Genomic DNA, 115,343 nt, shown 5'->3' with positions numbered 1-115,343 from the left:
TATTGCAGGCTCCATTCTTTCCGCACGCGCACTCGCCCCGGTTGATCTTGCCATTGCTAACTGGAAGGGATTTATTGGCGCGCGCCAAAGCCGCACACGGCTTAAAAATATTTTAAAACTATTGCCAGATGATAAGGCAATCATGGATCTGCCTGCACCAACGCGCGAACTTACGATTGACCATGTTACAGCTATCCCGCCCGAATTTCAAAATCCCGTGCTGCACGATATCAGTTTTTCATTAAAAGCAGGCATGGGACTTGGCATTATTGGCGCAAGCGGTTCAGGCAAAAGCTGCTTAGCGCGAATTTTAGCCGGCATTTGGCTGCCTGCCCGTGGAACCATACGCTTTGATGGCGCAACTCTTGACCAATGGGCACCCGCAACCCTTGCGCGGCATATTGGCTATATGCCACAAAGCATCGAATTATTGGATGGTACAATTGCTGAAAATATTGCAGCCTTTGATCCAACGGCAACCGCTGCTGAAATTATCAGTGCTGCACAAAATGCGCGGGTTCATGATCTTATAATTACGTTTGAGCATGGCTATGATACCGAAGTTGGCGAACTTGGCCACCCATTATCGGCAGGACAAAAACAGCGTATTGCACTTGCACGCGCCCTCTTTAGAGATCCTTTCATAACAATTTTAGATGAGCCAAACTCCAACCTTGACGCGCAAGGGGACGAGGCTTTAACCGCTGCAATTTTATCTATTCGCCAAAGAAATGGTATTGCTATTGTCATTGCCCATCGTCCAAGCGCTCTCATTGCTGTCGATCAAGTGCTCATGCTCAATGGTGGAAAATTGCAGGCTTTTGGCCCTAAAGATGAAGTCTTAGCCAAAGTATTAACACCGACACCATCAGCAACCCTAAAAGTTGTTCACGCTTGAGGAAAAAAAGATGAATGAATGGCAAGAATTACAACGCTCATTACGCAGACATCTGTTAATTGGTTGTTTGGCCGTGGTTATTTTATTGGTTGGTGTTATTGGTTGGATGCTCAACACCAATATCGTTGGCGCAGTGATTAGCCAAGGATCAATTGTTGTTGAAAGCAATTTGAAAAAAGTGCAACATCCTGTTGGTGGTGTGGTTAAGGATTTATTGGTCAAAGAAGGCGATCTCATCACTGCAGGCGATGTAGTTATGCGGCTTGATGCCACCACCACCAAGGCTAATCTTGCAATTATCAGCAATAGTCTTGACCAATTTATAGTACGCCGTTCCCGTCTTGAAAGTGAACGCGATAATTTAAATTATATAAAATTTCATAAGGATATATTGGCGCGTGCTAGTGATGAAGACGTTGCGGCGATGATGAAGGCAGAAGAGCGCCTACTTTCTAACCGCCGAGAAGTCCGCATCAGTAAAAAACAACAATTACAACGCCGTATCGCCCAATTTGATGACGAAATTAAAGGGCTAATGGCGCAAAAGCAAGCCAACGAACATTCTCGTGAGCTGATTAAGGACGAATTATCAAGATTTTTAAAACTTTATGAACTAAAACTTGTTGAGCATAGTCGCCTTAGCACAATACAAAGACAAGCTTCCAATATTGATGGTGAAATTGGTCGTCTAATATCAGCCATTGCCGGAGTTAATGAAAAAATAGCAGAAACCCAATTGCAAATTATTCAAGTTGATGAACAATGGGGCGAAGAAGTTGGCAATGATTTACGCGAAATGGCCAATAATATTGCCGAATATAGTGAGCGTAAAATAGCGGCGGAAGATCAATTACGCCGTATTGATATTATCGCACCACAAACCGGTATTGTGCATCAATTGACAGTACATACGAAAGGCGGGGTTATATCTGCTGGAGAACCCATTATGATGATTGTGCCCAAGGTGGATAAGTTGGTGGTCGAAGCTAAAGTTGCCCCCCAAGACATTGACCAGATTTACAAAGGACAAGCTGCAAGATTGCGCTTTTCGGCATTTAATCAAAAAACCACGCCAGAAATTAACGGTCATATAGAGCGCGTATCGGCAGATATTACCACCGATCAAAGAACTGGCCAAACCTATTATATTGCGCGCCTTGCGATTGACGAAGCGGAAATTATGCGCCTTGGTGATGTGGAATTAGTGGCAGGCATGCCGGTTGAAACCTTTATTACCACACAAGAACGCACAATTGCCTCATATTTTATAAAACCGCTTATGGACCAAGTTAACCGCGCGTTTAGAGAAAGCTAGGCTCCTGATCCTCGAGCATATTATTGCTTAAAAATAAAAAGAGCCAATATATAAATATATTGGCTCTTATCTTTTTATGACAATAATTTAGGTAATAATTTTAGACAAAAATCAAAACTGATATTTAAGCTTTACACCGCCACCGCCGCCTTGGCGTTGGCCAGCATAACCTTGCCCATTAACATCTAAACTTAAAGCCTTATTGGTGCTTATTGGTTTAATGTTGAAGCCAGCTTCAAATATGCCAGTGCTGCCACCAAGCGATGGTTTTTCAATATCGAACTCATAGGCTTTAGCTGCAACTTCACCACCAAATTCATATTCATAGGCAGCACCTAAATAGGGTTTGAATTGCTCATTATAAGCATAGCCATACCGACCACCTATTTGCATACTTGAACTCGTACTACTATCAAAGCTCAGCTTTTCATTACCAACCGAAACTGTATCACCATCCATATGGGTCCATAAATAACGGCCAAAAGTATCAAGCGATTGCTTTTCATCAAAATTAAACACATAGCCACCAGCAATATGCCCACCATAATAGCTGCTTTTGCTATCATAGGAACCACGATAATCATCGCCATCATTGCTAAAACTACGCATATTGCGGCCAGCATCAAAATTGCTGCTGATACGCCCAGCCCGCAAAGATGCCTCAAGATAAACACCATCCGTTTGATCTGGGGCAAGTGTGCTAACCCGTCCAAGTCCAGTACCAGCTAGATTTAAACGACCAAAAACACCGCCGCCTTTATATTCGCTATCGCCATCGCCTTGCACTGAGGCAAAGTTTGTAAAGCTATTATAGGTATCATAGGTACCGCGACCATATTCAAAGAAAGCACCAAGCGTAACCTTATGGCCGGCGCTAAAATCAAAACCGGTTGCTATACCAAGCGCCATATTAAAGCCTTTAATATCAACATGGCTACCAGTATTATTGCGTTGTGATGAACCATTCATGACCATGAAGGGCATTGCTGATGCACCATTACCTTGCGCAGAAGATTCGCTCGCAATGCCACCCAATTCGCTTGAAATAAGATCGGCACCTTGATTGGCAAAACCAAGCGATGCGGCTCGTCCTTCTGAGTAAGATTCAGACTGAGGGTTAACTTGTGCAGCTGATTGACCAATCCCATCAACAGGATTAGACCCAGCCGGTGTTGTATCCGTTTTACCGCCAATGGTTAATACAAGCGCATTATCGGCTCCGCTTGCTTGTTGAGCAAGGGTTGCTTCATAAATAATAAATTGCCCTTGTTTAATTGTATAGGGGCTAGAGGCTGACCAATCACCGGTTGTTTTGGAGATGAATGTAACACTATCACCATTTTGAAGGCGGTTATCACTGACTTGCATGTCAGCTATACTATGCCTCGTATTGGTAAGATCAACCGCTGTACCACCATCAGCAATTGTTACAAGCGTATCGCCATTGACAACATTGCTTGGCAATGTCCAATTATAGTTTTGAAAATTATAAATACCCGAAACTGTACCGCGATAACCAACAAGATTTAATGTATTCCCTTGTACAACCTTATCAAAATCAGTGACGTCTGTACCTGAAATAGTTGCTCTTCCGCCCCAAATCGAGCCATAAGCTTCTAATGAATCATCTTCTTCACTATAGGTAGCAATAGTGATTTTGTCGCCTATCAAAGTAACAGTATTATTAGTTACATTGATATCCGTTTTACTAGATGCATAGACTTGTCCGCCAACAATAAAACCAATTGTACTTGTACCACTAATCTCTACAGAATTGTTACTAACTTTTACAGTTGCTGTACCTTGACTAAAACTTATTGCATAACCACCATAAACAGAAGAGACTGTAGCATCGTTAATTTTGACTGAATTACCATTGACAATCGTTGTCTTTGCACCATCGCTATAACCACCAGAAATACTACCGACTGTACCGCCGTTAATAATCACAGAATTATTGCTGATTATTGAATTAGTATTAGTGCCAAAATCAGTAAGATTAAAGCCGCCAGCAATTTGCCCAGCAGAACTTTCATTCATAGTGACGCTATTACCGCTAATTGCAACGGTTGCATTGCCACCGCTAAAGACTTGACCGCCATATACAAAAACCGCCGAACCATTGCCACTAATCTCTACAGAATTATTACTAACCGTGGCACTGTTGTTTGCTTCACCTTTGCCACCGGAAATAGTCTCAACCATACCCGAATGATTAATATAAACAGAATTGTTGTTAACGGTAACGGAATCAGTACTTGCGCCATCGCCGGCGTAAATATTACCACGAACTGTCGCGCCTGTTATATTAACAACATTTGAGTTAACATTAATAATGCCCTTGCCATGCGCAAAAACACCGCTAACTGATCCAGTTTGACCACCCGTTATTGTAACTGAATTATTGTTAGCAGTCGTATCAAGACTTTTATTGCCTTGAATAAGCGCGCCGTTAATATTGCCGGCGCTGCCAGAGGTAACAGTTACTGAATTGCCATTAACTGTAATTGATGACGCATTGCTAAGACCATTTACCGCACCGCCATTCAAATTTCCTGCAACCTTACCAGTACCACCAAGGGTCACAGAATTATCATTAACAATAAGAGCTCCGACATCGGCATCGGTAGCGACATCAGCAGCGCCAACACCACCAAAAACAGAGCCACCAATATTGCCACCGCTTATATTAACGCTATTGCCTCTAACAGTCACGCTTTGATTACCAAAGCCATAACCGCCATAAACGTTACCATCAATCCCAGTAGAAGTTATACTGCCGTTTTTAATCAAAACCACATTGTTTTCAGAGATTCCATTTTTGACCAAACCACCAAAGACATTCTTAGGCGAAGTTTTATTTGCCCCTGTATAATCTAACGTCACTGTATTGTTAGAAGCCGCCGGCGTATCAAAAGTACCAACGTAAAGCGAATTAGAACCAAAAGTGACATAAGTTGGTGCGTTTTTCAATGTAGCTGATGATGATGTATCATCATAACTAATTGTATCAGCAATTGCATTGGCTAATCCTAGGCTTGCAACAATAGCTGTACCAAATACTAAAGCTAAAGCAAAGCGTGAAGCAGAACATTTTAAGTTAAATCGCTTATCAAAACAAACCATAATAGCATTTTTTCCCTTTAAAAAGGTCTTATAAAAATGCGATTGTTGCTTATAAAAATAGAGTGAAGATGTGCTTTTCGCACGCTAAAATAGCAGAAAATGTACAGTCAAGCCTGTTACGAAAGAATAAGGCAGTTTTAGGTTGTAAAATACGAGCTTTGCATTGCGACTTAGCTATTTAGTACCAATAGCTATTTTCGCTATCTATTGCAGCCCCTAAAAATTTTCATAATATCCACATAACACATCTCGTCAGTCTTAACATAATATTCGAAAATGTTGAAAAATCTGTCATTATTGATAAGGTACTTCTCTTCAAACTGTCTTTTCATTTCTTGCATTTCCTTAAAAAACAACGAATATTGCAAGTTTAAAAAAAACTGCTATCACCTTATTACAAGTGTAAAAAACGATAATAATCAAGGGTTGTAAAACTGTTAAGGATGTAAAAGCCAATGACACATATTTTATGGATGCAAACGCTATGGGTTGCATTGGGCGGCGCCTTGGGTAGTGTTGCGCGATTTTGGGTCGGGCTTTTAATGGCGCCACTTAGCCGCAATTTCCCCTTAGGTACACTTTCAATTAATGTTGTTGGCTCGTTTATTATTGCTTTTTTTGCCGTTTTAACCTTGATGAATAGCCGTTTTCCAATGCCTGAACACATAAGGCTGTTTGTTATGATTGGAATTTGCGGCGGTTTTACCACTTTTTCCAGTTTTAGTTTAAATACATTTGAGCTTTTGATAAACGGTGCGCCATTAAGGGCTTTTATGAATATAGTTTTATCGGTTGTTTTGTGCCTTATTGCAACCGCCATTGGTTATTATGCGGCGCAAGCAATCAACACGCATTAAACTGTATTAAAAACCCATTGTGCCAGCCAATATTAAATATAGTTAATTTAATAAATCTGCCACAATGAATGGCTATAAGAATCTTGAAACATTCGACCTCCAATCGGTTTCACGCCCGTCAACCATTGTCACCTAATTTATCAGGCAATTGGGTTGACGGGTTTTTTTTTATGTCTTTAACGGCATATTTAATAAAATAAGCGATCGATAGTATTTTTTAAATTTTATAAATCTTATCTTTGGTAATGGCTTAAAAACACGAAATTGCGTGAATTATGGCAAAATTGTGCAATGGCCCCATGGCATAATTTGACAAGATAGGGTAAGAAAAGTTTAGCAATAAAAATTTAGTCGAGAAATGGTTGCGTTTGCAAAGCAACGCCTTATTTCATATTAAATATTTGCTTTAAGAAAAATTACCGTACTCAAATTTAAACTAAGCTCAACCCGGTCTCCTAATTAACCCGGCTTTTATTAGACAGGTTAGTGGCAAAAAGACCTTTTATTATCCACCCTAATTCAATGCGAAAAACGGTATTATTTTAGAGGCTGGAGCGTAAGAAAGTATTTGCAAAATGTTAGAAAAGCTCTTTGGCTTATCGCGCAATGGCACAACAGTGAAAACCGAAATTCTTGCCGGTTTAACCACATTTTTGACCATGTCCTATATTTTGGCAGTTAATCCCAATATTTTGGCTGATACGGGTATGGATCGCGGCGCGGTCTTTGTCGCCACCTGTATCGCTGCCATCATCGGTTCCCTTATCATGGGGTTTATTGCCAATTGGCCAATTGGTATGGCACCCGGCATGGGGCTTAACGCATTTTTTGCCTTTGTTGTGACCCAGCTTGGTTTTACTTGGCAACAAGCCTTGGGGGCGGTATTTATTTCAGGTGTTATTTTCATCGTTTTAAGCGCTTCGGGTATTCGTCGTTGGCTTATTGACGGTGTTCCGCAATCCCTACGCAGCGCGATTGCTGCAGGTATTGGTCTTTTTCTTATTATTGTCGCACTACACAGCACTAACATCCTTGTAGCCAATCAATTTACGATGGTTCAATTGGGCAATTTGACCAATATGAGCGCCATTTTAACCGGTTTTGGATTTTTTCTTATCATCGTTCTTGATCATTTCCGCTTTCGTGGTGCCGTGCTAACCAGTATTCTTTTCATCACCCTTATTTCTATGCTTATGGGCATCAGCCAATTTAATGGTGTTATTTCAATGCCAAGTTCGCTAGCGCCTACTTTCTTGCAGCTTGATCTTATGGGGGTTTTCCAAAAAGGCTTTTTCTATATTTTGCTTGTTTTTGTGTTGGTTGAAGTTTTTGATGCGACAGGGACGCTTATCGGCGTTGGCACACGCGCAGGCCTTATTACTCCCAATAAGCCCAATAATCTTGGCAAGGCTTTATTTGCAGATAGTACAGCCATTGTCGCAGGGTCGCTTCTTGGTACAAGCAGCACCACCGCCTATGTCGAAAGCGCGGCAGGAGCCGCCGTTGGCGGACGCACTGGTCTAACCGCCGTGGCTGTTGCATTTTTCTTTGCTATTGCACTTTTCTTTTCACCCTTAGCCACATCTATTCCAGCCCATGCAACAGCACCAGCGCTATTATTTGTTGGCTGCTTGATGGCGCGTGAATTTGCTAAGGTAAATTGGAATGACTTAATCGAAGCTGTTCCCGCCATTTTAACTGCCGTCATGATGCCTCTTACCTATTCTATTGCAAATGGTTTGGCATTTGGCTTTATCAGCTATGTCATACTAAAAACATGCACTGGTAAATGGCGTGATGTTCATCTAGCAACTTGGATTATTGCTGCCTTATTTATTTTACGCTTCGTTGTTGAATAATATGCCCAAAAGCGCCAATTAACCTTGGCGCTTTTTTATAAGCTCATTGTTACGCTTATCAATTTATTTTTAAAATAAAATTCTAACCAAATTGACATATTCGCGTTATTTTTCAAATATTAGCTTAATTTTAACGCACATCCTGTCATAAAACTGTCATCTAGCCGCAACATTATCGCAACATAGCTTCCATATTTTCCGCTCCATGATAAACTTGGAGCTTATCTTATGCGTTCTTTATTAGTTACCCTTATTGCGTCTACATTTATGATGTCGGCAGCTTCAGCTGCGAGCGTCTATCCCATTGATCGTGCAACGGTTCTTGCCAACTCGCCTTTTGATTTCAAGGTTGAGTTTGACAATAAAATCAAAGCTGGCGACATTTCTATTTCCATCAATGGCAAGGATTATGATTCTGCCCTTGGTCAAAAAGGCGAATTTGTCGAAGTTGAAAAAGGCAAAGACGACAAGGAACTTGGTTCCGCCCTTATTCTTCGCAATGTAAAAATTAGCGAACCGGGCGAATATAAGGTTGTTGTAAAAGCTGGCAATGAAGAAAAAACCGTCAATTGGCATGTTTATGGCGCATCTGCAACGCCAAAAGCCAAAAACGTCATCTTCTTGCTTGGTGATGGCATGTCGGTTGCTCACCGAACTGGCGCGCGTATCATGTCAAAAGGCATGACCGAGGGCAAGGCCAATGGCCGCCTTAATATGGATGATCTTGACCGTATGGCCTTTATCGGCACATCAGCGGTTAACTCAATTGCAACCGACAGTGCTAATACTATGTCTGCTTATATGACAGGGCATAAATCATCGGTTAATGCAATTGGCGTTTATGCTGACCGCACAGCTGATAGCCTTGATGATCCTCGCATTGAAAATATCGCCGAGGCCTTACGCCGCACCACCAAGAAATCCCTTGGTATTGTAACAACAGCCGAAGTAGAAGATGCAACACCTGCTGCAGTGGTGAGCCATACGCGCAATCGTTATGACAAGCCTGAAATTGTTGGCATGTTGCTTGATGTTAAACCTGATGTCTTGCTAGGTGGTGGTTCTGCTTACTTCTTGCCAAAAACCACCAATGGCTCAAAACGTAAAGACGACATTAATTATATCCAAAAATTTCAAGATGCTGGCTATAAATTGGTAACATCTGAAAAAGAATTGCTTGCCGCTAATGACAGCGATGGTCCATTGCTTGGTCTTTTCCATACCGGCAACCTTGATACGGTTCTTGACCGTAAACAGCTTAAAAAAGGTACGGTTGAAAAATTCCCAGAACAACCCGGCCTTGTTGATATGACCAAGGTTGCCCTTGAGCGTTTATCCAAAAATGAAAACGGTTTTTTCTTAATGGTTGAAGGCGCGTCAATTGATAAAATGTCCCATCCTATGGATTGGGATCGCGCTCTTTATGAAACAATCGAATTTGACCAAGCCATTGGCGTTGCCATGGAATTTGCTAAAACCCACCCAGATACCTTAATTGTGGTAACCGGCGATCATACCCATGGTATTTCTGTTGTTGGTACAGTGAATGATGAAATTGCTGGCGATGAAATGCGCGAAAAAGTTGGTGTTTATCAGCATGCCGGTTTCCCTAATTATGTTGATAGCAATGGCGATGGTTTCCCAGACCGCGTTGATGTTAGCCACCGCCTTGCGGTCTTTTCTAGCAACTTCCCTGATTATTATGAAACATTCCGCCCCAAGCTTGATGGCCCATTTGTACCTGCTGTCAAAAATGAAAAAGGCGAATATGTAGCCAACGAAGCCTATAAGGATGTTCCTGGTGCAGTCTTTAGAGCCGGTAATTTGCCACGCTCTAACGACACAGCAATCCATGCGGTTGATGATGTGGTGTTGCAAGCAACAGGTCCACAATCAGAAAACTTCCGTGGTTATATGGAACAAAGCGATGTCTATAAAGTTCTTGCTGACGCATTGGGCTTTGGTGGCAAAGGCGAATAATAACGCGCAATAGGCAAATGCCTTTTGCTGCCAGAATCTACAATAGGCATTTGATTAATGTGCCGCGTGGCTGGGTTTTATGTCCAGCCACGTCTTTGAAGTGTCGTTTAAAGCATGCTGCAACTGATAAAATCGAGTAATATGCGACATTGCTAAGGCTTCAACCACTGATTTTTTGCATTATTCGCCATTTGATTGGCAAGGAATTACCCAAATGCTGGACCGCACTTTTTTTAGACGGGTCTTTTGCTTAATTTTTAGCTCGCTTGGTTTTATTGCTTTTATAACTCCAGCAATGTCGGAAGAATTAAAGTTCCGCGAACTTTATAGCAAAATAACCGTACTTGGGCTTGAGTTTTCCCAAAAGGTTCATGACCTTAACCAAAAGAAAATTGATATGCGCGGCTTTATGGCACCGCCATTAAAAGCTGAAGCCAAGTTTTTTGTACTGACTGAAATTCCCATGTCCATTTGCCCTTTTTGCAGCTCAGACTCCGACTGGCCTGATAATATTGTGGTTGTTTATTTGGATAAAAAGCAAACCTTTGTTCAACCATCGCAAAATATTGTCGTCACTGGCCGCCTTGATGTCGGCTCTTGGACGGATCCAGAAACTGGCTTTGTGAGCCAATTACGCTTGCTTGATGCGCAATATCGCGTTGATTGACTATAAGTGACAGGTATAAAATGCTATCCCTTGATATAATGGATTTAGAGATTCAATTTTCTGGTCTTGAAGCGCCAGCCCTTGATATTGCCAATTTTACGCTTGAAAGCGGCCAGCATCTAGCCATAACCGGACCATCGGGCTGCGGCAAAACAACCTTTATTAATGTGCTTGCCGGTTTTACCAAGCCAGATAAAGGTGCGGTTAAATGGGGCAATAGTGACATTTACACCCTATCTCAAGGTAAGCGCGATAAATGGCGTGGCAAAAATATTGGTCTTATCATGCAAGATTTTCATCTCTTTCAAGGTCTAAGTGCAATTGATAATGTTTTACTGCCTTTGGCGCTTTCTGGTCTTGTACGCGCGGATGATAAAAAACGCGCTTTAGAGCTTTTAGAGCGTACCAATTTAAAAAAGCCAGAACGCGATATTAAAATGATGTCACGCGGCGAAATGCAACGGGTTGCCGTTGCACGCGCCTTGCTTCGTAAGCCCGATATATTGTTAGCCGATGAGCCAACCGCCAGTCTTGACGGCGATAATGGTAAAATCATTGGTGATTTAATCCAGCAATTAGGGCGCGAAGAAAATACCAGTTTGATTATCGTCACCCACGATATTGAGCTTGCAAAACGCATGGATCGGCGACTTGAATTAAATAGCGGCCGCATTGTAAAAGATGAAAGGCTGTAAAAGCGATGATACGTTTTATTAAAGCTGACCTTAGGCGCATGTGGCTTGGCGCTATGGCTATCATTATCTTAATTGGCTTTGCAGTTACCCTTGGCTTAACCGTTACCTTAATGGAGCGCGCTATTCGCCTTGGCAGCGCAAGGGCTGCAGACCAATTTGATATTATAATCGGTGCGCCGGGCAGCCCAACCCAATTGGTGCTTTCAACTGTTTTTTTGCAACCCTCTGCCCTGCCCTTAATGTCGGGCGATGTATTGCAACAATTGAAAAATGATCCAAGAGTGGAATTTGCAAGCCCAGTTGGCATGGGCGACACATTTTTAGATTATCCAATTATCGGCGTTGATGAACCAATCTTAAAAAGCATTTTTCATGATGTCGAAAGTGGCAGCCTTATGCCAAAAGATGGTGAAGCGGTTATTGGTGCTCATGTGGATATTGCCATTGGTAAGCACATTGCTCCCATGCATGGCAGCCTTAGTGAAGGCGGCCATATCCACACTGACGTTCGCTATAAGATTATTGGCAAGTTAAAGCCATCTGGCACAGCTTGGGATAAGGCAATTTTTGTACCAATTGAAACTGTTTGGAATGTCCATGGCCTTGGCAAGCAAGGCGATGATAAAAAGCCAAGTGAGGAAGATAGCGCAAATAGCCAAGAAAACCAAGATAAAAAAGACACCAAAGACAATGCTGAAGCGACATATCCAAGCCTTGATTTTAAAAATTACAATAATAGTCAACACGACCATCGGCTATCCGCTTCCGGTTTACCGGGAGTGCCTGCGGTTATCGTCAAACCAAAATCGATCGCAGATGCTTATAAAATTCGCCAAGCCTATCGCAATGATCAAGCTTTGGCCGTCTTTCCCGGTGAAATTTTAACCAACCTTTATGGTACACTTGGCGATGTCAGAAAGCTGTTGAGCCTTATTGCTGATGGGGCGCAAATATTAGTTGCTGCGGCACTTATCTTTGTGGCAATTACCCATATCCATGACCGGCGCCGCCAAATTGGTGCATTGCGTGCCCTTGGCGCCTCGCGCAGTGTAATTTTAACCATGGTATGGCTGGAATTGATGGTGTTGATTATGGTTGGTATAGCCGTTGGCTATAGTGGCGGCTTTTTAGTAAGCCATGTCATTGCTAGCCATTTAGGGCAAGCAAGTGGTATTCCATTGCCAATTGAGCTAAGCGATGAAGATCTTGGCAATTTATTGCGCCTTATCTTTACCGCCGCCATCATTAGTCTTGTACCTGCCTTCATGGCATGGCGACAATCCCCTATGACTGCGCTGCGCTCTTAGAGCGCATTTCGATCTGATTGGGTGAGATCGGCGCTCTAATCCATTGCTTATAGCGCGTTTTTGTCCGAAAACCGCTTCACACTTTTCGCAAAAACGCTTTAAACCAACAACGGCAATCATTTTACCACCTGCATCAAGCGACTTGGTAATGATTGCCATAAAAAACCACTCTAACAAGTAATTTTATTGCGTGACCTTTTATAAATTCAATGGTAAAACTTGTCGCCAAGTAAATTAGATCATTTCTTATGATTCATTTTGCGTGACGCATATTTGAGCCAAAATTATTATTAGTTTAATCTAAATTGATTATAGCTCAATATATTTAAATGGAATTCATATTTGATAATCCAATCAATAATTGGGCATCTTTAGGCAATATATTTTTTGCCTTAAAGGCTTATCATTTTATTTTTAAGGACTGGAATGCAATGCCGATCAAAGCAGATCTTGATGAAACCGATTGGAAGATTTTAAAAGAGCTGCAAGATGATGGGCGTATGAGCAATGTTGAACTTGCAGCAAAAATTGGCATTTCAGCGCCGCCCTGTTTAAGACGGGTGCGCCGGCTTGAACAACTTGGCATTATTAAGGGCTATAGCGCCTTGCTTAGTGGCAAAATTTTAGGGCAAGATCTCGTTGCCTTTTGTTCAGTCAGCCTGCACCACCAAGCAGAAAGCGATTTAAAAGCTTTTGCTGAACGCGCCAATGAATGGCCTTTTGTGCGCAAAGCTTGGATGGTATCAGGCGAATCTGACTTTTTGCTTTATTGCATTGCCCCCGATCTTAGCAGTTTCCAAACTTTTGTTATCGAGTGCTTGACTGCTGCCCCCAATGTTGACGGGGTTAGAACTGCCCTTACCATCAAGGCAGTTAAAGATGATCCACTCTTGATCTTATAATCGCAAGCCGTTCATCTCACTATTTTTAGAGCGCATTTCGATCTTATTGGATCAGATCAGCGCTCTAATCCATTGTTTACAGCGCGTTTTTATCCGAAAAACGCTCTAACGCCGCAATAAGAAACTATTTGCCATTATAATTTAGATTTTACACTTGCTGCAATATTTTGAATAATTGCTTGATAAGCCGCTAATTCACCTTTTGGCGCAAGCGCCTGTAAATAAATCGGGTGTTGGTCATTATCAATCGCGCTATATAGGATAATATCCTGCTCAGTTCCATCTGCGCTGACACCACTACCAATCAACAAGCGGCCATTGCGCTGCAAAAACTGTTCATCGCGCTCAATAGTGGTTTCTTGTAGCTTAAAAACCTTGATAATTGAGGCTAGATAAAGATTTTGCGCCAAAATCGCATTATTTATATCAAGCGCTTGGCTATCGCGTAAAATAAAAATTGTTGCATCGCCAGTCTTGCCACTTGCATCTTTCATTTCAAGACTGACACCATTACCAAGAATGGTTGCTTTCGGCTCAAAAGGTGCTTCACTCACAAAAGAAAATGGTAAATGAAGAATTTGATCCGCAAGTGTAAAATTGGCGGTAAAATCTATGGATTGAAATGCGGCATCAACTTCTTCTTCACTTAACGGATTATCTTGAGGGGCTTGAATTGTCACCATATAAAGACCGCCATGGGCAATCAGCGTTGCCCATTTATCATATTTTTTACCTTGATCTGTCTGAATGCCTTTATAAACCATAAGCGGCACATCGGAATTAATGCGCTGCAATTCGCTTACGCCTTGCACTTCAAAACCAAGCGCTGCCATTTGCTTGGTAAAATTTTCTCTATTGGTAAATAGGCTACCAATTTGGGGGGCAACATCATCAGGAAATACCGCAACCACAATGCTAGCATTGGTATCTTGGTTTAAAAAGCCCGTAAACTCAGCTGATGGTTTAAATCCTTGCGGTGGCTGCATGGTGACAGGTGTGCCCAAAACGGCAAGTCTATCATTATTTTCTTTATCCTGCGCTTTACTAAACGATACAACCAGCAAAATAATGCACAAGGCAAGCATCGCAGCATAAGCGATAAACATAATAATCTTATTGAGTTTTTTTAGCATTTTAAACTTCATTCCAGATGGCTAGGTCAATAGATTAAAACAATTTAGCTATAAAGTAAAACCACACCTTAGCATTCAACCCAAATGTGAATAGTAATCATAAAAAAGCCTTGGAGGAAATCTATTCCCTCCAAGGCTTCAAATTATAATTATCAAACCATGCAAATAACTGCGTGATCTTGATTTTGCCTTTGGTTTAGCGCGGCGCAATAACCATCATCATTTGACGGCCTTCAAGTTTAGGCTCTGCTTCAACCTTTGCAATTTCAGCAGTATCCTCTTTCATGCGCTCAAGCAATCTCATGCCTAATTCTTGGTGCGCCATTTCGCGACCACGGAAACGCAATGTTACTTTAACCTTATCGCCTTCATCAAGGAAACGTGCAACAGCTTTCATTTTCACCTCATAATCATGGGTATCAATGTTGGGACGCATCTTGATTTCTTTAATCTCAACCGTCTTTTGCTTTTTGCGCGCTTCTGCTGCTTTTTTCTGATTTTGATATTTTAATTTACCCAAATCAATGATTTTACAGACAGGCGGTTCAGCATTAGGCACGATTTCTACAAGATCAAGCCCTGCCTCTTGTGCCATAGCAAGTGCGTCACTTGTTGCAATATTTCCATGATTTTGCCCTTCCGCATCAATCAATTGGATGCGTGGAACACGGATATCTTGATTAGAACGTGGCCCGTCTTTTTGAACGGGGGTTGCTTTAAACGGTCGGCGAATGGTCTTATTCTCCTAAAATTATTAACATTACCAGAACAGTTAGGCTCTAAATCTCTCTAATTTAAAGGGCTTAACCGCCTATATATATAAATGTGGGAACCCCACATTTCAAGTTTGAGCAAATTGCACATTTTTGACTATAAATGCAAGAACTTTACAATTGAATAGCCAATAAATTGTAGTTTATCAGTTTATTAAACTGCTGACAATTGACCAAGCTGCACTAAAAAAGCCTATTTTTAGTTATTATCAAGCTTTTCAGTAACCAATTGACCCTATTTTTTTATATTTGATATAAAGAAATCACCCCAAACTTAAGCAATTATCAAACAAGAACTCAAATAGACTAAACATAGTGATTCTATTATGCTTTAACGCAAAGCCAGTAAAATCGAACGCAGATTTTTTAAATTGCTATCAAATAGCCATAATAAGTATAATTTTTTAAATAACAATATTACCTGATTTACAAATATTTACCCCTACCAATAAGTAATCAGCAATTAGTCTTAGATTAGAAATAATGGCATTATAAAAATAGTTAATTATATTAATCTTGTTTAGGGTCAGGACCTATTAATTTTTTGGATTCCTTTTTTTGTTGATTTGTGATTCATTGGTTTTGTGGAGGTGAAACTAATGAGTGATTTGTTTTTATTGAGCGAAGAGCAGATGGCGCGAATATCGCCCTGTTTTCCACTGTCTCATGGGGTTGCTCGTGTCGATGACAGGCGCGTTATCAGCGGCATTGTCTATGTCATCAAACATGGTCTGCAATGGAAAGATGCGCCCCTCGGTTATGGTCCGCATAAAACGCTCTATAATCGCTTTATCCGCTGGAGCAGGTTGGGTGTATTTGACCGCATCTTCGCAATGCTGGCCGGACAGGGCCCAAAACCTCAACGCATCATGATTGACGCCACACACCTCAAGGCGCATCGCACGGCTGCCAGCCTGTTAAAAAAGGGGATATTCCCCGCCGTATCGGGCGCACGAAAGGCGGCTTGAATTCAAAGCTGCACACGGTCTGCGATCAAAATGGAAAGCCAATATGTCTGCTACTAACTGAAAGGCAGATGAGTGACTACAAAGGAGCCGCTCTTTTGCTAGCGCATCTGCCAGATGCCAAGGAACTCATTGCAGACCGGGGGTACGATGCTGACTGGTTCCGGCAGGCATTGCTTGACAAAAAAATAAAGGCTTGCATTCCGCCCAGAAAGGGCAGAACCACCGAGATAGTTTATGACAGGCAAACTTATCGGTTGCGTCACATAATCGAAAACCTCTTTGCCAAGCTAAAAGACTGGCGGCGCATCGCGACACGCTATGACCGATGTGCACACACCTTCTTCTCGGCTATATGCATCGCCGCAACCGTAATATTCTATCTTAATTAATGAGTCCTGAGCCTAGGGTTAGGACCTACTAATCTATCAAAATATATAAATGAGTTTTATGTCACTATTGATTGCAGCTTTGTTGGAGGCGTTTTAAAATAGGTTTAAATTTTCACAATAGCTTTGCCGCCGTCAAAATGATGCCGCCAATTTTCTTTTCATATTTTATCAAAATTAAGTTGATCTGCCCCTTAACAAATATGATAGCATGGCTAGCGAAATAGACATTGCAAATAAAGGATATGGTGAGATGACCAATGTTGATAAAACCCCCGCGCAATTTTATAATGTTGAAGGTATTGACATTGCTTTACGCCAAAAAACAGGCGACAAAGCTCCTGGGCTTGTCTGGATTGGCGGCTATCGTTCAGATATGCTTGGAACAAAGGCAGTATTTTTAGAAGAATTGGCGGTTAAAGAAAACCATAGTTTTTTACGCTTTGATTATTCAGGCCATGGTGAATCAAAAGGCGATTTCTTTGACGGCTCAATTTCTCTTTGGCTTGCCCAAAGCCTTGCTATTTTTGAGCATTTTAGTAACGGCCCACAAATTTTGATCGGCTCATCCATGGGCGGTTGGATTACTTTGCGAATGGTTGAAGAATTAAAGAAGAAAAACATTACACCAGCAGCAATTATTTTATTGGCACCAGCGCCTGATTTCACCAAAACCCTTGTTGAACCAAGTCTTACCGACCAAAACCGCGAAGATTTGGCTCGACAAGGCTATTTTACAATTGAAACAGAATATGGCTCCACTCCTTATACAAAAAAACTAATTAATGATGGCGCTAATAATCTCGTTTTAAAAGGCATTATTGATACTGGCTGTCCAGTGCATATTATCCAAGGCATGAAAGATGATGTGGTTCCTTATCAATCAACTATGAAGCTGATGGAACATTTGCCGCTCAATGATGTGACTTTAACCCTTGTGCATGATGGCGACCATCGCTTATCCCGCCCACAAGATCTTGCTTTATTAGAACGCATTGTAAAATCGCTGATTTAAGTATCAACATTAGAGTGCATTTCGATCTAGTTGGATCAGATCGGCGCCCTAATGCATTGTTTACATCGCGTTTTTTGTCCGAAAACCGCTTCACACTTTTCAAAAAACGCTCTAAAAAGTCCTTATCAGTCAGAAAATGATAAGGACTTATACTTTAGAATGAATTGTTACGCATTTATAGCAAAAAAGCCTGTTTCCTTGCTGTCAATTTCGCGCAATTGGCGAATGACCGTAATACGGCTAGTAAACATGGTCAAAAATGCCACAAAGAAAATAAGTAAAAACGTCTCAACAATGCTTAACCAGCCGATAGAATAGGTACCAAGCAACATGGTAAATTCCATAGCTTGCGGGGATTGACTATTATAAGATGACCAAAAAGAAAAAGCAAAAAATAGCGACAAAGCCGCCAAAGCACCAATAGTCGCCCCTTTTAAACCGGTTTTGAAAAAATACCAGTCAAATTGTCTCGCCACAAATCCAGCTTCGGCTCCAATAAAGTGCAAGACTTCAATAATATGGTTATTGTTAGAAAGTGTACTACGTGTTGCAAAAACAATGGTTAAAATCAATGCAACAAGCACCAGTATAAAGACACCAAGCCCAACTGCCACAAAGCTATTGGCAACGCTAGATAATTGATCGACCCACATGCGATGATCATCAAAATAGGCATTAGGCACATTTTGCTTAACCAGCTCACGCAAACTAAAAGTATCGGGAGCTGTACCTTGATCAAAGGTCACAATAATCAAGCGCGGAATTGGCAACTCACTGACATTAATACCACTACCAAGCCAGGGTTCAAGCAGGCTTTGCGTTTCCTCCCGGTCAAGAACGCGCGCTTCTTTAACCCCCGGAAAGTCAGTAACCAGCCGCACAGCATTTTTAAGCGCGTCTTCCATGTTGACATTATCGCCCGGCATAATTTGAATTGTTGCTTCACGCGATATATCCGATTGCCAGCTTTTTGCATAAGAGTTGATAAGATTAACACCGCCAAGGGAAAGGCTTGCTAAAAATGTCATAATGGTGAGCACTACAGCCAAAGCAAAACCACGAATGTCACCTTCAGGAACAATCGGGGTAAGACCATTGGATTTTTTTCCCAAAAACCGGCCAATTGGACGCTTGGGTGATTTTTGCTGCACAGCATCAGTCATAAATTTTCAACTTTCCCTCTTCCAAAATCATCCGGCGTGCATCAACTTGGTCCATCAGTGGTAAATCATGGGTGGCAATAACAACCGCAGTGCCAAGCCTATTCAACTCAATAAATAAGCGCAATAAACGCCGTGCCATTGGCGGATCAACATTACCGGTCGGCTCATCGGCTAAAAGCACTTCAGGCTGATCAATCAAGGCACGAGCAATAGCTGCACGCTGTTTTTCACCGCCAGACAATACAGGGGGCAAAACATTCATGCGCTCGCCAAGGCCAACCCAATGCAATAATTCTTCTACCTCGGCGCGGTAGGTGTGTTCTTCACGGCCCCGCACGCGCAAGGGCAGCGACACATTTTCATAAGTGGTTAAATGATCAAGAAGCCTAAAATCTTGAAAAACAATGCCAATGCGCTTGCGCAATTGCGGCATTTCATTACGCGCGAGCAAGGATGTATCCTTATCAAAAACGGTGATAAGCCCACGCGTTGGCTTTAATGCCAAAAACATCAAACGCAAAAGCGTGGTTTTGCCAGCACCTGATGCACCAGTTAAAAATTGAAATGAGCCTGATGGTATATTGAAGCTGACATCTTTTAAAATTTCAGCCCCCATACCATAGCGCAAACCTACATTATCAAAGCGAATCACGTAATACTTACCCTGTTTTTTCTGCTTGCAGCTTTTAAAAGCCTTTTACCCATGAGTAAAATTAATTATTTCATTAAGATTGATATTCATGAACTCAAACAACCAATTTAGGATTAGCCCCCTAACCTTGTCGCAAATATTATTAATCGGTTTTAACCTAAGACATATGAAACTATGGCTGATGATTTTTAGCTTAACCCTAATTAAATATTTCTATAAGGCAATTTTGAGGTGATTAGTCGGCATTTACAATCTTTTGCATTAAGGCCAGCGCTAAAAACAACTTTTATCATCTACTTAGTTTTCAAGCCTAGCTAAAACTAAAAAAAAATGGTTGCAAGCTTGGGAAAAAGTTTTTTTTAACGAATTCCTTTGCGCCAATCCTCAATAGCTTATAAATAGAGCCCATTCCCCATTGATTCTTAATTCCTAGCAAAAAGAAAAAGTTAATGCCCCATATAGACGGTCGACAAATTGATGTTCTTTTTTCAGAAGAACAAATCGCAGAGCGCAATAATCTTATTGCCGCCGAAATTGCAGCTTCAAATCCTAGCCGTCTTTTGGTTTTGCCCATTTTAAAAGGTTCTTTTGTTTTTGCTGCCGATTTGATCCGTGCTTTGCATAAGACTGGCATCGTTTCATCGGTTGAATTTATCACGGTATCAAGCTATGGCGAAAGCAAGACCCCCGGTAATATCCGCCTTGTCCATGATATTGATAGTGATATTGCTGGCCGCGATGTTTTGCTGATTGATGATATTCTTGAATCAGGTAACACTTTGCAATTTGTGCAAAATTTGGTGAGTGAACGCGGTGCCAAATCAAGCCGCATTGCCGTTCTTCTTGACAAGCATACACGCCGCCAAGCAGATATTTCTGCCGATTATGTTGGTTTTGAATGCCCTGATGAATTTGTGGTTGGCTACGGCATGGACGTTGCCCATTCATACCGCCAATTGCCATTTGTTGGCGTTGTAAAAGAATAAATATAGATTGGTAAAAATAGAAATTAAAAAGCGCTTTAGCTGCCTAACATTTGCTAAAGCGCTTTTTTATGTTTGGTATATTGTTTTTTGCCCCAAGCTAAAAGCCGCCATAAGCCAAGGGCAAAAATATAAATTGCTGTAAAGCTTAGGAAAAGCCAACAAAACCCACCAACCAAGTCCGCCGTATCAATACGACTTTCAACCCTCATCATATTTATCGTGCAAATATTTTGATTGTTCATAACAACATGGTTAAATACCGCAATGCTGCGCGGTAAAACGGCAATAAAATAGCAACTTGGTAACAGCAAACTTATCCAAAAGTTTAAATAGCTTTTGCTTTTAAGATTTAGTGCAATGAGAACCGCCCAAATAATCACCGAAAAGACAATGCCTTGAAAACTATCCGACATTGCTTGATTGCATGTATCAGCGATAAGCGATAGCTCGGCATTTATAACCACAATACAGGCAAGAATAAAGCAAATGATATGCAGTATCAGCTTAAACGCCTTGTTAGGTGGATTATTAGCCTTATCCATTGCGCCCCATTTCCTCTTTTCGCCTCTTTGCCTTAAGTATAATTTCTTGTGATTTTTTTACCATTTCCTCATAGATTTGGTAATCTGGCCGCTCAACAAATGGATCATTGAAAGACCATGTTAAAACAGCTTTGAGCGGCAATTGCTGCTGTGGCACGGTGAACATATCTTGAAATCCGGCTTTAATATTAACATAAAGCCATTGATTATAAGATTTATCGAGCTCACCCTCATCTAATTCAATTAGCTCTGCAAGTTGAAATTCTTCAAAAAGGTTACTCAAGTTTTGACGCAATTGCGGATTGTGATGTAAATAGCATTGGTCACTATGTTGATAATAGTGGTTTTGAAATAAAGAAATTATAGCATGGCAAAATTCTTTATTTTTATAAATTGGAAAAGGTAGCAAAAACCCTTGCGCCTCTTCTTCATCGTGTAATTCACCGCCGGTTTGGGTGTGATAGATCATGCCATTATCGTTTAGAATAATAAGATAGCTATCACGAGCCTCCCAAATCGTTGTGAATAATTTTTCCATAGCGCGCCCTTTTCCACCTTAGATTAACCAATAACTATTCCTAACAAGCATTATAGATGTTTTACTATAATGATCCTCTTGTGTTTTAAATATGTTATTCTTTACTGAATAAAAATCGCGTGTACAAAGATAGTTCAAGCTTGCGCTTTTTACTCGAATCCTGTTTTGTTCTTTTCATGAAGTTTTCACCTGAACAAGAAAAAGCATTGGACGAAGTGGCTCGCTGGTTAAAAGCGGGGCGGTCTCCTATTTTTAGGCTTTTTGGCTATGCCGGTACGGGTAAAACCACCCTTGCTCGCTATTTTGCTGAAACAATTGATGGCACGGTGCAATTTGCCGCTTTTACTGGCAAAGCCGCGCAAGTTTTGCGCTCCAAAGGCGCAAGCAATGCTCGCACGCTGCATTCGCTTATCTATCGGCCACGCGGCGAAGAAGCGGTTGAAGACGAAATTACTGGTAAAACCTCAATTGCGCCGATGTTTTCGGTTAACCGCCAAAGTCCCGTTAGCCAAGCCGCTTTAATCGTTGTTGATGAATGTTCAATGGTAGACGAGCAATTGGGCCGCGATTTGATGAGTTTTGGCACACCGATTTTGGTGCTAGGTGACCCCGGGCAATTGCCACCTATTTCCGGTGGCGGCTTTTTTACCGAAGCAGAGCCTGATTTTTTATTAACTGAAATTCACCGTCAAGCCAAAGACAATCCAATTATTCGCCTTGCGCTTGATGTGCGCGAGGGGCGCGATATTGCTTATGGTGATTATGGCAAAGCACGGATCATCACCCGTAACGATGTTAATCAAGAACTGGTTTTAGCGGCAGATCAAGTATTGGTTGGCACCAATCGGACAAGAAAGCGCTATAATCAACGTTTGCGGGAGTTAAAAGGCTTTGACGCTGTTTATCCGCAAGCTGGCGATAAACTCGTATGCTTGCGCAATGACCCTGTAAAAGGCTTGCTTAATGGCTCGCTTTGGAAAGTGTTTCAATCCTCTAAAGAAACAGTAAAGCCGGGTATTAATCTTTTGATAAACCCAGAAGATGATGATCGCGGCATGGCAAAAATCAAATTATTAAAAGCGCAATTTGAAGATCCCGATGCGGAAATTGCTTGGAACTTGAAAAAACGCTATGATGATTTTGATTATGGCTACGCCTTAACCACCCATAAAGCGCAAGGCTCACAATGGGATAAGGTGGTATTGTTTGACGAAAGCTATGCCTTTCGTGAAACAAGAGAGCGTTGGCTTTATACCGCAATAACCCGTGCCGCCGAAGAATTGGTGATTGTTCGGTAATTGGTTATTATATGATAGGTTATACGCGAAAAGTCTTTTGCCAAGCTTTGCTATTCTAACTTACAAAAATTATCTGTCATAGGGCATATAAGAATTGCCCCCTCCCCCAAAAGGTGAGCCTGTTTTTGCAAGAAGCATGCTTTATGTGTTTAACATAATTTTTTGATGTTATTTGCTTGCCGCATCCATGTTAGATGATTTAAAGATTAAAGTTCAATGATGACTTTTAACAGGGAATGGGGCTGTGGCATGAAAATTCTTCTTATTGGTTCTGGTGGGCGCGAGCATGCTTTGGCATGGAAAATGACACGTTCCCCCCTATTAGAAAAATTATGGTGCGCCCCCGGCAATCCTGGGACTGCAAACATTGCTGAAAATATCAGCCTTGATATTAGCGATCACCAAGCGGTTATTGCTTTTTGTAAAGATAATGGCGTTGACCTTGTTATGGTTGGCCCAGAAGCGCCGCTTGTCGCCGGCATTTGCGATGATTTGATCGCTGCTAATATTAAAGTTGTTGGCCCAACCAAGCAAGCGGCACAACTTGAGGGCTCAAAAGGCTTCACCAAGGATATTTGCAGCCGCTTTGATATTCCAACCGCTAGCTATGGCCGCTTTAACAATGCAGATAGCGCCAAAGCCTATATTCACCAACAAGGTGCGCCAATCGTGGTTAAAGCCGATGGCTTAGCCGCCGGCAAAGGCGTATTTGTTGCTATGACCTTGGAAGACGCATTAAATGCCATTGATGCTTGCTTTGATGGTGCTTTTGGCGAAGCGGGCGCTGAAGTTGTGGTAGAAGAATTTTTACAAGGCGAAGAGGCAAGCTTTTTTTGCCTTTGCGATGGCAAAAACGCTATTCCCTTTGGCACGGCCCAAGACCATAAGCGCGTAGGTAATGGTGATACTGGGCCTAATACGGGCGGCATGGGTGCCTATTCGCCGGCATCAATCATGAGTGATGAACTTATTGCCCAAACCATGCGCGAAATTATTGAACCAACAATGCGCGGCATGGTTGCCATTGATGCGCCATTTACCGGTATTTTATATGCAGGCTTAATGCTAACCGACCATGGTCCAAAATTGATTGAGTATAATGTGCGCTTTGGTGATCCTGAATGTCAGGTATTAATGATGCTGTTGCAAGATGATCTTATCCCACTGCTTGAGAAGGCAGCAACCGGCAACCTGTCAGGCGTTACACCAAAATGGGCAAATGAGGCGGCACTCACCGTTGTTTTAGCTGCCGAAGGCTATCCCGATCATCCACTTAAAGGCACGATTATTGAAGGCGTTGAAGAAGCAGCCAAAGAAAAGGATGTTGTTATCTTCCATGCTGGAACCGCGTTAAAGGATGGGAAATTAATTGCCAATGGTGGACGGGTTTTAAATGTTACCGCTAAGGGCGCAACCGTGTTAGAAGCCCAGCAAAAAGCCTATACCGCCATTGATAAGATCAATTGGCCACAAGGTTTTTGCCGCCAAGATATTGGCTATAAGGAAATTGCCCGCCATCAAAATTTGTGATGGCGTTCATAAGTTGTAATATGCTCAAATCAATTCTGTATTTTGAAAGAGGTATCTCATGAAGCTTAGTTTTGAAATAGGAAAGCTATATAATAGGCGTGAAGATATACATAAGAATTATGGCGGGCAGCAACAAAGTGGCATTATCACTCCTCAAAAGCATCCGTTGATTTTCTTAATAACAAGTACAAATGGGAAGAAGCACGGCTACCACGATTATTGGGAAAATGAAATTTTTCATTATTATGGCGAAGGTCAAACCGGTGACATGACCCTTACCAGAGGCAATAAAGCCATTGCCGAACATGAAAAGAATAAAAAAACTTTGCTTCTGTTTAAAACAGAGGGCGAAAATCTAATCTTTGAAGGTAAGTTCACCTATGTTAATCATCGAACCGAATTTAAAAGTGACGACATTAATAAAGATGGGCGCAATGTCATTATATTTGCATTAAAATCGGTTGAAATGTAACCAATTATCAAATTTAAAAAGCTTTATCATCAAAAAGCACGATCAAATTTCCTTTTTTGATAAAATTTACCATGAATTACAACTAGTAATTGCACCCCAATAAATAACAAAACTCATAGCTTTGCCATTACAGCCATAGCATAAATAGTGTTTAAAAATAAAAAGGCAGCCAATTGGCTGCTTTTTTTTGATGAAAGAAACGACACTTAAAAGCGGGCTTTAAAACCAACTGTACCATTAAAACTATAACTATCGCTAAAATTTGTAAAACTGGTACGCGCATCAATTTCACTATAGATGGTAAAGGCATCATCTTTCCAATTATAGGAAATACCTGTACCAAGACCACCCCAGAAACGATCTGAACGATTACGGAAATTAACACCGGTCAAATTAATATTGGTACCATTTAAGAAATCATAATAAAGATTGCCAATACCATAAGCCTTTAAACGGCGTAAATCACCCTCTGATGTTTTCCAACTTACTTCACGATCAAATTGCATGCCCAAACGACCCGTTAATGCATTACCATCTTTTGCATTGACATGGCCGCCATAATTATCATTGAAACTATTAAAATCGACATCATTATAGCTTAACTGAACTTGTGGGGTCATTGCCCATTCTTGATTAAGAGCAATTTTCTTACCTGCCTCAATGCTAAGAGCATAACCACGACCGCGATTGCCATCAACAACGCGCTTACCAAATCCATTTTCTAGCCAATTGGAACGGATATCACTATCATAGAACATCACTTGGCCTACACCATCAACATATAGCCCATTGGCGCCATACCAAGTTAGAGTACCACCAAAGCCATAACCATCTGTAGTTATTTCACCATTACCATAGCGTGAATCAATGTCAGCTTTTGCATGACCATATTGGAAATAAACACCACCAATAAATTTACCATGAGCAGTTTCTTGGGCAATAAAATCCAACCCTAATAATGTTTTTACCAAATCGATATCATATGAAGAATTGGTTTTACTAATATCAGATTTAATGTGACCTGTACCACCATCAACCTTCATCCAAAAGCCACGACCATCCGCTTGATCCATTGTATTGGCTTGTAAATCTTTTGAAGTGTTGAGCCAAGTGCGGTTACCAACGCGCTGTTCTAGCGTTCCAACCTTATTCAACTGCTGAAGAATTTGCGGATAGGCTTCATATAAGGGCGCAGTGGCTGAATAAACTGGCTTTACTGGCTTTACTGGTTTTACTGGTTTGTCTTCAGTATCATCATCATCTTTTGTACTAAGCGAACGCAAATACCAATTGCCATCAAAATTACCCGCAGCATCGCTTGCATAAAGTGAATAGGCATAAGCACCTGCAATAATTGCTGAGCGTCCCTCAAACGAATAATCAGATTTTAAAGTAAATGCATCGGCAGAAGATGTACCATCAACTTTAATGATATTTATACCATTTCCAGTTGTTAGTGCGCCAATACCATTGCGATTAAGGATATTAACCCAAGTACTACCCGTTGCATCGCCTAAAATATGCAATTGATCGGTTGAAGAATTGCTATCACCCAATACGGTATTAATAAAAATTTGACCATTATTGGCAGCATAATTACCATCAATTTTTAGTGTCTTATAAGTATTATCATAAGAGAATGAAATTATGCCATCATTCGTAACATTAGACTTTAAGCTGACATTACCATTAATGTATAAAGTGCCTAGATTTTTAAACGCATCTTGTTCGCTAGACAATGTTTCCCAACTTGTCGTGTCATACAGTTTTAAAGATGAATTGGCTTCAACGGCAATTTTTCCAACACTAACTACAGTTAAATCCTGCGCGTCATAATTTGCGGTTTGTGTACCCTTACCAATAGAAAATAATGCATCTTCATCACCAATTACATTACCCTTGATAATGCTTTTATCGCCAAGAGCGTAAAGAGATGCAGAGCTTAAATTCACTTCACCTAAAAGAGAACCATAATTTAAGACTTGACCATTTGCCGAAACAGAAATAGACGCGCCGCCACCTTGGATAACGCCACCTTCAAAATTCTTAATAATAGCATTTTGGAAAGAGGATTCGACACCGACATTAACACCATTAATATTGCCACTATTTTCGATAACAACACTACCCGTACTGCCAGTAAGCTCTATACCAACAACACCGCTTATATCTTTATAATTATTGATACTTACAGTATTTTGATTGCCATTTGTATTATTGACCATAATACCCAATGATTGACGCGCATATATAGTACCATAATTATTGATGACATTGCTTTGTGCAATTGGATTAATATTATTAAGAATAATGGCTTGGGAGTTTTCTACATCCTTGCTACCAATAGTCCCATAATTATTAATGACTCCAATCGTACCCCTATTTTGAATAATGGCACTTTGGCCTGTTTCAATGGTGCCATAATTATTAATTTGGCCAATATCATTATAAGTCAATACACCATATTGACTGGATTTAAGCTGGCCATGATTATCAATGGAACCGATATACCCAGTACCACCATTGGTAAAGATAGCGGCATTGTACCAAGTTGTATGATCGCCGCGCGCTTCGATAATATTATTGTTTATTATCTTATCAATCGCTGCTGGACCATCCAACTGAATACCTGCATTATAGCCAGAAATAACGCCAGAATTAGTCAAAGTGTTGATTTTAGCCGTGGTAATAATAGCCGCGTCAACACCTGATATAACGCCATCATTGGTTATACTATCAATAGCACCAATAGACAAAATAGCTGTCGTGTTATCTGATGAAATAACGCCGCTTTGCGTGTTATGTATTGAACCAATCGTGCCTTGATTAAACAACCCTAAGCCCAAAGACGATTTTAGCGTGCCTGAATTGACAAAACTCGTAATAACACCCCTGTTTTGAATACCTGCATCTTCCCAAAAACGATCTGCATTTTGTATGGCAGAAATCATTCCAGCATTGGTAATGCTAACTGTATTGTTTGCATTAACAAGTATTCCACGGTTTACCCCCAAAACCTGACCGGTTATTGTATTTTCAAAGGTAAAACCGTTATAATTATTATCAAGTGTTAATGCTGTATCTGGCGAACTAATAATGGTGTCATTGACCATTTGTGAATAAGAAAAACTTGTGTTTAAACAACATAAAAAAGTGCTGCAAAAAATAATTTTTTTCCATGAAAAAAGTTTATGTCTATACATTATAGGGAATCCCGCTAAACTTGCTAAAAAATTTTCCCTTAAATAACATTGACTTGTTAGCAATTCAATTGATAAGCTTCAATTTATATATGTAAATTCATATTTGCTTATTTTAGTGACTCTTTTAACACAACTAAATAATTAGCCGACTAATAATTTTCTTTAAATAATAGTTTTTGTGTGGATAATGCTCTATCTAAAGTTTAGATAAATTTTTTAATCAGCATTAATAGCCCAATTGGCGATTGACAAATGGCGGTAAATCACCGGTTTTTTGCCAAGTGGCAATATTGTGTGCAACAATTTTTGCCGCAGTTTCCTTAGGCGTTTGCGCGGCAATATGGGGCAATATGGTAATCGCTGGATTATGCCAATAGGGGCATGTTGGCGGCAATGGCTCAACATTAAAGACATCAAGAATAGCATGTCCAAGTTGCCCTTGTTCAATAGATTTTAGCATGGCTTGCGCTTCAACAACTGGCCCACGGGCAAAGTTAATTAAAGCTGCACCTTTTTTCATTTGAGAAAACCGCTTGTCATTCATCAAGCCAGTGGTTTCATTGGTTAGGGGGACGAGTAAAACAACAATATCACTTGTCTGCAACAATGTCGTTAAACCGTCATCACCTGTTAGGCTTTCAAGATTATCTATAGCTTTTGGGCTACGGCTCCAACCAATGACATTAAAACCGGCATGCTGTAAAAATTTTGCTGACGCTTGCCCAAGCAGCCCCAAGCCAACAATGCCAACAGTCATATTATGAGGTGGGCGATATTCACGCGGTTGCCATTGTTTTGCCATTTGGCTGATCCGATAGGCCGGCATATCACGTTGAATATAATAGCTCCAAGCAAGCACAGCTTCAGCCATGGTGCGGGTTAATTCAGGATCAATAAGGCGGATAATTGGCGCGCAATTTAGTGGAAGCTCACTAACCAATCTTTCAACCCCGGCCCATAAACTATGGATAAGTTGTAAATTAGGCAGCAAAGCAAGCTCGCTAGGGTCGGGATTAGCAACAATTGCCACCGAGCAATCATGCTTTTGCATATCGCTCATTGCTGATATTGCCATAATTTTTTGACCATTAAATGCCTTATTTAATGCGTCCAACCAATTTTGTGTTTCCTCACCATTATAACGAGAAACAAATGCAATAACCTTATTCATAAATCCTCCCATTTATTTTATCGACATGCTTTATTTTGCTTGAATGGCCAATAATTTTACTGCAAAGCCCATGAACATTGCTCCCATCACCCAATTCAAACCACGAATAAATTGCGGGTTTTCCTTTAATAGCTTAGCAACGCGGTCAGCTGCAATAATGATTGCGGCAACAAAAGGCATGGAAACGGGAATGAAAGATAGCCCCAAAAAAACCAATTTACCCGCAGCATGAGGATCTGTCACCGACACAAATTGCGGTAAAAAGGTCATATTAAATAAAATAACCTTAGGATTTAACAAATTGGACATCAAGCCAGCCAAATAATTCTTTTTGAAAGAAAATGTTTTGGTCTTTTCCATATCAAGCTTAAAAGTTGACCGGTTGCGAAATAATTGAATAGCCAACCAAACAAGATAAGCAGCACCAAGCCATTTTAAGATAAAAAACGCTGTTGGCGAGGCAATAATGAGCGCAGAAAGCCCAATAGACACGGCAATAACATGGATAAAAATGCCACTATAAGCGCCAAGCAAGCAAGCAAAGCCAGCTTTTGCCCCATCAAGGATAGAGCGTGAAATAAGCAATGTAAGATCAGGGCCGGGAACAAGTGTCAAGATAATCGAATAAAGCGCAAATTTTAAAAAAATTGACCATTCTGGCAAAAATGTCATCATGTTTGCTACACCTTTTTGGAGCGTATTTCGATCTGATTGGTTCAGATTGGCGCTCTAATGCATTGTTTACACCGCGTTTTTTGTCCGAAAACCGCTTCACACTTTTCTAAAAAACGCTCTAATCACATTGATAAAATTTCTAGCAAAAAGACAACAACAAATCTATGGAAATAATCGTGATGAATTTTGCTGTTAATTAATCAAAAATGATAAAGGCACCCCAAAAATGAAGAGGTGCCCTGATTATATAGTATGATCAATTTTTCAAAATTGCTTTAGCGTTTTTCAATCAAGCCTTCTTGAATAGCTGCATCACACAAAGAATATTGTACGCGCGCACCAACTTGCTGAATAACAAGACCGGCAGCAAGCGAACCAAGACGCGCTGCATCTTCAAGGCTCAAACCGTTGGTATAACCATAAAGGAAGCCTGCCGCATAAAGATCACCAGCGCCAGTTGTATCAACAACCTTTTCAACCGCTATCGGCGAAATAGTAAAGGTTTCATCACGTTGAACAATAACCGAACCCTTATCACCGCGCGTCACACAAGCAATATGCTTGCAATCGGTGCGGATAGCGCGAATAGCTGTATCAAATGAGGTTGTATCATAAAGCGCTAGAATTTCTGCTTCATTAGCAAAAACAATATCAACCATGCCAGAGCGGATCATTTCTAAAAATTCATCACGATAGCGCTCAACACAAAATGAATCCGACAGAGTAATAGCAACTTCATTCATATTTTCATGGGCAATACGTGCAGCAAGGCGCATTGCTTCCTTGGCGCGTGGGGGATCCCACAAATAACCCTCAAAATAAGTAACTTTGGCTTCAGCAACCTTGGAAATTTCAATATCTTCTGGGCCAAACTCAATACATGCGCCAAGATAAGTATTCATCGACCGCTCGCCATCGGGCGTATTAAAAATCATACATCTTGCGGTTGGCGCACCATTTTCTAAGGGGCGCGTATCATAAGAAACACCTTGGCCGCGCATATCATGGGCAAAGACTTGCCCTAAATGATCGCTTGCAACCTTGCCCATAAAGGCAGCTTTACCACCAAGGCTGGCAACACTTGCCGCCGTATTGGCAGCACTACCGCCTGAAGACTCTATGGCTTGCCCCATACGGCTATATAAAAGCTCCGCACGGCCGCTATCAATCAAATTCATCGCATTTTTTACAATGCCGTTTTGAATAAGAAAATCATCAGAACAACGGGCAATAACATCAACAATGGCATTGCCAATAGTTAAAACATCGAATTTCGGCATGGATTAAAAGCTCCATAAGTTCAAAACAAGAACACAATTATACATTTAAATGGATAAAAGACTTAAACTCTTGAACAGTTAGATTTATATAAAGGATAAATAGATTTACCCATAGGATTTGGTTAAAACGGACATTGAACGCCAATGCACAAGAAATTTTAAAAAAGCATATCAGAACCAAAAATATCGGGCAATCCACTTTTAAAATTGGCAAGGCTTTACGATATATGATTATTAATGCTTTAAAACAATAAATGCCAGTACAAAAATGAAACCTCGTTTCGCCTTTTTCAGTTTTAAGTCAGGAAAAAAATGATTTTCAACGCTGCCTTTTGGGCTCTACAACGTTTATGGTCGCCGCAATTTAGAACAATTTTCTGGAAGTCCCTTGGCTATACAATTGGTCTTTTGATTTTTCTATGGTTTTTCTTACGCCAAATATTTATTCAATCGGTTTTTCCTTGGCTAGCACCCTATTTTTCTGGCATGCCTGATTGGCTTGGCTGGCTTGGCATTGTGTGGATTATTACTTTTAGCTTTGGGCTTGCAGCTATTCTTGCCTTATTGGTGGGGCCAATTACCGCACTTATCGGTGGGCTTTTTATTGATGATGTGGCTGAAATTATTGAAAAGCAAGATTACCCACAAGATAAAGTCGGAACTGCAATGCCGCTTGGTCGCTCGATGATTATCGCGGCGCGCTTTCTTTGCCTTTCCATCATCGGCAATATTATTGCGCTTTTATTATTATTGGTACCGGGGGTTAATCTCATAGGCTTTTTTGTCATTAACGGCTATCTTTTAGGGCGAGAATATTTTGAATTTGCCGCAAGCCGCTTACGTGCTGAAAAAGGTGGTCATGAATTTTACTTACAAAACCGATGGAACGTTTTTTGTGCAGGTTTGGTGATTGCCTTGTTTTTATCCATTCCGATACTCAATTTATTGACACCGCTATTTGCAGCAGCCATGATGACCTATTTGCACAAATCACTTTCTGGCAGTAAAAGAGAACCAAAACAGAAAGATCAATACGATTCTAGGCCGATATGAAGTTATGATCGGTTTTTAAAAAAATAAAGAATTCACTTGGATCACCAAAATGGGAAAACCAAAATGGCACTTGATATAAAGATTTGTGGATTAAAGACAAATGAGGCGGTAGAAGCGGCCATTGCCAATGGTGCAAGCCATATTGGCTTTATCTTTTTTCCCAAAAGTCCACGCAATATTTCATTTTTGCAAGCAGCCGCGCTTTGTGAAACAGTCGCAAAGCGCGCCAAAACCGTTGCCGTAACGGTTGATGCTGATAATCTTTTTCTTGATGACCTTGTCCATATTGTAAAGCCCGATATGCTGCAATTACATGGCCATGAAACGCCGCGCCGCGTTGCTGAAATTAAAAAGCGCTATAATCTACCCGTGATGAAAGCAATTTCAGTCCATACCGCGCCAGATTTACAAAACGCTATTCCCTACAGGGAAGTTAGCGACCGCATTTTATTTGATGCCAAAGCCCCACAAGGTTCTAATCTTCCGGGGGGAAATGGCGTGTCTTTTGATTGGCAATTATTAAATAATTTTGATAGCGACATGGATTACATGCTTTCTGGTGGTTTGCGCATTGAAAATATCCATGATGCATTAACAACGATTAGCCCAAGTGGCATTGATGTCTCATCAGGCGTTGAGAGTGAACCAGGCGTTAAAGATCTTGCCCTTATGAACGGTTTTTTTAACGCGGTACAAAATGCTTTAATCGCCCAGCAAAAATAACGATGCAATGCTTTGCACGGCACCACCAATTTAAAATGTTTTGCCTAAATTGGTTTTTTATGACTATAAGCAGTATTTAATAAAATTCGACAGTTGAATGAAGATGGCAATAATGGAGAATGATGTGACAAAGCTGGTTGATGGGGCGCAAGATGATCGCGCAATTGACTTAAATTCGTATCGGACAGGTCCTGATGAAGATGGCATGTTTGGTATTTTTGGCGGTCGATTTGTTGCTGAAACTTTGATGCCACTTATATTGGAGCTTCAAGATGCTTATGATGAAGCAAAAAATGATCCAGCCTTTAAAGCCGAGCTGTCCAATCTTTTAACCCATTATGCCGGCCGTCCATCAAAGCTCTATTATGCCGATCGTCTTTCAGAACATCTTGGCGGCGCAAAAATCTATTTAAAGCGTGAAGACCTTAATCACACCGGCAGCCATAAAATCAATAATTGTTTGGGCCAAGTGCTTTTAGCAAAGCGCATGGGCAAAAAACGCATTATTGCTGAAACGGGTGCCGGTCAACACGGGGTTGCTACTGCAACCGTTGCCGCGCGCTTTGGCTTTCCTTGTGTTGTTTATATGGGTGCAACCGATGTTGAGCGGCAAAAGCCCAATGTGTTTCGCATGAACCTGCTTGGCGCTGAAGTAAAGCCAGTATCGGCTGGTAATGGCACTTTAAAAGACGCGATGAATGAAGCTTTGCGCGATTGGGTTAGCAATGTTGATGATACTTATTATCTCATTGGTACTGCCGCTGGTCCGCACCCCTACCCTGAAATGGTACGCGATTTCCAAACCACCATTGGTGATGAAGCGCGCGCACAAATTTTAGAACGTGAAGGCCGCCTGCCTGATATGATTATTGCCGCCGTTGGTGGTGGCTCTAACGCTATTGGGCTTTTCCATTCCTTCCTTGATGATAAAAGTGTTGAAATTATTGGCGTTGAAGCAGGTGGTCACGGCCTTGATAGCGATGAGCATTGCGCATCAATGAGTGCTGGAAGCCCCGGCGTTCTTCACGGCAACCGCACCTATCTTTTGCAGAACAGTGATGGGCAAATTCTTGAAGGCCATTCAGTTTCTGCAGGTCTTGATTATCCAGGTGTTGGCCCTGAACATTCATGGCTTAAAGACACGAAGCGGGTTAGTTATGTGCCTATTCTTGACAATGAAGCTTTGGACGCATTTCAACTATTAACCCGTACTGAAGGTATTATTCCAGCGCTTGAATCTTCACATGCCTTGGCAGAGGCAGTAAAACGCGCACCTAAAATGGGCAAAGATCAAATTATCATCGTCAATCTTTCGGGGCGTGGTGATAAGGATGTGCATACGGTCGGCAATTTGCTCGGCATGGCAATGTAACGCTTTTTAAGGATTTTAACTATGACGCGTATTGATGATAAATTTGCGGCCTTAAAAGCTGAAGGTCGCAGTGCTCTTGCCACTTATATTATGGCTGGCGATCCTAATTATGATGAATCCTTAAAGATTATGTTAGATCTGCCAAAATCTGGTGCTGATATTATTGAGCTTGGCATGCCTTTTTCAGACCCAATGGCCGATGGCCCAACCATTCAGCTTGCCGGCCAAAGGGCACTAAAAAATGGCCAAACTCTTGCAAAAACCTTGCAGATGATCAAGGATTTTCGCATCCATGATAATGTTACGCCAATTTTAATGATGGGCTACTATAATCCAATCTATATTTATGGTGTCGATCGCTTTTTGAAAGATGCCAAAGAAGCAGGACTTGATGGCTTATTGGTGGTGGATCTCCCCCCTGAAATGGATAATGAGCTTTGTTTGCCTGCCTTAAAAGCTGGCATTAATTTCATTCGTCTTGCAACCCCAACAACTGATGATAAGCGCTTACCAAAGGTTTTACAAAATACTTCTGGCTTTGTTTATTATGTGTCAATGACCGGTATTACCGGCCAAGCCTTGCCGCAAATTGAGCAAATTGGCGATGCTGTTGCACGCATTAAGCAGCATACAGATTTACCAGTCGTGGTTGGCTTTGGGATTAAAACCGCAGAACAAGCTGCCAATATTGCGAAGCTTGCCGATGGCGTTGTGGTGGGCTCAGCCATTGTTAATGCGGTCGCACAAAGCCTTGATGATAATGGCGCGGTTAAAGCCGATATTGTTGCAGCAACAAGCCGTTTGGTCAAAGAGTTAGCAAGCGGTCTTTAAGAATTTAAAATTGTGAGGTGTTTAACTAATGCCTCACAATCTAACGATCTATCGGCTAATTTTAAGATAAATCGGCAAGTAAATCATCAAGACATTTTTGCATTAATAATAATTTGTCAGCATTATCAATTTTTGCCAAATCCTTAGCAAGGCGATTAGCAAAATGGGTAGCTTCTGCCGATAATCCCTTGGTATCAATAATAATACGCGGATGGGAAAAATCGGCTAATTTTAATACTTCATCCGCCTCATCCCAAATAATATTAAAATAAGCGATAATCCGCTGCACAAAAGCAAAAGGCGGCGCACCTTTGCGCCCATGTTCAAGGGCGGACAGATAGGCGGCTGAAACATCAAGCGCCTTAGCCATTTCCTTTTGGCTTACGCCCTTTTTGCGCCGTAAGCTTTGCATTTTCAAACCAAAAGGGGTCATTGATTACTGCCTGTTGATTATGCTGATAATTTGCGCAATTTTAGATAGATTGCACCATCGCCACCATGATGACGCGCCGCATCATTAATAGCACTAATATAGATGCGAAAAGCTGGGGTTGACAACCAATGGGGAACAAGTTGGCGCAAAATGCCATCACTTTGTAACGACTTACCCTTGCCGGTGATGATTAAAACGTGACGAAAGCCACGAAATTGTGCCGATTGTAAAAACCGCAAGAGCAGCGTGTGAGCTTCACTTTGCGTAAGACCATGCAAATCAATGCGGCCATCAATATCAAGCCTGCCTTTAGCGATTTTACGGTGGGTTTTGCGGTCAATCGGGTTGATTAATCCACCATCATTATTTCTACGGCTAGATTTTGGCGAATAATTATCTGCTTGCGCCCGTTTGGTTTGGTTTTTATCCAAAGGTGCACTATCACCGCTAGCCAGCATGGTTTTAAATTCAGCCGGATCGCTAACAGCTTGAGCAATAGCCGTACTCATGCGCAAGGGACGAATGGATTTTGCTACCGCATCCCACAAAGCTTTGTCTTCAGGGCGCAAAACATTAAAGCGGCTTTTGCCACTTGTATTTTTTTGTTGTTTCTTGCCAAAATCGCTTTGCATTTTAAAACCAATATTTCTAATTTTTTGCTATATAGCATATTCACCTATCGGGCGAATAGACCAATTTTTTAAATTTCATTTTTTTGATTGATTTTGTCATTTAAAAAAACAAATTTTATTTTTCAATAAAAAAGCCGCTAAAAGCGGCTTTTAAAATCCAAGAAATAATCCTTACGCATCCTCATCGGTGGCAATCACTTGCCAGTTAGGATCACGCGAGCGTGGATCACGGGCAAAGGTCCACAAATCATGCAATTGAGTTACTTCTTGCGGATCACCTTCAACCAAATTTTCATTTTTATCATAGGTAGCAGAGATCACTTCACTTGCAATACGCACCGTAATTTCTGCAACGCCATTATTGAGATCGGCAGCAACAATATCCGCCTTATCAATACCAACAAACGAAAATTTAACCTTTTCGCCATTTGCTTCACGCTCGCTAATTGCGGTATTAAAACCATCAAAAACATCTTTTGCTAAAAGCGTCTTCAAAGTGTTGGTATCGCCATTAGCAAAGGCAGTCATCACCATTTCATAGGCCATGCGCGAACCATCGCTAAAGCTTTGCGGTGAAAACGAACTATCGGCGGCACGAATGGCGCGCAATCCTTCATTCAAACGGCTTGATTGCGGGGCAATTGCATCAATATCAGAAAAATCATCGCTCCGGCGATTTTGTTTTTTCGCCATTGGTACGACATTATCATCACCGCGCGTTGGGCTGCTTGCTGGTGTACGTTTCATCGGATCAAAGGGAGGTCTTTCATTACCGGTACGCTTACCAAGCGCACTGCGCAATTGCAAAAATATGACAATTGCCAATACGAAAAATACTACGAGTACAACATCAAATTCCATTGTTTTCGTCAGTCTCCTGCCTTAAAATCTAAATGAACTATTCTTACACAACAAGGATAAGATTTGGTCAACCTTATCTTGTTTTAGAGCATAAGCCAAACAAAAAACAGCTTTTTTAAGAACCATTGCGGTTTTTCATTGCTTTAAATATTTGCTATATAGGTAACCATTATCAAACTTGCAAATGACGCACGAAACATTCCTTTAAATCACCGGCTAAGATGTTTAAGCAATTATATTTATAACAACCAATAAATAAATTACTTTTAGATAGTTAGGGTCAGGACCTATTAATTTGAACAAAATGGTATGAGGGAATTTTTGTGAGAACAAGGAGAAGAAACGCAGGAAATATAAATATTTTCAAGGGGCTTCGACAAAGTTATCGCAAAAATTTCCCATATCCTGAAAGGACACAAAAACAGCTGCAATCTACTGCGTCGTAAAGCTTAACTGGGTATACCACTCACTTTTCGCTTTCCTCCTTGTATATTTTTGCTGTTTATTGTGCCATTTCATTTAAATTAATAGGTCCTGACCCTAAGTACTTTAAATAATGTTTTAAAAATATTAGAGTGGCTAATAAATTTTCGGCAAGGTGTGGGGCCATGAATAATATGCGGTTATTTTTTTCCTTTATTTTTATAGTACTATTTTACTTCACAATAATCCCAACAATTAAGGCTGATCCGCTTTATGATCAATGTATGGCAGAAAATCCATTTGGTACTAATTCAGATTGGACTGCATGCGGTAGTGAAAACTGGAAACGGCTTGATAACCAATTAAATGCAGTTTGGAAAATTGTTTTAGCAAGTTATGACGGCCACCCCAAAGCTGAAGGCATTCGCAAAAGCTTAATTGCAGAGCAACGGGCATGGTTAAACTATCGCCAAAATGTTTGTGCAGTTTATGAAAGCGGTTATTGGGGCCGCGATGGTCAAGTGCTCAGTGCTCCCAACTGTAATAATAGCTTACTTGCTAACCGTATTGACGAACTGCGCAACCATTATTGTTATCAAGAAAAATGTGGCTTTGATCAACAGGTTGAACGTGATTTTATCGATATTAAAACGGAAAAATCTATTCTTGATTATTTTGAGACACCAAATCAAAGTAGTTTCAATCAAAGTGATCCGGATCAAGAAAACAGCGCTCAAGAAATTGCTGAGCTTGAAAAGGATTATGGCATCAATTTTGAAAAAGATGCATTACGTGATAAAAATAATTTTAAAAGCTTTTTGGATAAGGCTTGCCTCTTTACCCAATATCTTGATGAAAATGCCAATAATAATTTCCAATATCAAAGCTGCCAAAGTGCAATTATTGACCACCGCATTCAACAACTAGCCTTTGGGAATGATACAGCCACAACCAGCGCATTATCAGATTTTGCCAATATTGGTAAAATATCGCACAAGGGTGATTGGCTTTTTGGTTGCGACCAAGGTTTTAGCTGCACCGCAATTGGCTACCCTAATATTGATAATATATATGATAAAGGTCAATATATCGCAATCCATTGGCAATATAACAGCACGAAACCACCTCTTATACGCTTCATTGTGGCAAGCAATGATCAACATATTACAAGCGGTGAATTTATCTATCATTTTTCCAAGAAAAATCTTAAATTTGGGCTTATTAATGATAGCGCCCCTCAGCCCGTTATTTTTGCGGCTCATATTGGCGATAAAGACAGCGCAAATTTTATGAAGGCACTTTTATCCGAAAAAGAGTTAACCTTTGGTGTTGATGTTGAAGACCTACCTCGCGCTAATATTTCCCTTAAAGAATTTGCAAATTTTTATAATACTCAAAAAGATAATGCTAATGCGCTTTTTGGCAATAAAATTGCGCCTTTGCCGAAAATTTCGGCTCTCGCTTTTACCCTTAATACGCCAATTGCGCTACATGGTGAAGATAGTTCGAATTGCCAAAGTGATAAACCAATAGACTTAAATATTAAGCTAAACAATGGTGAACACTTCATTGCAGTTTGTGATGATTATACAAATAGATATACAGATAATTATCGCTTACAAAAACAAAACCCACAAGGTATGATAACGGCTCAATTTGATGGCAAAGCGAATTTATCTCAAGAAAATTGGCTATATAATTTAGCCGCAAATAATGCTGGACTTGAATTGCGTTCAACCATTCGTTTTAGTTCCAATAATGATTGTGGCCGCGATTTTGGCTTTGTCTATAATGGCAAGGTTTGGCAGTTAAGCACTGCTCGTGCCATGCCTTTTTGCGCGCTCGTTCAGCAAGAGGATTGGCCACAACTTTATAATAGCAATTTGGTAAAACAATAGCCAACTATTAAGGGCTTTATTCAAAGTGAAATAAAGCCCTTAATATTTTATAAAAACACGCGATAATCTTGCCATAGTTAAATTAAATAATAGCCTTCATGCGGCTTATAACCTCATCACTTAGAGCTTTTTCTTTGGTTTGCTTTGATGCAATAAGGCAAGCCTCTGATTTCAAAATCACCCCATCATCAAGCACTTTTAACTGATTGGCGGTTAAAGTTGCACCGGTTGAGGTGATGTCAACAATCATATCGGCAGAGCCAGCGGCAGGCGCGCCCTCGGTCGCCCCCAAGCTTTCAACAATGCGATAGACTTGAATGCCATGCATTTGCGAAAAGAATTTTTGCGTCAAACGCCAATATTTTGTGGCAATGCGCAAACGGCGGCCATGACGCTGACGAAAATCTGCCGCCACATCATCAAGATCAGCCATAGTTGATACATCATGCCAAACCTGCGGCACAGCCACCACCACATCCGCATGGCCAAAGCCCAAGGGCAATTCCACCTTAACCCGCTCGTCAGCATGGGCAAGGGTTTCACGGATTAAATCTTCACCGGTGACACCAAGATCAACCCGGCCATAGCCAAGCTCGCGGGCAATTTCAGAGGCTGACAAAAATTGCAAATCTATTTTTGGTGCATTGGCAATATGGGCGCGGTAGCTGCGGTCATCTTCAGGCAACACCACCTCGTAACCCGCCTTTTTTAATAATTCCAACGACTTTTCTTTTAATCTGCCCTTGGAGGGAAGTGCTAAAGTAATTGCCATTTTATAAATCTCCCCCTACCCGATCAAGCCACATGGAAAAACCAACGGCAGGTATGGGCTTTTTTGCACCAAGCATGGTTAAAAGACTATCATAGCGCCCGCCACCAATCATCACCTCGCCATTTTGCGAGCGGATCTCATAAACAAGGCTGGTATAATAATCGAGCGGACGGCCAAAAGCGGCATCATAATGTAATTTATCAAGATCAAACCCTGCTTTTACAATCGCTTTGCTGCGGGCAGAAAAACGCTCAATTACATCATCAAGCTGCAAATGGTTTTTTTTGGCAAAGCCATTTAAAATATCAACCGCTTTATCAAGCGCGATATCAAACTTCAAAAACTCTTGCAAAGCCGCCATAGATTTTGGATCTAATTGCACTTCTGCAAGCTCTGCCTTTTCAATTAATCGCTGGGCAATTTCTTTAGGGCTGCGCGAAAATGCCGGCGAAATATTAGCACTAATCATTTCCGCTTCAAGCAAGTCTTGCAAACCATCCTTATCATGATTTGCAATTTTTTGTGCAATATGAGCGGGCAATTCTAGCGGCTCACGGGGTTTTGCAAAATCCGCAAGCAGTGCTTGCAAAAGCTGGTCATTACCAAAACAGCGCATAAGCTTTTTTTGCCAACCATGAGGTAAGCCCAGCGCATTTAAAACAGCGGCAAAAAGTGCCTGATCGCCAATTAAAATCTTATCAATCGTTAGCGATGAAACGTCACCAACCAGTGTAAATGCATCATGAAGGGAGCGCGCATCAGCCTCGGCTTCATTGGTTTCGCCCAAATCTTCAATGCCTGCTTGCACAAAGCTACCGGTGCCAACCCGTCTTTGACGGAACACCTCGCCAATATAGGCATAGCGGCGCGGCGTATCATGATTTTCAGCAATGTGGTTTAAACAAACAGGAATGGTAAATTCAGGGCGCAAACAAAGACTGTCACCATTTTCATTTTCAGTCATGAAAATGCGGCGGCGCAAATCTTCACCAACAATATCAAGGAAAGGATCGGCAGGTTGTAAAATCGGCACATTTACAGGTTCTAACCCCATTTGGCTAAAAACTGCGGTGACGCGTGCCGCGTTTGTTGGTCTTTCTGCTGTCATGATGTTGCCTGTCTTTATACTTAGTAACGTAACCTATGAAAGCCAATAATCCGCCTTCATAGGTTAAAGAATAATATTGATCTATTCTTATTACGCTTTTATTGCGGCTTTGCCGCTTTTCTATCCTCTTCTTGGGCGGCAAGGATTTTTTGCACCTCTTGCACAAGATCGGCTTCATCAACGGTTACTTGCGCAGGGCGGCTTTGACGCCATGTTTCATTGTCAGCAATCTCAGCCGATAGGCGTAGCCCCTCCAATAGATCCTTAATTTCAACTGTGCCTGCCTCGCGCTCGTTAGAGCCTTGAATGACAACGCAAGGCGCGTTACGGCGATCAGCATATTTCATTTGCGAGCGCATGCCGGTGTCACCGACATAAAGCTCTGAGCGAATACCAGCAAGGCGCAAATCAGCCACCATTTTTTGATAACGCACCAGCGCTTCACTGTCGCGGTCCATAACCAATACCACAACAGGGCCAACGCTCGTTGAAAGATCTAGCTTGCCTAGATTTTTAAGCGCAGTCATAAGGCGTGATACACCAATGGAAAAGCCGGTGGCTGGCACTGGCTGACCACGAAAGCGCGACACCAAACCATCATAACGACCGCCGCCGCCTACCGAGCCAAAAACAACCTTTTGGCCATCTTCATTAACCACATCAAATAATAATTCGGCTTCAAAAACTGGGCCAGTATAATATTCAAGGCCGCGCACCACGGAAGGGTCAATCTTAACCCGCCCTTCATAGCCTGCTGCATCAAATAGCACATTCATGTCTTGCAATTCGCGCACGCCTTCAAGACCGCGCTCACTGCCTTCAACCACTTTTGTTAAATTGGCAATTGTTTCACTGCCTGTTGTTCCGCCAGCAGCCGTAAAAGCAATGACCTTTTCAATGGCGTCTTCGCTAAGCTCTGCGCCTTTGGTAAAATCGCCACTTTCGTCCGCGCGTCCTTTACCAAGCAAAGCGCGTACGCCTTCTTCGCCAAATTTATCAAGCTTATCAATTGAGCGTAAAACCGTCAGGCGCTTAGCGCTATTTTGCGCCTCACCAAGGCCAATCAATTCCAAAACGCCATCAAGCACTTTGCGGTTATTAACGCGGATTGCATAATCACCGCGCGCAATGCCAAGTTTTTCCAATGTGTCGGCAGCCATCATGCAAATTTCAGCGTCTGCTGTTACATTTTCAGCGCCAACCGTGTCGGCATCAAATTGCATGAATTGGCGGAAACGACCAGGGCCTGCCTTTTCATTGCGGAACACCCAACCAGCGCGATAGCTGCGATAGGGCTTTGGCAAGGTTTCAAAATTTTCAGCAACAAAACGCGCCAATGGTGCAGTTAAATCATAACGCAGCGATAACCATTGTTCATCATCATCTTGTAGCGAAAATACCCCTTCATTAGGGCGATCTTGATCAGGCAAAAACTTGCCCAAAGCATCAGTATATTCAAAAATCGGAGTTTCAACGGGTTCAAAACCATAAAGCTCATAAACACTACGAATGGTTGACATCATTTCTTCGGCGGCACGCAATTCGGCAGGATGGCGGTCAACAAATCCACGCGGTAGTCTTGCCTTGGTTTTTTCTTTGTCTTTAGCCATTTGCTTTCGCCTTTGTCTTTTCGTTTACTGTCTTTAAAACCCATATATACATGTATATACATGAGTTAATTGATAAATTTATATCTATTGCCTTTAACATTGAAAAGGCAAATCAAACAAGTATTGATTGAAAGCATTTGCTTTAAATTTTAGGTTATTGGCAATATCTTACAGCTGTTAGCGCCCATGACGGGATTTTGTAGCTGTTTTTGACGATTTTTCAAATTTAGCAAAATAAAGCCACTCCAATAAAGCCCCAATAAAATTTACAAAAAACAGGTTTAACAAACGCGGTTTATGGCATATGTTAGGCTAAGGGTTGAATATTGGGTTAAAAGGAACGAGTATGAAATTATTTGCAATTGCCACGATGGCAGCAGCGCTTTTTATCAGTAATGCCAATGCTGAAAATCTGCGCCTTGGTATAAGCGCCGATTTCCCACCATGGGGTTTCACCACACCAAGTGGCGAAATTACCGGTTTTGAGCGCGATTTGGGCGATGCAATTTGCCAAAAGATTGATGCCACCTGCACATGGACCAACCAAGCCTATGATGGCTTATTGCCAAGCTTGCAAATTGGTAAATTTGACATGTTGCTTTCTGGCATTTCCATCACTGAAGAACGGGCAAAGAATGTCGACTTCTCCATTCCTTATGGTGAATCACCTTATCAATTTGCAGCCCTAGCTGATAGCCCGCTTAAAAGCGTTAAAACCACTGCCGAGCTTGAAAAAGCTTTAGAAAATAAGGTTATTGGCGTACAAAGTGGCACCACCCATGAATTTGTGGTAAAAGCCCATTTTAAAGATGCCGATGTGCGTATTTATGAGCGCAATGAACAAATCGTTGACGACATTCTAGCTGGCCGTCTTGATGCTGCTCTTCTTGAAATTACTGTTTGGGAAGGCTTATTGAAGGACGATCATAAGATTGAACGCTTTGGCCCAATCCTTACCGGTGCTGATTATCCTGAATTTGGCCAAGGCATTGGCGTTGCAATGAAAAAAGGCAATAGCGAATTAAAGGCTCGCGTTGATAAAGCCATTAGCGAATTAACCGATGATGGCACGGTGAGCAAATTATCTAATCAATATTTTGGCTATGATGTATCTTTCAAAAAGAAAGATTAATCTTTAAGACATAACCAACAATAAGCCTGCTGCAGTCCTTCAAACATTGCAGCAGGCTTTTTTGTGCATATGATTATCGATCAGCGCGCGGATGGGCATTTTGATAAACCGCCAATAAACGCTCTGTATCCACTTGGGTATAGATTTGCGTTGTTGAAAGGCTGGCATGGCCAAGCAATTCTTGGATAGAACGCAAATCGCCACCGGCGGTTAATAAATGGGTTGCAAAAGAATGGCGCAATGCATGCGGTGTTGCACTATCTGGAAGCCCAAGGCTGCCACGCATATGCTGCACAGCACGCTGAATAATAGCTGGCTGCAAAGCACCGCCCCTTACCCCGCGAAATAGCGGTTTTTCACGCTCCAAGGCAAAAGGGCAAAGCTTGCGATAATGATTAACTGCGGTAAAAACTGCCGGTAATATTGGCACAAGACGGGTTTTGCCGCCCTTACCGGTGATATAAAGGCTGGTTTGCGCGGCATTTTCAAGCTCTTTCGCTTGCAGCGACAAGGCTTCCGAAATACGCAAGCCGCAACCATAAAGCAGTGTTAAAACGGCAGCATTACGGGCGCAAACCCACGGCTCGTCGCTATCTTGCGCGGCGATGGAGACCACGTCGCGCGCGCTTTGCGGCGCAAGCGGCTTTGGTAAACGCTTATCTGGTTTGGGGCTACGAATAACTTTAGCGGCGGGAACATGAGCAAGGTCTTGGCGGCCAAGATAATCAAAAAATGAACGAATACCGGCAAGACCACGCCCTAAACTGCGCGCACTAATATCATCGCGCCGCCTTGCTGCTAGAAAGCTGCGTAAATCGCTCACTTTTAAAGCACTTATATCGCCAAAGGATACCGCGTCACCATTATATTGGGCAAGAAAATGCAAAAATTGCCGTGTATCACGCTCATAAGCTTCAATGGTCAAGTTTGATAAGCGCCGTGTATGCAAAAGATTTTCAAGCCAATTTTTGCGGGCCAATAATACATCAGGCTTGGCAGGTAATAGCTCTATATCATTTGATTCTTCACGCATTATGGTCTTTCCATCTAAGTTGCGAATAACAAAAAGGCTTACCCATATGATAACGGATAAGCCTTTCATTTTTATAAATACTTAAATCTTAGAGCGTTTTTTAGAAAAGTATGAAACGGTTTTCGGACAAAAAACGCGGTGTAAACAATGGATTAAGGCGCTGACCTGATCCAATCAGATCGAAATGCGCTCTAACGCCTGCAATAAAGCCAAGATTTAGCTATTTGGCGCATTATTAACCACTGTAACAGCGCGGCGGTTTTGTGACCAACAAGAAATATCGTCACAAACAGCAACCGGACGCTCTTTACCATAAGAAATGGTGCGCATACGATTAGGTGAAATACCTTGTGAAATTAAGAAATCGCGGGCAGCAACTGCACGGCGCTGTCCAAGGGCGATATTATATTCACGGGTACCGCGTTCATCGGCATGGCCTTCAACGGTGATGGTATAGTTAGGATAACGCTTCAACCATTGGGCTTGGCGCATCAAAGTTTGCTGACCATCGCCACGAATAGAGGATGAATCGAGCTCGAAGAACACGCGATCACCAACATTTACGGTGAAATCTTGTGCTGTTCCAGGTCTTGCACTACCTGAGCCATATTGGCCATTGGCACCATATTGACCATTGGCACCAAATTGGCCATTGGCATCTAAACCGGTGTTTTTCTTAGCGCAACCAGCAAGGGTAAGCGAAAGAAAAAGTGCTACCGTAACGGGATGGCGTATAATTGTCTGGAAACGGCGCATGTGCCGGCACTCCCTTAGTTGGTCTGTTGATAATTTGTCTTTAGCCTAAGTTCATTAAAGGCAATTCAATAACTATGGTTAACAAACGATAAACTTGAAATTTTTATCACTTTTTGACGTATTTTTTTGCAAAAAAGCAAAAAACATCATCAAGGCTTGCAGTTTTCATCGCCAAAAATTACGGCGTTTAAACGGCGATCATCAATTTATTTTACCAATGATTATAAAAGTTAGTCAAAAAGACGATATTTTATCGCTGACATATTTGCGCAATAGAATTTAAAAACAAAGCAAAAAGAATAGGCAATTGGTGCTTTTTATCTTGATTGGCCTGAAAAATATGATAGAAGTCACCGCACTAGAAGATTCGGCTTCAATATATTTGCCGCTAATCTGTCTTGGGGAATAGTTTAAGGGTAGAACAGCGGACTCTGACTCCGCTAGTCTTGGTTCGAATCCAGGTTCCCCAGCCAATTTTTCAAAAATTTTAAAATGCTTTAAAGATTGAAAACATCTATCCACAATGGCTTTATCCCCTTTTTAGCTAACATCATGGCAACAAGAGATTTAAATATTTAGTTTTCTTTGCATTACTTAAACAAAGATTGCCATTGGCTGTTTTAGAGCTGTAGCCTGCGCATAGGCGGCTTAAATTGCATTAAAGTTGATAGTTTATTTGGCAGTCAACCGCTTTTGCTTTGCAATTTGTGACATATTGCTACGCCCTTATAGATCAGCATCAATAAATTCCAATAAGCTAAAGTATAGATTTTTTTAAATGATTGCAGCAATTAATATAATTGAGTACTATATATATTTATTTAAGTTTATTTACATAAAGGATTAAACATGAAAAAAATATTATTTTCTTTAATTTACTTTTCTTTATTATGCCTTTTAATTGGCTGTCAGCCGCAAGTTATTCAACCTCCTTTACCAACTGCCGCCTCTTTTCATAAACCAGGGGTAAGCCTTGAAGATACCCAAAAAGCGCTTAGTGATTGCTTCCAAAAGAGTAAAAATAACATTATCAATTACACCTTGGACGATGCGGCTAAAAATAACGTAAATGTAAAAACAAGTTTATGCATGAACAATTTGGGTTTTACATTAGACAAAAATGCCCATATTTTCTTTAGACCTGTCGTTACTCCAAGAGGGTGGTGGTAGCAATAAATTTGGCCTGAGCCTTATACCGCATTTTCAATGGCAATTTTTTGATTGTTTAATTGTTTTAAGCGCCTTTGGTCTTCTGTTACCAATGCTCAGCGATTAGTCTTTATGCACGAGCCCAGTTGATAGAATATTTGGCATTTATTTCACAGCTTACCAATGACAATATAGATACAAAGACAAAGAACATAATTGCCATACACCTTAGCATCATTTTAGCCACTTTTTAACTGGCATTAGCGGTTGGTTTAGATGTCATCAAGGTTATTTTAAGCAAAAAACCGCCTCATAAAGGCGGTTATGTTTAATGTAAAAATAATATGGTTAGCAATTTAAGCTATTGGCAGGCATATAGTTTAGCCTAATCTTATTTCTTTGCTTGTCTGCCAATGCTTACAACTCATTATTAAGCTGCCATTACATCCGTTTTACCACTTATTCTATATCTTAAATCATGTCTAAAAATTTCAATCGTCCATGCCCAAACTAGGTGCCCGAAACTTTCTGAAAATAATTCGTCAAAAGGCAATTTCCAAATTGGCGGCGCCCAGCCACCGACTGGTAACACCAAGCCATGAAAACCGATTGTCACGACAACACCAAATAAAAGACCTTGCCAAAGTTTAACTTTTGGAAAAATTTCAGCGGCGATACAGTAAGCAACAGCAAAAACAATCGAAAATAAATAATGAACACCTGATATGCCCCAATTAACTATATGATCTGAATAGTGATAGATCATATTGCTGGAATCAATACCAAAGCTTTGCAACACTTCCGCAGGTGGGATCAATCTATCGGCGGTGCGTGGAGGCAGAACACCTTCAACTCCAGATTTAACAAAACCTGATATAATGCCTCCGGCTAAACCGACAATTACAGCAACGCCAAATAGCCGATCTTTAGGGTTCGTTCTAACAAATAATGATGTCATAATATAACTACTCGCAGATGAAATATAACCCATCAATATCCATATTTAGCTTAACCGCAAGTCACAATAAAGAGAGCAAAACCAGTCATTTACCTCAACTTACAGCTTGCCAATATTAATAATGATGTTTAGCCGCACCTTGAATAGATTATTTTCGCTCCATATAGATCTGCAGTTACAATATTTTAGGATTTAAATTATGAACCGATTTCTTTATCTCATTATTGGTGCGCTTATTGTCGTTGTTATTGGTTTTGGTTACTACACCTATAAGCAAGAAAAACAACCATCAGGCATTGAACTAAAACTCGATCAAAACGGCGTTTCGGTCGATCAGCATTAAAAAATGTTGAGCAGATTTTTTTAAGTTACTGCCCAACATTTTTTTCGTTAATAGTGCCCGAACTATAAGATTTAGGGCTAAACCTTAAATCTTATTTATGAATAGAATACAGGCAAAGTGTTTAATGAGAGCTTATAATAAATTGCATTGGCGTCTCCCCCAACAGGAATAGACCATTGCGTAGCTGGGGCAATGTCTTTTAAAATGCCTATTGGAAAACGTCCCTCACCCGGTGATAAATGTAACGCATCATGATTTGAAGCAAAAATAGTTTGGCCAATATTAACAATCGTTACGTCTAATGGCTTTACCAAAGCATCAGCCATAAACATTACGTCCCCCCCCTGCATTGGTCGAACTTTAATATCGCCGTCTTCTCCATTTGTATTGTCATACATGCCCTCTTCGTATTGTGTTGACACGTAACCAATAAATACAACTGCATCAGGATGATTAATTGGAACAAGCAATCTATTCTTTGTTAATGCCAATAAATTACCTCCTCGCAAATTAACACCAGCTTTTACGGGATAGTTATTATCTATATAAGCCTCAGTTACACCTTTAATAATCATATTAAATTCCTTTTAAGTAAATTTCATTTCGCCTGACCTGTTTTTGCAGCGGCATTTTTAATTTTATATTTTGTATCTATACAGTAATTGTGACTATATTCACGTTTTGTTCTATAACCGCAATTTATATAAGAAGTTTCTGACTTATGCTTTGTCAAGCCAATAGGCTGTTTGTAAAAGGCAACCAATGTGGCTGCCTTTATATATTTTAAAATATGGGCTTACGCTTTATAGCGTGGCAAATTTACACTTGTATCAATCCAGTGGAAAAGTTCGATGGAAAGTTCACCAGATATATTGTGTTTTGCAGGGCCAGTCATGAGATAAATACCGATGGGAAAACGACCTTTACCTGGTGTTTTATGGAATGTGCGATTGGCGGATGCATAAACAATTTGACCATAATCCTGCTGGCTAAACTCCAAAGACGCAAAATCACTAATAGGAAAACCGCAGATAGGTCTATAAAAATTACCCATTTTATCGCCATCTTGACCATTACTATTATCTAAAAATTGTTCCATGTGCGTAGAGTTATACATTACCTCAAGTTCAGGATCACCAACATATTTTTCTAGCGTAATGCCAGCAAAACTGGCTGCATCTGGATGCTCGATAGGCACCAAATAGCGTTCTTCTGTATAGGCAACCAACATATCAAAATCGAGCTTGATACCACCTTTTAAACCACGATTTAATTCTGGGTAAGTATAACCAATTGATAAATTTGTAGTTGTCATTTTAAATTCCTTTTAAGTAAATTTCGTTTTGCCCGCCTCGCTTTAGCAGCGGCAGTTTTTAAATTTGGCAGTTTAGATCTATGCAGCAATTGCGGCTATATTCACGTTTTGTTCCATAGCCGCAATTTATATAGGAAGTCTCCAACCTATGCTTCGTTAAAAAAACTAAGCAGATATTTTTATAATTTGCTGAGAATTTGGCTTCAAGCATCGCCTTTACAGCAACGCTTTATCAGCATAGCGCCAACCCAAAATTAGCGAAAAATCGGCGCAATTTTGCTTACATCAATTTCATAAACAATTTCATTTGGATCACGGCTTGGATCCGTATTATTATTTTTTTTCACACTTGTTAAAGTGCCAATCGGAATGCGGCCAGTGCCTGCTGTTGTATGAAGAGTTTCAGGAAAAGACAAGTAAACTTGCTGATTGAGATTTTCAACTTTAACATCAAATTCTTTGGTTAAATCTGACGCAAAAAATTGAAAATTTTCATAAATCCGGACATAGACTCCTTTATCACCATCTTGACCATTGGTGTTATCTGGATCATCCTGACTTCCTATACGACCAGCATAAACAATACCATCAGGATGCCCTAAAGGCACAATTAAACCATCTTCAGTCAAAGCAGTGCAGTCACCAGGACTGAGTGCCACCCCGCCTTTAACCAAATAACGTCCTTCACTGTTGGTTTGAATAATATTTGCCATTTTAAATTCCTTTCATTTAAAACACACGCTAGCTTTTATAACAAAAGCCTTTGTAGTATAAATTTCATAACTGCTAAGTTTTGAAGGCGTCTTAGCAATTGCGGCTTAGTTCATGTTTTGTTCTTTAGCCACAATTTATATAAGAGGTTTATGACATATGCTTCGTCAACAAAAAAATTGACAAAAATATTTTTTATGAAAACCGGCGAGGAGCGTTAGTTTTGGCGCAAAAATGGCGCACCAATGCATTTAAAACCATGCGGGCAGCGCCAATTAAATTTTCAAGTTCAACATCATTAATAATCACATATTGCAAGGCGGCATAAAGATTTTCATGGCCATTATCAAATTGCGCTTCTTGTATGGCTTTCATCGCATTTTGATAACGCTGGCGCGCCCTCAACACCCAATCGGTGTATTCTTGCATATTATCGACATTCATGGACTGCCCTGTTTTTTCATAAAATGCACCAGGCGACAGTAGCGAACAGCGATAATCATTGCGGATTTTTAAAAATTGCAGGGCGGCATCATATTGATCTTGGCTTAAACCGTTGGCAGCGCCTTTCATCGCTAAACGGCCAATAAAAGTCGCGGCCATTGGGTTTCTCGCCTCATGAACATTTAAACCAAAGCGGCGCGCCCGCACTTCAATTGCTAATTTATCAATTGGTTCTTGTGGCCCTTTAGCCCTTGAAACACGCCCATTAGGCTCGCGCAATTTGCCATGTATGCGTGGACGACCGCCTCTTTTTTTAACATGTTGAGCATTTGTTTTTGCCTTTTGTTGTGCCATGATCATTCTCCTATTTTTAAATTGATAAATTGCGTTATTGTGGCGTTATTGTGCGGCAGCTAAATATGTTTCAGCCCAGCCTATGCCATCATTTGGCAAAACAAGCTTAGCTGGCACAAGTGAGCCTTGACGATTGGGCATTGGTCCCCAAAGGCTTACCTGCCACTCTTTACGGCTGCGGCCAAAATCTAATATTTTTTGCCAGCGTTGATCATCAAAGCTGCCAATATTGCACTCGCTTGGTAAAGTTTGCGCCTCTTGCGGTTGAAAGCCATCAAAGCGCCTTTGGCTGATAAAACGGCAAAAATGCACAGGGCGATAATCGAGGTTTTTCTGGCAATGCGCCTTAAAATTGGGGATAGCAGCAAGTAGCAAAGCACGGTCGCTCGCATCTAAACGCTGCCACTCGCTAAAACCTTGTTTTTTTGACATATTGCAGTCAGTTGGGTATAATTTCCAAGCATTTTCAAATGCTTGTGGATAGTTTGGCTTTTTGTTTTTAGCTTTTGACGCGAATAATTCTTGTTGTGATTTTTCTTTTTGGTTATCGCCTAAGTTTTCCTGTGGGTCGGAATGCTTTTCCGACAAAGAATAATCTTCTGGTATTTCTTCCAGTTTCTTATAAGGAGTATCAACAATGCAACCCTCCCCCGTATGTGCCCCAACACCCGCCCGTTGCAGCTTGCTACCCTCGCCTTTGCAATTGCTATCCGCGGATAGCAAATTGTCACCCTCAAAATGCAATATATAGCTATTTGCAAGTTGGCGGCCATCATCACCAAATTCACGGTTAATGCTAATCCAGCCATTTTGCTCAAGCCATTGCAATTTGCGAATAACGGTGCTGCGCGCGCAACTGCTTTCTTGGCTGATGCGCTCAAAAGTTGGGAAGCATTTGCCTGTTTTGCTGTTTAAGCAATTGGCTAATGATATAAGCACCAGTTTGGCGGTTGGATCTTTTATTGTTTGATCTAAAACCCAAGCAACAGCTTTTATACTCATGGTCTTGCTCCATTTCTAATTGCTGCACATGCCATATCGGCAAAAACCCCAATGGTTTTCAACGGGCCATTACGCTGTTTGGCCACAATAATTTCCATTGTATTTTGGGTGTCAATTAAGCGCTCGACACGCGCACTTTCCTTGTCAAAATCGGCATATTTTTCGCGGTCAAGATAATAGGCCTCACGATGCAAAAACATAATCGTATCAGCATCTTGCTCAATGGCACCAGAATCGCGCAAATCGGATAGTTGAGGGCGTTTATCACCGCGCTTTTCCACCTCGCGGTTAAGCTGCGATAGCACCACCACAGCAATATCAAAATCGCGGGCAATGGCTTTTAAGGTTGCGGTCATTTCGGCAATTTCATTATTGCGGTTACCGCTATAGCGGTTGCTCGCGCGAATAAGCCCCAAATGGTCAATAATCAACACCGATAATTCAGCGCCGCCTTTGATAAATTCAGCTTTCATCGCTTCAACCTTGGCGCGGATTTGCGCAATGGTAATGCCTGATTGATCGTCAATCAAAATCGGCAAATTACCAATGGCTTGGCAAATTTCTTCCATTTGCTCCAATTCATTAAGGGCAATTTTGCCATTGATAATATGGGTGTAGGGAATATCCATGCGCTTATCAAAAGCAATATCGCTTGCCATACGCGCCGCTAGCTTATCCTTATCCATTTCAAGCGAAATAATACCAACGCCATGCTTGCCAGATTTAGCAACAGCACGGGCAATAGCGGTGGCAAAAGTGGTTTTACCCATCGATGGGCGCGCACCAATTAAAATTAAATCACGTTTTTGAATACCACCGGTAATCGCATTTAAATCAACAAGCCCCCAATTTAAACCTGTTAAACCATTGTTAGAGCTCGCTGCTTTTCTTGCAGCAATAAAAGCACTTTGCATGGCGCGTGAAAGGGATGTTCTAGCATTGCTGCTAGTGGATTTACGGCATTTTACCAAAATATCATCAAAGGCTGCAACAGTTGAAGAAACAAGCCCTTGAAGCGATGCTAACGGGTCTTGTGCAGCAATAGCGATATTTTGCGCGTGATCGGATAATTGCACCCTGCCCCATTGTTCAAGCACGCGCATTGCCCGCTCTTCAACACTCGCAGGACGGGTAATGGTGCTCGTGGTAAGGCGCACCAAATATTCTGCCCAATTAACAAAGCCACGCGCTTTTAATTGTTCTTCAACCCCTTGCGGGCAGCCTTTTACAATAATTGGCAAAGTGGTTGATTGATAGGTATCAAAGCCGCGCTGCATGGCATTAAAAACACTTTGATGCAGTGGCTCAATAAAATTTTCAGCCGATAAAATAGCCGATGCCTTGATGAAACATTCTGTTTCCAATAGGCAACCACCTAGCAAATCTTGCTCGATTTCAGGTATAAAAGCGTTTTGATTAACCGATGCATTTGAAAATTCGGCCATAAACTAATGCTCACTTTTTTTAAGGTTAAAACGACCCATTTTTTGCGAAAAATGAGTGGCGGCCTCATGGTCAAAATTGCGGTTAGAAAATGTAGCTCCATCCATTTTATTTTGCTGTAGGACGTGGCGTAATAATGCACGCCCTGCCGGTGTTACTGGCAAATGCACAAGCTTGGCCTTGGCATCAAGCCCCGCTAATAGCCGCTTTGCCGCTTGTGAAAATGTTTCACTCATTGCGCCACCTCAACTTTATTAATATCCAACTTATTGGTAGCAGCAAATAAAGGGATAAAGCGGTATAAAAACCACTTATAATTTTGGCTTTGTAATTTTTTAGGCTTTGATAATGGGTTAAGAATTGAGGGATCAGCGTGCCAATGCTCGCTTTCATATTGTTTTTAAAGTTATTTTTAGTAAAAAGTTTGAGTTTATCTATTTCAGAAAATCTGAGGTAATGAGCAAGAAAATATTGTACGACTCGTTTTTTCATAGTTGGATAATAGTTGTATTTATCCAACTTTGCAAGTGTAATTTTCCCTCTTTTAAAAAAGTTGGAAATATCCTATAATGACAAATATGGAACAATTACGTAAAATTATTGCAGCACGCTTGCAAGCGCTCAATATCGGTGCAGTTGAAGCTGCCACTAAGGTTGGGCTTGAAAAAGGCTATATTCGAGATTTCCTATCGGGGCGTAAAAAATCCTTTAGGAACGATAAATTTGCGCAATTAGCCCAAGCGCTTGAGTTAGATATGGCAGAGCTTTTAGAGGCAAGCACACCAGAGCAAGCCGCAAGGCTTAGCCTTGACGCGCCCAATGCTAAAATAGTGGGGCCCATCCATTTTGATACAAGCCGCAAAATCCCTATTTATGGCCAAGCGGTTGCAGGAGTTGATGGAGAATTTTTGCTCAATGGCAACGTGCTTTATGATGTTATATGCCCACCACAATTATGTGATGTAAAAGATGCTTATGGCGTTGTGGTGAGTGGAGACTCTATGTCGCCGCGCTATGAAGATGGTGAGGTGGTTTTTCTCAACCCGCAAAGGCGTGTAAAGCAAGGCGATTATGTGGTGGCGCAAATCCAAATGGATGAATTTTCAACCCCTCATGCTTTTGTCAAACGTTTTGTGCGCCACAATGCGCAAGAATTGGTGCTATCACAATTTAATCCGCCAAAGGAATTGCGGTTTCCTCATGCCCAAGTGGTTTCCGTGCATTTTATTGCTGTTGCAGGCGAATTGTAAAAATTAAGCATTATGAAATGTGATAGCAAAGGTTGGCAATCGGCAATATAAGTTATGGCGCGAAAATGCGGGAAATTCTTTATATTTCTCCCGCTTTATATTTCTCCTTTGGCTTGCCACTCTTCAATGCTCATACGAATGGTGGCACCAATGGTTTTAATCGGCTCTGGTGGGCACCATTTGGGATTACTGGTTTTTAGCAAATAGCGCATTTCTTCACTATCAACATTGCAAGCAAGATCCGCAAGATAAGTGCCAAGCATCGAACTTCGTGTTAGCCCGCAGCCATCCCCCACTGCGGCGGCATAAATATGGGGGCTTTTTTGAAAAAAGAATGAATCGCCATTCATCGTAAGCGGTATCATACCACCATAGACATATTCAAAATTAACATGTTTTAAACTTGGAAAGCGATTTTCAAAGGCTTTGCGCAATTGTTTCCGTGCTTTAAAAACCCGTTCTGGCGACAGGGTTAAATGGGTGGGAAACGTTAAGCCATTGCGCACAAAAATGCGGTTGGTTGACGTAAAACGCACCGTAGTACCTGCCGCATGGGCAGAAGTGCAACCCCATGGCGCAATATTTTTAATCGATGCGAGTTCATCCTTATTTAATTCACGGCTAAAAGCTGCAAAACTACCTGCAGGCGTCATACGGCCTTTTTTCTCAATATCAAAACGATCTATAAAAACCCCCGCCAATAGTAATAATTGCCCAGCTTTTACGGTTTTGCCATTGGTGAGGCTTATGGTTACCACTTTGCCATCATCAAATTTTAAGACAGGACATTGTTCAAAAACATCGACATTTTTTGGCAAAACACTGGCAAAAGCCCGCACCGTTTCAGATGGATTAATAAGGCAAGTGCCAGCCGTATATAAAGCGCGCTTATAATAATGCGTACCCATACGCGTGACTAATTCGTCATGCTCGATAAATTGGCTTGAAGCACCAATTTGATCAAGGATTGCTGCCATTGCATCAAGATTTTTTAAATATTTTTGCTCATGGCCGGCAAGATATTTGCCACAATCCAGCCAATCAATTGCAAGCTGATGGTCATCTTTAAGCTTGCGCAAGCGTTTGATGATGAGGTTATTTAAATAAAAGCGATATTTATGGTCGGCAATCGTAATCCCCGGCTCACCAAAAGAATGAGGAACATCAATTAAAAACCCAGCATTGCGCCCACTATCACCCATACCAATTTGCAAGGCTTCAAAAAGGGCAATTTTTGCTTGTGGTCGGTGCTCGGCTAAGCGGTGGGCAGCGTTAACCCCTGCAAACCCACCGCCAATAATGACAAAATCATAATCCTTTTCCATCAAATCATGATTGGTAAATGAATGGTTTTTAAAACGTGACAATTCAAACCAGCCAAGATCTCCTGCCTTGGCTGGGAAACGTTCTATCTCTTGCATTATTCCTCCCCATCGCGCTCTAGAGCGCATTTCGATCTAATTGGATCAGATCGGAACTCTAATCCATTGTTTATAAAGCGTTTTTTGCCCGAAAACCGCTTCACACTTTTCTTAAAAAACGCTCTAAGACGCTGAAATATCGATCCAAATGGTTTTTAATTCGGTATATTGGTCATGAGCCCATTGCGATTTATCACGCCCACCAAAACCAGATTCCTTATATCCGCCAAAGGGTGTGGTGGCATCGCCCTCGCCAAAGCAATTCACCGTCACAATGCCAGCGTGAATTGCCTTTGATAGGGTAAATGCATGACGAAGATTTGCAGTATAAACGCTAGCCGCTAGCCCATAAGGCGTATCATTAGCAAGGGTAATCGCTTGGTCTATAGTGCTAAAACTGGTAATGGTAAGAATTGGCCCAAAGATTTCTTCCTTAAAAAGCTTGCTTTGCGCCCCAACATTATCAACCACCGTTGGAGATATATAAATATCGTCTTTCGCCTCTCCTCCGGCGATAAGATCAAGATTTTCTTCCTCAATAGTTTTAATGAAAGATAAAACCTTGTCATAATGGGCAGAACTTACCAAAGCCCCAAGCCGATTTTGAGGATCTAAGGGATCGCCCATTTTCCAAGCTTTCATATGATGCAAAATGCGCTTCAGCAAATTATCTTTAATTGCTTCATGGACAATAAGGCGTGAGGTTGCCGAGCAGTTTTCACCCATATTCCAAAAAGCACCGCTTACAATTTGTTCAGCCACCGCATCAATATCGCTGACATCATCCATAACCACAGCAGGATTTTTGCCACCACATTCAAGCACAATGCGCTTTAAATTGGAGTCAGCGGCATAATGGAGAAATAGCCGCCCCGTCTCTGTCGAGCCGGTAAAGCTTACCATATCAATATCCATATGGCGGCCAATCGGCTCACCCACTGCTCGCCCACCACCTGGCACAACATTGATGACGCCGGCAGGAATACCAGCCTTTTGCGCAAGTTCTGCCAGTTTTAACGCGGTTAAAGTGGTTTCTTTAGCCGGCTTAATAACTAAGCTGCACCCTGCTGCTAAAGCAGGGCCAATTTTCCATGCAAGCATAAGTAAGGGAAAATTCCACGGCAAAACAAGACCAACCACTCCAATTGGCTCACGAATAATCATGGCAATTTTTTCATCCCCCACCGGTGCGGTATTGTCGTAAATTTTATCAATTAGTTCGCCATGCCAACGCAAAGTATGAATAGTATCTGGCACATCAACACCAACACATTCGCTGACTGGTTTACCGCTATCCAAACTTTCCAAAACTGCCAATTCTTGCAAATGCTCTTCAATAATATCGGCAAAATGCAAGATAGTTGTTTTGCGCTCTAACGGGCTAAGCTTACTCCATGTTCCTGCATTAAAAGCATGACGGGCAGCTTTTACCGCCAAATCAACATCGCCATTTGCACAATCGGCAATATCAGTGATTTTTTCGCCGGTGGCAGGATTTACACTCAAAAACCTATCGCCCGATAAGGAGGGTTGAAATTGCCCATTAATAAAAGCATCTGTTGGATATTTTATAGAACGCGCAAGGCTATAATATTGGTCGCGAGTTAACAGCTCCGTCATCTTATGCCCCTGCTTCAATGGCGCGAATATCGGCTTTTAATGCGGCAATAATATCGCTAAGGCGTTGCTTGGCATTGTCATCAAGCCCCAATAATGGCGCACGCACTTTACCGGCATAAAGCCCTGCCAATTCGCAGCCATATTTAATCGACTGCACAAATTTGCCGCCATCAAGAAAATTCATGAATGGCATCATTGCCGCCATGATTTTACGACCCTTGGTGAAATTACCGTCAATGACGCAAGCCTTATAAAGTGCAATATGTTCTTTTGGCAAAAAGTTAGAACCGGCGCAAACCCAGCTTTGCGCGCCCCAAGCAAAAAATTCAAGCGCCTGATCGTCCCACCCACATGACATGGCAATATTGGGATATTGGCAAGCAAGAAGGTGCATTTGATTAACATCGCCTGAACTTTCTTTAATCGCCCTTACATTTTTAGAAGCGCTTACCAATTTGAAATAATCATCGCCCATTGATACCGACATGCGGCCTGGATAATTATAAAGCATGATGGGTAAATCAGCCGCTTTATCAATGGCTAAAGCATGGTGGGCGTTCTCAGCCTCGGTTGGCAGCGCATAAGGTGGTGATGTGATAAGAATGGCATCAGCCTTGATTTGTTTGGCATGGCTTGCATAAATAACTGCGTCTTCAGTGCGAATAGCACCAGTGCCAATAATCAGTGGTGCGCGATTGCCGATAATATCTTTGGCGGTTTTGGCAAGTTTAATGCGCTCCTCTTGGGTTTGCGCATAATATTCGCCGGTTGACCCACCAATAATTATGCCATGCACTTGCGCTTCAATAAGGCTTTCAATAATATTTGCAAAAGCTTGCCAATTAATCTCGCCATTTTCATCATAAGGTGTGATTGCCGGGGTGAAAATACCTTTAAAGTCCATTTTTTCCTCCAAAAAAAGTATAAAAGCTTTCTATTCGCTCCCACAAGGGTAAGAGCGTTTAATGATTGTTAGATTTTTTAAGGTTTAAAGCGCGTGAGCTAAGTTATAGCTGGTTAATGTCAGCTTTCATGCTATGGGGCATGACAAACATTTCCATTCTTTCACGCGACAATTCCCAATGCTGGAAAACCAGCGCCACAAAAGCATCTTCATCGCGGGCAATAATTGCGGCGATAAAACCATCATGATGGGCAACCGCATCTTGCACTCGTGACGTCATGTCTTGACTGCTATTTTGCCGATAAAAAACACAACCAATGCGGCTATGATCAATCAACAAACGGCCAAGGCTTGCTTGCAAATAAACATTTCCCGACATTTCACCAATAATCTCATGAAAGCGATTATTAGAAAGTACCATATTTAATGCATCATGATCCTTGCTAGCTTTGGTAAAGTCTTCCTGTGTTTTTACCAATTCAGCAAGTTGCTTTTGTTTATAATTATGAACAGCAAGACGACCAATTGCCGCATAAATCATTGGCGCCACCAGAAAAAAATGGCGTATTGTTGAATGATTCATTGGCGAAACACGCGCACCGCGATTTTCTCGCAACTCGACATAGCCCTCTCCTGCTAGCCTTTGCAGCACCTCCCTAACTGGCGTTCTTGAAAGACCATATTCCTGCCCCAACCGAATTTCCTCAAGGTCTTCATCAGGATCAAGCTCCATTGTTAAAATCTGGCGCTTAAGGTCTTCATAGAAAATAGTTTTTCCGTTTTTCATGCTGCTCAACCATTTTATAAACTATCAAAGGTTTAGCAAACTATAGCCTACATTACGACTTTTTTTTTCATCGTCAAGCATTTTGTATATTTTCATAATACATTTTGTATAATATAGATATTTAACGGAGGATATTTCAAGTTTGGATAGGGGCATATAAAAGCAAAGCACAAACTTGATTCCATTTTTCACCGTTTAAAAATCTGCTGCATGTTAGGGAGAGACGATGCACACCCCATCACATATGTCATCAAAGGCGACGATCATTGGTCTTCTTGCCATTTTAATGTGGGCTATCATGGTCACATTAACCGCCTATACCGGTGCGGTGCCGCCATTTTTATTAACCGCTATTGCACTGTTTATTGGTTCTCTTCCGGCAATTTTGAAACTTATACTCCACCCGCAAAATCTTAAATTGCTAAAACAGCCACTTATCATTTGGCTTATTGGCATTGGCGGCTTATTTGGCCATCATTTCTTTTATTTTACTGCCCTGCGCAATGCCCCACCTGCCGAGGCGGGTCTTATCAACTATCTTTGGCCATTATTAATTGTGCTTGGCACTGCCTTTATGCCCAATGAAAAATTGCGCTGGTTCCATATAGGCGGGGTTATCCTTGGCTTTTGTGGCACAATCCTTGTGGTTAGCAAAAGCGGTGGCTTAGGCTTTGATAGCCGCTATGGTTTAGGCTATTTGGCCGCTATTTGCAGTGCAACTATTTGGGCAAGCTATTCCCTATTGGCACGCCGTTTCAACCGTATTCCAACCCTGCTTGTTGGTGGATTTTGCTTTATATCAGCGATTTTATCGCTCATTTGCCATTTTATCTTTGGTGAAGCCAATATTTTACCACAAGGTTTAACCCAGTGGAGCGCAATGATTGCCCTTGGCCTCTTTCCTGTTGGTCTTGCCTTTTATTGTTGGGATTATGGTATTAAAAATGGCAATATCCAAGTACTTGGCACCACAAGCTATGCAACCCCGCTTTTATCGACACTGCTTTTAGTGCTGTTTGGCATCACCGAGCCAAATTGGAAAATTTTGGCCGCCTGTATTCTTATTACCTGCGGCGCGGTTCTTGCTTCCAAGGATATAATTTTTAAAAAGCGAAAACGTGAAAGCAATAAATAAATAAAGCCTAAAAACCTAAATTTCAAAAATTGATAGGTCATAACTATCAGTAACTTATCATTCAAAATTTACATTATACAATATGTATACAAAGGATTTCAATCGGAAAAAAATTTTTAAAACTAACGGAGGAGGATAAAATGGAACAATCGACTATATCAATTGAGGACGTGCCGTTAAATGCGTTTCACCAACGTTTAACCATTTCGGTTGGCGGTGCATCGCTGATGGATGGTTATATTTTAAGCATTATTGGTGTCGCCTTGGTGCAAATGACCGCTAATTTACATTTAAGCAATTTTTGGCAGGGAATGATTGCAACATCGGCATTGCTTGGGATCTTTGCAGGCGGCCTATTTAGTGGTTGGCTAACCGACAGATTTGGCCGGCAAAAAATAATTTTTGTTGCGCCAATTATTTTTTTGCTATGCTCAATATTGCAATTTTGGACAGATTCACCAACCATTATTTTTCTTTTACGCTTTTTGATTGGCATAGCCATTGCCATTGATTATTCGGCTGCCACCAGTCTCTTTGTCGAATTTGTTCCCAAAAGAAATCGCGGCGGTCGTTTAGCCGGCTTTACAATTTTATGGTTTACCGGCGCTGCCCTTGCCTATATTTTTGGTGACATTATCATGCGCTTTACGGGTGAAAATGGTTGGCGCTGGGCGTTAGCAAGCTCGGTTATCATTGGCATTATTTTGTTAATCTCGCGATTAGGCACTGTTGAATCGGCGCGCTGGTTAATTACCAAAAACCGCAGCAGCGAAGCCCTTGCCATTATCAAAAAAATCTATGGGGAAAATTTTTCGCTTGCCAATTTGTCAAAAGATACGGCAATGAAAAAACTATCCTTAGGTGATATGCTGCGCATGGGTTATGGCAAGCGCTTGCTATTTGTGATTATTTTTTGGACTTGTGCGATTATTCCTGTTTTTGCCGTTTATGCTTTTGCGCCAAAAGTATTGGATGCATTGAATTTAAAGGGCGATTGGGCGGCCTATGGCTCGGTTGTTATCACGCTATTATTTGTGGTTGGCTGTATTGTTGCAACCAAATTGATTGATGTCCTTGGCCGGCGCAAAATGCTCATTCATAGTTTTTTATGGTCGGGTTTGGCATTGCTATTATTGGGTGCATTTTCTAATTCTTCGCAACTTATTGTTTTGATCTTATTTGGGGCTTATGCTTTGTTTATTGGCGGCGCCCAAGTATTAGAGCTTGTCTATCCAAATGAAATATTCCCAACCGAACTTCGCCCCTATGCCATGGGTTGGGGTGTTTCAGCAACGCGCATTGGCGCTGCTATTGGTACATTTTTGGTGCCAATATCGCTTGAAACTATTGGCATTGGCAATACCATGTATGTTGCTGCAGCGGTTACAGCAATTGGACTTATTGTTTCTATCGCTTGGGCACCTGAAACTAAGGGGCTTGACCTTGATGATGCCGGAAAATTGTAAGCTCTAAAACGCAAAACCACACAAAATGACGGCTAGTTGATAAACTAACCGTCAAATCAAAGAGCGAATATATAGGGTGCTTATCGCCTATTGTGGGGCAGGTTCAAGGCCGCCCATGCGGCAAACCTCAAGCCACTCATCTTCACGCACCGGTTGCACCGATAGGCGCATAGACGTAACCAGTGCCATATTTTCAAGCTTAGGATTAGCCTTAACCGCTTTTAGCGTCACCGGCTTTGGCATATCGCAAACGGCTTTAATATCAACACATTCCCAACGCGGATCATCGCTTGTTGTATCATGATGGGCAAGCGCGCATATTTCAACAATACCAACAACTTCTAACCCTTCATTAGAATGGTAGAAAAACGCCTTATCGCCAAGTTGCATGGCACGCATATTATTGCGGGCAAGATAATTGCGCACGCCGTCCCATTGCTCGCCTTCTTCGCCTTTTGCCTTTTGCATCTCCCATGACCATTTGAATGGTTCTGATTTAAAAAGCCAATATGCCATATGCCTGCCTTTAGAAAAATAAATAGTGGAAAATCAATAGTGGAAAATAAAAGCCGGCAGTCTTTGTTGCCAATAATTGCCGGCTTATTTTAACAAAATAAGTTTAGGGTTCTGCCTTAACTATTTTCAGGATTGTTAATTGCCCAGCGCCAAGGACGAACCTGTGCATCGGCAAAAAGATTGGCTAATGCATAAGGATCATTTTTCATGATTTTTTCAGCCTCAGCTATATCAACAGCTTCCACCACCAAAAGGCTTCCAACGCCATTGCCTTCATGATCTAAAAAAGGTCCTGCAAATTTTAACGTGTCACCAAGGCTCGTCAAATATTCAAGATGTTTTGGGCGAACCTCTTGACGCTTTTCAACATGGTCAGGCTTATCATTCGCAATAATTGCATAAAGCATTTTATTAATCCTCAAATTTAAGTGGCCGTGAAATTAAACCATCCATTGCTTCATCAATACTAATGCGCTTATCAATTAAGGCGGCTATTGCATCAATAATTGGCGCGTCAATATCATTGTCCTTGCATAGCTTAGCAGCAATTGGCGCGGTGGCAACCCCTTCAGCTAAAGGTAAATGATCAAGGCTCAACCCCTGCCCCATAGCAAGCCCATAAGAATAATTGCGCGATTGTGGGCTTGATGCGGTTAGCATTAAATCACCAAGTACCGATAGACCCATCATGGTTTCAGCCTTGCCGCCCAATTTTGTTGCAATGCGCCGCATTTCGGCAAAGCCACGCGTTACCAATGCAGCTTGCGCACTTGCACCAAGACCGCGCCCAGTGGTAACCCCTGCCCCCAAGGCGAGCACATTTTTTAACGCTCCACCAATTTCAACACCGATTAAATCATGCGATGCGTAACAGCGAAAACGCGCCCCAGAAAAAACATGCACTAAATTTTTAGCAAGGTCGGCATTGGTGGCGGCAATGGTAACGGCGGTTGGTAGGCCTTTGGCAACATCGGCGGCAAAACTTGGGCCAGATAAGGCGGCAATTGGATGATTTTTGCCCAAAATATCACTTGCAACATCGGACATGAAGCGCCCTGTTGCCCGCTCAATACCCTTGGCGCATAAAACCATGGGTATATTTTCTTTAATGTCGCTCGCAATATCACTTAAAAATGCACCAAAGGCTTGCGCTGGTATAACCCCTAACAAAATTTCGCCATGGGCAACTGCTGCTTTAACATCAGTTGTGGCAATAATTGTCTTTGGCAATTTTATATCGGGCAAATATTCACTATTTTGTTGGTTAAGATTAATATCGTCAACCATTGCTGTGGAGCGCGCATAAAGGCGCACATCATGGCCTTGATTTGCCGCCATAGTGGCTAAGGCTGTGCCCCATGCACCACCACCCAAAACAGTAATTTTTTTATGCGCCACCTTATTGCTTAAATCACTTTTTGCTTGCGATTTACCATCCATATTAATGCCCCTTATTTTTGCGCCTTATAGTTTTGCGGCTTATGCTTTTGCGCCTTATAGTTTAGCGGCTTATGCTTTTGCACCACGCCTCCCAGCACCAATTAATGGCTCTGCCTTTTGGTCAAGCGGCCAACGTGAACGCGGCGCAGTCTCTAACGGATCAAATAGCTTTTCTGCGGCACGCTCTGCCCCCGCCCATGCTATCATTGCTGCATTATCAGTGCAAAGACTAATTGGCGGGGCAATAAATCCAAAGCCCTTGGCAGCGCAGGTTTTTTCAAGCATGGTGCGGATAGCCTTGTTGGCTGCAACACCGCCGGCAACTACTAATTTTGGGTTGTCTAACTCTGGATAGGTTTCCAAAAAACGTTCAAGGGCGCGGCCAACACGATCTGCTAAAGTATCAGTAACCGCAAGCTGAAATGCTGCACAAATATCAGCAACATCCTTGTCACTTAACGGCGCCATTTGCGTTGCCGCTTTTCGCACCGCCGTTTTTAAGCCGGAAAAAGAAAAATCAAGCCGCTTTTCACCTTTTAACGGGCGTGGCAGGTTTAAACGCGCGCTATCGCCGCTAAAAGCGGCTTTTTCAACCGCTGGCCCACCAGGGTAATCAAGACCCAATAATTTTGCGGTTTTATCAAAAGCTTCGCCAAGTGCATCATCAATCGTGGTGCCAAGGCGCTCATAATCACCAAGGCCTTTAACCAAAATCATTTGGGTATGGCCACCAGAAACAAGCAGCAATAAGTAAGGAAAGCTTAAATTATTGGTAAGGCGCGCGGTCAAGGCATGCCCTTCAAGGTGGTTAACCGCGATAAATGGTTTATTGGCAGCAAGGGCAATGGCTTTTGCAGTCATTAAACCGACAATCAAACCACCAATCAAACCCGGCCCAGATGTTGCTGCCACCGCGTCAATATCATCCAATCGAAGGCCTGCTTCATCAAGCGCCTTTTTGACTAAACCATCCAAAACGTCGACATGGGCGCGCGCTGCTATTTCAGGCACCACACCACCATAGGGGGCATGTTCCTCAATCTGGCTGAAAACGATGTTTGAAAGAATTTCACCACTGCCATCTTCATTTCTTAACACAACCGCAGCAGCAGTTTCATCACAACTGGTTTCAATACCAAGCACTCGCATTTAAGGATTAACCTTTCAAAAATAAAAAAATGGCTACAGATTTTTTGTTATTTATGCAATAAGTTTAAAATAGCCAATGAGCGATCAACAATATTTGCTAAATAAATAATTTATCAATATTTGACCGCTTGATAAAATGCGCTAACTGTTTAATTTTATGCATTTTTATGTAAAACTAATTATTAGTTCTGCTAACATATGCTATAACACGGATAAAATAAGATGCAAACACCTCTTCTAAAAATAGGCACAAGAGCAAGCGAATTAGCATTGGCTCAAGCCCATGAGGTGCGCGATCGTTTGGTGCTTGCCCATAATCTTAGCCAGCAAGCAATTGAAATAGTGCCGATGTCCACCAAGGGCGACCGCGTGCAAAACCGCGCTTTATCGGAAATTGGTGGCAAAGGGCTTTTTACTGAGGAAATTGAAACTGCCCTAACCAATAAAGAGATTGACCTTGCGGTGCATTCCACCAAGGACATGCCAACCATTTTGCCTGATGGTCTTTATCTTTCCGCTTATTTAAAGCGTGAAGATCCGCGCGATGCCTTTATCAGCCATAAGGTTAAAAACTTTATGGATCTCGCGCAAGGCGCAATTGTTGGCTCATCTTCGCTGCGCCGCCAAGCAATGATTCGTCGCTTACGCCCAGATCTTGAAGTGGTGATGTTTCGCGGCAATGTGCAAACACGGCTTAAAAAATTACAAGATGGCGTTGCAGACGCTACCTTTTTAGCGGTTGCTGGCCTTAACCGTTTGGGGCTTTCCCATGTGATTAGTGAAATTGTTGATGAGCGTTATTTTGTGCCTGCGCCCGGCCAAGGTGCCATTGTTATTGAAAGCCGCAAGGGTGACATAAAAACCGATCAACTTGTTGCGCCGCTACGTGATGAAACCACCCATTTAGAACTTGCGGCAGAACGGCAATTTTTAAAAAGTCTTGATGGTTCATGCCGCACGCCACTTGGTGGCCTTGCTAGGGTTAAAGATGGCGTTTTGCACTTTCATGGCATGGTGGCAACGCCCGATGGCAAAGAGTTTTTTGAAGTTAAAATTGCCGGCAATCCACAAGATGGCGGATTAATTGGTGAAGAAGCCGCAATGGAACTTAAAAAAAATGCTGGCGAAAAGTTTTTTAGTAGCTGGTAGGAATGGGATAGCAAAATATGGTGCAAGGTGGTGATAAGGCTAGCAAGACTATTCTAGTAACGCGCCCCATCGAAAGCAGCCAAAAAACGCAAGAATATATTTTAGCAAAAGGCTTTAACACGATTATTGCGCCTTTATCTCGGCTTGAGCCTTGTAATTTTATACTGCCCGAGGATTTATCACAATTTGATGGCCTATGCGCATCAAGCGCAGCGGCATTTTTAGCTACAAGCCATCAAAATGATCCAAAATTTGAAATTATAAAAGAATTACCCCTTTTTTGCGTTGGCAGCAAAACAGCAAAAGCTGCGCAAAATGCTGGTTTTCGCCATGTAGCTGCTATTGCCCAAGATGCAGATCAGCTTGTTTCATTGCTAAAATCCAGCAATTATCAGCATTTTTTATATCTTGCCGGCAAACAACGCCGCCCTGTTTTGGAAGATGGCTTAACCGCGCAAGGCCGGCTTGTTACCACAATTTTAACCTATGAAGCCTTTGCAATGACACCAAATAAAGAAAAAATCGCAAAATCAATGCAATTTGATGCGGTTTTGCTTTATTCAACCCTTGGATTAAATGGCCTTGAAGTCATTGATGGCCATTTTAATCATGCAACAAAATTTTTATGCTTATCAAAGCGCATTGCACAAAGCCTGCCACAAAAATATCAACCACAAGCAATTATTGCCAGTGAACCAACCGAGGAAAACCTATTAAAGCTTTTATAAAAAACGCTATAATTTTAACCCAATAGAGCGTTTTTCCAAAAAGTGTGAAGCGGTTTTCGGGCAAAACGCGGTGTAAACTATGGATTAGAGCGCATATCTGATCCAATCAAATCAAAATGCGCTCTCATCAAAAAATGCTCAAAGGATTTAAACTCTTTTTTCATTTTGCTCGAATAAATGTTATGGTACAAAAATTAAGAATGTTTAATCAACCATAGTTTGGTAAAAGCTTGGTGAAAGCATGTGACTTGATGTAATTTTCTTGATCTTGTGTGAAAATAACGCAATAAGTTAGATATATTTTAAAATGACTACGATATATTTTAATTTGTGTTACATGAACCAATAGCAGTCTATAGCCGCGAAAATGTGAGGAATTATGGCCAGAGCAGATAAAAAACGTCATTCAGGCACAACCCGTAAACCCGCCGCAATAGATCATGAGCCTTTGCCCAAAGGCTCACAAAATGTGCCTGATGCCGAGCCAGTCGCCATGGCACAATTGGCAGCGCCAAAAGCGCAAAATAATCCCACACAAGATGCACCGCAAAAACAACCTGTGCAAGATAGTGGCAATAAAGCTGTCCCTGCAAATGAAAAAATTGCGGCAATTGGTGGCAAAGATAATTCAACTGATAAAGATGATATGACTTCAAAACAAAATTCTACATCCAATATGACTTCAACACCAGATAGCGGCAAAAAAACCGGTAGTGGGCTTTTAGCCGGCGTTGCGGGCGGTGTTATCGCAATTGCATTGGCCGGTGCATTACAATTTAGCGGTGTTATTCCCCCGCTTTCCAATCATGGTCAAGCCGTGTCAACTGGCACCACTGTTGCAACCGCGCTTTCTGATAGCATGCAAAAAGAACTGTCAGCATTAAAAGCTGAACTTTCCAAATTGAAAGAACAAGGCCAACAACAACTTAGCAATGCGAGCAATGCTATCAGCGCTGTTGATAAAAACCTTATTGAAAAGGCAACAAAAGCTGCAGATGATGCGCGCGCGACTGCTAATCAAGCCCAACAATCCTTAAGTGACATTCGTCAAAGCACAAGCAGTTTTGCAGCGCAATTTGATGGACTAAAAGCTGAAATCGCATCATTGAAAGAAAATTTAGCACAAAACATACAAGCAACCATCAGCGCTGATGATCCGCAAATCCGCTCGCTGGAAGGCAAATTAAATGCGCTGGATGAAAGTCTTGCAAGCTTTAAAAATGCGACTGAACAACGGTTTAATGGCATTCAAAGTGACCTTGATAAGGCAAAGCAGCTTGAAAGCGCAGTTAGCCAAAACACCGCGAATATTGCCAAAAGCAACGCAACCCTCGATAGCCTTGCTGTTGAAGTTAAGAAAATTCCTGATCCCTTGGCAGAGCGCGCCAAAAGCATGACCACCCTTATTGCCGCCAATGCGCTAAAATCTGCGGTGGATCGTGGTGGTTCTTTTGTCAGTGAATTGGCAACCTTTGAAAGCCTTGCGCCTAAAGGTCTTGCCCTTGATGAATTGAAAAAATATTCCACTACCGGCATTGCTAGCAATGCCGCGTTAAGCGAAGAATTTAGCAGCGTTGCCGATGCCATTGCTGCCACTGAAAACCAAGTTGGCAGTGACGCTAATTTGGGGCAAAAAGCGTGGAGCTATGCCAAAGGATTTGTCGCTATTCGCCCTGTTGGTAATGTAGAGGGCGATAATGCTGGTGCAATTGCCGCAAGAATGGAAGTTGCAATTAAGGAAGCTGATTATAACCGCGCTTTAAGTGAATGGCAAAAACTGCCACAATCAGCCAAGGATATTTCAGCAAGCTTTATCAGCAAGCTAAAAGTGCGCAATGATATTGATCAACTGCTTGCACAATTGGTCAATTTAACCATTAATCCTGATGCAAAAACAACCCCGCAAGCGCCCGCGCAGCCAATACCTGCTTCTTTACCACATGAAACTGCCCCTAACCATGGGGAGACACAACCATGATCCGCGCAATAGTCTATTTTTTAGTTCTGGTAGCGGCCGGCGCAGGTCTTGCATGGTTTGCCAATTATCACGGTGATGTGGTGATGGTCATTGCTGGCCAACGCATTGTAATGAGTGTATTTCATGCAACATGCGCATTCATTGCTGCGGTTATTATTTTATTGTTCATTTGGTGGATTATCAAATCAATCATAACCGCGCCTTTTGCCTTTAACCGCCATTTAAAAAACCGCAAGCGTGACCGTGGCTACCAAGCCCTTTCACAAGGTTTAATTGCGGTTATGTCTGGTGATGTTGCCAATGCACGCAAAATGTTAAAGCAAGGCAATAAGCTAATTGACGAAAATAAAGAGCCGCTTATTCTTTTGCTTGATGCACAAACCAAACAACTTGAAGGCGACAATAAGGGCGCAATCGAAGTTTACGCCAAAATGCGCGAAAATCCCAATATGCGCTTGCTTGGCCTTAAAGGTCTTTATGCTGAAGCACTTAAAAGCAAAGCCTTTGATGCAGCCCACCAATATGCGGCAGAAGCTGCCCAGTTAAATGCCTCGCTAAAATGGGCAAACCGCGCTACCGTTGAGCAATTGAGCCTTGAAGGGGACTGGAAAGAAGCGCTTAGCCTATTTAACACTTATGAAAAAGCCGCCAAGAAAAATAAAACAGCCGCCAATGATCAAGACTTGCAACATATGCGCGTTGTGATGATGGCAGGCCAAGCCCAAGAAGGCTTTGAAACCTATCCTGATGAAGCCAAGCGCAATGCCTTAAAGGCAGTTAAACTTGAGCCTAATTTTGTGCCAGCGGTTAATATTGCCACGACCATTTTGTTTAAACTAGACGAAGTGCGCAAAGGCAGCAAGATGATTGAAAAATTATGGTCATCAACGCCCCATCCAGATCTTGCCTTAACCTATGTTAATGCTTACTTGGGTGCAAGCGCCTTGGATCGCCTTAAACGGGCGCAAAATCTTGCCCGTTTCAACCCAAAAAATCATGCCTCGTTAATGATTGTTGCACGCACGGCTTTAGAAGCCGGCGAGTTTGAATTGGCTCGTAAAAATGCTTTAATCATTGCTAAGGAAGCACCAACAGAAAGCACCTATCTCTTGCTTGCGGACATTGAAGCGGCGCAAAGCGGCAATGAGGGTAAAATGCGTGAGTGGTTGCAAATGGCCCTGCATGCCGAGCCAGATCCAGTATGGATTGTTGATGGCATGATGGTGCCGCAATGGGTTGCTATTTCACCGATAAGCGGTCAAATCGGCACTTGTGTTTGGACGCAACCAACCAAAAACACCCATCAAAATGCACTTGATCTAGACCTATCAAACGATAGCACTATTTTGCAACTTGAAGCGGTGGCACAAACAAGCGAGCCAAAGACGGAAACCAAGTTAAACGCTGATAAAGACGACATAAGCAAAGAGGTTGCTGATATTGCTAGTGCCGACCAAGCTCAGCCGCCTGCCAACAAACCTGAAACCAGTAAAGCTGAAACAATAGTGGTTAAAACTGCTAAGCCGAGTACAACCAATACAAGTACAGGCAAAACAAGTGCAGCCAATGCTGGAAAACCAATGGCGGAAGAAAAGCCGAAAGTTGATACCGCGCCAGCTGCTGCAATAATTATTGATGCCGAGCCAATGGATGACAAAAAATTTGAAGATAAAAGCCATCCAAGCTTCAACCGGCTAAATGTTGATGATCCGGGTGTTGACCCTAAAGATAAATAAAAATAAAACCCGCTTAAGCAATTAAGCGGGTTTATTTTTGGGATAAAAGAAAAAGTGTTCATAACAGATGTACAAAACACAAAATGAAAGCACATAATTAAATGAAAGCATTTGCACCCCGATATGAAGTGTAAGTGCTCTCGTTTCACATTCAAAAATATTATCACTTAAATATCAGCCGATAGATTATTTAACAAATTAGCAACCGGCTAAATTTCAAAACTGTTATCAAATAACGCCCATTGCTTTCATCGCTTCAGCAACCCGCACAAAGCCGGCAATATTGGCACCGGCAACATAGTCACCGGCAACGCCATATTCTTCAGCGGTTGATGCGCATAGATCATGAATATTATGCATAATTTCAGCTAAACGACTTTCAGTTTCCTCAAAAGTCCAGCTATCGCGTGAAGCATTTTGCTGCATTTCAAGGGCAGAGGTTGCAACACCGCCGGCATTACAAGCTTTACCGGGAGCAAACAAAGTGCCTGCCTCAAGGAAAATATGCACCGCCTCGGCAGTTGACGGCATATTAGCACCTTCACCAACGGCAATAACGCCATTTTTAACCAAAGTGCGGGCGCTTTCGCCATTAAGCTCATTTTGGGTAGCTGATGGCATAGCAATTTCACAGGTTACGTCCCAAATATTGCCACCCTCGACATAACGCGCATTGCCGCCCTTTACTTCAGGATAAAGCGAAATGCGGGCGCGGCGCTTTTCCTTGATTTCCTTAATAATATCAAGATCAACGCCTTCTTCGTCATAAATATAGCCATTGGAATCAGAGCAAGCCACAACCTTACCGCCAAGCTCAATTAGTTTTTCCATGGTATAAATAGCAACATTGCCAGAGCCTGAAACAACGGTCTTGCGGCCTTCAAAACTCATGCCCTTGGTAGCAAGCATACGTTCAACAAAATATACCGCACCATAGCCGGTTGCTTCTGTGCGTGCTTGCGACCCACCATAAATAAGCCCCTTACCGGTGATGACACCTGCTTCATAGCGATTGGTAAGGCGCTTATATTGACCAAACATATAGCCAATTTCGCGGCCGCCAACACCAATATCACCGGCAGGCACATCAACATATTCGCCAATATGGCGGTGCAATTCAGTCATGAAAGATTGGCAAAAACGCATAATTTCACGGTCGCTACGGCCACGCGGATTAAAGTCTGATCCCCCCTTGCCACCACCAATCGGCAAACCCGTCAAAGCATTTTTAAATGTTTGTTCAAAGCCTAAAAACTTAATAATGCCAACATTGACCGATGGGTGAAACGCAAGCCGCCCTTATAGGGTCCAAGGGCGGAGTTAAATTGCACGCGAAAACCACGATTAATTTGTACATCCCCGGCATCATCAATCCACGGCACTCGAAAAATAATTTGGCGTTCTGGCTCGCAAATGCGCTCAATCAATGCATTATCAGCATATTCTGGATGTTTAGCCACCACACGTTCCAAGCTGCCTAAAACCTCATCAACCGCCTGATGAAATTCTGGCTCACCGGCATTGCGCTTACGAACCACTTCCAAAACCTGTGCAAGTGTTTTATTTTCAGAAACCGACATTCAATCCTCCCAATGGGTTTTAATTCGGCGCGCATTAAGCGCCCAAACTGATGATGAGATTATAGGAAAAAGCAGTAATTTATATAGACATTCTAGTAATTTATTTAGACATTCAATTGTAATCACGACAATTTTACGCTTCAGCGCTAATTGTCATCAAATGGAATTTACAGATCAAAAATAAGCTAAAAGCTATAAACGACATTTGAATTCTGTCATCATGCTAAATACTATTCTATAATTGTCAAGTTTTAAAAGTTGAATTTTCCGCCAATTATCTTCCCATTGATAATTAAAATAAGTCTAAAAAATATTGTAAAAACAATAGATTAAATTATACTTCTATAAAAAAGGCGCGTATTGTTTTTTTGCGGTTTTACTTCACCTTTTAGAGCGTTTTTTGAAAAGTGTGAAGCTGTTTTCGGACAAAAAACGCAGGTAAACAATGCATTAGAGCGCCGATCTGATCCAATCAGATCGAAATGTGCTCTAAATGCCTATGCGCAAGATATGACAACCATTGCGGCGATATATTTGCCGCCAATTTGAAACGTGTCGCACTATTTGCACTTATGCAAAAGAAAAACAGGCAAAAGGCAGGTTTATTCTTGCTTTTTTTTAATATACGTTTTTATTGGGTTCATAATAATTCAATAAACCGCTAAAGATTTAACCCTAGTCTTTGAAGCGTATTAGATTTAGGTGCATCAAATGTCTGTGCAAAATAACGAGCCTCCAAGTGCTGCTCGCCTTACCGCCATTGCTTTATTGGTGGCGGGAACATTTTTTATGGAAAACCTTGATGCAACCATTATCACACCAACCATACCTGATATGGCCATTAGTTTTGGCACAAGATCGATTAATCTTAATATTGGTGTTAGCGCCTATATGCTAACTTTGGGTATTTTTATTCCGGCAAGTGGTTGGATTGCTGAGCGTTTTGGTGCAAGACGCATTTTTGCTTTTGCGATTGCACTTTTTACCTTTGCTTCGCTTTTATGTGGCTTTGCACAAAACTTGCCGCAATTTGTTATATTCCGCATCTTACAAGGTATTGGCGGCGCGATGATGGTTCCAGTTGGACGCTTTGTTGTTTTGCGCTTTACACCTAAAGAAAAGCTTATTCAAACCATTGCCATACTAACTTGGCCAGCATTGGTGGCCCCAGTATTAGGGCCGCCTATTGGCGGTTTCATTGCCGAGCATGTCGATTGGCGTTGGATTTTTTATATAAATATCCCCCTTGGTTTTATGGCTTTTGTCATGGCTTTATGGCTTATTCCTGCCGGCAAAACCAGCCATATTCCGCGTTTTGATTGGCTTGGCTTTTTATACTCCGGCACAGCTTTATTTTGCTTGCTTTATGGTACGGAATTTGTCGGATATGAAGACGCCAACTTATCATTGATTGGTGGCATTGTCTTATTTGGCTGCATAATGCTTTTTATGGCAATTTATCATATGAAGCGCACTAAAAACCCAATGATAAATCTTGCCACCTTAAAAAATAAAACTTTTGCCGTTGCCATTTATGGCGGATCACTATTTCGCATTGGGGTTAGCGCCGTACCATTTTTGGTGCCACTGATGTTTCAAATTGGCTTTGGCTACGACTCCTTTTATGCAGGCATGATGCTGATGATTGTTTTTGCCGGCAATCTCATTATTAAACCACTTACCACGCCAATTTTAAAGCGCTTTGGCTTTCGCCCTGTTTTGATTGTAAATGGTCTTTTAAATGCGCTGTCGCTTTTTCTTTGTATTTTTATCGATCAACATATGCCATTTATCATCACCGCGCTTATTTTATTTGCCGGTGGTGTCACAAGGTCAATTCAATTTACCGCCTTAAATACGGTGGCCTTTGCCGATACCCCAACCAGTGACATGGCCAATGCAAATACGCTTTTTTCAACAGCCAATCAATTAAGCGTTGGTCTTGGCGTTGCCATTGGTGCAATTTCTTGGCGCATTGGCATTATGCTTGCACCAGAAAACGCCTTGCCTAGCATGCAATTTCATATTGCTTTTGTCATTATCGCCCTATTATCATTAATTGGCCTTTGGGACAGCGTGCGCCTTGCCAAGGATGCCGGCGCCCATGTTACTAGAAAAATAAAATGAAAACTTTATTTTTACTATGCGCCGAATATATTATTTATTAACTAAGTTTTTAAGCACAATAATGCAGTTTTATTTTTATATGATAAAAACTAGATATAGTATGTTAATTTTGATAAAATCATTATAAAAATAATACTTACCTTAAAATTAAAACACCGCATAACAACTCAAAAAATACCAAGCAATGCGGTTTATTGAGTGGAAAAAAAATGATCGCAAATGTCTTAAGTATTGCAGGCACTGACCCAAGCGGTGGCGCAGGCCTTCATGCAGATTTGAAAACATTTTCAGCTCTTGGCAGCTATGGCATGGCAGCCGTCACCGCAGTCGTTGCTCAAAATACGCGCGGGGTTAAATCATTTGTTGCGCTAGAGCCGCAATTTGTTGCCGACCAAATTGATGCGGTTTTTGAAGATATTCATGTTGACGCGGTAAAAATTGGGATGATTGCCAATATAAAAATTGGCGAAGCTATTATGGATCGCCTCAATTATCACAAGGCTAAAAATATTGTTTTAGATCCGGTTATGGTGTCTAAAAGCGGCGATTTATTAATGAACAGTGATGCAGTTGATTTTATCCGTGACGTCATGGTGCCAAAAGCCGCCATTATAACCCCTAACTTGCTTGAAGGCGGTGTTCTTTTATCGATAAAGCCAGATTGGAGCGTTGAAAAAATGCAAGAGGTTGCCCCGGCATTAATGGAGCTTGGTGCCGGCGCAGTGCTACTGAAAGGCGGCGCGTTAAAAGGCAATAAAGCAAGCGACTTACTTTGCATCAATAATGAAACAATTTGGCTGGAAAAAAACCGCGTTGAAACCAAAAACGATCACGGTACCGGCTGCACCATATCAGCAGCAATTACCGCTTTATTACCAACCCACTCCCTTAAAGATGCGGTATTTAGCGCTAAAGACTATCTAACCCAAGCGCTTATTATGTCATCAAAGCTTGCGGTTGGTAAAGGCCATGGCCCCGTGCACCATTTTCATAATATTTGGGGCGAATAGGCAATTTTTGCGCAAACGCTCCCATTGCATCTAAAAAGTGACAAAAGATAAAAGGCTGCTTTGGTTTAAAGACAGCCTTTATTTATTCTGCCCAATGAAACCCTGCCTAAGGTTAGGGCCCTAGTCTTAAATTTTTTGCAAAAGCCAAAGATTTACTATTCGATAAAATAGCCATTGGCAAAAATATAAACAATCCCCTAAAAGACGCAATTTGACGCGCATACCGTCTGCTGGCAACCTTATTTATTTTCAATTTTTTCTTTGCCCCCTTGCCCACTTCAAATATATATTGATTATTCCTAATGTTTAATACTTGACTATTATCAAAAAATTCTTGAATTTTGTCTTTTAACCTTAAAATGCAAGAAAAAAAATCGGCTATTGTTCAAAAAGAATCACATAACGGCCACTCAATTTGAATTTTTTCTGCCTTTATCCCCACCAAACACTGGAATAATTCTTGATAAACCCAAAATTAAATTGGGAATGCATTTTATAAAAATACTAAAAAAGTCAAGTATTTAAGTAAAATCCAATGCAACCATAGCAAGAATTTTTTTAAAATTTCAATTTAATATTTGCCGACTAATAGAATTTGAGTTAAACTTATAGTTGTAATAAATACACTTTAAAGTAGCATGCAACCAAATGATTAAATCAGCGTTATATATGTATCGGTACTATCAACGCTGGTTAAACAGCAGAATTCCCTAATGTTTGATAAGTTTATAAGGGGTTAAAATGCAACAAATTGTTACTAGGGATAAACCAACAGCAAGATTTCGCCCTGGAAAGGGCTACGCAACCATAAGTAGAGACATTGTCCAATGGGCTGTCAATGCACCTTATCTTGAAAGGAGCCACGAACAGGCTTTGGCCGAAAAATGGAAGGCCTCTCAGGATACGCAAGCCTTACATGATATTGGTTCTGCCCATATGCGTCTTGTTATTGCGACTGCCAACAAATTTAAACGTTTTAATTTACCGATGGCAGACCTTGTACAAGAAGGTTATATCGGCCTTTTGGAAGCGGCAACACGTTTTGATCCAGAACGTGAGGTGCGTTTTTCTACCTATGCAAGTTGGTGGATCCGCGCTTCTATTCAAGACTATATTCTTAAAAATTGGTCGATTGTGCGTGGTGGAACGAGCTCAGCACAAAAAGCCTTGTTTTTTAACTTGCGCCGTTTGCGCAACCAGCTTAGCGTTGAAGAAGCGCATTTAACCACTGATGAAGTTTATAAAAAACTATCAACCCATTTTGGCGTATCAGTTGGTGATGTTGCAACTATGGATATTCGGCTTTCCGCATCAGACAATTCGTTAAATGCAACAATTGGCAATGATGAGGATAGTACGGCAACCAAAATGGACCAATTGGTTGATTTAGCGCCCTTGCAAGATATGGTTGTAGCTGACGAAATTGATAATGATCGACGCAGCAAATGGCTAAATGAGGCGATGAGTAGCCTTAATGAGCGTGAATTGCTTATTATTAAAATGCGCCGCTTAAAAGAACAAGCTGCAACCCTTGAATATTTAGGCGAGCATCTTGGCATATCTAAAGAACGGGTGCGCCAAATTGAAAGCCGCGCCTTGGAAAAACTTCGTGCAGCCTTATTAAAGCAGCATGAAGAAGAAATTTTTACAAGCTGCTAAGCAATAGCCTATTTGATACGATTAAACACACCAGATTTTGGAGCATATTTTTGTAATGGAGAACAGAAAATTGCAAAAAAGCTTTCTATAACAAAGAGATTGCTCTAACATTTTATTAGGAAAAACATGTGATGCAAATAAATTAAATGGCGGCTACAAAAAGCTTGCCATTTTTATTTTATCCATGCAAAAAATATTGCCGCATAATTGCCACAGGTAATTTTACAACAAATATTACTGATAGCAAAAACTATATTGGCAATGCCTCATGCAGCCATAAGTCATATACTGCCGTTAATTTAAAATTATCAAAATTTCTCTATTTGATGCAATATTTGTCAAGTGATTTATTTGCAAGTTCATTACCTTGGCGTGCTGATAAAAACAGCCATTTTTGCGCTTCATTCTCATTTTTTTCTATTCCCTCGCCACGCTCATACATTGTTCCTAACAAAAATTGGGCCTCGGCCTCCCCTAATTGAGCCGCTTTTTGAAACCATTCCAAAGCTTCACTATAATTTTGGTCTATTTCATTACCCATATAATATATTCTACCGAGTATAACTTGCGCTATCCTATTTCCCTGACAAGCGGAAAGTGTAAACCATTTAATTGATTGATGTATGTCTTTCTTAACGACTACACCTTTAAGATAAGCCATTCCTAAATGGCATTGTGCATCATCATGTCCTTTTTTAGCCGCAAGCGCAAACCATCTAAAAGCTTTTTTTTTATCTAATCTTACCCCAAAACCGCTTAAATACATAAGCCCCATACTATACTGCGCATCGGTATAATTCTGATCTGCTGAAAGTTGAAACCACTTAAATGCTGCTAGGTAATTTCCGTTTTCATCCCTGCCCACGGCATATGCCTCGCCTAACCGAAATTGCGATTGAGCATCGCCTTTGTAAGCATTATACAATAGGATTAGAGTACCGACTTTTAATCCTTTAAAGGTCAAATAAAAAAATATTAGAAGAATACATATTATTAAAACTAAAGCATAATTGAGCATAGGAACCACTTAAAAAGATCTTAATAAAATTTATATGATTTTATCTTCATATTTAGCAAACCATCTCAAACACATTTAATCTTAAATGTTGAGCATTCTTTAATTAGAACGCATTTCGATCTGATTAGATCAAACCGGCGCTCTAATCCTTTTTTTACATAGCGTTTTTTGTCCAAAAACCGCTTCACACTTTTCAAAAAACGCTCTAAAGCCTGCAGCCTCATTCCTTATTATAATATTGATAAAAGTACGGCTATTCAATTTAAAAAACTATAGCGAGTTTAAAACATAATTACGCAATAAAAAACGCTAAATAGCAGCTTTGCCATTTAGCGTTTTAATGAATTTAGCAGAGACTGAAAGCCTAATTATCGCCCATTTTAAGCGCTTGGATAAAGGCTTCCTGCGGAATTTCCACCTTACCAAATTGGCGCATGCGTTTTTTACCCTCTTTTTGCTTATCAAGCAATTTACGCTTACGGCTAACGTCACCACCATAACATTTAGCGGTCACATCTTTACGCAAAGCGCGAATTGTTTCACGAGCAATAATCTTACCGCCAATTGCCGCTTGAATCGGGATTTGGAACATATGTTGCGGAATAAGGTCTTTTAGCTTTTCACACATGACGCGGCCACGCTTTTCCGCCGCAGTGCGGTGCACCAACATTGACAGCGCGTCCACTGGCTCAGCATTGACCAAAATCGACATTTTAACAAGGTCGCCTTCACGATAATCAGTAATTTGATAATCAAATGAAGCATAGCCCTTGGAAATAGACTTCAAGCGGTCGTAAAAATCAAAAACCACTTCATTTAGTGGCAAATCATAAGTGACCATAGCACGAGTGCCAACATAGGATAGATCAACCTGAATACCGCGGCGATCTTGGCAAAGCTTTAAAATAGCGCCCAAATATTCATCTGGCGTTAAAATAGTTGCTTTAATCCAAGGCTCTTCAATCGAGGTAATCTTGATAATATCCGGCATATCAGCAGGATTGTGCAATTCTTTCTGGCTACCGTCTAGCATATTCATGCGGTAAACAACCGATGGAGCTGTAGCAATAAGATCAAGGTTAAACTCACGCTCCAAACGCTCTTGGATAATTTCAAGATGAAGAAGCCCTAAGAAACCACAACGGAAACCAAAACCAAGTGCGGCGGATGTTTCCATTTCAAAGGAGAAGCTTGCATCATTAAGGCGTAATTTACCCATTGCGCCGCGCAAATCTTCAAAATCTGCCGCATCAACCGGGAATAGACCACAGAAAACAACGGGTTGCGCAGGTTTAAAGCCCGGTAGTGCATCTTCACAAGGGCGGCGATCTTCAGTAATGGTATCACCAACGCGCGTATCAGCAACTTCTTTGATGGACGCAGTGATAAAACCAATTTCACCCGGCCCCAATTCATCCATTGCCAACATTTTTGGGGTAAACACGCCCACACGTTCAACCGGATATTTTGCGCCAGTATCCATCATGCGGATAGTTTGACCTTTTTTCAAAACACCATCAATAACCCGCACAAGCACAATAACGCCAAGATAGGCATCATACCAGCTATCCACCAACATGGCTTTTAGCGGCTTTGTTGCATCGCCTTCCCGTGGGGGCGGTAATCTTGTTGCAATTGCTTCCAAAACATCGGCAATGCCAAGACCAGTTTTAGCAGAAATTTCCACCGCATCACTGGCATCAATGCCAATCACTTCTTCGATCTGCTCTTTAACGCGCTCTGGTTCAGCTGCGGGCAAATCAATCTTATTTAAAACAACGACCAATTCATGGTTATTATCAATGGCCTGATAAACATTGGCAAGGGTTTGCGCTTCCACGCCTTGTGAAGCATCAACGACTAAAAGCGAGCCTTCACAAGCCGATAATGAGCGCGATACCTCATAGGCGAAGTCAACGTGACCGGGCGTATCAATGAGATTGAAAACATAGTCTTCACCATTTTTGGCCTTATAATGCAAACGCACGGTTTGCGCCTTAATGGTAATGCCACGCTCGCGCTCGATATCCATAGAATCAAGCACCTGATCCTTCATCTCGCGCGTATCCAGACCGCCAGTCAATTGAATGAGGCGGTCGGCCAATGTTGATTTGCCGTGGTCGATATGCGCCACGATGGAAAAATTTCGAATATGGTCAAGTTTTGTCGTCATAGAAGCGATTTAGCAGGTGTTAACAATAAAGGCAAAGCCCTTCTTAGCAAGTTGGGCATAGATTTGCAGCTTTTCACAGCTTGCTTGCTAAAATATTATGATTTTTAGGCAAGAACATGCAAAACCCCATAAATATTATCAATGATAAAATCAAACAAGCATTAAGCCAATGGCTGCCATTACGCTCTGGCTGATTTGCCAATGAAGTTACCCTAGATCTAATATCAGATTCTGTGAGATCAATTTCTTAAAATTTTAGTTACTTGCAAAAAGGTTGGTTATCATGACCTCAAACAGGAATACTATTTTATTAAATAGTCAACCCAAGCATCACTATAATTAAAAATTTCAATTTCATCTAATGATTTACTATTTTCAATTATGTCTTCACATTTAATCGTTACATTTCCTGTCAAATTAATCATCTTTTTTAAAATATTATCTAAAGCAGTTGTAAAGACACTTATTTCTGTAAAACTTATCAAATAAGATGCTAATTTAGCATCTAATTTTTCTGTTGAACAACATTTTACATAGTAAAAAATAGTATTTTTTACATTGTTTGATTTTAAATAATCATCGCCAATTAGGTAGATTAAATGATTTTCAATGTTATTTTGTATAAATTCCTTTAATCCATCATAATCCTTCTTATTTTCAAATTCCATCACCTGATCTCCCATTTCGTCGTTATCCCATAGGCAGAGAAATGGTTCTATTATTTGGAAAAATATTTTTTCGTAAATAATCATTTTTAATTCCTTGTTATAGATTTGGAAAAAGCACAACTCATTGCACCGCGATATATTTGCAGTTAGATAAGTTAACAATACCTAAAAACTGAGGGTTTAGGGCATAAATGCATATAATTTAAACTTTGCTGCAAGGCTGTAACCCAGTTGGTGTATAATTTTTAAGGAGGAAATGTCATGACATTTGAAAAAGATATTGCTGATCAGGCTTTTATGAAACGGGAATACGGCTTCCTGATAGAATATTGTCAAAAAGCTATTGGAGAAGACCCTTTAGATTATCAGCCACACGTTAGCATTTCGGATGCTTTCAGCATGTTGAAGATGTATCAAAATGCAATTGATCATGAAAAAATAGCGCTGACATTGCTAAAAGATAATCAACTAAAGGAGAGATATGGAATCTTATATGGTCTTGGTACAGATTATATGAATACTGGATTACTTGATGAAGCCAAATTAGCCTTTATTGAAATTGAAAAAGAACCTTATTTTCAAATAGATTCATATTTTATTCAGCTAGCTATTGCAATCAAACAGGCTAAAATATTGGAGGCTGAACGGTTATTTAAATTGCTGCCTGATGATTTTGTCCGCCATTATATTATAGGCCGCCCTTATACTGATAAAGCCATTTTGCGGCAGGAAATTGACAAGTTGAAAGACTAGGTTCAAGACCCTAGAGGTTTGAAACGTGCAAGGTTTTGTAAAGGTTCGGGCCAATAAAAATACTCTAACGCAATTACTGGATTAAGGTAATTTTCTATATTAAATAAAACCTGTTTCCATTACGAACACTTTATAAATTATAACGTTCTTTTATGACTTCTTCACTATTTAACTCTTTTAACATATCGGTAAAATTTGGTGCTACATAGCCAATTGTATCCCAATCGTTCATTGATGTGCCAAAAGTCCAAACGGATAAATCAGGATGATATAAAATATTACCAAAAGTTTTTGGGCGTAAATCGATAAGTAATGACGATTCATTACTTCTGGAAAGAGGAAGTAAAACTTTAGGAAGGCGCGGGCCAATTTCGTCATTATAAGGTGATGGATTTTGATACCACTCAATTGCATTGATTATGGACTGAGCAGATTCAACCAACAAATAAGAACCTTCAAGCTTTGAACCACTAATATAATCAACTTTAAAACACGAGCAATCATTAGTTTGAGTTGGAGCAACCATTGAATATTCTAGCATAAAATCGATAAAGTCATCGGGTAAATGAGACCCAATCATATCTTCAATTTTCTGTAATTGTTCTCCTGTACTAGGCTCATAAAATCGGGGGCCTGCGGCTTTTCTTTGCAAATAAGCACCGTAAACAATTGGATTTATTGCTTCTAGATTCATTTTGTTTCTCCAACCTTTTCGCAAATATTATTCGTAATCTGTATTAACGTTAAAAATATAGAATTTTGAGACCATTCTTTTCTGTTTTAGCGAAACATAGTGGCTCAAAAAATTAAAGAATAAATTATTTCTGTATATAAGGGGTGATTGGGCAAGGAATGATTTTATAACTAATTTAAATAATACGCCACTTTGATGCAATGATAATTATTCAGGTGGCAGCCAAGTATCTGCGTTATTGTTTAAGCTATAGGGATATTGAAGGGATATTATTGGGTATAGCATCAAGGTTGACCTAATTTAAATCAATCTTTCATTTATAAATTTCACACTCCAAAATATTAATTGATCTAAAATCCCTTTTTTCATCTTTGAAAAAAATATATTCGCTCGCCCTATTTCGCTTTCTACATGTAAAATGTTGAAATTCGTTTACATCAAAAATATAATTAGCTAGGCGTTTAAATTTTTCGATAATGTTATGTTTAAAATTATCATCTAAATATTTTTCTTTAATTATAAGTTGGCAACTATCATTTTCTCCTTGTCTACCAGCATAGATTTTATTGAGAAATTCAAATTGCACGTCATATTCATACAAATAGTCAGATTCTTTTCCAGTACTAGCAATACAAAAAACAGATATTTTATCTAGATATTCATTTAAACTAATCAATTTTTTGTTTACTCTATTATATTTTCTATAACCTTTACTATCATAAATATTAGACTGATAACCAATATGAGTAATATCCAATCCCATATCAGCAAATATTTCATTTGCTTGGTGATTAATTATATTGAATTGACTATCTTTACGGATAGTGCCCCAAAATATATATGAATGAAATAGCATAATCATTAATCCTATTGATGCAAATTAGGTATAGTTTTAATTCTACCTGAACCTATGGCCAAAAAGACATCATTAAGAGTCTTAATTTCAAATTTTAAATAATTTTTATTAGGAAAATCATATTCATCTAATTCATAATCACCACCATATATAGATTTATATATTTCATTTAATCTATAATTACTAATAATACTTGAAAATATTAAACTATATATACATGATTCCTGATGATTTTCTTGATAATAATCTATATAGCTCTTTTTAATGGACCGCAAATTATTATCTAAAAATTTAAATTTAAGTAAATTTGTATATTCCCACAAAATGCTATTATCGTTAATAAAGTCCATAAAAGCATATGCTGAGCCAACGGTTATACATGAGTCAAAATTGCATTTATGGCAAATATTTAACAAAAAACTAGGCCAATCACATACATCAGCATCAATAATCAATTCTTTTTCGAAATTTTTATGTTCTTGTTTTATACGCCTGTAATGACCAATTGCCGATATATAAGAAAGCCTTTCTTTATAAGAAATGCTAGAATGAAAACTTTCAACGATACCGTTTTTTATTATTTTTTTTAGGAAAAATAATTCTTTGTAATTTATAGGATTTACAATCATTCCATAAAATATGTTTTTTGTTTTTTTAGCAACAATAAAATCAATATCTTTAATTATGGTTTTATCATAATAAATTCTTATCATTAAATAGTCGCAGTCCATATCAACCCCATCTATAATCACCTTATGGTAGATAAGATTTCCAAAACTATGCAACATATTGCCTGAAAGGCCATAAACACTTTGATTAGTTATGTAAGCAATCTCTTCACCATCTTTCATGACATTAATGGAGTAAGTAATCATAATATTTCTTAACCTTTTATTTTTAGTTAGTTCTTTTCGCAAATATTATTAGTCAACTACCTTAACGTAAAAATATGAAAACTTGCGACAAATCTAATCCCTGGGCTTTCCTGTTTTAACGAAGCATAGTGGCTCAAAAAATTAAAGAATAAATTATTTCAAATATAACGGTTGATTGGGCAAGGAATGATTTTAAAGCCAATTTAAATAATACGGCACTTTGATGCGATAATTATTATTCAGGTGGCAGCTAAGTATCTGCCTTATTGTTTAAGCTATAGAGATATTGAAGAGCTGTTATTGGAGCATGGCATCAAGGTTGACTTGAATTAAACCAATCGTTCATTTATAAATTTCACGCTCCAAAATATTAATTGATCTAAAATCCCTTTTTGTACCCTTGTAAAAAATATAATCTCCAGCTTTAGTTTGGCTTCTACATGTATAATGTTGAAATTCATTTACATCTAAAATAGACTTAGCTAGGTGTTTAAATTTTTCGATAATGTTATTTTTAAAATTATCATCTAAATATTTTTCTTTAATTACAAGTTGGCAACTATCATTTGGTCTTTGCTTGTCGCCAGCGAAAATTTTATTGAGAAAATCAAGTTGTACGTCATACTCATACAAATAGTAAGCATCTTTTGCATTATTAGTTATATTTAAAAAATATATATTATCTAAATTTTCATTTAAACTAAGCAATTTTTTGTTTACCCTATTATATTTTCTATAACCTTTACTATCATAAATATTAGAATCATAACCAATATGAGTAATATCCATTCCCATATCAGCAAATATTTCATTTGCTTGGCGATTAATTATATCGAATTGACTATCTTTGCGGATAGCGCCCCAAAATATATATGAATGAAATAGCATAATCATTAATCCTATTGGTGCAAATTAGGTATAGTTTTAATTTTACCTGAACCTAAAACTACTGAGCCAGTTTGACAGCATGCTGTGATTTGACTACCTGCATTTTTCATTTTATCATTTAATTTAACATGTTTTATCAGTGCCTTACAATGAATAATTGTCACTTAGCTAGGCAAGACCCTAAAATATAATACGTTAGGAAGTTTTATGATTTATTACCACATTAATGTCATGAAAGACGATAGAGAAGTTGCCTACATAACGGACCAAAACGTTTATGGCCTCTCAGGCAATATGCTGCATCAAATAGGAAATGCTATTTATCATAAATTGATTGTTGAAGGTATTGATATCGACTGCGACTATTTAATGATAAAAATTTATTATGATAATACCATAATTAAAGATATTAATTTTATTATTGCTAAAAAAACAAAAAACTTATTCTATGGAATGATTTGCTATCCTATAGCTTATAAAGAATTATATTATTTGAGAGAAATTATAAAAAACGGTATTATTAAAAAATTTGATCATGGAACTTCTTTTAAAGAAAGGCTTTCTTATCTATCAGCAATTGGGCATTATCGGAGCATAAAACACGAACATAAAAATTTCGAAAAAGAATTGATTATTGATGCTGATGTATGTGATTGGCCTAGTCTTTTATTAAATATTTGCCATAAATGCCAATTTGACTCATGTATTACCGTTGGCACGGCATATGCTTTTATGGAATTTATTAATGATAATAGTATTTTGTGGGAACATACAAATTCACTTAAATTTGAATTTTTAGGTAATAATATAAGGTCTGTTAAAAAGAGTTATATAGTTTATTGTCAAGGAGACTATCAAGATTCATGTATTTCTAGTTTAATTTTATCAAATATTATTCGGGACAAGCGGTTATATGAAATATATAAGAAAATGTTCTTTGATGCTTCAGGATTAAGTGAACAAAGTTGGCCATATAAAGAATTTTTGCATTATGAAAATAGTGTACTTAACAATGTTTTTTTGGCCATAGGTTCAGGTATTATTAAAAAGTACGGATTAGATTGATACAAATAGTGTCTGATAGGCTCTTTTTTCATGTGATGGCAAGTTTAGCACAAATGGAACGAGAATTGATTATTGAGCGCACGCGGGCTAGATTAACAACAGCAAGACAAATGGATCTCATTGGTGGCCGCCCACGTAAAATGACCAACAGCAAATTTAGATCTGCCAACCATCTTTTAGCCAATGGTGTTCCGCCAAAAGATCTAGCCAAAAAACTTTATTTATAAATTTTACGCTCTAATACTCTAATCGAAGCAATATCTGGAATATCCTCAACTTTCTTTCCTTCTTGATAACTATCAATTGCAAAATGTTTTTCAGTAACAAAGTGCTGATACTCATTTTTATCAAGAACGATATTGGCTAATTGTTTAAAAATTGGCAATATTGCTTCTTCAAAATTGTTCGAAATATATTGATTTTTAAGCACAAAATGGCAGATATCTCTTTTGGGATTGGGGCCAACATGATCATATAGTTTAAAATTTTCTTCTCTTATCCCTACCCGAATGTCAAAATTTGATAATATTTCAGATTCCTTACCCGTATAATCAAATGTTACATATGCAAGCTTATCTATTTCTTCATCAAAACAACGAAGCTTTTTAATCACTCTTTGGTAAGTTCTATAACCATTACTATCATACTTCGCAGAGTCATATCCGATATGAGTAATGTTTAAATTTAAATGAGAATATATGTCTTTAATATATTGATCAACGGTGTTGAATTGAACATTTTTACGGATTGCTCCCCAAAATGTGAAGGCGTGATAAAGCATACTGTAAACTCCATTCAATATAACCTATCAAAAATGAGGCAGCCAAGTTGCTTTAAAAGGAAAATCTGGCGCAATAAGCTGCCATTTCGCTCCAATTATTGATGTGTAAATTCTATCCCCCACCAGTGAACTGATCCGAAATTAAATATCGCCAAGTTTTATGTGACAAGGATCGTCACAGTGCATTGGTACCCGCTATTATTAATAAAAATTTTTGTCAACAATACCTTAATTAATTATCCAATAGGCCTAACTTTAACAAAACTATTACCATCGCTAGATGTTGTTGTTAGATAGAAAGTATCTAATTGAGCAAGAATAGCAAAATGTTCAAAAGCTTGAACTTTTTTTATGTTTTCAATTCTATTCATTGGGGTATCACTACCTCCTAATAAAGCCAAAGCAGGGAAATAACCATAGCATTGCCCCATATCTAGCTTACCATAGTGTTCTAGACAACGCGCAAACAAGGGCTCATCATTAAAATCATAAAACTCGATAGATCGTTTCTTTGGTAACATTTGGGATGCGATATGGTCTGGCGTCGCTTTAACCTCTTGTTTATAGATCAAAAAATCTGAAAAAACCATACAGTCAACCAGATTAATTTTGAAATTATATAAAGTACTAGACCAACAATATAAGTCTCCAAATGCCGAATAAGCATAAACATGGACGTCTTTATGATGGAAGTCTTTATCAGCTTCAAAAATTAAGGCTAAAATAGAGCGCATGTCATCTGGGTTACATAATTGTAAACCACGGTCAAAAAATGAACAAAATCCAAATTCATTTAAAAAACCGGCAAATGAGGGTGGAAATATTTCATACATGCGCGTTATAATTTCGGGTGAAAGTTTTTCAATGTCATCAGGTTGTCCATTTGTATCCAAATAATATTGAATGTTTTCATGAAAATTAGTCATAATCGTGTTTACACCTTCCTAATTCAATGTTCATTTTTTCGTTGTGCAATCCATTTTTTTGTATTTTTTTGACTTCATCACGCAAATAATCAACTCTACTCATACCATTTTTATCTTTTGTGGACACCCATTGGCTACCAATCGACCTATTAGCGTTAGAGTCATCTAAAACAGGATTACCATGTTTATCATGACTAAATGCATTTGGATCGCCACCAACCATCATATCTAAAACATGAGTTGCATCAAGATTTTTCATCTTTTTAGCAATGTCAGAAGCAGATAATTTTTGACGTTTTAAATAGTTTTCAAAAGCTTTACGATGGTTAGCTTGCGCTATGGAATTTCTTATTTTATCTGTTCCTCCAGCAGCGTCGATCCTCGAAAAAGCAGCAGCCATCTCATCAACCGTCATGTTATTAATAGCCGCCATTTGCTCGTCTAGTTGCTTTTTAAATTCAGCGGCCTTCCCCTTTTTGGGTCCTGTGTAACAAGGAATTCTCCTTTTATTTGAACCTATTATTCTTGCACCATCGTTTCGGTCGTTGTTATTATTACCATTTGAATTCTGATTATCAGATTTATCATTATGGTTCGTTGCTGATACAAAGGCAAACGGGTTGAATTTTCCTTTACGGTTATTTCTTCAACCATGCCTTCAGCAATTTGAAGCTGCAACCAATTACAAAAGCGTGCATATTCATGAAGCGAATGAAAAGCATCGATTGGATACCAAAGACAATTTTTCATTCGCCCCTCTATTTAGTCTAATTATCACAATTCACGCAGCCAACGCGATGGTTTTTGCCCTAAAATACGCCATGTGCCAATAAGACCAAAACCAACACTTAGCACCAAGGCAGCAACCAAAACCATAAGCCCTGTTTGCGGCAGTAGTACTGCATCAAGATCCATACGAAAACGTGCCATAGCAAGCCCTGCCGCACTGCCTGCGATGAAGGCAAAAACTGCGCTAACAACGCCTAAAATTATATATTCATATAAAAAGGCGCGAATAAGCACTTTGCGGGTTGCGCCAAGAGTTTTTAGCACCACCGCATCATGGGTTCGACTACGGTTACCGGCGGACAGCGCGCCTGCCAACACAAGAATGGCGGCAAGCAAAGCAATAGAGGCAGAGGCGCGCACACCAAGACTAATTTGATCAATAAGCTCTCTTGCATTGGTGATAATATCTTGCACTGATAAAATTGTCACCGAGGGAAAATCCTTACCAATAGCGCGCATTAATGCCACATCTTCAAGCGTGCCATCGCCTTTTTTAAGCGTTCCCATCCAAATATGCGGCGCACCACGAAAACTATTGGGCGAAAAAATCATGACGAAATTCATATTCATCGAATCCCAATGCACTTCCCGCAGGCTAGTAATTTTAGCCGATATTTGCCGCCCTAAGGCGTTAACGGTTATCATGTCACCAAGCTTTAAGCCAAGTGCTTTTGCTTCATCATTTGACATGGATACTTGCGGTGGACCATCATAATTTTGCGGCCACCATGTGCCTTCTTTTAGTATGGTCGATTGTGGTATATTATCTGAATAGGTAATATTACGGTCACCGCGCAGCACCCAACGGCCATTTTCAGCGACATTGGCATCCTTTGCCTCGACATTATTAAGCGCGGTGATACGCGCCCGCAAAGTGGGCATAAGCCGCAATTCACCCTTGGGATCATTTTGAGCGATCAAGGCACGAAATGCCGGCTCTCCATCGCTTGGAATATCAAGGAAGAAAAATGCTGGCGCATTGATCGGCACGGTATCGCCAAGTTGCCGGCGCAAATTACCGTCAATCGTCGCAATGGCAACAAGCAAAGTTAGCCCAAGACCAAGCGCAAGCACAATGGCACTGGTTAAGGAACCCGGGCGATAAATATTGCCAATAGCAAGGCGCAAAGCAGGCGCGCGGACATGGGAAACCTTTTTGGCAAGATATTGGATAATAATCGCCAATAGCCGCAAAACAATGAAAACACCAATAACAGCAATGATGAAAATAGCCGCCATACGCCGATCATAAGCGGTAAAAACCGCCATGAAAGCAATAGAGCCAAAAATCAATGCGACAATAACAAGATAAAGCCGCGCAATTTTAACCTTGCCAGAAAAGCCCATAGCGCGAAAAAGGGTAGTGACCGGAATTTCACGCGCGCGTGCCAAAGGTATTAACGCAAAACCAAGCGTGGTTAGCAAGGCAAAAACTGCACCATTTAACAGGCTAAGGTAGGAAATTGACCAACCACCAGCCAAAGGAAAATAAGAATTTAATATCTGCCCAACAATCGGCGGTATAATCAGCGCAAAAACAAGACCAATAGCAATACCGATAAAGCTCAACAACACGATTTGGATTAAATAAAGCCAAATAACAAAATTACCCGAAGCACCAAGCGATTTTAGCGTGGCAATCACACCGAATTTGGTTTCAAGATAGGCACGCACCGCATTGGCGACACCAACACCGCCAACCACCAAGGCCATTAAGCCAACGAGGGTTAAAAATTGCGAAAACCGTTCAATATTACTGGTTAAAGCCGGCGTTGCATTGTCGCTATTGCGGATAATCCATAAATTATCAGGAAATTGCTTTTTAGCCGCTTCATCAAATTTGGCAACCTCAGCTAATTTAGCGGCAGGAACCGCTATTTTATAGGTATAGGTAAAAAGACTGCCCGGTTGTAAAAGACCGGTTTGCTTCATTGCCTCTTCTGACAAAAACACCCGAAGTCCTAATTGAAAGCCTTCCGATAACAAATCAGGCTCATTTTCCACCAAGCCTCTGATTTCAAAATTTGTGTTGCCAAGGGTAAGCTTATCGCCAATATTCAAATCAAGGCGCTGGGCTAAAAGCGGCGCAACAACAACACCATAAGTACCATTGATATTTTTGACTTGATCATAAAGATTATTGGAAAATTTGCCATCATTAAGCTTAACTTTGACACTGCCATAAAGCGGATATTTGTCGTCAACCGCGCGGGCTTCAGCCAGTAACTGGGTTTGGTCACTGCTGCGCCGTGCCATGGTGCGCATCCAAAGGCTAGAAGACACATTGCCCATGCTTTCAAGATAGCTTAATTCTTGTGGGGTTGCTTCCTTTTGCGTCATCGAAACGCGCAAATCACCACCAAGCAATATTTTACCTTGGGTGGCAAATTCTTGGCGTATCATATCAGTAATACCACCAACACCGCCGATTGCCGCAACACCAAGGGCAATGCAGCTAAGAAAAATATAAAAGCCACGTAAGCCACCGCGCATTTCACGCAAAGCAAAACGTAAAGCCAGTTTTAAACTGGCAAATTTTGATAAATTATCAACGGCGTTTGAAGCAACCGTAACGCTATCATTTGGCTTCATGCTCATTGCCCTGCTTCAAGTTCGCCATTGCGTACATGGATTTGGCGGGCGCAGCGCGCCGCTAATTGATTATCATGGGTAACAAGCACCATGGTGGTGCCGTTGTCTTGCGCGCGCTTAAATAAAAGATCGGCAATATCTTGGCCGGTTGCGCTATCTAGGTTGCCGGTTGGCTCATCAGCAATAATAATTTTTGGTCTTGGCGCTAAAGCTCTTGCAATAGCAACGCGCTGTTGTTCGCCGCCTGATAGGGTTGCTGGATAATGGTTTAAGCGGTGGCCAAGGCCAACCGCTTCTAATTCCTGGCGCGCGCGATCAAAAGCATTTTTATCACCTGCAAGCTCTAAGGGAACAGCCGTATTTTCAAGCGCCGTCATATTGGGAATAAGGTGGAAGGATTGGAAAACAATACCAATATTGCGGCCACGAAACAATGCCGCTTCATCTTCATTTAACTTTGAAATATCGCAATCACTAATTAACACTTTACCGCCATCAACTTTTTCAAGCCCGGCAAGCACCATTAATAAAGTTGACTTTCCTGAACCCGATGGCCCGACAATGCCGATAACCTCCCCCTTATTAATTGTAAGTGAAATATTTTTCAACACATGGACTTTTGAAGCACCCTCACCCAAGGTTAAATCAACATTTTTTAAAGCCACCAATAAATCTGCCACGAACAACTCCACTCACATAGATTTTAATGCATATGATGATTTTAATGCATATGATTTTAGTTGTAAGCAAAAATAAGCCAAGTTTATGGTTAGCTTTAAAAAATCAACAAAATAATAGTAGCAAAGAAAAATAAACATCAAAATAGTGCAGCCAATCAATGAAGTTTTACACTTGATACTTTGTGAAAAAGCAAAAAAAGTTAAATTAAAGGCTTGTTTATAAAACTATAAATCGCCATAATAATAGCAAGGCATGCTGGAGTTCCGCCAGCGGAGCCTGGGAGTTTAATCAGCGCTTTGCTCTTATTTTAAAATTTATTGAATTTTTGTTATATCTCAAATTTTAAGACAAGATGTATAGGTGTTAAAATGACGGACGAAATATAAATATCAATCCATCATAAAATTGGCATTTTTTAGCATTAGCATACTAAATTGCTTAAACGACCGACACCGGACGGAACGCACGCAAAGGATTATATTATGGCAGATTTTAATAATATGCGCACAACAACAATTGCGCGCGGCGATGCATCCATTGATCTAGGTTTGCGCAGCTATATGCTTGGCATCTATAACCTGATGATGGTTGGACTTGCAATTACAGGCATTATTGCAATGGCTGTTGCTTATTTTGCAGCAACCAATGTTGAATTTTTAATGTTCTTGTATCGATTTAATTTTATCCTAATTCTTGTACCATTTGGCGTTGCTATGTTTTTGCAATTCCGGATTGATAGTTTGTCGACATCAACAGCAAGAACTCTATTTATTGCCTATGCAGCACTATTGGGTGCGTCTTTGGCACCGATATTCTTAGTTTATGATGTTGCCAGTATTTCACGCACATTCTTTATAACAGCGGCATCTTTTGGTGGTTTATCACTTTACGGTTATACAACCAAACGCGACCTTAGCCCAATGAGAACATTTTTAGTTATTGGTCTTATCGGTTTGGTTATCGCATTGCTTGTCAGCTTGTTTGTTGAATCATCAGCTATGGACTTCATTATTTCTGTTGCAGGTGTGTTAATTTTTGCAGGCTTTACCGCTTATGATACCCAAAAGATCAAAGAATTATATTATGCAGGCGACCATGACGAAACACGTGGTAGAAAAATTGTGATTGGTGCGTTGCACCTCTATCTCGACTTTGTCAACTTATTCTTGTTCCTTTTGCGTTTCCTTGGTAACCGCAATTAATATGAAGCGAATACAAATATAGTGTAAACAAGTATTGTATAAAAATGAAAGCCCCGTTTTCTTTTAGAAAACGGGGCTTTTTATTAGTTTCAGCCTATAGCTTTTATATTTAATCACCAAACTCAAATATCTCACTTAAGAATGATTTTTTACGGTTTTTCTTACCATCATGATAGCGGTCGTCATAACGATCTTTTTCATTATAGCGATCTTTTTCACTATATCGCCTGTCCCCATGTCTATCATCACGCGCACGCTCATCGCGATAGGAATCATGATGCGAACTTGCGGCTCTTGGCGGCTCATAAGACGTATCCGCGCGCCGATCACTCACATCCCGCTGGTTCATTTCCTGCGAGCCACGCTCTAAAATTTTATCCAACTCACCGCGATCAAGCCAAATACCACGACATTTTGGGCAGTAATCAATTTCGATACCACTGCGCTCACTCATGACCAGAGTTTCACCATCAATAGGACATTGCATTTTATCTTCTCCAATTTATCAACCTTCTATGTGGATATGGAGAAGGGCAAATAAAAGAGAACAAAACTAGATTACTGCAAATTGTGTGATGATATTGCAAAGCATTTTGCATGAAACTGATATATTTGTGGCAATGGGTAAAATTTGCGATTTCACCCATTGCGATAAATTTTCAAGCGAAAATTTTAAGTCTTTAAAATTGATATTTTATTTTAGCACCGCCGCCACCACCTTGACGTTGGCCAACAAAGCCTTGACCATTGACATTAATGCTAAGTGCTTCATTATCAGCAATTGGATGGAACAAGAAACCGGCTTCAAAAATACCAGTTGAGCCTTTTAATGACGGCTCTGCCAGACTTAAGCCATAGGCATTGGCGCTAATTGCACCATCAAACTCATATTCATATGCCGCGCCAATATAGGGCTTGAATTGCTGGCTATAAGCATAGCTATAGCGCCCACCAAGTTGCATACGTGAGCTGTTGCTTTTATCAAAATGCAACCGATCCTTGCCAATATTGACTGTATCGCCATCCATATGCATCCACAAATAGCGACCATAAACATCTAGTGCTTGCTTTTCATCAAAGTTGAAAACATAGGCAACAGCTGCATGGCCACCATAATAGGAAACCTTGCTGTCATAGATACCGCGATAACCTTCACCATCAATTAAATCATTGCTACCATCAAACTTATTGCGGGTTTTGCCGCCTCTTATTGAGGCTTCAACATAAAGGCCATCTGCCTGATCTGCTGCAAGGCTTGCAACGCGGCCAAGACCGGTGCCATTAAATTCCATACGGCCAAAAATACCACCGCCCTTATAATTTACATCACCATCAGCATGAACTGAACCATAAGTGGCAAAATTATTATAGGTATCATAAGTACCGTGACCATATTCAAAAAATGAACCAAGGGTTACTTTATGATTTGCCTTGGTTTCAAAACCAGTAGCAAGGCCAACCGCCATATTGAAACCATCAATATCAACATGACTACCGGTTTTATAGCGCTGGGTTGAGCCATTAGCGATCATGAATGGAATAAAATGAGGACGATATATTTCATCTTCATTGGCGCGAACCATGATACGAATATTGTCAATGCCAGCAGTTGCAATCAAATCATTGGCTTGATTAAGGAAGGCAAGGCTGGCAATGCGCCCTTCTGAAAATGCTTTACTGCGCGGATTAATATATCCTGCAGGTTTTTCAGGTTTAATTGATGTTTCATCGGTATCGCCACCGCCATTACCTCCGTCTCCCCCATCGGTTTTACCATTGACTTTTAGCACAAATCTATTGTCGTCAGTCACTTTAACACTAACGTCATAGATAATGAATTGGCCTTGAGTTACTTGAGTTGGCGTTGCTGCTGGAATGCCAACAGCCTTATCAATCATGGTGATTTCATCACCTGCGTTTAAACGATTGCCATCATTAACCATTGCAACGCTATGGTTGGTATGGTCCAAATTGACAGCATCATTGCCGGTAATATGGATAAGTACATCATTATTGACGACAGAGCTTGGCAATAGCCAATTATAATTTTCAAAATTATAAATGCCACGTACACTACCGCGATATTCATCAAGATTGAGTGTATTTCCAGACATAACTTGCTGAAAACCACCATTAATAGATCCATCACCATTTATACTATAGCCGCCAAACAAGGCGCCTAAAATACTAATATCATGACCTGACAAAGAAATAATATTATTAATCGCATTACCGCCATTACCAGCAATTGCAGGACTGTCAATACCAGCACCGCCTGCCCCACCAATGGTTAATCCACCGTAAACATCACCTGAAATACTCGTTTTACCACCAATGGAAATACGATTTTGCGAGGTATTACCGCCTTGACCTCCAGTAACACTTTCGGCACTACCACCACTTGCGCCGCCAATACTAACGCCACCCAAAACAGACCCACCATCAAGACCTATGGCTCCCTTACCAGCTTCACCACTAAAAGCTGTTGCCATTTTGTTTTGTCCACCAGTCCCTCCGCTACCGCCTGCCGCTCCAATAAGTGTTACATCTTTTAAGGTAATTTTGTTATTAATAACATTTCCGCCAGATCCACCTTGTGCATTATTGCCACCAGATCCACCAATGCTAATACCACCAAAGACAGAGCCGCCACCAAATCCACCGGCTCCTCCGCCAGATGTACCAAAACTTGGTGGCCTGATAATGTAACTATCACCACCTTTACCACCATCCCCACCAGCTGCGCCGCGTAAAACGACATTAGATAATACAACCTCATTACCATCAACTAAACCACCAGAACCGCCTGTTGTATAGTTTAAATAATGTATATCAGTTCCCGAAAAGTCGTAAGTTCCCATACTGCCAGCAGCACCAATGCTCATACCACCGACAACAGAACCACCACCCAAACCACCGGTTCCACCGCCGCCACTGCCAAACCATAAATTGGATCCCACTCCGCCATTACCACCTGTTGCCCCTTCAATGGTAACGTTTTCCAAGTAAACTCGGTTGGCTATAACGTCTCCGCCTCTACCACTTTCTACAGCTGAAGACGCATAGCTAATACCTACCCCACCGATACTCACACCCCCGAAAACCGATCCTCCACCAAGACCAGCTGCACCGCCAGCAGTTGCAACAGCGTAATCACCATTACCCCCACCGCCACCTTTAAGCGATGCATTTTTAATTACGACGCTATTTTGGCTGACTGTACCGCCTCTTCCTTGATTTATTTTTATATCATCTAATGTAGTAGTATTGGTTCCAGAAGCACCGCCAATACTTAGCCCACCAAAAACGGAACCGCCACCCATACCGCCGACACCCGCAGCCGCCTGCTCTACTACACCAGCAAGAGTACCACCTGCACCACCATTTAATACAACACCGTTAAGTGATACTGAATTAAACTGAACATCACCACCCGCGCCCCCTGCTGAAACCGTATGGCCTTTTGGTAGACCTCCAAAACCACCGATGCTTACTCCACCAAAGATAGATGCACCACCAAAACCTGCAACAGGTGATCCGGTATAACTGGAACTTGCGTTGGTTGTACCCGCATTACCACCTGCGATAGAAACATTACTTAACGAAACACTATTATAACTGACAATCCCACCATTGCCACCGCTTACTTCATCTGAAAGTCCTGTCGCATCGCCTACACCACCAATACTTAGCCCACCAAATACCAAGCCGCCGCCACTGACAAATAAAGCTTGTTTATAAAGCCAAGCATCATCGCTCGACACAGTTTCACTTGACCAGTCAAAAGCTACATTTTGCATTAAAACAGCATTGGATGAAATATCTGCACCATTTTGTGCTGGCGTAGAATTACTACTTGTGGCACCAATATCTATTCCACCATAGATAGCATAAGGTGCATTGATAGCATCGCCGGTTGTTTTCCATAATGCTCCAGTTCCAATAACTGTAATAGTATTATTGGAAGAAGCATGCGTTGAATAAAGGCTTACATGCGGATCCAAGTTTAAAAGTGGATCGGGTTGAAGCACTGCTAAATTTGTACCATCATACTCAATGACATCAGACCAAGCGTTCCCCAATATTGCAGCTTGAACAAAAACCGTTACAAGCGCTATCTTAGAAACCGAGTGCAATATTTGTGGGGAGACACGCATAAAATATTCCTTAATATTTAATTGATTGCTTTTAAAAAAATATTATTAAAATATCAATTACTTTTTAACTAACTAGAATATTATGTCTAAACAAAGAAATTAAATAGATAATTGCTTCAAAATGAAGCATTTTAAACCAATTAAACTTAGAATAACTGGAAATTCAAATAGACATAACGATCAAGATATAAAATATATACTTTTTAAATAATACTTTTATATGAAATATCATCCTTTAGCTAAAGAATCGGCGCCAAAGCAAATAGCTTTGCAAAACAGGGTTTCATAATTTAGCGAAAGAACATTTTTTCTAAAGAAATAATAGCACTTCTTGAATAATAGGCAATTCTTGCACTAAACCTAATAAAAAATATTTACAAGCATTCTTGGATTGCCTGTGCAAAATAGAAAAAATGATAAAATATCCAATTGAAAAACATATTACACAAATTTTCAGGTGGGACTTTTAGCTTCTAAAATTCATATTTTATTTTTGCGCCACCGCCACCACCTTGACGCTGGCCAACAAAGCCTTGACCATTGACATTAATGCTAAGTGCTTCATTATCAGCAATTGGATGGAACAAGAAACCGGCTTCAAAAATACCAGTTGAGCCTTTTAATGATGGCTCTGCCAGACTTAAGCCATAGGCATTGGCACTAATTGCACCATCAAACTCATATTCATATGCCGCGCCAAGATAGGGCTTGAATTGCTGGCTATAAGCATAGCTATAGCGCCCACCAAGTTGCATGCGCGAACTGTTGCTTGCATCAAAATGCAACCGATCCTTGCCAATATTGACTGTATCGCCATCCATACGCATCCACAAATAGCGACCATAAACATCTAATGCTTGCTTTTCATCAAAGTTCAAAGCATAGGCAACAGCTGCATGGCCACCAAAATAGGAAACCTTGCTATCATAAATACCGCGATAACCTTCGCCATCAATTAAATCATTGCTACCGTCAAACTTATTGCGGGTTTTGCCAGCTCTTATTGAGGCTTCCACATAAAGGCCATCGGCCTGATCTGCGGCAAGGCTTGCAACTTGGCCAAGACCGGTGCCATTAAATTCCATACGGCCAAAAATACCACCGCCCTTATAATTTACATCACCATCAGCATGAACTGAACCATAAGTGGCAAAATTATTATAGGTATCATAAGTACCGTGACCATATTCAAAAAATGAACCAAGGGTTACTTTATGATTTGCCTTGGTTTCAAAACCAGTAGCAAGGCCAACCGCCATATTGAAACCATCAATATCAACATGACTACCGGTTTTATAGCGCTGTGATGAGCCATTAGCGATCATGAATGGAATAAAATGAGGACGATATATTTCATCTTCATTGGCGCGAACCATGATACGAATATTGTCAATGCCAGCAGTTGCAATCAAATCATTGGCTTGATTAAGAAAGGCAAGGCTGGCAATGCGCCCTTCTGAAAATGCTTTACTGCGCGGATTAATATATCCTGCAGGTTTTTGATCGGGAACAATTGGCTTAACATCAATGTCACCGCCACCACTGCCGCTTTCATTATTATCTGTGCTGCCGGTATTGGTTTCATCGTGATCTGTGCCGCCAGTATCAGTATCAGTTTCATTACCATTGCTACCGCCAGTATCCGTTTCCTCACCATCGGTTTTACCATTGACTTTTAGCACAAATTTATTGTCGTCAGTCACTTTAACGCTAACGTCATAAATAATGAATTGGCCTTGAGTTACTTGGGTTGGCGTTGTGGTAGGAGTACCGACAGCCTTATCAATCATGGTGATTTCATCACCCTCATTTAACCGATTGCCATCATTCATCATTGCAATACTATGATTGGTATTATCTAAATTGACGGCATCATTGCCAGTAATATGGATAAGCACGTCATTATTGACAACAGAGCTTGGCAATAGCCAATTATAATTTTCAAAATTATAAATACCACTGACACTGCCGCGATATTGATTAAGATTAAGTGTGTTACCGGCAACAACGCGGTCAAACTCATTATTGACCTCACCACTACCGCTTACGCTATAGCCACCATATAAGGATCCAAGAATAGTTAGCTGATCACCATTAAGTGTCACCCTATTATTGGTGACATGGCTTGCATCAACTCCATTAATTGCATAGCCACCATATAAAGAGCCATCAATAGTTGTAAGCCCTGATAATTCTATAGTATTACTGGCAATTGTAACGTCAATGGACGAGCCATAATTGCGAAGTGATCCGCCAATAACGTCTCCACCGACATGACTATCAGCAATGGAAACGGCATTGCTTAAAATATTATTGTCGCTCGCCATACTTGTTTCGATAAGACCGCCAACAACTTCTAAGCCAATATCACTCCCCGATATGACCACCATATTATTTTGAGCAAAATTTTCAATTTTTTGCTCTTCCATGCCGCTACCGCCCGTAGCAAAACCACCATAAACTCTGGTAATTGAAGAACTATTGCTTATTTGAACTTTATTATCATTGGCTTGAAGGCTCTCGCCACCAAAAGCATAGCCACCATAGATTTCAGAATTTGAACGCAAAATGCTATTCAAAACATTAACCTGATTACCATTAACCAAGGCAGAGCCATATCGAATATAGCCTCTACCGCCATAAATTGACGCAATACCCGTGACACCATCAACATCGACGCGGTTATCCAAAACCTGCCCTAAGGACGGACTATAACCATTTAATTCAGCATTACCGCCTTGAATTTGTGAAGCACTTCCACCGCTTATAGCAACGGAATTGGCTGTAACAATAAGACTGACCCCTTCAACATTGCTAAACACATTGCCGCCATTTACCTGGGTGACATCACTATTTAAAATCGTCACACTATTTTGCAACGCTGATGATGATCCGTAAACATTACTATAAGCACCATTGATACTGCCATCTACACGGCTATTAACAATATTGACCCTATTTCCTTGTAGGTTAAAAATTTCATCAGCCGATAACATGCCCGAACTTTGAATATAGGCACCAGAAACTTGACCTTTAACATAACTATTTGTAATTTCGACAATATTATTATTCAATATATTGCTAATATTGGACGCATAGTTGTAAATAAAAGCGCCATGCACATCGCCTTCAATCGAGCTATTTCCCGATATGGTAACGCGGTTTGCGCTAATATTTCTAGAAATATCACCGTTAGAACCGTTCATTAATCCGCCATATACCGAGCCTGCTACCGAACTATTATTGTCAATAACAACACTATTACTCGTGACGTCTTCTGAATCCTCGCTATAGCCACCATAGACATTATTGCTAATCTTAGCATTTGAAAGATCAACTTGGTTATTTTGGACCATCCCCAACGTGCTAAAACCGCCATAAACGACAACCGCCGAACCGCCAGTCATGGTAATTTTATTATTTGAAATTAAAGATCCTTGATCGGAATAACCACCATAGACGGCAATATCACCGGAAAAACCATCGCCTAAGCCATTTAAATCATTTATGAGAATAGAATTATCTGATTGGTCTGCACTATCATTAGGACCAACACTTTTTTGAGCCATCCCGCGCGCATCGTCTTGTAATTGGTCAAATTCACTGGTCGTACCATTATAGGTAATCGACGCTGCAAAAACCTCAAAAGAGAAAAAAGACGGCGTAAAACCTGAAAATAGAATTGTAGCACATAATAAACGACGAATAGAATTTTTCATTTTCGGATAGCCCGACACTTTCATATAGAATTTAAAAAATAGAATATGTAATTTTAGTAAATACGGATGTTAATAATATTAAAATTGCAAATTTAATAAAATAAATGAGTTCTAAAATAAAGCGGTTGATTTTATTTTTTAAACAATTTTTTTTAAAAACTTAAATAGCGTTTGATTATATTAACAAGCTGCTATCCTTGTATTGGTTAAAAACAAGCATTAACCAAGCTAGCTAAACTTTAATTGACTTATGATATATTGTTAAATGGACTGCCATATTTGCAACGGCTTCAACATAACTTCATCACATATAATATTGTTAACCCCAAGGATTTGCCCCCTATTGGTCAACACCATTGCTGTGCGCATTTATCAATCCATGATTAAGTTACTATATAATTAGCAATTGCTTGTGGTCTATAAAAAACGATATCAATAGATGTAAAATGTTCAATATGTTTGTGAATTCTAATTTTTGCCGCAAATAATTGCACTATAATGACGCATATCAAGCGTTTTTAATAAATTCGCAAAAAAATTATTGGCACTTAGTCGAGCGCAAAGACTATTTGCAGCATTAATTTCATGAATGTAAAATTGATCTGCTTTTATAATCTATACTAGGGTTAGGACCTATTCATTTAAAGAAACAAGCTCAATAAACATCAAAAATATATATTTTTGATGTAAAAAGGAAAAAAGCGCAAAGAATGAAAATTATTCACTATCCTGCAGCGGTTCAACACCAAGCTTTTGTAATTCTGCCTTTATGGTTGGCAAAAACCGATCTACCATAAGTTCAACCCCTTGCTTATTGGGGTGCATGCCATCACTTAGCTGATATTGGCTTTGTCCTGCGACACCATCAAGAAAAAACGGATAAAGGGTAACATTATATTTTTGTGCAAGGCGCGGATAAATAGCATTGAATTTTGTGACATTTTCTACCCCCATATTTGGCGCGGCCATCATACCTGCGAGCAGTACTGGAATTTTGCGGCTTTGAAGGCGCGCAAGCATTGCGTCAAGGTTTTGCTCGGTGACCTCTGGTTCAATACCGCGCAACATATCATTGGCACCAAGCTCAAGAATGACGAGTTTTGCGTCATCTGGTACTGACCAATCAAGACGGGACAAACCGGCGGTTGTGGTATCGCCAGAAACGCCGGCATTATCAACAATGACTTCGTAGCCCTCACTGCTTAGTTTTTTTTCCAAAACAGCTGCAAAAGATTGGTCTTGCTCAAGCTGATAGCCAGCCATAAGGCTATCGCCAAAGCCAATTATACGAAATGGACTATTTGGAATAAGAGCTGGATCAAGATCTGTTGCCTGCCCCTCACCTATCGCATCAGATGGGTTATTATCTGCTTGTGCATGCGCAGTAAAACTTAAAAATAAGCTTAAAAAAAACGCGAAACTCGCATAATAAAGTTTTTGCAGCATCAATATAATCCATTTTATTGAGGTTACCATATTAAAAGGCAGTAACTCATCACTTTGTTTCTTTTCATTGCTGTCTAGCATACTAGAGATCAGCAATACTTTGCGGCTTATTTATGGGCTGTAGTAATATTATTATTTCAATAAAAAAGCACCATTTTACATTTTTTGTAAAGCGGTGCTTATTCATGGTCATAACCATCCATTAAAAATCAATTAGCCTATAGGCCTATTTATCAATGGGTTAGCAATTTATACAATTAGGCTAATTTGCTCGCACCTGATAATCTTTCACCGCTGCAAAGCGAATGGCTTTCCACCGCTCTGCTTCATAATTCAAAGAAAAGACATTTTGTGCCAAGAATACCGGATCATTATCAAGATCATGAGCAATATCAGCGCGATGAGCTGCAATAAATTTATCTAGTTCTTCTTGACTATCTGCACTAATCCAACGGCAAATTGTAAAACGAGCCACTTCAAAACCAACAGGCAAAGAATATTCAACCTTTAAACGCTCGGTCAATACATCAATTTGCAAGGCGCCGACCACGCCGACGATCGCCGGTGAGCCATCATCCGGCGTAAAGAGCTGAACAACCCCTTCTTCTGCCATTTGTTGCAAGGCTTCGCGCAGTTTTTTGGCTTTCATCGCATCGCCAAGGCGCACACGACGCAAAATTTCTGGCGCAAAATTAGGTACGCCCCTAAACAGCAAATCTTCGCCCTCGGTCAATGTATCACCAATACGCAGCGTACCATGATTGGGAATGCCAACCACATCACCTGCAAAAGCTTCATCGGCAATTTGGCGTGAACGTGCAAAGAAGAATTGCGGGGTTGAAAGGGTCATTGGTTTGCCAGTGCGCACCAATTTTGCTTTCATACCACGCGATAAAGTGCCAGAGCAAACGCGCAAAAAGGCAATGCGGTCGCGATGGTTAGGATCCATATTGGCTTGAATTTTAAATACAAAGCCAGTCATTTTAGGTTCAACGGCATGAACGGTTCTTGTATCGGCCACTTGGTCACGCGGCTGCGGTCCAAAGTCCACCAGCGCATCAATCAAATCACGCACACCATAATTGCGCAGTGCCGAGCCAAAATAAACCGGTGTCATATGGCCTTCACTGAAAGATTGTAAATCAAAACGCTTACAAGCATCGCGCGCGAGAACCACACCATCCACAAACATATCCCGCTCATTTTCAGGCAGTAATTCTGCAGCCTCTTCCGGCCCACTTACTGGTCTTGGCGTTTCCTCCTCATCCTTTTGGCGCACGCTATTTTCATGTAAGGAAAAGCTACCGGCGAAATTTTTACCCGCACCAATTGGCCAAGTAACCGGCGCGGTATCAAGTGCTAACTTTTCTTCAATCTCATCCAAAATTTCCAAAGGATCACGCGCTTCGCGATCCATTTTGTTAACAAAGGTAACAATCGGAATATTGCGCATACGGCAAACTTCAAACAATTTTAATGTTCGTGGCTCAATACCGCGCGCACCATCAAGCACCATGACCGCGCTATCCACAGCCGTTAAGGTGCGATAAGTATCATCGGCAAAGTCTTCATGGCCGGGAGTATCAAGAAGATTGAAAATACAATCCTTATATTCAAAGGTCATCACTGAAGTTACAACCGAAATACCACGATCACGCTCGATATTCATCCAATCAGAGCGGGTTTGGATACGGTCTTTCTTAGCCTTGACTTCACCAGCAAGCTGAATGGCACCACCAAACAGCAAAAGCTTTTCGGTAAGAGTTGTTTTACCAGCATCGGGGTGGGCGATAATCGCAAAAGTCCGGCGCCGTTTGACCTCGCTGGCTTCACTCATCAAATTCTCCTAAAATTAAATTTGCGCGCTTAGCACGCAATAAAAGACGCTTTTGCTATGGCAGCGCATCTTAACTAAAATAAAACATGGCAAGAAGGCTCAATACCATAGGTATCGAGCCTAATTTACCATTAATTTAACAATTCACCATTTAAGGCTTGCTGAATGCGTTCGCGCGTTTCATTAATGCCATAAAGTGCCACAAAAGAACCAAAACGTGGGCCGCGCTCTTGACCAATCAATACTTCATAAAGCATTTGGAAGAACATAACCGATACGCCGGGGCCGCCATCAGGGCCTTTTTTCGCGCTATCTTGATAACGTTCAATCTTACGTGCCACGTCAAGCAAAGCATTTTGAATGATATTGCCATCAGCTTGCAAGTCAAGCGCTGCAAGATTTTTATCAATAGCTATTAATGTTTCACGCTCAACCTCATCAGGGGCGCGGAATTTTTTTGTAGGCTTAACAAAATCATTAAAATAACGAATGGCATAACCAACAAGATCATCAAGGCTTTTATTATTTTCTGGTGTTACACCATCAGCATAGCGCGAGATAAAGCCCCAAAGCACATTTTTATTTTCAGCATTGGATGCACTCACCAAATTCAACAGCATCGCAAAAGAAACAGGTAAATCAATCGCCGGTGGATTACCATTATGCATATGCCAAACTGGATTATTTAAACGCTCTTTCCAATCCTGACGACCATAGGCTGAAAGATAAGTATAATATTCATCAACCGCTTTAGGGATCACATCAAAATAAAGCTTTTTAGCGGTTTTTGGCTTTTGGAACATATAAAGTCCAAGGCTTTCAGTCGGTGCATAAGTAAGCCATTCATCAATGGTAAGACCATTGCCCTTGCCTTTGGAAATTTTTGCACCCTTATCATCAAGGAACAATTCATAATTAAAGCCTTCAGGGGGTGTACCACCTAAAACCTTACAAATTTTTGACGACAGGGTAACTGAATCGATCAAATCCTTACCAGCCATTTCATAATCAATGCCAAGGGCAGTCCAACGCATTGCCCAGTCAGCTTTCCACTGGCATTTTACTTTGCCACCGGTTACTTCTGTCTCAATGGTTTCACCTGTTTCAGGCTCAACATAGGTAATTGTACCACGCGCTTCATCGCGGGCAATAATTGGCACTTGCAAAACCTTGCCAGAAAATGGGCTAATTGGCAAAAATGGTGAATAGGTAGCACGGCGTTCTTCACCAAGGGTTGGCAAAATAATGTTAATGACCTTGTCATAATTTTTAAGCATTAGTAGCAAGGTTTCATCAAAGCGACCTGATGTATAATAATCGGTTGCACTTGCAAATTCATAATCAAAGCCAAAGCGATCGAGAAAGGCTCGTAAACGCGCATTATTAGCCGCACCAAAAGATGGATATTCACTTAAAAATGGGTCAGGCACTTGAGTAAGGGGCTTACCGAGCGCTGCCTCTAACATTTCCTTATTAGGAACATTATCAGGCACTTTACGTAAACCATCCATATCATCAGAAAAACAGATAAGGCGCGTTTTAACTTTATTCTCGGTTAAAACATGGAAAGCATGGCGTACCATGGTGGTGCGGGCAACCTCACCAAAAGTGCCGATATGCGGCAGACCTGACGGACCATAACCAGTTTCAAACAAGACTTCATCAGGAAAGCCTTTTTTCTCATAACGTTTGACAATTTTTCGTGCCTCTTCGAAAGGCCAAGCTTTCGCATCACCTGCTAAAGTCACGCTTTCAGGGGATATAAGGAGGGTGGAGGAAAAATCGGACGCCATAGAAAGGTTCCCTAAATAGTGTTAATCGGCTTATATAAATGTGGTTGTAAGCAAAAGCTCATTGACCAGCAATAGGTTTATCAATTGATGATAATTAAACAAGTTTTAGATTATTTAACAACATCAATTTGTTTTCATTTACTCTTTTTCATAAATCTTGCAAGCCTACAACCGTCTTATCTATAAAAACTATCGATTTTTACAAGATTTCAAGCATAATTATCCCCTTTAAGCCTATAGATTTAACCCAAGCAATGCTGCTTTTTATTTATAAGATTATTCACACTATAAATTTGCGCGGATTTTGATAAAAACAAAATGCGATAATAATCTCGTGTAAGAAGCTTAAAACCACTTTTAATAAAAGCATTTTATCTTTAAGCTAACACCAAATTCATAGATCACGAGGAAGATTGTAATGGCTGAGCTAACTCCCCATGAAGGTTTGATATTTGTCATGGTAACCACTGCGGCGGCCGATGCTGCAATGTCTGAGCGGGAATTGGCAAGCATTGTTACCATTGTAAACCATTACCCCGTTTTTGCCGGCTTTGATAGCGACCGCCTAGATGCTTTAGCGGCTGAATGCTTAGGGCACTTGGAAGAAGAAAGCGGTCTTGAACACATTCTTGACCTCGCGCATGAAGCATTACCAGAAAAGCTTTATGATACTGCCTATGCGCTTGCGGTTGAGATTGCCTCGGCTGATTTAAATGTTAATCAAGAAGAGCTTGAATTTTTGCAAATGATGCAAGATCGTTGGGAGCTTGATGAATTAACCGTTGCCGCATTAGAGCGTAGCGCACGTTTGCGTTTCAGAAAATTATAGGCGAAATTTTCAATTAATGGACCTTTTGTAATGGGCATTTTGCTATTTAAATATGAAACGCAAAATGCCCATGCATAGTTTGCGATAAAATTTTAACGCACCCGCGCCGGCGAACCAAAAGCGGTGCAATTTGCCGGAATATCGCGCGTAACAAGGCTTGCCGCGCCAATGGTTGCGCCATCGCCAATGGTAACGCCGGGCAATATAATACTTCCCGCACCAATCCAAACATTTTTACCAATTTTTATCGGCTTGCCATATTCAAGCTTTTGTTCGCGCAACTTAGCGTCAGTGGGGTGCGTTGCCGTTACAATCTGCACATTTGGGGCAATTTCACAGCCATCACCAATCTCAACACTGCAACCATCAAGAATGACACAGTTGAAATTAATGAAAACATCTTTGCCAATGGATATATTATAACCATAATCGCAATAAAAGGGCGAGCGAATGGTGACATTATCGCCCACACTGCCAAGGCCTTGCCGCAACAAGCTAAGCCGCTCATTATCATCCATCGCAAAAGCGTCATTTAAGGTTTTCATCCATGAAAAAGCTTGTTTGCGCTCTAAAATAAGTTCTCCATCACTAGCATTATAAAGTTCACCAGCCAACATTTTTTGCTTTTCACTCATATATCTATCCTTATAATGCTATCTGGTATCGCTACTATTGGCTAAAATGCGTTGCGCTTGCTTTAAGTGTAAATCTTCAACCATTTTACCATTTAAAGAAATAACGCCTTTACCGATATTTTCAGGCAAAGCAAAAGCGGTAATTATTTCTTGCGCCCATTCCACTTGGCTTAATGTTGGCTGAAAAATCACATTTGCGGTTTCAATTTGGCTAGGGTGAATAAGCGTCTTACCATCAAAACCCATGGCTTTTGCTTGGCGGCATTCATCTTCAAAACCCACCAAATCCTTGTAATCATTAAAAACGCCATCTAAAACACGGCGATTATAGGCTTTGGCGGCAAGCACAATTTGCATAAGCCAAGGTACAAGATATTGGCGTTTTGCGCCATGATTAACCGCGCCTTCATCAACCACGCTTTCATCAACCACGCCTTCATCAACCACACTTGCAACACCGCTCGCCAGTGCAATATCATTTGGCCCAACAATGAGACATGTCACACTTGGATGACTAGCAATAGATGCGGCGGCCAAAATCCCCTTTGGCGTTTCAATCATTGCCCAAACCGGTATAGGCCTTTGGGCTGATGTTTTACAAATCGCATAGACGAAATCTAATTCATCGATATTTTCAACTTTGGGCAAAACCAGCGCATCAATATTAAGGGCTGCAACCTGTTGCAGTTCATTAATATCTTTACCAACCACTGGATTAATACGAATGGTGGCAAAATAGGGTAATTGTTGATGATCTTTAAAAAATTGTTGCAGATTGCCAATTGCTGCCGCCTTGTCAGCAATTCCCACCGAGTCCTCAAGGTCAAAAATGACGACATCAACATCCAATTGCAAAGTCTTTTCCATTGCCCGCTTATTGATAGCGGGAACAAATAAGCAGGATCTACGCTTAGATTTTAATCTGGGTTTATTCTTTGTCATGATGTTTTCAACCCTTCAAGCAGCAAGTTAAAAGCACAAAGCGATTTTTCAAGCGCTTCATTGGGGTTTGCAGCATTGGCAATCCAAGCTGCCGCATGCATTAAAGCACCATTAATAAGCCGTGCCAATGCCTCACAGTCACAAGATGCTATTGTGCCTTCATGGATTAATTCTTGCAAGGCAATTGCCATGATTTTTATATAATAGCCTTGACTTTCCCATGTTGAAATATCCCCAAGCACGGCAGGACCATCACGCATTAAAATTTGCTGCACATCATGATTAAGCATATTGGTTAAATAAATTTGGCACTCAGTTGCAAATAATTGCCATTTATTGCTGATATTTAGGGTTTTTGAGCGAATATCGCTATCTATTTCTTGCTCAATTTGCGCAATAACCGCTTTTAGCAAACCCATTTTACCACCAAAATGATGATAAAGTGCACCGCGAGTAAGACCTGCTTCTTTGGTCAACTCATCCATTGAAGCTGCAGCAAAGCCACTTTGTGAAAAGGCATGACGAGCAGATTTTATGAGCTTTTCCCGCGTTTGGTTAATCATTTCATCTCGTTTACGCGCCAACTCATATATCTCCCGAGCCTTGTCATATTAAATACGTCTTTTTGTAATAATTGAACATATACAAGAACGACTTACTTAATACCAAATCTTAATGAATTTATATTGACATACATGACGTATGTCAATACACATACGCTGCGTATGTAAAAGGATAAAACCCATGGCAAACCCATATCGTGAAATATTTAAGCCTAAAGGCACCTTTAGCTTTTCATTGGCTGCAATCGTTGCACGTTTTCCAATCGCCATGATTACGATATCAATCGTTGCAATGATTGCCGCCTCGCATGATAATTTTAAATTACCAAGCCTTATCGCAACCACATATATTGGCGCTAGCGCTTTGATTGGCCCACAAATATCCCGTCTTGCTGATAAATATGGCCAGTTAAAAGTTGGCTTGCCTGCAAGTCTTATCTGTGCGCTGGCTCTTAGTACTATTGCCTTTGCTGCCCATTTCCATTGGCCAGACTTCATTTTATTCATCGCCGCAATTTTTGCAGGTGCCATGCCGAGCTTTGGTGCTTTTGCGCGCGCGCGTTGGTCACGCATATTTGGTGGACAACCGCTATTGCGCTCGGCTTTTGCCTTTGAGTCATTGGTGGATGAAATGATTTTTATGATTGGGCCAGTCTTAGTTATGAATTTAGCAGCCTTTTTATTTCCTGAAGCGGGGATTATTGCAGCTATTGGCCTATTAATTATTGGCTCATTAGCGTTTTTCTTACAAACCTCTAGTGAACCTAAAATCATTCAGCGCAGCACTAAGCGCGGCCGCGCCGCCATTTTTGATTTGCCAGTATTAATTATAGCGCTAACCCTATCTGCTATTGGTGGTATTTTTGGTGTGGTGGAAGTAACCAGCATCGCCTATACAAAGGCGGCTAATATTGCCACCCTTGCCTATATTCCAGTTACCGCCTATGCGCTTGGCTCATTTACCACCGGCATTCTTTACGGCTCGCTTAATATCACTATCCCCTTGCATCGCCAGCTTTTATTTATGTCTGGCGTCATTATGGTGACAGCTATTCCGTTTTTCTTTGTTAATAATTTATGGGTATTAACTGCTATTTGCTTACTTGCCGGAGCTGCATGCTCACCAACCATTATTATTTGCATGGGATTACTTGAAGGGCTTGCCGACAAGCAAAAATTTACCGAAAGCATGACTTGGGCGATTACCGGCATGAGCGTTGGTGCAGCAATTGGTATAGCCGTTGCCGGTTTTGCAATTGACCGTTTTGACGCGGTTAACACTTTCCGATTTGCGTTGGCTTTTGCGGTGTTTTCTTTTGCTATTGCTGTTCTATTTCGTAAACAGCTTATCACCAAAACATCAATGCATGAGGTTGAAAGCCAAAATGAAAGCCAATCTCAATAACATCACCTCATATAAAGTTATCTTTATATCATTATTGCATATTAATATTTTATTTGCTAATGTCGCGTCATTCAATGCATTTTATGCAGCATTTCATGCGGCAAAATAAAATCAAAACATATATTTATTATGATAGGCATTTTATTGATTAAAATGTCTAAAGGCTTAAATTTTCTTAGGAGCAAAACATGGCTGCCAACCAAGATTATGTGATCCGCGATATCGGTCTTGCCGATTTCGGTCGCAAAGAACTCGATATTGCTGAAACTGAAATGCCAGGCCTTATGGCTTGTCGTGAAGAGTTTGGCGCTAGCCAACCATTACGCGGCGCGCGCATTTCGGGCTCTCTGCATATGACCATTCAAACAGCCGTTCTTATTGAAACATTAAAGGCTCTTGGTGCAGAATTGCGCTGGGCATCATGCAATATTTTTTCAACTCAAGATCATGCGGCAGCAGCTATTGCGGCTGGTGGCACCCCAGTATTTGCGGTTAAGGGTGAATCTTTGGAAGAATATTGGACCTATACCGATGCTATTTTCCAATGGTCAGATGGTGAACCATCCAATATGATTTTGGATGATGGCGGCGATGCCACAGCCTATATTTTGCTTGGCGCACGCGCTGAAGCTGGTGAAGATGTTCTTTCAAAGCCAGAATCTGAAGAAGAAGAAGTTATGTTTGCGCAAATCAAGAAACGTCTTGCTGCAAGCCCAAATTTCTTTAGCCGTCAACGCGCTGCAATTAAGGGTGTAACCGAAGAAACCACAACGGGTGTTAACCGTCTTTATCATTTGGAAAAGAAAGGTCTTTTGCCTTTCCCTGCCATTAACGTCAATGACAGCGTAACCAAGTCAAAATTTGACAATAAATATGGCTGTAAGGAATCGTTAGTTGACGGTATTCGCCGTGGTACCGATGTGATGATGGCTGGTAAAACTGCCGTTGTTTGCGGTTATGGCGATGTTGGTAAAGGTTCTGCAGCTTCCCTTTCTGGTGCGGGCGCGCGGGTTAAAGTCACCGAAGTAGATCCAATTTGCGCATTGCAAGCAGCCATGGATGGCTATGAAGTTGTAACGCTTGAAGATGCCGCACCAACTGCTGATATTATTGTTACAACTACTGGCAATAAGGATGTTGTCCGCATCGAGCATATGCGCGCTTTAAAAGATATGTGCATTGTTGGTAATATTGGCCATTTTGATAATGAAATTCAAGTTGCCGCTTTGCGCAATCTTAAATGGACCAATATTAAGCCACAAGTTGACATGATTACTTTCCCCGATGGTAAGCGTATTCTTCTCCTATCAGAAGGGCGCTTGCTCAATCTTGGTAATGCAACCGGTCATCCTTCTTTTGTGATGTCGGCTTCATTTACCAACCAGACATTGGCACAAATTGAGCTTTTCACCAAGGGTAATGAATATGACAATAAGGTTTATGTCTTGCCTAAGCATCTTGATGAAAAAGTTGCCCGTTTGCACCTTGATCGCCTTGGTGTGAAACTAAGCACCTTGTCGCAGGAACAGGCAGATTATATTGGCGTTTCTCCAAAGGGTCCTTATAAGCCTGAGCATTATCGTTATTAACATTTTATTAATATTATAAGCCATTGTAAAGCCGAGCAATTTTATTGTTCGGCTTTATTTTTTTAAGGCAAGCATTCCTTTAATCAATATGGCTGTGCTAAATTACCAAAGATGATTCGACCAATAATTTGCACGGCTTTTTTAAAACTATGTAACTTGATTTCTGGATAATTTTAACAATCGCATTATTTATAAAATAAGAGCATCTGATTGCCTCATCATAAACAAAATTGCGCTAGCGTTACCAACGTTAGCAGCCTTGGAGCTTGCAGGAATTGATTGAAGTGGCCAGTTTGAACCCGTGCATGCAAAAGATTAAGCAATCAAAAAGCCCTAAGCGGCATGGCATATTGATGCTTCAAAAGCCATTTAAAGCGATAAAAATGGGGCTAAATATCTTATTTACAAAAAATATTGTGCACCAACCATGGATTAAATATTTTGCAAGCACCACCATGCTTAGTGTTTCAACTCTGCCTGCCTTTGCGGCAATAACGTCTCCGCAAATTGATGATTTATTTTCAGTATTGCAGCTTGCTCTTATGGGCGGAGCCTTATTGACAGTAGGTGTCATAGCTTTAAAGCTGCGCCAAATTGTCAAAGAAAAAAAGGCACTTGAATTAAATCTTAAAGATAGCAAGCATTTTTTAAGCACCTTGCTCAATCCTTATGAAAGCTATTTAAATTTAAGTGGCCAATGTCTTGTTATTCTTGAAGGAGCCAATGCAAAAATCACCGGCCCCTTGCCTAATGCAAGAGATATCCCCGCAACTATTGATGAGTTTTTAAACTGGCAAAGTTGGATGTCGGTGCCATCTTTGAATGAATATCAAAATAATATCGCTTTATTAGCGAGTGAGGGTGAAGCATTTGATATGCCCATTACCACCACTCATGGCACTACGCTGCAAGCCTGTGGTTATGCAAATGGCGCAAGATTACTGATAAGTTTTCGGGATACAACAAAAACAAGTGCTGAATTTTTGCACTTAAAAAATCGCTGTAATGAATTTGAAGCAAAGCTTGCCACCTTGCAAGCATTGGGGGATGAATTAAAGGATCCGATCTGGATACGCGACCATAATGGTAGCATCCATTGGGGAAATCGCGCCTATTTTCGTGTTGCAGACCCCGATCACGAAATTTTTGGGTCAGCATTTCGTGAAAAGATTAAAAACAGCCACCGTAAAGGCGAAGTGTTTATCGACAGCACGCCCACAGCAATAAATGGTGAAAGACGGGTGCTTGATGTAACGGCAATGGCAGGTGAATTTGGTGAAGCTGGTATTGCCATTGACAAAACGGAAAGGGAAACGCTGCGCAATGAATTAAAACGCGTTGTGCAAGGCTATTCTGAAACTTTTGATCAATTATCAACCGCGGTTGCAATTTTTAACCCTGACCAAAAGCTAGAATTTTTTAACCAAGCCTTTAGCGCCCTTTGGCCACTTGATGTGGCGTTTTTGGAAAGTCAGCCAAGTCATGCATTGGTGCTTGACCGTTTACGTGAACGCGGCATTTTAAATGAAACACCCCATTGGCGACAATGGAAAGAGGAATTATTTGAGGCCTATCGCTCGCTTGAGCCTAAAATGACTATATGGAATCTTCCAGATGGGCGCACATTGCGGGTCATTGCCAATCCGCACCCGCAAGGTGGTGTCACTTGGCTTTATGAAGACCTCACCGAAAAGCTCAATCTAGAAGCACGCTATAATTCACTTATCCGCATTCAGGGGGAAACCCTTGATAATCTTTATGAAGGTGTCGCTGTTTTTGGCTCGGACGGCTTGATGCGGCTTTCCAATCCGGCTTTTGCAGCAATGTGGGAGCTACCAAATGAATTATGTGTTGAAGGCACCCATATATCTAAGATCGAAGCTTTTGCAGCCCCCCAAGCAGTCGATGAAGATTGGAGCGATATTGGTGCTGCAATTACCGATTTTGCCGATAAGCGCGATTCACGCAAAGGGCGGATTGATTTAAAAAATGGTGCAGTTGCCGATTATGCTTTGGTGCCCCTGCCGCTTGGTCAAACCATGCTTACCTTTGTTGACGTAACCGACAGTATTAATATTGCTCGTGCCTTACATGAAAAGAACGAAGCTTTAGAAATTGCCGATCGCTTACGCAATGAATTTGTAAGCCATGTTTCTTATGAGTTACGCACGCCGCTTACCAATATTATTGGCTTTACCGATCTATTACGCACACCTGCCTTTGGCGAATTAAATGGCCGGCAATATGATTATCTATCGCATATTGCTTCAGAATCGGTGGAGCTTTTAAACATCGTCAATGATATTCTCGATCTAGCGACCGTTGATGCTGGTATCATGGAATTAGATATTGGCGAGGTTAATATTTTGGAAGTAATGCAAAGTGCAGCTAGCCGGCTTGAAGAGCGTTTACTTGAAAACAACATCAAGATTAATTTGCAAATTGCCGAAGGTCTTGTTCATTTTCAGGCAGATGGTGCCCGTATCAGGCAGGTTCTATTTAATATTTTATCAAATGCTGCCAATTATGCCCCGCAAAATTCTACAATTGACTTTGCTGCCTTTCATGATGAAAGTGATATCATTTTCGTTGTCCATGATGAAGGCGGTGGCATTCCTGAAGAAATTGTTGTTAATGTATTCAAGCGTTTTTCTACCCATGTCCATCATGGTACAAAACCAGGAGCTGGTCTTGGCCTTTCCATTGTAAAAAGTTTTGTCGAACTTCATAATGGAACAGTTGAAATTGATACAGGTTCTGATAAAGGCACAACTGTCATCTGCCGGTTTCCAATTAAAATTGCAGCTTTAAGCAGTGCTGCTGAATAGAAAGTTTAAATTGCTATGGAATTAACCCTTCACCTCAGTAATGAAGATGCAACAAAGCGTTTTGGCGAAGATCTTGCCTTAACCTTAAAAAAAGGTGATCTTATAATTCTTGAAGGTGATTTAGGCATGGGAAAATCAACCCTTGCCCGTAGCATTATTCAAACCCTTGCTGATGATGACACATTGGATGTACCAAGCCCCACCTTCACTCTTGTACAAACCTATAATGAACTGCGC

General features: G+C 40.7%; 99 protein-coding genes, 1 tRNA gene and 3 pseudogenes (2 of these 103 only partly in view). 45 read left to right on the top strand and 58 right to left on the bottom strand.

Translation table 11 applies throughout. The features are described 5' to 3' along the window. A protein-coding gene (locus N6A79_RS02390) for a type I secretion system permease/ATPase (RefSeq protein WP_268546832.1) crosses the window boundary here: on the top strand, window positions 1–898 show its 3' portion. The gene continues 833 nt to the left of window position 1, outside the view; 898 of the gene's 1,731 nt are visible here — the last part of the coding sequence; its start codon lies beyond the left edge, outside the window; it ends in the stop codon at window positions 896–898. 10 nt (window positions 899–908) lie between these two features. Then, window positions 909–2,213: an HlyD family type I secretion periplasmic adaptor subunit gene (locus tag N6A79_RS02385; protein WP_268546831.1), complete on the top strand. Its 1,305-nt coding sequence runs from the start codon at window positions 909–911 to the stop codon at window positions 2,211–2,213. Between the two features lie 111 nt (window positions 2,214–2,324). Here N6A79_RS02385 and N6A79_RS02380 read toward each other — a convergent pair whose 3' ends face one another. Beyond that, complete coding sequence (locus N6A79_RS02380) at window positions 2,325–5,339, bottom strand: autotransporter domain-containing protein (protein ID WP_268546830.1); 3,015 nt, start codon at window positions 5,337–5,339, stop codon at window positions 2,325–2,327. A gap of 464 nt (window positions 5,340–5,803) precedes the next feature. On the opposite strand from N6A79_RS02380, the gene crcB reads away from it, so the two are divergent. The 7 genes from crcB (at window position 5,804) to N6A79_RS02345 (ending at window position 13,606) form a co-directional block, all read left to right on the top strand. Further along, on the top strand, window positions 5,804–6,196 hold the full coding sequence (gene crcB / locus N6A79_RS02375) for a fluoride efflux transporter CrcB (protein WP_442784267.1): 393 nt from the start codon (window positions 5,804–5,806) through the stop codon (window positions 6,194–6,196). Between the two features lie 575 nt (window positions 6,197–6,771). Next, window positions 6,772–8,055 (top strand): NCS2 family permease, encoded by a 1,284-nt coding sequence (locus tag N6A79_RS02370; protein ID WP_182418733.1) that lies wholly within the window; start codon window positions 6,772–6,774, stop codon window positions 8,053–8,055. Window positions 8,056–8,283: 228 nt separating this feature from the next. After that, window positions 8,284–10,035, top strand: a complete 1,752-nt coding sequence (locus N6A79_RS02365; RefSeq protein WP_268546828.1) for an alkaline phosphatase — start codon at window positions 8,284–8,286, stop codon at window positions 10,033–10,035. A gap of 295 nt (window positions 10,036–10,330) precedes the next feature. Next, entirely contained in the window at window positions 10,331–10,702 is a 372-nt protein-coding gene (locus N6A79_RS02360; RefSeq protein ID WP_182419606.1) for a hypothetical protein, read from the top strand. Window positions 10,703–10,722: 20 nt separating this feature from the next. After that, a complete protein-coding gene (locus N6A79_RS02355) occupies window positions 10,723–11,397 on the top strand; it encodes an ABC transporter ATP-binding protein (protein ID WP_268546827.1) in 675 nt (224 codons plus the stop codon). Between the two features lie 5 nt (window positions 11,398–11,402). Beyond that, window positions 11,403–12,704 (top strand): ABC transporter permease, encoded by a 1,302-nt coding sequence (locus tag N6A79_RS02350; RefSeq protein WP_268546825.1) that lies wholly within the window; start codon window positions 11,403–11,405, stop codon window positions 12,702–12,704. A 431-nt stretch (window positions 12,705–13,135) separates the two neighbouring features. Continuing rightward, window positions 13,136–13,606, top strand: a complete 471-nt coding sequence (locus N6A79_RS02345; RefSeq protein WP_182418729.1) for an Lrp/AsnC family transcriptional regulator — start codon at window positions 13,136–13,138, stop codon at window positions 13,604–13,606. Window positions 13,607–13,740: 134 nt separating this feature from the next. Here N6A79_RS02345 and N6A79_RS02340 read toward each other — a convergent pair whose 3' ends face one another. Together N6A79_RS02340 and infC are read right to left on the bottom strand one after the other, a co-directional pair. Beyond that, on the bottom strand, window positions 13,741–14,739 hold the full coding sequence (locus tag N6A79_RS02340) for a hypothetical protein (RefSeq protein WP_268546824.1): 999 nt from the start codon (window positions 14,737–14,739) through the stop codon (window positions 13,741–13,743). 196 nt (window positions 14,740–14,935) lie between these two features. Next, a complete protein-coding gene (infC, locus tag N6A79_RS02335) occupies window positions 14,936–15,472 on the bottom strand; it encodes a translation initiation factor IF-3 (RefSeq protein WP_182419605.1) in 537 nt (178 codons plus the stop codon). 639 nt (window positions 15,473–16,111) lie between these two features. On the opposite strand from infC, the gene N6A79_RS02330 reads away from it, so the two are divergent. Next, a protein-coding gene (locus tag N6A79_RS02330) for an IS5 family transposase (RefSeq protein WP_263499871.1) occupies window positions 16,112–16,869 on the top strand; the annotation gives its coding sequence in 2 pieces (ribosomal slippage) (window positions 16,112–16,445 and window positions 16,445–16,869; 759 coding nt in all). Window positions 16,870–17,119: 250 nt separating this feature from the next. Next, entirely contained in the window at window positions 17,120–17,881 is a 762-nt protein-coding gene (locus N6A79_RS02325) for an alpha/beta hydrolase (RefSeq protein WP_268546823.1), read from the top strand. 167 nt (window positions 17,882–18,048) lie between these two features. Here N6A79_RS02325 and N6A79_RS02320 read toward each other — a convergent pair whose 3' ends face one another. Together N6A79_RS02320 and ftsE are read right to left on the bottom strand one after the other, a co-directional pair. Next, complete coding sequence (locus N6A79_RS02320; protein ID WP_268546822.1) at window positions 18,049–19,044, bottom strand: cell division protein FtsX; 996 nt, start codon at window positions 19,042–19,044, stop codon at window positions 18,049–18,051. Continuing rightward, a complete protein-coding gene (gene ftsE, locus N6A79_RS02315; RefSeq protein WP_182418725.1) occupies window positions 19,037–19,696 on the bottom strand; it encodes a cell division ATP-binding protein FtsE in 660 nt (219 codons plus the stop codon). The genes N6A79_RS02320 and ftsE overlap by 8 nt, the downstream gene beginning before the upstream one ends. A gap of 449 nt (window positions 19,697–20,145) precedes the next feature. On the opposite strand from ftsE, the gene hpt reads away from it, so the two are divergent. Next, on the top strand, window positions 20,146–20,682 hold the full coding sequence (gene hpt / locus N6A79_RS02310; RefSeq protein ID WP_262079743.1) for a hypoxanthine phosphoribosyltransferase: 537 nt from the start codon (window positions 20,146–20,148) through the stop codon (window positions 20,680–20,682). A 53-nt stretch (window positions 20,683–20,735) separates the two neighbouring features. Here hpt and N6A79_RS02305 read toward each other — a convergent pair whose 3' ends face one another. Both N6A79_RS02305 and N6A79_RS02300 read right to left on the bottom strand, forming a co-directional pair. After that, window positions 20,736–21,224, bottom strand: a complete 489-nt coding sequence (locus N6A79_RS02305; RefSeq protein ID WP_268546820.1) for a hypothetical protein — start codon at window positions 21,222–21,224, stop codon at window positions 20,736–20,738. Beyond that, window positions 21,217–21,762 carry a DUF6210 family protein gene (locus N6A79_RS02300; RefSeq protein WP_268546819.1) on the bottom strand — a complete coding sequence of 182 codons (546 nt, stop codon included), beginning with the start codon at window positions 21,760–21,762 and terminating at the stop codon, window positions 21,217–21,219. Before N6A79_RS02300 ends, N6A79_RS02305 begins: the two co-directional genes overlap by 8 nt. A gap of 176 nt (window positions 21,763–21,938) precedes the next feature. On the opposite strand from N6A79_RS02300, the gene N6A79_RS02295 reads away from it, so the two are divergent. The 3 genes from N6A79_RS02295 (at window position 21,939) to N6A79_RS02285 (ending at window position 25,062) form a co-directional block, all read left to right on the top strand. Continuing rightward, complete coding sequence (locus N6A79_RS02295; protein ID WP_182418721.1) at window positions 21,939–23,060, top strand: ATP-dependent DNA helicase; 1,122 nt, start codon at window positions 21,939–21,941, stop codon at window positions 23,058–23,060. Between the two features lie 249 nt (window positions 23,061–23,309). Continuing rightward, the gene (purD, locus tag N6A79_RS02290) at window positions 23,310–24,590 is read left to right on the top strand and encodes a phosphoribosylamine--glycine ligase (protein WP_268546818.1); all 1,281 of its coding nucleotides are present in this window, start codon (window positions 23,310–23,312) and stop codon (window positions 24,588–24,590) included. Between the two features lie 58 nt (window positions 24,591–24,648). Next, entirely contained in the window at window positions 24,649–25,062 is a 414-nt protein-coding gene (locus N6A79_RS02285; RefSeq protein ID WP_268546817.1) for a hypothetical protein, read from the top strand. Window positions 25,063–25,268: 206 nt separating this feature from the next. On the opposite strand, the gene N6A79_RS02280 is transcribed toward N6A79_RS02285, so the two are convergent. From N6A79_RS02280 to N6A79_RS02265, 4 genes are all read right to left on the bottom strand, one after another. Continuing rightward, window positions 25,269–28,265, bottom strand: a complete 2,997-nt coding sequence (locus tag N6A79_RS02280) for an autotransporter family protein (RefSeq protein WP_268546816.1) — start codon at window positions 28,263–28,265, stop codon at window positions 25,269–25,271. Window positions 28,266–28,491: 226 nt separating this feature from the next. Further along, on the bottom strand, window positions 28,492–29,436 hold the full coding sequence (locus N6A79_RS02275; RefSeq protein ID WP_268546815.1) for a 2-hydroxyacid dehydrogenase: 945 nt from the start codon (window positions 29,434–29,436) through the stop codon (window positions 28,492–28,494). A gap of 30 nt (window positions 29,437–29,466) precedes the next feature. Further along, the gene (locus N6A79_RS02270) at window positions 29,467–30,108 is read right to left on the bottom strand and encodes a LysE family translocator (protein WP_182419604.1); all 642 of its coding nucleotides are present in this window, start codon (window positions 30,106–30,108) and stop codon (window positions 29,467–29,469) included. Window positions 30,109–30,386: 278 nt separating this feature from the next. Then, window positions 30,387–31,391, bottom strand: coding sequence for an adenosine kinase (locus tag N6A79_RS02265; RefSeq protein ID WP_182418717.1), 1,005 nt, complete (start codon window positions 31,389–31,391; stop codon window positions 30,387–30,389). A 312-nt stretch (window positions 31,392–31,703) separates the two neighbouring features. Between N6A79_RS02265 and N6A79_RS02260 the strand changes: the two genes are divergently transcribed. The 4 genes from N6A79_RS02260 to trpA all read left to right on the top strand — a co-directional run bounded on the left by N6A79_RS02260 (window position 31,704) and on the right by trpA (window position 35,370). After that, window positions 31,704–32,444 carry a sulfate transporter family protein gene (locus N6A79_RS02260; protein ID WP_182418716.1) on the top strand — a complete coding sequence of 247 codons (741 nt, stop codon included), beginning with the start codon at window positions 31,704–31,706 and terminating at the stop codon, window positions 32,442–32,444. Window positions 32,445–32,507: 63 nt separating this feature from the next. Beyond that, window positions 32,508–33,167 carry a phosphoribosylanthranilate isomerase gene (locus N6A79_RS02255; RefSeq protein WP_182418715.1) on the top strand — a complete coding sequence of 220 codons (660 nt, stop codon included), beginning with the start codon at window positions 32,508–32,510 and terminating at the stop codon, window positions 33,165–33,167. Between the two features lie 205 nt (window positions 33,168–33,372). Continuing rightward, the gene (trpB, locus tag N6A79_RS02250; RefSeq protein ID WP_246708185.1) at window positions 33,373–34,539 is read left to right on the top strand and encodes a tryptophan synthase subunit beta; all 1,167 of its coding nucleotides are present in this window, start codon (window positions 33,373–33,375) and stop codon (window positions 34,537–34,539) included. A 21-nt stretch (window positions 34,540–34,560) separates the two neighbouring features. Further along, entirely contained in the window at window positions 34,561–35,370 is an 810-nt protein-coding gene (gene trpA / locus N6A79_RS02245) for a tryptophan synthase subunit alpha (protein ID WP_268546814.1), read from the top strand. Between the two features lie 61 nt (window positions 35,371–35,431). Here the strand turns inward: trpA and N6A79_RS02240 are convergent, their stop codons facing one another. The 3 genes from N6A79_RS02240 to N6A79_RS02230 form a co-directional block, all read right to left on the bottom strand. After that, the gene (locus N6A79_RS02240) at window positions 35,432–35,803 is read right to left on the bottom strand and encodes a helix-turn-helix domain-containing protein (RefSeq protein ID WP_182418713.1); all 372 of its coding nucleotides are present in this window, start codon (window positions 35,801–35,803) and stop codon (window positions 35,432–35,434) included. Between the two features lie 17 nt (window positions 35,804–35,820). Further along, on the bottom strand, window positions 35,821–36,435 hold the full coding sequence (locus N6A79_RS02235) for a Smr/MutS family protein (RefSeq protein ID WP_268546813.1): 615 nt from the start codon (window positions 36,433–36,435) through the stop codon (window positions 35,821–35,823). Window positions 36,436–36,606: 171 nt separating this feature from the next. Then, window positions 36,607–37,296 (bottom strand): Tim44/TimA family putative adaptor protein, encoded by a 690-nt coding sequence (locus tag N6A79_RS02230; protein ID WP_268546812.1) that lies wholly within the window; start codon window positions 37,294–37,296, stop codon window positions 36,607–36,609. A 608-nt stretch (window positions 37,297–37,904) separates the two neighbouring features. Between N6A79_RS02230 and N6A79_RS02225 the strand changes: the two genes are divergently transcribed. Continuing rightward, complete coding sequence (locus N6A79_RS02225; protein WP_268546811.1) at window positions 37,905–39,617, top strand: lysozyme inhibitor LprI family protein; 1,713 nt, start codon at window positions 37,905–37,907, stop codon at window positions 39,615–39,617. A gap of 82 nt (window positions 39,618–39,699) precedes the next feature. On the opposite strand, the gene hisG is transcribed toward N6A79_RS02225, so the two are convergent. From hisG to hisS, 3 genes are all read right to left on the bottom strand, one after another. Further along, complete coding sequence (hisG, locus tag N6A79_RS02220) at window positions 39,700–40,389, bottom strand: ATP phosphoribosyltransferase (protein WP_182418710.1); 690 nt, start codon at window positions 40,387–40,389, stop codon at window positions 39,700–39,702. Window position 40,390: 1 nt separating this feature from the next. Continuing rightward, on the bottom strand, window positions 40,391–41,497 hold the full coding sequence (locus N6A79_RS02215) for an ATP phosphoribosyltransferase regulatory subunit (protein ID WP_268546810.1): 1,107 nt from the start codon (window positions 41,495–41,497) through the stop codon (window positions 40,391–40,393). Between the two features lie 98 nt (window positions 41,498–41,595). After that, entirely contained in the window at window positions 41,596–43,107 is a 1,512-nt protein-coding gene (gene hisS, locus N6A79_RS02210; RefSeq protein WP_268546809.1) for a histidine--tRNA ligase, read from the bottom strand. Window positions 43,108–43,453: 346 nt separating this feature from the next. Here hisS and N6A79_RS02205 point away from each other — a divergent pair, with 346 nt between their 5' ends. Next, window positions 43,454–44,239, top strand: a complete 786-nt coding sequence (locus N6A79_RS02205; RefSeq protein ID WP_268546808.1) for a transporter substrate-binding domain-containing protein — start codon at window positions 43,454–43,456, stop codon at window positions 44,237–44,239. A 73-nt stretch (window positions 44,240–44,312) separates the two neighbouring features. On the opposite strand, the gene N6A79_RS02200 is transcribed toward N6A79_RS02205, so the two are convergent. Both N6A79_RS02200 and pal read right to left on the bottom strand, forming a co-directional pair. After that, the gene (locus N6A79_RS02200) at window positions 44,313–45,272 is read right to left on the bottom strand and encodes a tyrosine recombinase XerC (RefSeq protein WP_182418706.1); all 960 of its coding nucleotides are present in this window, start codon (window positions 45,270–45,272) and stop codon (window positions 44,313–44,315) included. 216 nt (window positions 45,273–45,488) lie between these two features. Next, the gene (gene pal / locus N6A79_RS02195) at window positions 45,489–46,028 is read right to left on the bottom strand and encodes a peptidoglycan-associated lipoprotein Pal (RefSeq protein WP_182418705.1); all 540 of its coding nucleotides are present in this window, start codon (window positions 46,026–46,028) and stop codon (window positions 45,489–45,491) included. 399 nt (window positions 46,029–46,427) lie between these two features. Here pal and N6A79_RS02190 point away from each other — a divergent pair. Both N6A79_RS02190 and N6A79_RS02185 read left to right on the top strand, forming a co-directional pair. Beyond that, window positions 46,428–46,501: transfer RNA gene (locus N6A79_RS02190), tRNA-Gln, on the top strand. Between the two features lie 376 nt (window positions 46,502–46,877). Continuing rightward, window positions 46,878–47,198 carry a hypothetical protein gene (locus N6A79_RS02185; RefSeq protein WP_268546807.1) on the top strand — a complete coding sequence of 107 codons (321 nt, stop codon included), beginning with the start codon at window positions 46,878–46,880 and terminating at the stop codon, window positions 47,196–47,198. A 409-nt stretch (window positions 47,199–47,607) separates the two neighbouring features. Here N6A79_RS02185 and N6A79_RS02180 read toward each other — a convergent pair whose 3' ends face one another. Beyond that, complete coding sequence (locus tag N6A79_RS02180; protein WP_268546806.1) at window positions 47,608–48,168, bottom strand: YagU family protein; 561 nt, start codon at window positions 48,166–48,168, stop codon at window positions 47,608–47,610. 166 nt (window positions 48,169–48,334) lie between these two features. Between N6A79_RS02180 and N6A79_RS02175 the strand changes: the two genes are divergently transcribed. Then, window positions 48,335–48,478 (top strand): hypothetical protein, encoded by a 144-nt coding sequence (locus tag N6A79_RS02175; protein WP_268546805.1) that lies wholly within the window; start codon window positions 48,335–48,337, stop codon window positions 48,476–48,478. Between the two features lie 95 nt (window positions 48,479–48,573). Here the strand turns inward: N6A79_RS02175 and N6A79_RS02170 are convergent, their stop codons facing one another. The 7 genes from N6A79_RS02170 to N6A79_RS02140 all read right to left on the bottom strand — a co-directional run bounded on the left by N6A79_RS02170 (window position 48,574) and on the right by N6A79_RS02140 (window position 53,983). Further along, a complete protein-coding gene (locus N6A79_RS02170) occupies window positions 48,574–49,053 on the bottom strand; it encodes a hypothetical protein (protein WP_268546804.1) in 480 nt (159 codons plus the stop codon). Window positions 49,054–49,274: 221 nt separating this feature from the next. After that, complete coding sequence (locus N6A79_RS02165; RefSeq protein ID WP_182418701.1) at window positions 49,275–49,793, bottom strand: hypothetical protein; 519 nt, start codon at window positions 49,791–49,793, stop codon at window positions 49,275–49,277. 254 nt (window positions 49,794–50,047) lie between these two features. Next, complete coding sequence (locus N6A79_RS02160) at window positions 50,048–50,506, bottom strand: hypothetical protein (protein ID WP_268546802.1); 459 nt, start codon at window positions 50,504–50,506, stop codon at window positions 50,048–50,050. Window positions 50,507–50,699: 193 nt separating this feature from the next. Beyond that, window positions 50,700–51,302 carry a hypothetical protein gene (locus N6A79_RS02155; protein ID WP_268546801.1) on the bottom strand — a complete coding sequence of 201 codons (603 nt, stop codon included), beginning with the start codon at window positions 51,300–51,302 and terminating at the stop codon, window positions 50,700–50,702. Window positions 51,303–51,347: 45 nt separating this feature from the next. Further along, the gene (locus N6A79_RS02150; protein WP_268546800.1) at window positions 51,348–52,304 is read right to left on the bottom strand and encodes a helix-turn-helix domain-containing protein; all 957 of its coding nucleotides are present in this window, start codon (window positions 52,302–52,304) and stop codon (window positions 51,348–51,350) included. Next, window positions 52,301–53,749 (bottom strand): replicative DNA helicase, encoded by a 1,449-nt coding sequence (locus N6A79_RS02145; RefSeq protein WP_268546799.1) that lies wholly within the window; start codon window positions 53,747–53,749, stop codon window positions 52,301–52,303. Before N6A79_RS02145 ends, N6A79_RS02150 begins: the two co-directional genes overlap by 4 nt. A gap of 3 nt (window positions 53,750–53,752) precedes the next feature. After that, the gene (locus tag N6A79_RS02140; protein ID WP_268546798.1) at window positions 53,753–53,983 is read right to left on the bottom strand and encodes a hypothetical protein; all 231 of its coding nucleotides are present in this window, start codon (window positions 53,981–53,983) and stop codon (window positions 53,753–53,755) included. A gap of 333 nt (window positions 53,984–54,316) precedes the next feature. Here N6A79_RS02140 and N6A79_RS02135 point away from each other — a divergent pair, with 333 nt between their 5' ends. Then, window positions 54,317–54,997, top strand: a complete 681-nt coding sequence (locus N6A79_RS02135) for an XRE family transcriptional regulator (RefSeq protein ID WP_371739716.1) — start codon at window positions 54,317–54,319, stop codon at window positions 54,995–54,997. A gap of 95 nt (window positions 54,998–55,092) precedes the next feature. Here the strand turns inward: N6A79_RS02135 and N6A79_RS02130 are convergent, their stop codons facing one another. The 4 genes from N6A79_RS02130 to N6A79_RS02115 all read right to left on the bottom strand — a co-directional run bounded on the left by N6A79_RS02130 (window position 55,093) and on the right by N6A79_RS02115 (window position 59,729). Next, a complete protein-coding gene (locus N6A79_RS02130; RefSeq protein ID WP_268546797.1) occupies window positions 55,093–56,418 on the bottom strand; it encodes an NAD(P)/FAD-dependent oxidoreductase in 1,326 nt (441 codons plus the stop codon). Between the two features lie 123 nt (window positions 56,419–56,541). Then, a complete protein-coding gene (locus N6A79_RS02125) occupies window positions 56,542–58,038 on the bottom strand; it encodes an aldehyde dehydrogenase (RefSeq protein WP_268546796.1) in 1,497 nt (498 codons plus the stop codon). A 1-nt stretch (window position 58,039) separates the two neighbouring features. Beyond that, window positions 58,040–58,942, bottom strand: a complete 903-nt coding sequence (locus tag N6A79_RS02120) for a dihydrodipicolinate synthase family protein (RefSeq protein ID WP_268546795.1) — start codon at window positions 58,940–58,942, stop codon at window positions 58,040–58,042. Window positions 58,943–59,045: 103 nt separating this feature from the next. Next, complete coding sequence (locus N6A79_RS02115; protein WP_262079711.1) at window positions 59,046–59,729, bottom strand: GntR family transcriptional regulator; 684 nt, start codon at window positions 59,727–59,729, stop codon at window positions 59,046–59,048. Between the two features lie 244 nt (window positions 59,730–59,973). Between N6A79_RS02115 and yddG the strand changes: the two genes are divergently transcribed. Both yddG and N6A79_RS02105 read left to right on the top strand, forming a co-directional pair. Beyond that, window positions 59,974–60,864 (top strand): aromatic amino acid exporter YddG, encoded by an 891-nt coding sequence (gene yddG, locus N6A79_RS02110; RefSeq protein WP_268547528.1) that lies wholly within the window; start codon window positions 59,974–59,976, stop codon window positions 60,862–60,864. A 140-nt stretch (window positions 60,865–61,004) separates the two neighbouring features. Beyond that, window positions 61,005–62,330, top strand: a complete 1,326-nt coding sequence (locus N6A79_RS02105; protein WP_268546793.1) for an MFS transporter — start codon at window positions 61,005–61,007, stop codon at window positions 62,328–62,330. A gap of 87 nt (window positions 62,331–62,417) precedes the next feature. Here N6A79_RS02105 and N6A79_RS02100 read toward each other — a convergent pair whose 3' ends face one another. From N6A79_RS02100 to tsaD, 4 genes are all read right to left on the bottom strand, one after another. Next, window positions 62,418–62,846, bottom strand: a complete 429-nt coding sequence (locus N6A79_RS02100; RefSeq protein WP_182418690.1) for an EVE domain-containing protein — start codon at window positions 62,844–62,846, stop codon at window positions 62,418–62,420. Between the two features lie 116 nt (window positions 62,847–62,962). Further along, on the bottom strand, window positions 62,963–63,253 hold the full coding sequence (locus N6A79_RS02095; RefSeq protein WP_268546792.1) for a YciI family protein: 291 nt from the start codon (window positions 63,251–63,253) through the stop codon (window positions 62,963–62,965). Between the two features lie 4 nt (window positions 63,254–63,257). Continuing rightward, complete coding sequence (locus tag N6A79_RS02090; RefSeq protein WP_268546791.1) at window positions 63,258–64,286, bottom strand: NAD(P)H-dependent glycerol-3-phosphate dehydrogenase; 1,029 nt, start codon at window positions 64,284–64,286, stop codon at window positions 63,258–63,260. 69 nt (window positions 64,287–64,355) lie between these two features. Then, window positions 64,356–65,435, bottom strand: a complete 1,080-nt coding sequence (gene tsaD / locus N6A79_RS02085) for a tRNA (adenosine(37)-N6)-threonylcarbamoyltransferase complex transferase subunit TsaD (protein ID WP_268546790.1) — start codon at window positions 65,433–65,435, stop codon at window positions 64,356–64,358. 222 nt (window positions 65,436–65,657) lie between these two features. Between tsaD and hemC the strand changes: the two genes are divergently transcribed. The 4 genes from hemC to N6A79_RS02065 all read left to right on the top strand — a co-directional run bounded on the left by hemC (window position 65,658) and on the right by N6A79_RS02065 (window position 71,026). Next, entirely contained in the window at window positions 65,658–66,584 is a 927-nt protein-coding gene (gene hemC / locus N6A79_RS02080; RefSeq protein ID WP_268546788.1) for a hydroxymethylbilane synthase, read from the top strand. Between the two features lie 17 nt (window positions 66,585–66,601). After that, window positions 66,602–67,312, top strand: a complete 711-nt coding sequence (locus N6A79_RS02075; RefSeq protein ID WP_268546787.1) for a uroporphyrinogen-III synthase — start codon at window positions 66,602–66,604, stop codon at window positions 67,310–67,312. A 379-nt stretch (window positions 67,313–67,691) separates the two neighbouring features. Next, window positions 67,692–69,290 (top strand): hypothetical protein, encoded by a 1,599-nt coding sequence (locus tag N6A79_RS02070; RefSeq protein WP_268546785.1) that lies wholly within the window; start codon window positions 67,692–67,694, stop codon window positions 69,288–69,290. Then, window positions 69,287–71,026 carry a heme biosynthesis protein HemY gene (locus N6A79_RS02065; RefSeq protein ID WP_268546783.1) on the top strand — a complete coding sequence of 580 codons (1,740 nt, stop codon included), beginning with the start codon at window positions 69,287–69,289 and terminating at the stop codon, window positions 71,024–71,026. Before N6A79_RS02070 ends, N6A79_RS02065 begins: the two co-directional genes overlap by 4 nt. 228 nt (window positions 71,027–71,254) lie before the next feature. On the opposite strand, the pseudogene gdhA reads toward N6A79_RS02065, so the two are convergent. After that, a pseudogene (gene gdhA / locus N6A79_RS02060) lies at window positions 71,255–72,606 on the bottom strand (NADP-specific glutamate dehydrogenase). A 711-nt stretch (window positions 72,607–73,317) separates the two neighbouring features. Between gdhA and N6A79_RS02055 the strand changes: the two are divergent. From N6A79_RS02055 to N6A79_RS02045, 3 genes are all read left to right on the top strand, one after another. Then, complete coding sequence (locus N6A79_RS02055) at window positions 73,318–74,733, top strand: DHA2 family efflux MFS transporter permease subunit (protein ID WP_268546781.1); 1,416 nt, start codon at window positions 73,318–73,320, stop codon at window positions 74,731–74,733. A 209-nt stretch (window positions 74,734–74,942) separates the two neighbouring features. After that, on the top strand, window positions 74,943–75,743 hold the full coding sequence (gene thiD, locus N6A79_RS02050) for a bifunctional hydroxymethylpyrimidine kinase/phosphomethylpyrimidine kinase (RefSeq protein WP_268546779.1): 801 nt from the start codon (window positions 74,943–74,945) through the stop codon (window positions 75,741–75,743). 741 nt (window positions 75,744–76,484) lie between these two features. Continuing rightward, complete coding sequence (locus N6A79_RS02045; RefSeq protein WP_268546777.1) at window positions 76,485–77,402, top strand: RNA polymerase factor sigma-32; 918 nt, start codon at window positions 76,485–76,487, stop codon at window positions 77,400–77,402. 319 nt (window positions 77,403–77,721) lie between these two features. Here the strand turns inward: N6A79_RS02045 and N6A79_RS02040 are convergent, their stop codons facing one another. The 3 genes from N6A79_RS02040 to N6A79_RS02030 form a co-directional block, all read right to left on the bottom strand. After that, a complete protein-coding gene (locus tag N6A79_RS02040; protein ID WP_268546775.1) occupies window positions 77,722–78,420 on the bottom strand; it encodes a tetratricopeptide repeat protein in 699 nt (232 codons plus the stop codon). 364 nt (window positions 78,421–78,784) lie between these two features. After that, window positions 78,785–80,593 carry a translation elongation factor 4 gene (gene lepA, locus N6A79_RS02035; RefSeq protein ID WP_262099117.1) on the bottom strand — a complete coding sequence of 603 codons (1,809 nt, stop codon included), beginning with the start codon at window positions 80,591–80,593 and terminating at the stop codon, window positions 78,785–78,787. Window positions 80,594–80,895: 302 nt separating this feature from the next. Beyond that, window positions 80,896–81,345: a hypothetical protein gene (locus tag N6A79_RS02030; RefSeq protein ID WP_268546772.1), complete on the bottom strand. Its 450-nt coding sequence runs from the start codon at window positions 81,343–81,345 to the stop codon at window positions 80,896–80,898. A 177-nt stretch (window positions 81,346–81,522) separates the two neighbouring features. On the opposite strand from N6A79_RS02030, the gene N6A79_RS02025 reads away from it, so the two are divergent. Next, the gene (locus N6A79_RS02025) at window positions 81,523–82,014 is read left to right on the top strand and encodes a tetratricopeptide repeat protein (protein WP_268546770.1); all 492 of its coding nucleotides are present in this window, start codon (window positions 81,523–81,525) and stop codon (window positions 82,012–82,014) included. Window positions 82,015–82,144: 130 nt separating this feature from the next. On the opposite strand, the gene N6A79_RS02020 is transcribed toward N6A79_RS02025, so the two are convergent. Beyond that, window positions 82,145–82,708, bottom strand: coding sequence for an SMI1/KNR4 family protein (locus N6A79_RS02020; protein WP_268546769.1), 564 nt, complete (start codon window positions 82,706–82,708; stop codon window positions 82,145–82,147). Window positions 82,709–82,887: 179 nt separating this feature from the next. Here N6A79_RS02020 and N6A79_RS02015 point away from each other — a divergent pair. Then, window positions 82,888–82,983, top strand: a pseudogene (locus tag N6A79_RS02015) (IS6 family transposase); the annotation flags it as partial. Window positions 82,984–83,021: 38 nt separating this feature from the next. Here N6A79_RS02015 and N6A79_RS02010 read toward each other — a convergent pair. Together N6A79_RS02010 and N6A79_RS02005 are read right to left on the bottom strand one after the other, a co-directional pair. Then, complete coding sequence (locus N6A79_RS02010) at window positions 83,022–83,564, bottom strand: hypothetical protein (protein WP_268546767.1); 543 nt, start codon at window positions 83,562–83,564, stop codon at window positions 83,022–83,024. Between the two features lie 11 nt (window positions 83,565–83,575). Further along, window positions 83,576–84,439, bottom strand: a complete 864-nt coding sequence (locus N6A79_RS02005) for a hypothetical protein (RefSeq protein ID WP_268546765.1) — start codon at window positions 84,437–84,439, stop codon at window positions 83,576–83,578. A gap of 207 nt (window positions 84,440–84,646) precedes the next feature. Between N6A79_RS02005 and N6A79_RS02000 the strand changes: the two are divergent. Next, window positions 84,647–84,763: pseudogene (locus N6A79_RS02000) on the top strand (IS6 family transposase); the annotation flags it as partial. A gap of 18 nt (window positions 84,764–84,781) precedes the next feature. Here N6A79_RS02000 and N6A79_RS01995 read toward each other — a convergent pair. Further along, window positions 84,782–85,327, bottom strand: coding sequence for a hypothetical protein (locus N6A79_RS01995; RefSeq protein WP_268546763.1), 546 nt, complete (start codon window positions 85,325–85,327; stop codon window positions 84,782–84,784). A gap of 207 nt (window positions 85,328–85,534) precedes the next feature. On the opposite strand from N6A79_RS01995, the gene N6A79_RS01990 reads away from it, so the two are divergent. Together N6A79_RS01990 and N6A79_RS01985 are read left to right on the top strand one after the other, a co-directional pair. Next, window positions 85,535–86,392 (top strand): hypothetical protein, encoded by an 858-nt coding sequence (locus tag N6A79_RS01990; RefSeq protein ID WP_268546761.1) that lies wholly within the window; start codon window positions 85,535–85,537, stop codon window positions 86,390–86,392. Between the two features lie 8 nt (window positions 86,393–86,400). Further along, the gene (locus N6A79_RS01985; RefSeq protein WP_371739824.1) at window positions 86,401–86,619 is read left to right on the top strand and encodes a recombinase family protein; all 219 of its coding nucleotides are present in this window, start codon (window positions 86,401–86,403) and stop codon (window positions 86,617–86,619) included. Here the strand turns inward: N6A79_RS01985 and N6A79_RS01980 are convergent. The 6 genes from N6A79_RS01980 to N6A79_RS01955 all read right to left on the bottom strand — a co-directional run bounded on the left by N6A79_RS01980 (window position 86,610) and on the right by N6A79_RS01955 (window position 92,160). Continuing rightward, window positions 86,610–87,173 carry a hypothetical protein gene (locus N6A79_RS01980; RefSeq protein ID WP_268546758.1) on the bottom strand — a complete coding sequence of 188 codons (564 nt, stop codon included), beginning with the start codon at window positions 87,171–87,173 and terminating at the stop codon, window positions 86,610–86,612. The two genes, N6A79_RS01985 and N6A79_RS01980, sit on opposite strands and share 10 nt — an antisense overlap. A 236-nt stretch (window positions 87,174–87,409) precedes the next feature. Continuing rightward, the gene (locus N6A79_RS01975) at window positions 87,410–88,099 is read right to left on the bottom strand and encodes a GAD-like domain-containing protein (RefSeq protein WP_182418666.1); all 690 of its coding nucleotides are present in this window, start codon (window positions 88,097–88,099) and stop codon (window positions 87,410–87,412) included. Then, on the bottom strand, window positions 88,092–88,598 hold the full coding sequence (locus N6A79_RS01970; protein ID WP_268547527.1) for a polymorphic toxin type 15 domain-containing protein: 507 nt from the start codon (window positions 88,596–88,598) through the stop codon (window positions 88,092–88,094). Before N6A79_RS01970 ends, N6A79_RS01975 begins: the two co-directional genes overlap by 8 nt. A 20-nt stretch (window positions 88,599–88,618) precedes the next feature. Next, entirely contained in the window at window positions 88,619–88,849 is a 231-nt protein-coding gene (locus N6A79_RS01965) for a hypothetical protein (protein ID WP_268546757.1), read from the bottom strand. A 24-nt stretch (window positions 88,850–88,873) separates the two neighbouring features. Further along, window positions 88,874–91,381: an ABC transporter permease gene (locus tag N6A79_RS01960; RefSeq protein ID WP_268547526.1), complete on the bottom strand. Its 2,508-nt coding sequence runs from the start codon at window positions 91,379–91,381 to the stop codon at window positions 88,874–88,876. 101 nt (window positions 91,382–91,482) lie between these two features. Then, window positions 91,483–92,160 carry an ABC transporter ATP-binding protein gene (locus tag N6A79_RS01955; protein ID WP_268546756.1) on the bottom strand — a complete coding sequence of 226 codons (678 nt, stop codon included), beginning with the start codon at window positions 92,158–92,160 and terminating at the stop codon, window positions 91,483–91,485. A gap of 483 nt (window positions 92,161–92,643) precedes the next feature. On the opposite strand from N6A79_RS01955, the gene N6A79_RS01950 reads away from it, so the two are divergent. After that, the gene (locus tag N6A79_RS01950; protein WP_182418660.1) at window positions 92,644–93,363 is read left to right on the top strand and encodes a Bax inhibitor-1/YccA family protein; all 720 of its coding nucleotides are present in this window, start codon (window positions 92,644–92,646) and stop codon (window positions 93,361–93,363) included. A gap of 109 nt (window positions 93,364–93,472) precedes the next feature. Here the strand turns inward: N6A79_RS01950 and N6A79_RS01945 are convergent, their stop codons facing one another. The 6 genes from N6A79_RS01945 to N6A79_RS01920 all read right to left on the bottom strand — a co-directional run bounded on the left by N6A79_RS01945 (window position 93,473) and on the right by N6A79_RS01920 (window position 106,315). Further along, a complete protein-coding gene (locus tag N6A79_RS01945; protein WP_182418659.1) occupies window positions 93,473–93,850 on the bottom strand; it encodes a TFIIB-type zinc ribbon-containing protein in 378 nt (125 codons plus the stop codon). 193 nt (window positions 93,851–94,043) lie between these two features. Then, window positions 94,044–97,520 carry a hypothetical protein gene (locus tag N6A79_RS01940; protein WP_268546755.1) on the bottom strand — a complete coding sequence of 1,159 codons (3,477 nt, stop codon included), beginning with the start codon at window positions 97,518–97,520 and terminating at the stop codon, window positions 94,044–94,046. Window positions 97,521–97,993: 473 nt separating this feature from the next. Continuing rightward, on the bottom strand, window positions 97,994–101,239 hold the full coding sequence (locus tag N6A79_RS01935) for a hypothetical protein (protein WP_268546754.1): 3,246 nt from the start codon (window positions 101,237–101,239) through the stop codon (window positions 97,994–97,996). Between the two features lie 717 nt (window positions 101,240–101,956). Then, on the bottom strand, window positions 101,957–102,685 hold the full coding sequence (locus N6A79_RS01930; RefSeq protein WP_182418656.1) for an arylesterase: 729 nt from the start codon (window positions 102,683–102,685) through the stop codon (window positions 101,957–101,959). A 262-nt stretch (window positions 102,686–102,947) separates the two neighbouring features. Further along, on the bottom strand, window positions 102,948–104,522 hold the full coding sequence (locus N6A79_RS01925; RefSeq protein WP_182418655.1) for a peptide chain release factor 3: 1,575 nt from the start codon (window positions 104,520–104,522) through the stop codon (window positions 102,948–102,950). Window positions 104,523–104,653: 131 nt separating this feature from the next. Then, entirely contained in the window at window positions 104,654–106,315 is a 1,662-nt protein-coding gene (locus N6A79_RS01920) for a lysine--tRNA ligase (protein WP_268546753.1), read from the bottom strand. Between the two features lie 418 nt (window positions 106,316–106,733). On the opposite strand from N6A79_RS01920, the gene N6A79_RS01915 reads away from it, so the two are divergent. Then, window positions 106,734–107,144, top strand: coding sequence for a tellurite resistance TerB family protein (locus N6A79_RS01915; protein ID WP_182418653.1), 411 nt, complete (start codon window positions 106,734–106,736; stop codon window positions 107,142–107,144). Between the two features lie 92 nt (window positions 107,145–107,236). Here the strand turns inward: N6A79_RS01915 and N6A79_RS01910 are convergent, their stop codons facing one another. The 3 genes from N6A79_RS01910 to N6A79_RS01900 are packed head-to-tail and all read right to left on the bottom strand — an operon-like array spanning window position 107,237 to window position 109,305. Continuing rightward, window positions 107,237–107,779 (bottom strand): sugar O-acetyltransferase, encoded by a 543-nt coding sequence (locus N6A79_RS01910; RefSeq protein ID WP_268546752.1) that lies wholly within the window; start codon window positions 107,777–107,779, stop codon window positions 107,237–107,239. Between the two features lie 18 nt (window positions 107,780–107,797). Then, the gene (locus N6A79_RS01905; RefSeq protein ID WP_268546751.1) at window positions 107,798–108,721 is read right to left on the bottom strand and encodes an HpcH/HpaI aldolase/citrate lyase family protein; all 924 of its coding nucleotides are present in this window, start codon (window positions 108,719–108,721) and stop codon (window positions 107,798–107,800) included. Then, the gene (locus tag N6A79_RS01900; protein WP_262079670.1) at window positions 108,718–109,305 is read right to left on the bottom strand and encodes a TetR/AcrR family transcriptional regulator; all 588 of its coding nucleotides are present in this window, start codon (window positions 109,303–109,305) and stop codon (window positions 108,718–108,720) included. The genes N6A79_RS01905 and N6A79_RS01900 overlap by 4 nt, the downstream gene beginning before the upstream one ends. A 160-nt stretch (window positions 109,306–109,465) precedes the next feature. On the opposite strand from N6A79_RS01900, the gene N6A79_RS01895 reads away from it, so the two are divergent. From N6A79_RS01895 to tsaE, 4 genes are all read left to right on the top strand, one after another. Further along, window positions 109,466–110,689 (top strand): MFS transporter, encoded by a 1,224-nt coding sequence (locus N6A79_RS01895; RefSeq protein WP_268546750.1) that lies wholly within the window; start codon window positions 109,466–109,468, stop codon window positions 110,687–110,689. A gap of 188 nt (window positions 110,690–110,877) precedes the next feature. After that, a complete protein-coding gene (ahcY, locus tag N6A79_RS01890) occupies window positions 110,878–112,278 on the top strand; it encodes an adenosylhomocysteinase (protein WP_268546749.1) in 1,401 nt (466 codons plus the stop codon). Window positions 112,279–112,661: 383 nt separating this feature from the next. Continuing rightward, the gene (locus tag N6A79_RS01885; RefSeq protein WP_268546748.1) at window positions 112,662–115,106 is read left to right on the top strand and encodes a sensor histidine kinase; all 2,445 of its coding nucleotides are present in this window, start codon (window positions 112,662–112,664) and stop codon (window positions 115,104–115,106) included. Window positions 115,107–115,121: 15 nt separating this feature from the next. After that, window positions 115,122–115,343: the 5' portion of a tRNA (adenosine(37)-N6)-threonylcarbamoyltransferase complex ATPase subunit type 1 TsaE gene (gene tsaE, locus N6A79_RS01880; RefSeq protein ID WP_268546747.1), read on the top strand. Its footprint extends 1,266 nt past the window's final position; the window shows 222 of its 1,488 coding nt (coding positions 1–222); the start codon lies at window positions 115,122–115,124; its stop codon lies off the right edge, out of view.

The organism is Bartonella sp. HY761, from assembly GCF_026743145.1.
Lineage (GTDB): Bacteria > Pseudomonadota > Alphaproteobacteria > Rhizobiales > Rhizobiaceae > HY038.
This window is presented reverse-complemented; position numbering and strand designations above follow the sequence as displayed.

What these genes read in the sequence shown, in the direction of transcription:
- N6A79_RS02385 (WP_268546831.1), top strand. Translation starts at nt 909, where the DNA reads ATGAATGAATGGCAAGAATTACAACGCTCATTACGCAGACATCTGTTA.
- N6A79_RS02380 (WP_268546830.1), bottom strand. Translation starts at nt 5,339, where the DNA reads ATGGTTTGTTTTGATAAGCGATTTAACTTAAAATGTTCTGCTTCACGC.
- N6A79_RS02370 (WP_182418733.1), top strand. Translation starts at nt 6,772, where the DNA reads ATGTTAGAAAAGCTCTTTGGCTTATCGCGCAATGGCACAACAGTGAAA.
- N6A79_RS02365 (WP_268546828.1), top strand. Translation starts at nt 8,284, where the DNA reads ATGCGTTCTTTATTAGTTACCCTTATTGCGTCTACATTTATGATGTCG.
- N6A79_RS02360 (WP_182419606.1), top strand. Translation starts at nt 10,331, where the DNA reads ATGTCGGAAGAATTAAAGTTCCGCGAACTTTATAGCAAAATAACCGTA.
- N6A79_RS02355 (WP_268546827.1), top strand. Translation starts at nt 10,723, where the DNA reads ATGCTATCCCTTGATATAATGGATTTAGAGATTCAATTTTCTGGTCTT.
- N6A79_RS02350 (WP_268546825.1), top strand. Translation starts at nt 11,403, where the DNA reads ATGATACGTTTTATTAAAGCTGACCTTAGGCGCATGTGGCTTGGCGCT.
- N6A79_RS02345 (WP_182418729.1), top strand. Translation starts at nt 13,136, where the DNA reads ATGCCGATCAAAGCAGATCTTGATGAAACCGATTGGAAGATTTTAAAA.
- N6A79_RS02340 (WP_268546824.1), bottom strand. Translation starts at nt 14,739, where the DNA reads ATGCTAAAAAAACTCAATAAGATTATTATGTTTATCGCTTATGCTGCG.
- N6A79_RS02325 (WP_268546823.1), top strand. Translation starts at nt 17,120, where the DNA reads ATGACCAATGTTGATAAAACCCCCGCGCAATTTTATAATGTTGAAGGT.
- N6A79_RS02320 (WP_268546822.1), bottom strand. Translation starts at nt 19,044, where the DNA reads ATGACTGATGCTGTGCAGCAAAAATCACCCAAGCGTCCAATTGGCCGG.
- hpt (WP_262079743.1), top strand. Translation starts at nt 20,146, where the DNA reads ATGCCCCATATAGACGGTCGACAAATTGATGTTCTTTTTTCAGAAGAA.
- N6A79_RS02305 (WP_268546820.1), bottom strand. Translation starts at nt 21,224, where the DNA reads ATGGATAAGGCTAATAATCCACCTAACAAGGCGTTTAAGCTGATACTG.
- N6A79_RS02300 (WP_268546819.1), bottom strand. Translation starts at nt 21,762, where the DNA reads ATGGAAAAATTATTCACAACGATTTGGGAGGCTCGTGATAGCTATCTT.
- N6A79_RS02295 (WP_182418721.1), top strand. Translation starts at nt 21,939, where the DNA reads ATGAAGTTTTCACCTGAACAAGAAAAAGCATTGGACGAAGTGGCTCGC.
- purD (WP_268546818.1), top strand. Translation starts at nt 23,310, where the DNA reads ATGAAAATTCTTCTTATTGGTTCTGGTGGGCGCGAGCATGCTTTGGCA.
- N6A79_RS02285 (WP_268546817.1), top strand. Translation starts at nt 24,649, where the DNA reads ATGAAGCTTAGTTTTGAAATAGGAAAGCTATATAATAGGCGTGAAGAT.
- N6A79_RS02280 (WP_268546816.1), bottom strand. Translation starts at nt 28,265, where the DNA reads ATGTATAGACATAAACTTTTTTCATGGAAAAAAATTATTTTTTGCAGC.
- N6A79_RS02275 (WP_268546815.1), bottom strand. Translation starts at nt 29,436, where the DNA reads ATGAATAAGGTTATTGCATTTGTTTCTCGTTATAATGGTGAGGAAACA.
- N6A79_RS02270 (WP_182419604.1), bottom strand. Translation starts at nt 30,108, where the DNA reads ATGACATTTTTGCCAGAATGGTCAATTTTTTTAAAATTTGCGCTTTAT.
- N6A79_RS02265 (WP_182418717.1), bottom strand. Translation starts at nt 31,391, where the DNA reads ATGCCGAAATTCGATGTTTTAACTATTGGCAATGCCATTGTTGATGTT.
- N6A79_RS02260 (WP_182418716.1), top strand. Translation starts at nt 31,704, where the DNA reads ATGATTTTCAACGCTGCCTTTTGGGCTCTACAACGTTTATGGTCGCCG.
- N6A79_RS02255 (WP_182418715.1), top strand. Translation starts at nt 32,508, where the DNA reads ATGGCACTTGATATAAAGATTTGTGGATTAAAGACAAATGAGGCGGTA.
- trpB (WP_246708185.1), top strand. Translation starts at nt 33,373, where the DNA reads ATGTTTGGTATTTTTGGCGGTCGATTTGTTGCTGAAACTTTGATGCCA.
- trpA (WP_268546814.1), top strand. Translation starts at nt 34,561, where the DNA reads ATGACGCGTATTGATGATAAATTTGCGGCCTTAAAAGCTGAAGGTCGC.
- N6A79_RS02240 (WP_182418713.1), bottom strand. Translation starts at nt 35,803, where the DNA reads ATGACCCCTTTTGGTTTGAAAATGCAAAGCTTACGGCGCAAAAAGGGC.
- N6A79_RS02235 (WP_268546813.1), bottom strand. Translation starts at nt 36,435, where the DNA reads ATGCAAAGCGATTTTGGCAAGAAACAACAAAAAAATACAAGTGGCAAA.
- N6A79_RS02230 (WP_268546812.1), bottom strand. Translation starts at nt 37,296, where the DNA reads ATGGAATTTGATGTTGTACTCGTAGTATTTTTCGTATTGGCAATTGTC.
- N6A79_RS02225 (WP_268546811.1), top strand. Translation starts at nt 37,905, where the DNA reads ATGAATAATATGCGGTTATTTTTTTCCTTTATTTTTATAGTACTATTT.
- hisG (WP_182418710.1), bottom strand. Translation starts at nt 40,389, where the DNA reads ATGGCAATTACTTTAGCACTTCCCTCCAAGGGCAGATTAAAAGAAAAG.
- N6A79_RS02215 (WP_268546810.1), bottom strand. Translation starts at nt 41,497, where the DNA reads ATGACAGCAGAAAGACCAACAAACGCGGCACGCGTCACCGCAGTTTTT.
- hisS (WP_268546809.1), bottom strand. Translation starts at nt 43,107, where the DNA reads ATGGCTAAAGACAAAGAAAAAACCAAGGCAAGACTACCGCGTGGATTT.
- N6A79_RS02205 (WP_268546808.1), top strand. Translation starts at nt 43,454, where the DNA reads ATGAAATTATTTGCAATTGCCACGATGGCAGCAGCGCTTTTTATCAGT.
- N6A79_RS02200 (WP_182418706.1), bottom strand. Translation starts at nt 45,272, where the DNA reads ATGCGTGAAGAATCAAATGATATAGAGCTATTACCTGCCAAGCCTGAT.
- pal (WP_182418705.1), bottom strand. Translation starts at nt 46,028, where the DNA reads ATGCGCCGTTTCCAGACAATTATACGCCATCCCGTTACGGTAGCACTT.
- N6A79_RS02185 (WP_268546807.1), top strand. Translation starts at nt 46,878, where the DNA reads ATGAAAAAAATATTATTTTCTTTAATTTACTTTTCTTTATTATGCCTT.
- N6A79_RS02180 (WP_268546806.1), bottom strand. Translation starts at nt 48,168, where the DNA reads ATGGGTTATATTTCATCTGCGAGTAGTTATATTATGACATCATTATTT.
- N6A79_RS02175 (WP_268546805.1), top strand. Translation starts at nt 48,335, where the DNA reads ATGAACCGATTTCTTTATCTCATTATTGGTGCGCTTATTGTCGTTGTT.
- N6A79_RS02170 (WP_268546804.1), bottom strand. Translation starts at nt 49,053, where the DNA reads ATGATTATTAAAGGTGTAACTGAGGCTTATATAGATAATAACTATCCC.
- N6A79_RS02165 (WP_182418701.1), bottom strand. Translation starts at nt 49,793, where the DNA reads ATGACAACTACAAATTTATCAATTGGTTATACTTACCCAGAATTAAAT.
- N6A79_RS02160 (WP_268546802.1), bottom strand. Translation starts at nt 50,506, where the DNA reads ATGGCAAATATTATTCAAACCAACAGTGAAGGACGTTATTTGGTTAAA.
- N6A79_RS02155 (WP_268546801.1), bottom strand. Translation starts at nt 51,302, where the DNA reads ATGGCACAACAAAAGGCAAAAACAAATGCTCAACATGTTAAAAAAAGA.
- N6A79_RS02150 (WP_268546800.1), bottom strand. Translation starts at nt 52,304, where the DNA reads ATGAGTATAAAAGCTGTTGCTTGGGTTTTAGATCAAACAATAAAAGAT.
- N6A79_RS02145 (WP_268546799.1), bottom strand. Translation starts at nt 53,749, where the DNA reads ATGGCCGAATTTTCAAATGCATCGGTTAATCAAAACGCTTTTATACCT.
- N6A79_RS02140 (WP_268546798.1), bottom strand. Translation starts at nt 53,983, where the DNA reads ATGAGTGAAACATTTTCACAAGCGGCAAAGCGGCTATTAGCGGGGCTT.
- N6A79_RS02135 (WP_371739716.1), top strand. Translation starts at nt 54,317, where the DNA reads ATGACAAATATGGAACAATTACGTAAAATTATTGCAGCACGCTTGCAA.
- N6A79_RS02130 (WP_268546797.1), bottom strand. Translation starts at nt 56,418, where the DNA reads ATGCAAGAGATAGAACGTTTCCCAGCCAAGGCAGGAGATCTTGGCTGG.
- N6A79_RS02125 (WP_268546796.1), bottom strand. Translation starts at nt 58,038, where the DNA reads ATGACGGAGCTGTTAACTCGCGACCAATATTATAGCCTTGCGCGTTCT.
- N6A79_RS02120 (WP_268546795.1), bottom strand. Translation starts at nt 58,942, where the DNA reads ATGGACTTTAAAGGTATTTTCACCCCGGCAATCACACCTTATGATGAA.
- N6A79_RS02115 (WP_262079711.1), bottom strand. Translation starts at nt 59,729, where the DNA reads ATGAAAAACGGAAAAACTATTTTCTATGAAGACCTTAAGCGCCAGATT.
- yddG (WP_268547528.1), top strand. Translation starts at nt 59,974, where the DNA reads ATGTCATCAAAGGCGACGATCATTGGTCTTCTTGCCATTTTAATGTGG.
- N6A79_RS02105 (WP_268546793.1), top strand. Translation starts at nt 61,005, where the DNA reads ATGGAACAATCGACTATATCAATTGAGGACGTGCCGTTAAATGCGTTT.
- N6A79_RS02100 (WP_182418690.1), bottom strand. Translation starts at nt 62,846, where the DNA reads ATGGCATATTGGCTTTTTAAATCAGAACCATTCAAATGGTCATGGGAG.
- N6A79_RS02095 (WP_268546792.1), bottom strand. Translation starts at nt 63,253, where the DNA reads ATGCTTTATGCAATTATTGCGAATGATAAGCCTGACCATGTTGAAAAG.
- N6A79_RS02090 (WP_268546791.1), bottom strand. Translation starts at nt 64,286, where the DNA reads ATGGATGGTAAATCGCAAGCAAAAAGTGATTTAAGCAATAAGGTGGCG.
- tsaD (WP_268546790.1), bottom strand. Translation starts at nt 65,435, where the DNA reads ATGCGAGTGCTTGGTATTGAAACCAGTTGTGATGAAACTGCTGCTGCG.
- hemC (WP_268546788.1), top strand. Translation starts at nt 65,658, where the DNA reads ATGCAAACACCTCTTCTAAAAATAGGCACAAGAGCAAGCGAATTAGCA.
- N6A79_RS02075 (WP_268546787.1), top strand. Translation starts at nt 66,602, where the DNA reads ATGGTGCAAGGTGGTGATAAGGCTAGCAAGACTATTCTAGTAACGCGC.
- N6A79_RS02070 (WP_268546785.1), top strand. Translation starts at nt 67,692, where the DNA reads ATGGCCAGAGCAGATAAAAAACGTCATTCAGGCACAACCCGTAAACCC.
- N6A79_RS02065 (WP_268546783.1), top strand. Translation starts at nt 69,287, where the DNA reads ATGATCCGCGCAATAGTCTATTTTTTAGTTCTGGTAGCGGCCGGCGCA.
- N6A79_RS02055 (WP_268546781.1), top strand. Translation starts at nt 73,318, where the DNA reads ATGTCTGTGCAAAATAACGAGCCTCCAAGTGCTGCTCGCCTTACCGCC.
- thiD (WP_268546779.1), top strand. Translation starts at nt 74,943, where the DNA reads ATGATCGCAAATGTCTTAAGTATTGCAGGCACTGACCCAAGCGGTGGC.
- N6A79_RS02045 (WP_268546777.1), top strand. Translation starts at nt 76,485, where the DNA reads ATGCAACAAATTGTTACTAGGGATAAACCAACAGCAAGATTTCGCCCT.
- N6A79_RS02040 (WP_268546775.1), bottom strand. Translation starts at nt 78,420, where the DNA reads ATGCTCAATTATGCTTTAGTTTTAATAATATGTATTCTTCTAATATTT.
- lepA (WP_262099117.1), bottom strand. Translation starts at nt 80,593, where the DNA reads ATGACGACAAAACTTGACCATATTCGAAATTTTTCCATCGTGGCGCAT.
- N6A79_RS02030 (WP_268546772.1), bottom strand. Translation starts at nt 81,345, where the DNA reads ATGATTATTTACGAAAAAATATTTTTCCAAATAATAGAACCATTTCTC.
- N6A79_RS02025 (WP_268546770.1), top strand. Translation starts at nt 81,523, where the DNA reads ATGACATTTGAAAAAGATATTGCTGATCAGGCTTTTATGAAACGGGAA.
- N6A79_RS02020 (WP_268546769.1), bottom strand. Translation starts at nt 82,708, where the DNA reads ATGAATCTAGAAGCAATAAATCCAATTGTTTACGGTGCTTATTTGCAA.
- N6A79_RS02010 (WP_268546767.1), bottom strand. Translation starts at nt 83,564, where the DNA reads ATGCTATTTCATTCATATATATTTTGGGGCACTATCCGTAAAGATAGT.
- N6A79_RS02005 (WP_268546765.1), bottom strand. Translation starts at nt 84,439, where the DNA reads ATGATTACTTACTCCATTAATGTCATGAAAGATGGTGAAGAGATTGCT.
- N6A79_RS01995 (WP_268546763.1), bottom strand. Translation starts at nt 85,327, where the DNA reads ATGCTATTTCATTCATATATATTTTGGGGCGCTATCCGCAAAGATAGT.
- N6A79_RS01990 (WP_268546761.1), top strand. Translation starts at nt 85,535, where the DNA reads ATGATTTATTACCACATTAATGTCATGAAAGACGATAGAGAAGTTGCC.
- N6A79_RS01980 (WP_268546758.1), bottom strand. Translation starts at nt 87,173, where the DNA reads ATGCTTTATCACGCCTTCACATTTTGGGGAGCAATCCGTAAAAATGTT.
- N6A79_RS01975 (WP_182418666.1), bottom strand. Translation starts at nt 88,099, where the DNA reads ATGACTAATTTTCATGAAAACATTCAATATTATTTGGATACAAATGGA.
- N6A79_RS01965 (WP_268546757.1), bottom strand. Translation starts at nt 88,849, where the DNA reads ATGAAAAATTGTCTTTGGTATCCAATCGATGCTTTTCATTCGCTTCAT.
- N6A79_RS01960 (WP_268547526.1), bottom strand. Translation starts at nt 91,381, where the DNA reads ATGCGCGGTGGCTTACGTGGCTTTTATATTTTTCTTAGCTGCATTGCC.
- N6A79_RS01950 (WP_182418660.1), top strand. Translation starts at nt 92,644, where the DNA reads ATGGCAGATTTTAATAATATGCGCACAACAACAATTGCGCGCGGCGAT.
- N6A79_RS01945 (WP_182418659.1), bottom strand. Translation starts at nt 93,850, where the DNA reads ATGCAATGTCCTATTGATGGTGAAACTCTGGTCATGAGTGAGCGCAGT.
- N6A79_RS01940 (WP_268546755.1), bottom strand. Translation starts at nt 97,520, where the DNA reads ATGCGTGTCTCCCCACAAATATTGCACTCGGTTTCTAAGATAGCGCTT.
- N6A79_RS01935 (WP_268546754.1), bottom strand. Translation starts at nt 101,239, where the DNA reads ATGAAAAATTCTATTCGTCGTTTATTATGTGCTACAATTCTATTTTCA.
- N6A79_RS01930 (WP_182418656.1), bottom strand. Translation starts at nt 102,685, where the DNA reads ATGCTGCAAAAACTTTATTATGCGAGTTTCGCGTTTTTTTTAAGCTTA.
- N6A79_RS01925 (WP_182418655.1), bottom strand. Translation starts at nt 104,522, where the DNA reads ATGAGTGAAGCCAGCGAGGTCAAACGGCGCCGGACTTTTGCGATTATC.
- N6A79_RS01920 (WP_268546753.1), bottom strand. Translation starts at nt 106,315, where the DNA reads ATGGCGTCCGATTTTTCCTCCACCCTCCTTATATCCCCTGAAAGCGTG.
- N6A79_RS01915 (WP_182418653.1), top strand. Translation starts at nt 106,734, where the DNA reads ATGGCTGAGCTAACTCCCCATGAAGGTTTGATATTTGTCATGGTAACC.
- N6A79_RS01910 (WP_268546752.1), bottom strand. Translation starts at nt 107,779, where the DNA reads ATGAGTGAAAAGCAAAAAATGTTGGCTGGTGAACTTTATAATGCTAGT.
- N6A79_RS01905 (WP_268546751.1), bottom strand. Translation starts at nt 108,721, where the DNA reads ATGACAAAGAATAAACCCAGATTAAAATCTAAGCGTAGATCCTGCTTA.
- N6A79_RS01895 (WP_268546750.1), top strand. Translation starts at nt 109,466, where the DNA reads ATGGCAAACCCATATCGTGAAATATTTAAGCCTAAAGGCACCTTTAGC.
- ahcY (WP_268546749.1), top strand. Translation starts at nt 110,878, where the DNA reads ATGGCTGCCAACCAAGATTATGTGATCCGCGATATCGGTCTTGCCGAT.
- N6A79_RS01885 (WP_268546748.1), top strand. Translation starts at nt 112,662, where the DNA reads ATGGGGCTAAATATCTTATTTACAAAAAATATTGTGCACCAACCATGG.